This window comes from Micromonospora sp. NPDC047670 (assembly GCF_043204915.1).
GTDB lineage: Bacteria > Actinomycetota > Actinomycetes > Mycobacteriales > Micromonosporaceae > Micromonospora.
In genome coordinates this window covers 57,672-170,120 of the sequence record NZ_JBIDDA010000013.1, presented here as the reverse complement: position 1 = coordinate 170,120, position 112,449 = coordinate 57,672, and the positions used below count along the sequence as shown (strand labels likewise).

The window sequence follows — 112,449 nt, the reverse complement described above, 5'->3', positions numbered from 1 at the left end:
CGCCGGACCGCCCGCCGGTACGCGCTCGGGGTGGCCGTGGTGCAGGCCGGCTGGCTGGCGCGGCTGCTGCTGCCGGTCGACTGGCTGGGGCCGTCCTTCCTGCTGCTGGCCCTGGCCGACCTGCTGGTCCCGGCGGTGGCCGAGCGGGCCGGGACGACCCCGTGGAACCCGCGGCACATCGCCGAGCGGTACGGGCTGTTCACGTTGATCGTCCTCGGCGAGGTGGTGTTGGCGACCTCGGTCGCGGTGCAGACCGGGGTGGACGCCGGCCAGGGGGAGCTGTGGCCGCTGGCGGCGGCGGGGGCGGTGATCGTCTTCGCGCTGTGGTGGCTCTACTTCGACCGGCCGGTCGAGGTGCCCACCCGACTGCGCGCGACGCTGGTGTGGGGGTACGGCCACTATCTGATCTTCGCGGCGATCGCCGCGGTCGGGTCGGGGCTGTGGGTGGCGGTCGACCGGGAGCGCCACCTCGGGCACGTCGGCGGTGTCGCGGCGGGCTACGCCACGGCGGTCCCGGTGGCCGTCTGCCTGCTCGCCGTCTGGGTGCTGCTCGTGCGCCCGCAGCGGGAGGGCCCGGTGTCGGCGGCGTTCCCGGTGATCGCGGCGCTGGTGCTGCTCGCCCCGCTCGGACCGGCCCCGGTGTACGTGGTGGCGGCGCTGCTGTTCGCGCTGGTGGCGGTGACGGTGGTCGCCCGGCGGCGGGCGACCCGCACGGGCGGGCGCGGGCGGACGCCCGGGCCGCCCTGACGCCCCCGCCGGCCGGGTGCGGCCGATCCGTCAGCCGCCGTCCACCACCGCCGGCCGGACCGTCAGCCGGCCTCCACCACCGCCGGCCGACCCCCGACGGGTGGAACGGGGTCGCCGGGCGGGGCGGCGGCGGGCGGGGCGGCGGCGTCCGGCCCCGCCGTGGACCAGAAGTCGACGAGCAGGCGGTGGAACTCCTCGGCACACTCGATCTGCGGCATGTGCCCGCAGTCGCGGAACAGGTGGGTGCGGGCCCTGGGCAGCCGTGCCCGGGCCGCCTCGAGGTGCGTCGCCGGCAGGATCAGGTCCTTGTCGCCCCACACGACGAACGTGGGGATGTCCAGCCGCTCCACCTCGGCCAGCAGTTCCTCCCGCCACTGGGGGCTGATGCCCCGGAAGGTGCCGAGGTGGTGGGCGGTCTCCAGCATCACCCGGGCCGCGTACGGCAGGCGGGCCACCTCCAGGGTGTACGCGACGCGGTCGGCCGTGGCAAAGGCCGGGTCGTGGAAGAGGGACAGCTCGACCCGGCGGGCGGCCCACCGTCTGGGCCGCAGCAGCAGCCGGCCCAGCGGGCGCAGCGCGAGCAGCCGCAGCGCGATGGTCACCTCCCGGCCGAAGCCGGCGCTGTTGACCAGCGTCAGGGTGGCCACCCGGCCCGGCTCGGACGCCGCGAGCCGCATGGCGATCGCCCCGCCGAGGGAGTTGCCGACCAGGTGCGCCGGCCGGTCGACGCCGACGGCGTCGAGGTAGCGGCCGACGAACTCCGCAAGCGCCGGCAGGGTGCAGGGGCGGGTCATCGGCAGCGACCCGCCGTAACCGGGCAGGTCGACGCTGTGCACGCGGAACCGGTCGGCGAGCCGCTCGTGCAGCTCGGTGAAGTCGCGCAGGGTGCGGCCGATGCCGTGCAGCAGCACCACCGGCGGTCCTTCGCCGTCGACGCGGTGGCAGACCCGCCGGCCGTCGACGGTGACGTGCCGGGGTCGGCGCGCGGCCGGGGCGGTCATGCCGGCTCCCCGGCCGGGTCGGTGGCGGGGGCCGCCTCGGGTTGCCGTTGCGCCGGTGCGGGCACGGCGCGACGGGTGGGGCCGCCGGCCACCCGGTTGAGCCCGAACGCCAGGATCCGCGGGTACGCCGCCGGCGCCACCCGGGCCAGCAGGTCGGGCAGCTTCGCCGACCAGCCGATCAAAACCCGGCCCCGGCGGCGTCGCACCCCGCGCAGGATCACCTCGGCGGCCCGGGCGGGATCGATCGTGAGCAGCTTCTCGAACTGCCGGCGACCGGTCTCGAACTCCTCCGGCGAGACGCCGCTGCCCACCCGGGCGTTCTGGGCGATCCGGGTGCGGATGCCGCCCGGGTGCACCGAGGTCACGCCGATCCCGTCGTCGGCCAGCTCCTGGCGCAGCGCCTCGGTGAAGCCGCGGACGGCGAACTTGCTGGCCGCGTAGGCGGTCTGCCCGGCCGGGGCGATGATCCCGAAGAGGCTGGAGACGTTGACCAGGTGCGCGCCGGGTTCCGCCCGCAGGGTAGGCAGCAGCGCGTGGGTCAGCTGCACCACAGCCCGGAAGTTGACGTCGACGACCCAGCTGAACTCGTCGAGGGTCACCTGGTCGAACCGGCCGCCCAGCGCCACCCCGGCGTTGTTGACCAGCAGCCGGACCGCCGGGTGCCGCTGCCGGACCTCCTCGGCCACCCGCGCGGTCGCGGCGGCGTCGGCCAGGTCGACCAGATAGGTGGTGAGCTGCCGGTCGGGGTGCGCGGCGCGGACGGCCGCGACGACGGCGTCGAGCCGCCCCGCGTCGCGGTCGAGCAGCACCAGGTCGCTGCCCCGGCGGGCCAGCGCGTGGGCGAGGGCCTCCCCGATCCCGCTGGCGGCGCCCGTGACGACGGCCGTGCCGCCCGTGAAGACGAACCTACGCACGGACGGTCCTCCTCTGCGGTGTGCCGGCGTGGGAGAACCGCACGCCGGAGTCGGTCAGTCGGCCGTGCCGCATCAGCAGCACGTCCCGGGGATAGTTCTGGTGCAGCCGCCAGGGCGCCCGCGCGCCCTGCTTGGGCAGCGTGTCGACAATGCGCAGCACGTACCCGGCCGTCAGGTCGATGATCGGCGACAGCTCGCCGTCGGGAGGCGGGAGCGGGGTGACGACCTGCTGGCCGGTGCGGTCGAGGTGGCGCAGCAGCCGGCAGACGTAGCCGGCGACCAGGTCGGCCTTGAGCGTCCACGAGGCGTTGGTGTAGCCGATGGTCATCGCGAGGTTCGGCACCCCGGAGAGCATCATGCCCTTGTAGGCGACCGTGCCGGCCAGGTCCACCTCGGCGCCGTCGACGGCCAGGGTCATGCCGCCGAGGGCGAGCAGGTTGAGCCCGGTGGCGGTGACCACGACGTCCGCCGTCAGCTCCGCGCCGGAGGAGAGCCGGATGCCGCGTTCGGTGAAGGTGTCGACGGTGTCGGTGACCACCGACGCCCGGCCGGTCCGCAGCGCGGCGAACAGGTCGCCGTCGGGCACCACGCACAGCCGCTGGTCCCAGGGGTCGTAGCGGGGCGAGAAGTGCCGGTCGACGTCGTAGCCGGCCGGCAGCCGGCTTCGGGCGGCGCGCAGCAGCAGCCGCTTCACCAGGGCGGGGGCCCGCCGGCTGAGCTGGAAGTTGGCGGTGGCGAGCAGGACGTTCTTCCAGCGCACCACCGGATACGCGGCCTTCGCGGGCAGCCAGCGCCGCAGCGCGTCGGCGAGCACGTCGCGCGACGGCAGCGCCATGACGTACGTGGGTGAGCGCTGGAGCATCGTCACGTGGGCGGCGCGCGCGGCCATCGCCGGCACCAGGGTCACGGCGGTGGCGCCGCTGCCGATCACCACCACGCGCTTGCCGCTGTGGTCGAGGTCCTCGGGCCAGTGCTGCGGGTGCACGATCCGCCCCGCGTACCGCTGTGTGCCGGCAAACTGCGGGGCGTAGCCGGCGTCGTAGCGGTAGTAGCCCGAGCAGGCGAAGAGGAACGAGCAGGTCAGCTCGACCGTCTCGGCGGTGTCGCCGCGGTGGGCGCGCACCGTCCAGCGGGCCCGTTCGCTGTCCCACTCGGCGCGTACGACGCGGTGCCGGAAGCGGATGTGGTCGGTGACGCCGTACTCCCGCGCGGTCCGTCGGACGTAGTCGCGGATGGCGTCGCCGTCGGCGATGGCCTTCGGGTCCGTCCACGGCGCGAACGAGTAGCCGAGGGTGAACATGTCGGAGTCGGACCGGACGCCGGGGTAGCGGAACAGGTCCCACGTGCCGCCGATCGCGTCACGGGCCTCCAGCACCGCGTACGTCTTTTCCGGACAGTCGCGGCGCAGGTGGCAGGCGGCGCCGATGCCGGACAGGCCGGCACCGACGATGAGCACGTCGACGTGGTCGGTGGCCATCTCGTCTCCCGTCGGCGGTGTGACACCGGACACTATCCACGGCCGTCGACGACAGTCAACACCCTGTCGAGTGCCGTCGACAGGGTGTTGATCCGGGGTAGAGTCAGCGGCCATGACGCCCGCCCGTACGGCCGCCGGGAACGCCACCGCGCGCGGACGGCGCGCGGCGCGCTCCGCCGGGGACGAACGCGAGGTGGCGATCCTGGCCACCGCCGAGCGGCTGCTGCGCCAGCGGCCCGTCGCCGACATCTCCGTCGACGACCTGGCGCGCGGCGCCGGCATCTCCCGACCCACCTTCTACTTCTACTTCCCGTCCAAGGACGCGGTGCTGCTGACGCTGCTGGACCGGGTCACCGAGGAGGCCGACGCCGCGGCCGGGGACGTGCTGGAGCGGCTGGCCGAGGACCCGCGGGCGCGCTGGCGGGAGCTGATCGACCGGTTCCACGAGACGTTCGGCGCGCACCGGGCGGTGGTGCTGGCCTGCGCCCAGGTGCGCGGCACCAACGCCGAGGTGCGCCGGCTCTGGGCGAGCGTGCTGGAGCGCTGGGTGCACGCGATCGAGACCGCGATCGAGGCCGAGCGTCGCCGCGGCGCGGCGCCCGACGGCGTGCCCGCCCGCGACCTGGCCATCGCGCTGAACTCGATGAACGAGCGCGTCTGGTACGCCACGTTCGCCGGCGACGGGCCGGCCGTGGCCGAGCGGGACGTGGTCGACGTGCTGCTCGACGTCTGGCTGGCCGCGATCTACCACAGCACCGCTCCCCCGCCGGCCTGACCCGCCGCGGCGCCCGCGCCGGGAAGCCGAACGCGACGTCCGATCGCCGCCAGCATCGGCCCCGGCGGTGCCGCAGAGTCGGGGTCGGGGCCGCCACCGCGGCCCCGCTCGACGGTGAGAGGTGGAGAAGGTGCACGTGGTTCCCGGTCTGAAGGTGCTCTACTTCGGGACGCCGGTGGTGCTGGTCAGCTCGCGCAATCCCGACGGCACGGCGAACCTCGCGCCGATGTCGTCGGCGTGGTGGCTGGGGCAGCAGGCCATGCTCGGGCTCGGCAACAGCGGCCGGACCACCGCCAACCTGCTGCGCGAACGCGAGTGCGTACTCAACCTGCCCTCCTCGGCGATGGTCGACGCGGTCGACCGGATCGCGCTCACCACCGGCCGGCCGGACGTCCCGGAGCACAAGGTGCGGCAGGGTTACCGGTACGAGCCGGACAAGTTCGCCCTGGCCGGGCTGACCGCGCAGCCCTCGGAGCTGGTCCGGGCGCCCCGGGTCGCGGAGTGCCCGGTCCAGCTCGAGTGCCGGGTGATCGCGGCCCACCCGCTCGCCGGGGCCGACGTGCAGGCCACCGCCTTCCAGGTCGAGGTGCTGCGCACGTACGTCGAGGAGGAGCTGGTCATCCCCGGGACGAGCTACGTGGACCCGGTGCGCTGGGACCCGCTGATCATGAAGTTCTGCGAGTTCTTCGGCGGCGGGCACAACGTGCACCCGTCCCGGCTCGCCGAGGGCTGGCAGATGCCCCACCGGCTCGGCGTCGCCGCCGGCTGACCGCCGGGGGCCCAGCCGAGCGCCGGCCGGGACTCCACAGGGGAGGCCGCCGGGGACCCCACGTGTCGTCCCGTTGTGCCACCCTGGGGGCGACCGCCCGCGTCACCGGAGGTGATGGCCACGTTACGACTGTGCGAACTCGTCGCCGTGCCCGACACCGCGCCGGTGACCCTCGACGTCGCCGCCGGCGCGTCGGCCGCGCTGGTGGCCGACGCGCCCGTCGGCACCGCCGTCGCCCGTGTGGTGGCCGGGCTGGCCGCGCCGATCGCCGGTCAGGTGCTGGTCGGCGGCCGGGACGTCACCGCCCTGCCGCCGCCGCGCCGCCGGATCGCCTACGTCCCGGCCGGCGGCGCGCTGCTGCCCCACCTGACCGTGCGCCGCAACATCGCCTACGGCCAGCGCCGGCGGGAGCGGGTGCGGGAGGTCGCCGACGACTGGACGGCAACGGTGGTCGACCGGCTGGAGCTGGCGCCGACCCTGGCGTTGCGGCCGCACCTGCTGTCGGAGGCGCAGCGGTTCCGGGTGGCACTGGCGCGGGCGGTCGCCTGCCTGCCCGAGGTGCTGGTCATCGACCTGCCGCGCGGGCCGGCCGGCGGCGGGCGGCTCACCGACCTGGTCGGGCGGCTGTCCCCGCCGGACACTCCGGGCGCGGCCGTGCTGGTGTGCACGGCCGATCCGGGCGCGCTGGCCGACGTGCCGGTCGCCGCCGAGGTGCTCGGTTGACCCCGGCGGTGCGGTTGCGCCGCCGCGCCCTGCTGCGGGCCGCCGCGACGGCGGGCGCGACCGCCCTCGCCGGCTGTTCCCGGGCGGAGCCGTCGGTCCAGGTCGCGGTGGTGTGGAGCGGTGGGGAGCTGGCCCGGTTCCGCGAGGTGGTGGCCGGCTACGGCGGCGGCGTGCAGGTGATCAGCGCCGGCAACGACATCGACGCGTTCCTGCGTGCCCGCCAGCTTGCCGGCACCAGCCCCGACGTGGCGATCCTGCCCCGCTCGGGCCTGGTGGTGGAGTACGCCCGGCGCGGCTGGCTGCGCGAGCTCACCCCGGCCGCCAGCTACGCCCTGCCGCCCAACATGACCGACCTGCTCTCCGCCGACGGGCGGCGCTACGGCGTCTGGGTGAAGGCGGCCCACAAGTCGCTGTTCTGGTACTTCCCGTCGATGCTGCCCGAGCCGCCGCGGACGTGGGACCAGCTGGTCACGCTCACCCGGCGGCTCGGCGCGCGGGCCCGGACGGGCGACGGCCCGGCCCCGTTGGCCGTCGGCGCGGCCGACGGCTGGGTGCTCACCGACTGGTTCGAGAACGTGCTCGCCGACGTGGCCCCGCCCGGCTTCTACGAGGCGCTGGCCCACGGCGAGGCCGACTGGCGGGCCCGGCCGGTGCACGCCGCGCTGGACCGGCTCGCCGAGCTGTGGAGCGTCGCCGGCGCGTTCCCCGGCGGCGGCCGCCGCGCCCTGCTCACCCAGTACGAGGAGTCGGTGATCCAGCTGGTCCACCACCGGCGGGCCACGATGCTCTTCGAGGCCGACTTCGTCGACGACGTCGGCCGGCGGTTCCGCCGGGGCCCGGAGCGGCCGGAGACGTTCCGGTTCCCGGGCGCCCGGGTGGTCGGCGGTCCGCTGGTCGTCGGCGGCGACGCGGCCGTGGCCTTCGCCGGCTCGGCCCGCGGCGCGGAGCTGGTGCGCTGGCTCAGCGACGGCTCCGCGTTCCAGCCGTGGCTGCGCGCCGGCGGCTACCTCTCCCCCAACGTGTCCGTTCCGCTGGCGGACTACCACGACCCGGTCCGCCGCCGTCTCGCCGCCGAGCTGCGCACGGCCGAGGCGGTGCGCTTCGACCTGTCCGACCGGCTTCCCGGCCCGTTCACCGGCTCCGACGGGGTGGGCATCTGGCGGATCATGCAGGACTTCTTCGCCGACGTCACCGACGGGGTCGCGGCCGGCGAGGCGGCCCGGCGGGCCACCGGTCAGCTCGCGACGGCGGCCCGCTCGGCGGGGAGCGGCCGGTGAGCCGCGTGCTGGGCGAGCTGGCGGTCCTCGACGACGTCGGGCCACCCCGCCGCGGGCGGGCCTACCCGGCCGCGGGGGCCACCTCGGCGCTGCTGCTGCCCGCCCTGCTGCTGCTCGGCGGGCTGGTGGCGTGGCCGGTGCTGCGTACGCTGCACGCCAGCGTCACCACCGACGGCCGGTGGGTCGGCGCGGAGCACTACCGCGCCGCGCTGGCCGCGCCCGGCACCGGCGCGGTCGTGGGGCGCACGGTGCTCTGGGCGCTGGTCGTGCCCGCGGTGGTGACCGTGCTGGGCTACCTGCTCGCCGCCGCCTCGCGCCGCTCCCAGGAGGGTGGGCTGGTCCGGCTGATCCTGGTGGTGCCGACGGCGCTGCCGCTGGTGGTCACCGGCGTCACCTTCCGGCTGGTGTACGACCCGGACCCGCAGCGCGGCCTGGCCACCCTGGTCGCCGCGAGGCTGACCGGCCGGTCGGCGGCGGACGCGCCGCACCTGCTCGGTCCCGGCCTGGTCACGGTGGCGCTGATGTCGGCGTTCGTGTGGGCCTGGGTCGGGCTGGCCGTGCTGGTGTTCCGGGCCGCCCTCGACGCCGTCCCGCCGAGCCTCGCCGACGCGGTGCGCGCCTACGGCGGCAACCGCCGCGACGTGCTCTGGGACGCGCAGTGGCGGCCGCTGCTGCTGCGTACGGTCGCGGTGGTCTTCACCCTGGTGGCGCTCGGCACCGCCCGGACGTTCGACCTGATCCTGGTGCTGGCGCCCGGCTCGGTGCGCGACGAGGCGTCGGTGCTGGCGCTGCGGGTCTGGCAGACCTCGAACGGCGCCACCACCGGCGAGGGCGCCGCGCTCGGGGTGGTCTGGCTGGTGGCGGTGGCCGCCGGCATGCTGGTCGCGGCGCTGTTCGTGCGGCAGGGGTGGCCGCCGCCGCGGGATTCCACGCCCGTCGGGCCCGATCCGGCGATGCCGACGCCGCGCCGGTCGACCCGGCTGCTCGCCGCGGGCGCGGCGATCGCCTGGCTGGTGCCGCTGGGGGTGCTGCTCGCCACCTCGCTGCACGGCACGGTGGACGCGGCGGCCCGGGGCTGGTGGGCGAGCCCGCCGAGCCTCGCCTCCTACCGGGAACTGCTCACCGGCGTCGAGCTGTGGCGCACCCTGGGCTTCACGCTGGTGCTGGCGACCGTGGTGACCGCCGCGGTGCTGGCCGTCGCGCTGCTCGCCGCGTACCCCCTCGCCTGGTTGACGGGGCCCGCCGCCCAGGGCACCGGCCTGCTGCTGATGGCCGCCAGCATCGTGCCCGTGCAGGTGATCGCCGGGCCCGTCAACGAGGTGCTCGGGGTGGCGCTGTCCTCGGGCACGGCGCGCGGCCTGGCGCTGGTGCACGTCGCGCTGGGGGTGCCGTTCGCCGTGCTGGTGCTGCGCAACGCCTTCGCCGACCTGCCCGCCGAGCAGGTACGGGCGGCCCGGGTGGGCGGACGCCACTGGTGGAGCACGCTGCGGCTGCTCGCGCGGCACAACCGCCCGGCCGTCGTCGCCGTCGCGGTGCTGGAGTTCGTGCAGGTGTGGAACGACCTGGTGGTGGGCCTGCTGTTCAGCGGCCCGGGGGCGGTGCCGCTCGGGCTGTTCCTCGCCGGCCAGACCCGGGGCTTCGTGGCCAACAGCGGGGCCCTCGCCGCCGGCTCGGTGATCGCCTCGATCCTGCCGGTCCTGCTGGTGGTGCTGGCCCGCCGCCACCTCGTCGCCGGCCTGGTCGCCGGGGGCGTCCGGTGAGCGGGCAGGAGCCGGCCCACCGCTCCCGTCGGCCGCGACGGCTCAGCCTGCTGCTCGCGGTCGGCGGCGTGGTCGGCGGGACGGTCAGCGCCGTGCTCGGCAACGTCACCGGCAACCTCCTCTCCGAGCTGTCCGTCGCCCAGCTCGGCTCGGCGAGCGCCGGGGTGATCGTGCTCGGCCTCGTCGCCGCCGTCGTCGTGGAGTGGCGCCGCCAGCGGCAGCAGGCGGCCACCCCGGACGACGCCGAGGCCGCACCCGCCGTCGGCGCGCCCACCCTGCCCTGGCCCGCCGGGTTCACCGGGCGGGCCGGACACGTCGACGCGATCATCGACCTGCTGCGGAAGGAGCACGCGGTCGCGGTGGTCGGCCGGCGGGCCGTCGGCACCTCCGCCTGCGCGATCCAGGCCGCCAACCTGTGCCGGGAGGACTTCCCCGACGGCCAGTTCTACCTAGACCTGCGCCGGGGCGGCCGGCCGCACAGCGCCCGGCAGGTGCTCACCGCGCTGGCCCGGATCCTCGGCACCCGGCCGCCGGCGTCAGGCCGCGCCGATGCCCTCGCCGACGCGGCCGACGAGCTGAGCGGCCAGCTCGACGGCCGGGAGATCCTGGTCGTGCTGGACAACGTGGACGATCCCGCCCAGGTCCGGCCGCTGCTGCCGCCGACCGCCCGGGCCTGTCGGCTGCTGCTGGTCGGCACGCCCGCGCTGGACGCCCTGGAGGGGGTGGTGGCGCACGGCCTCGCCGAGCCGGACGCCGACGACGCGGTCGAGCTCTTCGCGGCCGCGGGCGCCGCCGCTCCCGTCGCCCGGCCGCACCGACCGGACCCCCGCACCGACCCGGCCGTACGCGCCCTCGTCGAGCTCTGCGGCCGGCAGCCCCGCACCGTGGCCGAGCTGGGGCGGCGTACGGCCCAGCACGGCTGGCGGCACGCCGACGTGCTCGACGCGTTGCGCCGCGCGGTGGACACGCCCCCGCACCAGCACGTCGCCGCCTCCCCGGCCACCCTGCTGGTGACCGCGCGGGACACCGCGTACCACGCGCTGGGCGGCGAGGCGCGGCGGCTGTGGCGGCTGATGTCGCTCAGCCCGGTGCCGCTGGACCGGCCGACGATCGCGGCGCTCGCCGGCCGCCGCCCGGACCGGGTGGCCGTGCTGCTGCACGAGCTGGCCGCCGGCGGGTTCGTCACCGGCGCGCCCGGCGACCGCTACGAGGTGCGCCCGCTGCTGGCCCCGTACGCCCGGATGCACCTGCGCGACGCGGAGCCGGCGCGGCGGCGGGTGGCCGCGCAGGCCCGGCTCACCCGGCACCTGGCCCGCCGGGCCGAGCGGCACGCGGCGAGCCTCGTGGTGGCCGGCTCGCCGCCCGACCGGGAGCCGACTCTGGCACTGGACGACGACCCGTACGGCTGGTTCGACCTGCACCAGGAGTTGCTGCTGGCCGTGGTGAAGGTGCCGGCGGGCGCCGCGGAGACCCTGCCGCGACGGGTGCGCCGCTGGTGGTTCCGGCTGGCGGTCGCGCTGTGTGGGTGGTTCGCCCACGCGGAGCGGCTCGGCGAGTGGGAGGAGGTGTGCCGCACCGTGCTCGCCACGCCCACGGCCGACGACCGGCCGGAGATCGCCGGCTGGGCGCACAACGAGCTGGGGGTGCTGCGCCGCCGCCGGGGTGACGCGCAGGGAGCGGCGACGGCGCTCAGCCTCGCGGTGGCGCAGCGGGGCCGACGCGGCACCGCCCAGGCCCGGATGAACCTCGGCCTGGTGCTGCTGGACCTGGGGCAGCTCGACGACGCGGTGGAGCACCTGGAACTGTCCCGACGGCACCGCTCCGGCGCGGACCGGGCCGGGCACGCGCTGACCGACCTCGGGATGGGCGCCGCCCGGCTGGCGCGGGGCGAGCTGGAGACCGCGCACCACCACCTGGTCCGGGCGGCGAACGCCTTCCGCGCGCTCGGCGACGCCCGCGGCTACGCGGCGGCGCTGACCAACCTGGTGCTGGTCCACGCCGGGCTCGGCGAGCATCTCGACGCGGCGCAGTCGTGGCGGGCGGCGCTGCGCGAGTACGAGTCCGTGGCCGACCCGACGAACCGGGCCGTCGCGTTGCTCAACGCCGGGGCGGCGCTGCTGGCCTCCGCGCCGGGCCAGGCGCGGCAGGCGTACGAGATGCTGGCGGAGAGCCGACGGCTGCGCGACGGACGGCCGACGGCGGGGCTGGGGCGCACGCTGCTGCACCTGGGCGACGCGGCGGCGGCCCTGGGCGACCCCGCCGAGGCGCGGCGGCACTGGGCGGACGCGGCCACGGTGTGTGAGGAGGCGCGCGACGCCGACGGCCAGGCCGCGGCGGACGCCCGCCTCGTCGGCGGCCTCGCCCCCGGCGAGGAGAGCAGCGCCTACGCACCCGCTGCGCCGCCACCCGGAGATCACGCGGGCACCTCGACCTCCACCCCGCCTGACTGAGGGCGGTGGTGCGTCGGATACTGGGGCATGCCCCACCGCGGTTCCTGGAGTCCGGCCGGGTTGGCAAGCGTGGTCGACGAGCAGGTGTTCGCCGAGTACGCGCTGTTCGCGCTGCAATCGCAGCACACAGCGGAGGTCGCCTTCGCCCTCGGAGTGCCCAGGGCCGACCGGCTGCTGTCGGCGGGACGCGGTGGCGTGGTGTTCCGCAGTGGTGGACCCGACCACTACGCCGAGGTGCGTGTGGAACTGTGGCCGCTACGGCCTCCCGCCATCGCCGGTGAGTGGGATGAGGTGGACGAGGCGCGGCTTGAGACGTCGGGTACGGAACTGCGGCTGGCCTCGCCCACCGCCTGGGTGGGCGACCACCCCGTGTTGCTGCCGGCTCCCGGCCGGTACCGGGTTCGTGCGGCTGTGGCAGGCCGAGAAGCGGCACGTGCCCGCGGGGGTTCAGGTCCCCCGTACCCGTCCGGTCTTGAGCGCTGGCTTGTTCAGCTCTGGCCCGCCTGAGCACGACGCGAGTACACCCGGACGACACCCCCGGCCGACGAGCGCGTGCGGCTGGCCGGCAACGCCACCGCCGCCGGCCGGCGGAGATGTTCACCTCCCAGGGCTGCAACAGCTGCCCGCCCGCCGAGGACGTGCTGTCCGAGATCGACCGCGACGCCCGGGAGCGGGGGAAGCCCGTCTACGCGCTCGGTTTCCACGTCGACTACTGGGACCACCTGGGCTGGGCAGACCCGTTCGGCGCCGAGGCGCCGCCGTGAGCGTCTTCCCGACGAGCTGTACCAGACGCCGAGGAGCTGGGCGGAGCGGGCGTATCCCAATCTGATCCACTACAACCGGCTCGACAGGGGTGGGCACTTCGCCGCCTGGGAGCAGCCGCAACTGCTGTCGGAAGAGCGCCGCGCCGCGTTCCGGTCGCTGCGTTAGCCGCCGACCCGCACCTGCGCGCCCACCTCGATCGGCGGGTCCGGACAGCTTACCTCCGAGCTGTCCGGACCCGCCGATCGACACGCCTTCACTTAGGGCTTGACCTAACCTTTGTCCGCCCGCATACTTAGGTACATGCCTAAGCGATCTGGTGACGGAGCTGGGGAGGTCGGCGCGGAGCTGGACGACGTCTTCCACGCGCTGTCGGACCCCACCCGCCGCCGGGTCGTCGAACGCCTCAGCCAGGGGCCGGCGACGACCAGCGAGCTGGCCGGCCCGTTCGACATGGCACTGCCGTCGTTCACCCAGCACCTGCGCGTCCTCGAGCGCGCCGGGCTGGTGACGTCGGAGAAGCAGGGACGGGTGCGCACCTACCGGCTCGCGCCCGAGCCGCTCGACCGCGTGGACACCTGGCTCGCCGGGCGGCGCGCACTGTGGACCCGGCGCCTCGATCAACTGGACGCACTTCTCTACGACCTGAAGGAGCAGCAGAAATGACCGCGTACACCCCGGACCCGAAGCTCGACCTCGTCCTGGAGCGCACCGTCGACGTCGCGCCCGAGCTGGTCTGGAAGGCCTGGACCACGCCCGAGCTGCTCGTGAAGTGGTTCGCCCCGAAGCCCTGGTCGACCTCGTCCTGCGAGATCGACCTGCGCCCCGGCGGCAGGTTCCACACCGTCATGCGCTCGCCGGAGGGCGAGGAGTACCCGAGCACCGGCTGCATCCTGGTGGCCGAGGAGAACAGGACGCTGGTCTTCACCTCCGCGCTGGGCCCCGACTTCCGTCCCCAGCCCGCCGGGGACGACTTCGCGTTCACCGCGGTGGTCAGTCTGGAGCCGGCCGGCAACGGCACGAAGTACACCGCCACGGCGATCCACGCCGACGCCGCGGCGAAGAAGTCGCACGAGGAGATGGGCTTCGTCGAGGGCTGGGGCGCGGCGCTGGACCAACTGGTCGAGGTCACGAAGGCCCTCTGACGGACGCGACGGGCGGGTGACCGGCAGGCCGGTCACCCGCCCCCGCACCGCGACGGCGACGACGCCTTTCCTACTAGCCGGGCCGAGGCGGCACCGCGCCGGCCGGCCAGCACGGCGGCGAGCACGCCCACGCCCTCCTCGATGTCCGACACCGTGTTGGCCGCGTAGCCGAGGACCAGCCCCGGCGGGTGCGGGCGCTGGCAGTGCCACGACAGCGGCTGCACCTTCACCCCGCGCTCCAACGCGGCCGCCGCCACCTCCGTGTCCGCCACCGTGCCGTCCAGCGTGACCGTCAGGTGCAGCCCGGCCGCCGCCCCCTGCACCGTCGCCCCCGGCACGTTCCGGACGATGGCGGCGACCATCGCGTCGCGCCGCCGCACGTGCCGTCGCCGCAGCAGCCGCAGCTGCCGCTCCAGCGCGCCCGAGGCCATCAGCTCGGCCAGCACCAGTTGCGGCAGCACCGCGTTGCCCAGGTCGGCGTTGCGTTTGGCGTCGACCACCGCGTCGCGGTGGCGCGGCGGAACCAGCAGCCAGCCGATCCGCAGGGCCGGCGCGAGCAACTTCGACACGCTGCCGGCGTAGCAGACGTGGTCGGGCAGCATGGCGCGCAGGGCGGGCACCGGGGGTCGGTCGTAGCGATGCTCGGCGTCGTAGTCGTCCTCGATGACCAGCCCGCCGGCCCGGGCCCACGCCGCGAGCTGGCGGCGACGGTCGCCGTCGAGGACCACCCCGGTCGGGAACTGGTGTGCCGGGGTCACCATCACCGCCGGCGCGCCGCTCGCGGCCAGCTCGTCGACCCGCAGTCCCGCGGCGTCGACCGCCACCGGCGGGGTGGTGACGCGCCAGTTGTTCAGGTGTTGCCGCACGCCGAGCGAGCCCGGGTCCTCCACGGCGACGGTGTCGACGCCGTGCGGGCGTAGGGCCTGGGCCAGCAGCCCCAGCGCCTGGGAGACGCCCGTCGTCACGATCACCTCGGCGGGGTCGACGGCGATTCCCCGGCTGCGGGCCAGCCAGGCCGCGACGGCCCGCCGCAGCGCGGGCGCGCCACGCGGGTCGCCGTAGCCGAAGTCCGGCGCGGCAAGGTGTCGCAGCACGGTCCGCTCGGCGCGCAGCCAGTCCGCCCGGGGAAAGGCCGCCAGATCGGGTACGCCGGGCGTGAGGTCGATCCGCGCGGGCGCCGTGCGCACGGCGTCGAAGATCCCGGTGCCCGGCGCGGGCGGGAAGAGCGCCGCCGGCGGGGGCGCGGCGGCCGGGCCCGGCGGCGCGGGCGCTGCCGCCGGCGCGGCCACGACCACGGTGCCCGCGCGCCCCCGGCCGGCGACGTGGCCGTCCTCCACCATCCGCTGGTACGCCTCCACGACGACGCCCCGGGAGACGCCGAGGTCGGCGGCGAGCACCCGGGTGGCGGGCAGGCGACCGCCGACGGGAAGCCGTCCGTCGGCGACGGCCCGCCGGAGCTGGTCGGCGAGCCAGTCGGCGCGGCGACCGGGCGGCGCGTCCGCGATGTCGAGGTGCAGGAAGTCCGACCCGGCGGTTATGGACCGGTCGGATGAGTCTGGTTTGGCTCTGCTCACCGGACCATCCTGGCAGCAGAGTGGGAGGCGTCGCCACACCCGCCCAACTCCCCGAGAGGACGACGATGACCGTCGCTTTCCTGATCACCTCGCTCGTCGTGGCCGCCACCCCCGGCACCGGCACGCTCTACACGCTCGCCGCCGGGTTGAGCCGGGGTGCCCGCGCGGGGCTGCTCGCCGCCGCCGGCTGCACGCTGGGGGTCGCCCCGCACCTGGCGGCGGCCGTCACCGGCCTGGCCGCGCTGCTGCGCTCCAACGCGGCGGCGTTCCAGGTGCTCAAGTACGTCGGGGTCGCCTACCTGCTCTACCTGGCGTGGGTGACGTGGCGGGACCGGAGCGGGTTCACGGTCGACGCGCCGGAGCCCGCACCGTCGGCCGCCCGGGTGATCGGGGTGGCGGTGCTGTCGAATCTGCTCAACCCGAAGCTGACCCTCTTCTTCGTCGCGTTCCTGCCGCAGTTCGTCCGCGCGGACGAGCCGGACCAGGTCACCCGGATGCTCGGGCTGGGCGCGGTGTTCATGCTGATCACCTTCGCGGTGTTCGCCGCGTACGGGATTCTCGCCGGCACCGTCCGCGACCGGGTGCTGGCCCGGCCGGCGGTCACCCGCTGGCTGCGCCGCGGCTTCGCCGGCTCGTTCGTCGCGCTCGGGCTGCTGCTGGCCCGCGCCGAGGCCTGAGGAGGAGGCGACCGTGTACTTCCAGCACTCCCCCGAGGTCTGGGCCGCACACCCCGGGCTCGTCGCCGGGATCCTGTACGCCGAGGGCGTCGGCGGCCCGCCCCGCGCCGGGCTGCCGCTGGGCGACCTGCACGCGGTGGCCCGGGACCGGCTGTCCGGCGGCACCGAGGCGAGCTTCCCGGAGATCCAGGCATGGCGGCGGGCGTTCTCCCGGATGGGGCTGGCTCCGACGAGGTACCGGTGCGCGGCGGAGTCGCTGCTGCGGCGGCTGCGCACCGAGGGGGGCCTGCCCGAGGTGCATCCGCTGGTCGACCTGGGCAACGCCGTGTCCGCCGCGTACGCCGTCCCGGTCGGCATCCTCGACGTGCCGCGGATCGGCGGCGGAATCGAGGTGCGGCCGGCGCGGGGCGACGAGCGCTACCTGACCTTCGCCGGCGCCGAGGAGCACCCGGACCCGGGCGAGGTGATCTTCGCGGACCCCCGGGGGCGGGCGCACGCCCGGCGCTGGACCAACCGGCAGAGCGGCTGGTCGGCGGTGCGCGAGGACACCGCGACCGTCCTGGTGGTGGTCGAGGCCATGCACGAGGGGGCGGAACGGGACGTGCCCGTCGTGCTCGACGCGATCGGCCGCGAGCTGCGGCGCGGTTGGTCCGCGCCGTGCCGAAGCGCCCTGCTGAGCCCGGCCGCTCCGCGCGTCGAGTTCTGAGCGCCCGGGCTCCGCTCGGAGGGACGGTCAGATGTTCGACGAGTCGGCCGGCACGTCGGCCGGGAGCGGGGGCGCCCCGACCGGCGTGCCCGCCCTCGGCAGGACAGGCCGACCGTGTCCGCCATCGGCATCACCGTGGGAACGTTCTCGCCGCCCATGCCGCCCTGCCGACCCGTCGACGGATCGAGCGTAGCCAGCCCGACCCGAGGGGTGACGGCGACGTGCTGGCCGACCGCGCCCGACGTGACCGAACAGCCGCCGCTCAGCCGCGCGTCAGCTCGGCAACTCGCGCCAGGCCGGGTGATTTCCGCGCCAGGCACCGGCGAGGATGACCGCCGAGGCCCGTCCGGGGCACTCCTGCACCCGGGAGCGGCCGGACGCGCCGCCGATCTGCACCTGTACGTCCCAGCGTTGCCCGTCCGTGCGGATGTACACGTCCCGGCGCCCACGCTGGGACGTGTCGCCGTTCCACCAGTGCTTCTCGACCCTCACCCGCCGACCGTATAGCAATTCGGCCGCGGACGGCACAGCGCCCGCGTCGCCTTTACCGGACCGACACCCTCGACGGGCTCTTCGACACGCCCACGGCGGCACCGGTCAGGCGGACTCCCCCGCCGCCAGGAAGCGGTAGCCGGGCACGGTCTCGGTGAACCAACCGTTCACGCTGGCCAGCCCGCGCTCGTTGAGCTGGGCGTCGTGGATCGGGAACACCCGCTGCGCCCCGGCGGCGCGGGCGAAGTCGATCGCCTCGGTGAGCTTCAACCAGGACGCCTGGGCCGGGACGAGCAGGGTCCGCACCGGCCGGTCCGGCGGGTGCAGCGAGTCCCCCGGGTGGTAGACCTCGTCGGCGACGAGGTAGCCCAGGTTGGCGCAGTCGGGCCGGCCACCGTGGATGCTGGCGTGCCGGCCGCCGAGCGCCGTCACGGCGAGGCCCGCGGCGGTGAACCGCTGCCCGGCGCGCACCCGGGTCACGGGCAGCGGGACCAGGTCGGGCAGCGCCGCGCCCTCGGGCGCGAAGACCGGCACCCCGAGGCCGGCCAGCCGGAGCACGTCGACGTGGTCGGTGTGCTCGTGGGTGACCAGCACGGCGTCCGCGCCGGCCAGGGCGCGTGGCTCGCTCCACGTGCCGGGATCGATGACCAGCACGCCGCCGTCGTGCTCCAAACGGACGCAGGAGTGGGTGAACTTGGTGATCCGCACCGCCCGACCGTACGTCGGGCGGTGCAAAACCGTCAGCCCTCCCCGACCGCCTGGTCGAACTCGGCGGGGCCGATCTCACCCTCGCGCAGCCGGCGGGCGTTCGCGGCGAACCGGCCGATCGCCCGGCCCCGCGCCGCCGCGCCCGGATCCGGGACACCGTCCGGGTCGAGGTCGGCGCACTCGTCGGCGACCTGCCGGGGATCGTCGGGATCCGGGGCCTCGCCGTGCAGCCGCCGCAGCGCCGCGCGCAGCCGGGCGTCCGCCGCCTCGCTCGTGCCCCACGCCCGGGCCAGCTCGACCGTGCGGCCCAGGGTGTCCTCGCCGGGCTTCTCCTCCCGCAGGGCGGCCCGCATCATCCGGAGGAACCGTACGGTGGTCGCGTCCGCGTCGTCCATGATCATGCCCGCAGGGTAGCGGCAGCCTGTGACACCCGGTCGTGTCCGGTGTGGTCGGCGGACGCGGGCGGGCGGCCCCGCCTACCGGCCGACCGGGGACTTCGCGGCGGCCGCCACGATCGCGTCCTGCTCGGCGTCGTCCAGCAGCCCGGACCGCACGAGCTCCTCCGTGACCGCGGCGACGTGCGCGAGGAACGCGCCGTGGCTGTCCCAGCGCGCCTCGTCGCGGATCAGGTCGTTGACCGTGCACCCGTTGTCGGCGTACCGGTTGGGCACCGCGGTCCCGGTGCCCGCGTACACGTCAGGGCGCAGGTCCGAGCGGGGGCAGGCGTCCGCCTCGGGCACGTAGCGCAGCAGGTGCGAGCCGTACTGGACCGCCCGGTTGGGCGCCTTGACCCCGTTGCGGAACCACAGGTCGCCCCGACCGTCCTGGGTCAGCCGGTAGGTCTGCGCGTCCCGGATCACCCGCACCGCCTTCGACAGTGGGTCGATCTTGAGCAGGTAGCCGTCGAGGGCGGCGTAGACGTGCTCGTCGGCGGCGCTGACCACCAGTTCGTCGGCCACTCCGGAGTAGCCGCCCGGCACGTCGAAGCGGTGCGTCACCGCGCCGGTCGCCGGGTCGAGCACGAAGACCTCGCCGTCGGCGAGCCCCCAGACCATGCCGTCCGGTCCGGCGACGACCGAGGTGATCGCGTCGGCACCCGGCACGGGGGTGTACTCGGCCGTCTTCTCGCCGGTCGTCAGGTCGGCGGTGAACACCTTCGCCTCGGCGGCCCGCGGCGCGGTGCCCCCACCACCGCTGACGGTCGTGCCGGCCCAGAGCCGGTCGCCGACCACGGCCAGGCTGATCACGCCCTGGTCCGCGACGATGTCGCGGCGCGTGACGCGGGCGCCGGTCGCGGTGTCGTACACGGTCAGCGCGCCGCCCCAGAGGCCGTAGTCGGGCGTGCTGCCGACGTAGATCCGGCTGCCGGCGGAGGCGAAGGCGATCGGGCGGTTCTGGCCCTCGGGTTGCAGCCGGAACAGCTCGCGCGGGTTCGTGCCGAGGCGGTACGGCTGGGCCGGGTCGTAGACGAGCACCCCGCCGTACGGGTAGACGCCCTGGTACATCTTGCCGCCGTGCCAGCCGAATCCGTCGGCCTGCCCGAGCCGGCCGATGTTGGCGGCGGCGCCGGTGGCCGGGTCGAGCACAGCGAGGTTGCCGTTGATGTAGAGGTTTGTCCAGATGCGACCGTCCGGCCCGGCGGTGATGTTGTTGATGTCCAGCGCCTGCGGCGGGAACGGCAGCCGGTAGCGCTCGCTGGCACCGGTAACCGGGTCGTACCGCAGCGCCTGCCCGCCGTAGTTGCCGACGACGGCGTGGAGCTGGCCGTCCAGGAAGCCGAACCCGATGCCCGCCCCGTCGCTGCGCACCGGCGCACCCGCGGCGTCGCGCACCGGCCCGGCGGTGTCGGTCGGCAGGTCGTAGCGCCAGAGGTCGTTGCCCGAGGTGAAGTAGACCGACCGGCCGTCCGGGGCGAGCGGCGAGGTGCCCCGCGAGCCCATGGTGAAGCCGTCGGCCAGGACGGCGCCGGTGTCGGGGTCGAGGACGAGTCCCTGGAGCTTGTTGCGCTTGACGAAGAGCTTCCCGCCGACGAGGTTGATGTCGTACGGGTAGTTGGCGTCGCCGCGCAGCGCCTCCGGCCAGATGTCGCGCTTCTCCCCGGTGGTCAGGTCGAGGCGGACGAGATGACCGGCGGTGCCGACGGCCGCCCAGAGGACGTCGCGCGTGGGATCCACCGCCACGTCGACGACGTACTGCTCGCCGGCGTACATCCGGCCGTGGTCGCGGAAGCCCTCGCCGGGGGCGTAGGAGAAGACGTGCGCTCCGGGGTAGGTGCCGCCGTAGACCCGGCCGTTGGCGCCGGGACGCAGGCCGTAGAGGACGGTCTGCCCCGGCACCGGCGCGCCGAGGTCCACGGTGGCCCGGGTGTCCGGGTCGTACGAGTAGAGGTGGGCGTTCGGGTAGCTGCCCGCGTACACGGTGCCGTCGGCGGTCTGGGTGATGCCCCAGGCGCCGGAGGAGTCGGGCAGGTAGGCGGTGTCGAGCAGTTCGCGGGTCACCGGGTCGGTCACGCTGAGCACCCCGGGCGAGCCCATCTGCACCCCGTAGACGACTCGGCGGCCGCCGGCGCCGGTGCCGTAGTGGGCCTCGAACACGGTCAGGGCGGTCTGCTGGACCCCGAAATCCGTGACGGCACCGGGAACGGGGGCGGCCGGCTCGGCCGCGGCGGGGGCGGGCAGCAGGGCGACGGCGAGCGACAGGGCGACGGCGGGCACGAGGGGACGACGTAACGGCGACAAGGTGCGACCTCCACGTTCGACGATGCGGGCACCCTATTACGGTGGTGGCCGGAATTCCAGAGGCGCGGATGGATGTCCGCTCCACGTGACCGAAGTGGGGCCACAGGGCTCGACGCGGCGCGATCCGCGTGGTGGGCTGTGCCGGTTAGAGACCTGACCGAAACGTGAATCCTGGAGGTCGTGTTGCGACGTACCGCGCTCACCGCGGCCCTGCTGCTGGCCGCCGCCACCCTGGCGGTCCCGGCGGGGCCCGCCCGCGCCGAGGCGCCCCCGCCCGGTGCCGTCACCGACCTCGGGCCCGCCTCCGAGGTCACCTCGGTCAACGGCTCCGAGCTGATCGACGGGACGATCTACACCGCGACCGGCGGCGTCACCCCGATTGTGGTGGGCGGCTACGACCTGGCCGAGCAGAGGGTGAACCAGCGCTACGAGCTGCCCTCCGGCGGCGGCGCCTGGGCCACCACCTCCGTCGGCACCGACCTGTACGTCGGCACCTACGAGCCGGGCGACCTGTACCGGATCGACACCACCGGAACCGAGGTCACCAAGGTCGCGGACGTCTCCCCGGACCGGTACATCTGGGCCCTGGACACCGCGCCCGACGGCGTCGTCTACGGCGGCACCTACCCCGGTGGGCGGGTCTTCTCCTACGACCCGGTCACCGGCGTCACCCGCGACTACGGCGTCGCGGTCCCCGGCGAGCAGTACGTGCGCAGCATCGCCATCGACGCGACCACCATCTACGCCGGCGTCGGGGCGCACGCCCACCTGATCGCGATCGACCGGGCCACCGGCGCGAAGCGGGAGATCCTGCCGCCCGAGTACGCCGACCGCACCTTCGTCGGCACCCTCACCCTGGAGAACGGCCTGCTCGCCGCCGCCCTCTCCCCCACCGGCACGATGCTGCTGATCGACACCACCGACCCGTCGAGGTACGAGGTGGTGCAGACGCCCGACAGCTTCATCACCGCCATCGCCGTCGATCCGGCGCGCAACGACGTCTACCTCGGCACCCGCCCCTCCGGCACCCTGCGCCGCTACGACCGGGACACCGGGCAGCTCAGCACCCTCGCCGTGCCCTACGACGGCGCGTCCTTCGGCCGCATCTTCGTCACCGGCGACCAGCTGCGCGGCGTGGTGACCAACACCGTGGTCACCTACGACCTCGAGACCGGCGAGCTGACCGGCGTCGACCTCACCCAGGCCGGCATGCCGCCGGCTCCGGAGCTGGCCATGGCGATCGCCACCGACGGCTCCCGGGCGTACGTCTCGGGCAAGGCCGGCGTGCAGGTGCACGACCTGGCGGCGGGCACCTCCACCCGCCGTTTCCTGCCGGGCGAGGCGAAGGCCATGACGCCGCTCGCCGGCGAGATCTGGATGTCGGTCTACACGCTGGCGTACCTGTTCCGGATGACGCCCGACGGCGACCCGCGCCGGGTCACCGCGATCGGCGCGGAGCAGACCCGGCCGCTCGACGCGACCTGGTCCCCCGCCGACAACCTGCTCGTCGTCGGCACCGAACCGGACTACGGCCGCTACGGCGGCGCCGTCAGCCTCTACGACCCCCGCACCGGGGACCTGGACGTGCACCGCGACGTCGTCGCCGACCAGTCGATCCGGTCGGTGGCCGTGAAGCACGGCACCGCCTACCTGGGCAGCAGCGTCAACGGCGGCTTCGGCACGACGCCCCGGGCCACCGAGGCCCGACTCGCCGGCTTCGACCTGGCCACCAGGACGAAGAGCTGGGAGATCACCCCGGTGGCGGGCGCCAAGCAGATCGTCGACCTGGTCACCACCGGCGACCGGGTCATCGGCCTCACCGAGACCGGCGTGCTCTTCGCCGTCGACCGGCGCACCCGCGAGGTCGTGTCGCGCACCACCGTCGCCCCGGGGCAGAGCACCCTGGTCCAGGTCGGGTCCACGATCTACGGCACCAACGGCAGGGACGTCTGGAAGCTCGACCCGGCGACGATGACGGTCACCCCGTTCGTCACCGGCCTGAACGCCCAGTGGTACGGCGGCGGGGCCCTGCTCACCGCCGCCCCGGACGGTTCGGCGCTCTACGCGCTGCGCGGCCGCAACCTGGTCCGCGTCCAGCTCTAGGCGCCCCTACGGAGCGCGGCGGGCCGGTGCTCCCGCTGGGATCACCGGCCCGCTTCGCGTCCGCCCCGGTCAGCCCGCCACGGTGACCCGGTGCAGGTGCTCGCCGGACCCGAGGAAGAGCCGGCCGTCCGGGTGCACGGCGAGGAACTCCGCCGGCTGGTCCAGCAGTTGCCGCGTCGTGCCGGCGGCCGGGTCGGCCTGGACGAGCAGCCCTCCGCCGACCAGCGCGTACAGCAGGTGGCGCGTGGCGTCGTAGCCCAGCCTGCCGCGGCTGTCGGACACCCCGGGGGCGAGGGTGATGCGCCGCACCACCGCGCGGGCGGCCAGGTCGACGGCGAAGAGCTGCCCGCCGGCCAGCCCCCAGAGCAGGCCCGAGCGGTCCACCGCCAGCGCCGGGATCGCCCGCGCGCCCGGCACCGGGACGAACTCGAACGCCGGGGCGTCGGTCGCGACGTCCCAGCCGAACAGCCGCGCCTCAGTCTGGGTGGGCCGCGGCACGCTGTACCCGCCGTCGATCGAGGTGCCGCCCACGATCAGGCCGTTGACGTGGGCCAGGCTCACGATCGACTGGTCGGTCACCACCGGCCGGTGCACGCGGGCCGCGCCGGTCGTCTTGTCCACGATGGCCAGCGCCCCGCCGAGGGTGGTGTTGGGCATGGTGCCGTAGGCGACCTTCTCCCCCGCGTCGGTCAGCGCCCGCGCCCGCACCTGGTCGGCGGCCTTCAGGTCGAGCAGCTTGACGGGGTTGTCGGGGCTGCCGGGCAGGCCGGGCGAGTACTCGGGGCTGCTCCACGGCTGCGCCGGGTCGTACCGGTAGAGCCGGGAGTCCGGATAGGCACCGAGCCAGACCAGGCCGCCGGTCTCCAGGACGCTCTCCACCTGAGCGAAGCGCTGGAAGGTCGACACCCCGGTGTCCGGGTCGACCCGGGCGAGGCCGCCGTTGAGGTAGCCGCCGACCCAGACGGTGCCGGTCGGGCCGACGTGCAGCGCCGCGATCGGGATCGGCTCGCCGGGCACGTCCGTCGGCACCACGTCGGCGCGGCCGGTCACCGGGTTCCAGCGGAACATGTCGCCGCGCCAGAGCAGCCCGACCAGCGTGCGGCCCGGCCAGTCGCGGTCGGCGAGGGTGACCCAGCCGATGCCCCGGTTGTTGACCACCCGGCCGGGGAAGACCAGCGGGGTGTCGGCGAACGCGCGGGTGCCCGGGTGGTAGCCGGTGAGCCGGCCGGCGCGGGTGAGGTAGACCAGGCCGCCGGGGCCGGGCGCGGAGACGTCCAGGCCGGCGACGTCGGCGATCAGGTCCGTCCACCGCCGGGCGGCGATGTCGTAGACGCCGAGCCGGCCGTTGATGGCGGAGCCGAACCGGGCGTAGACCCGCCCGTCGTGGGCGTTCAGGTCGTACACCGTCTGACCGGCGCCGGTGCCGAGCCCGTCGGGCAGCGGCAGTTCGCGGCGTTCCCCGGTGGCCTTGTCGATCTCGAAGACGTGGGCGTCCGGCTGGGTGCCGGCGTAGATCTTGTCGGCGGTGACGGCGAGGCTGCGGACGTACTGCGCGCCGGGGAGCACCTGGCCGTAGTCCCGGATCGCCCCGGTGGCCGGGTCGCGGGAGAAGACCCGCGCGCCGGGGAAGGTGCCGCCGTACACCACGCCCGCGTCGTCCACGGCGATCTGCCAGATGTACGTCTCCGACGGCAGCGGCCGGCCGAGGTTCTCCACCGGGCTGTCCGGGCCGGGCCGACGGCGGTACAGGTCGCCGGTGTTGTACGCGCCGACGTAGACGGTGCCGTCGGGGGCGGCGGCCACCGCGTACGAGCCGGGCGCGCCGGTGAGTTCCTGGTCGGAGACCGTCCGGCCGGTCGCCGGGTCGATCGCGGCGAGCCGGGCCGGCTCACCGGAGACCGCCGACCACAGCACCGGTGTCCCGTCCGGCCCGGGGGCGACGGTCCCGCCGATGAGCAGGACGTCGCGCAGCGGGATGCCGAAGGGGTCGACGGTCACCCCGGGCGCGGCCTGGTCCGCCGACGCGGGACGCGCGGGCCAGGCGGCGGGGACGGCCGGTGCCACCGCGAGGGCGGCGGCGTAGCGGATCAACGTGCGGCGGTTCGTCATCAGCGCCTGCTCCTCTTCCCGCGACCGCCGGCGGAGCCGGCGGCCGAGCCGTATCGGTCAGATCCGGAACTGCGTCGGGGGATTCTCTCCTGTGCGGTGCGCCCCCGCTGTCTCCGTCTGGCGACGAGGACACGCCTCCCGCGACCACATAACGGTCCGGTCCGTAAGGACCCTATGGGGCCCATCCATCGCCGTCAACGGCCCTCGCGGCCGGCGGTCGGGATCCCACGGCCGGGCGGCCCGACGAGGCCGGTCCGGCAGCACGCTCGGCGTCTCCCGGACCGCGCCTCGTCGGCGGAGATCGCCGGTCGGCGCGGCCGGCGTCCAAGCCCGGCATACGATCTGCCGGGCGGCTCGGCACCGCCGCGGAACAGGGGGAAGAGGCGGACATGGGCGACTACGGGCACCCGTTGACCTTCGGGTCGTTCCTGACGCCCGGCAACGCCGACCCCGAGCGGGTGGTGGGCTTCGCCGTCCTGGCCGAGCAGCTCGGCTTCGACCTCGTCACCTTCCAGGACCACCCCTACCAGCCGGCGTTCCTCGACACCTGGACGCTGATGAGCTTCGTGGCCGCCCGGACCGGCACCGTGCGGCTGGCCGCGAACGTCACGAACCTGCCGCTGCGCCCGCCGGCCGTCCTCGCCCGCAGCGTGGCGAGCCTCGACCTGCTCAGCGGCGGCCGGGTCGAGCTCGGCCTGGGCGCCGGTGCGTTCTGGGAGGCCATCGAGGCGATGGGCGGGCGCCGGCTCTCGCCCGGGCAGGGCGTACGCGCGCTGGAGGAGGCGATCGACGTCATCCGCCAGGTCTGGGACGTCGACGCGCGCGGCGGCGTCCGCGTCGACGGTGAGTTCCACCGGATCGTCGGCGCGAAGCGGGGTCCCGCGCCGGCCCACGACGTGGACATCTGGCTCGGCGCGTACAAGCCGCGCATGCTGGCGCTGACCGGCCGGCTCGCCGACGGGTGGCTGCCGTCGCTGGGCTACCTCCAACCCGGCGACCTCGCCCGGGGCAACGCCGTCATCGACGAGGCGGCCCGGGAGGCGGGCCGATCGCCCGGCGACGTACGCCGGCTGCTCAACGTGACCGGCCGCTTCGCCCCGGTCGGCCGCGGCCCGTTGCAGGGCCCCGCCGGGCAGTGGGCGGAGGAACTGGCCGGCCTGGCGCTCAGCGACGGCATCAGCACGTTCATCCTGGGCAGCGACGACCCCGAGGACCTGCGGCGCTTCGCCGCCGAGGTCGCCCCGGCCGTACGCGACCTCGTGGCCGCCGAGCGTACCGCCGCCACCGCGCCCGGGCCGGTCCCCGCCCGCGGGGAGCCGGCCGCGCAACCGCGCCCGGCCGCCGGGGCCTTCGCCGTCGTCCCGACGCCCGACGACGGCGTACGCCGCAGCGCGATCCGCGTCTGGGACGAGAGCACCCGGCCCACCGGCCCCGCGCCCGACCCCGAGCGCGCCTACCCGCCGCACGACCAGGCCAACGCGCAGCACCTCGTCGACGTGCACGACGGGCTGCGTGCCGAACTGGCGCGCCTGTACGACCTCGTCGAGCAGGTGGGCGCCGGGCTGGTCGACGCGGGCACCGCGCGCTCGCACATCAACACCATGACCATCCGGCAGAACAAGTGGACGCTGGGCACCTACTGCGAGTCGTACTGCCGGGTGGTCACCACCCACCACACCCTGGAGGACCGGGGCATCTTCCCGCACCTGCGCGCCGGCGACCCCCGCCTCGCGCCGGTGCTCGACCGGCTGGAGCAGGAGCACCACGCCATCCACGACGTCCTGGAGCGGGTCGACCGCGCCCTCGTCGCGTTCGTCTCCGTCTCCGACGGGATGGCCGAGCTGCGCGCGGCGGTCGACCTGCTCGGCGACACGCTGCTGTCCCACCTCGCCTACGAGGAACGCGAGCTCGTCGAACCCATCGCCCGCCTCGGCCTGCACTGAGCCGCCACGGCCCGCTGGGCCCGCCTCGGCCCGCACCGGGCCCGCCTCGGCCCGCTGTGCCCGCGACGGCCCCGCCGCGGCCCGCGCCGAGCCCGCCACCGCCCGCCCCGCCCGCGTCGGCCCCGGCACGGCCTGCGCCGACCGCCGGTGCGCGGCGCCCCGGTGCCGGATGATCGGGGCATGGACGGACGACCGGAGCGTGGGCACCGCTGCGTGCCGCACACCGCCGACGTGCGCGTCGAGGCGTGGGCGCCGACCCGGGAGGAGTGCGTGGCCGAGGCCGTCGCCGCGCTGGTCGGGACGTTCGTCGACCCCGGCGGGGCGCGCCCCGGCGCGTGGCGGGAGTTCCACGCGCCGGCCGGCGACGACGAGGACCAACTGGTGGGCGTACTCGACGAGGTGATCTTCCGGATGGAGACGGAGGACGAGCTGCCGCTGCGCACCGAGGTGGCCGACGACGGCGCCGGCGGCCTGACGGTGCGCTGGCGCACGGCGGGCACCGACGCCGTCGAGCTGGTCGGCGCGGTGCCGAAGGCCGTCTCCCTGCACGAACTGCGCTTCGGCCGCGACGGCGAGGGCTGGTCCTGCGCGGTGACCCTCGACGTCTGAGCCGCCGGCTCAGCCCTTCACCACGCCGATCGGCGCCAGCCGGGCCACCTTCCGGCACAGCCCGGCTCCCTCGGCGGCCGCCACCACGGCCGAGATGTCCTTGTACGCGGCGGGCATCTCCTCGGCCAGGCCACGCCGGGACGCGCCGCGCACCGCGATGTCCTGCGCCTCCAGCTGGCCGCGCGGGTCCAGGCCGCGTTCGGCCTTCACGGCCTGCTTGCGGCTCTGCACCCGGCCGGCGCCGTGACAGGTGGAGGCGAACGCGGGCGCGCCCGGCACGCCGGTGAGCACGTACGAGCCGGTGCCCATGGAGCCGGGAATGAGCACCGGCTGGCCCACGTCGCGCAGGCCGTCGGGCAGGTCGGCGTGGCCCGGCGGCAGCGCCCGGGTGGCGCCCTTGCGGTGCACGCAGAGCGCGCGCCGCTCGCCGTCGACGTCGTGGTCCTCGATCTTGGCCAGGTTGTGCGAGATGTCGTAGACCAGCTCCAGCCGGCTGCCGGTCACCCGGGCGAAGACCTTCCGGGCGGCGTCGGCGAGCAGTTGCCGGTTCGCGCGGGCGTAGTTGGCGGCGGCGGCCATCGCGCCCAGGTAGGCGCGGCCCTCGTGGGAGGAGACCGGGGCGCAGGCGAGCTGCCGGTCGGGCACGTGGATGCCGTGCCGGGTCATCACCTTCTCCATCTTGCGGACGTAGTCGGTGCAGATCTGGTGGCCCAGCCCCCGGGACCCACAGTGGATCATCACGCAGACCTGACCGGGGCGCAGCCCGAAGGCGGTCGCGGTGGCGTCGTCGTACACCTCCTCGACGGCCTGCACCTCCAGGAAGTGGTTGCCCGAGCCCAGGCTGCCGACCTGGCGCGCGCCGCGCTCGATGGCCCGCTCGCTGACCTCGGCCGGGTTGGCGTTGCCGACCGCGCCGTAGTCCTCGCACCGCTGGAGGTCCCGTTCGACGCCGAAGCCGCGCTCGACCGCGTACCGGGAGCCGCCGCGCAGCACCGCGTCGAGTTCCGAGCGCTTCGACAGGTGCCACACGGCGCCCTTGCCCATCCCCCGGGGGGTGGCCTCGCCCAGCCCGTCCATCAGCGCGTCCAGCCGGGGCCGCAGCCCGTCGCGGTCGATGTCGGCGGCGAGCAGCCGGACGCCGCAGGAGATGTCGAAGCCCACCCCGCCGGGCGAGACCACCCCGCCGTGTGCGACGTCGGTGGCGGCCACGCCGCCGATCGGGAAGCCGTAGCCCCAGTGCACGTCGGGCATGGCGTACGAGGCGTCGACGATGCCGGGCAGCGTGGCGACGTTCGCCACCTGCTCCAGCGACTTGTCCGCCCCGGCGTCGGGCAGCAGCGACCGGGACGCGAACACCACCCCGGGCACCCGCATCGGGTCGTGCCGGTCGATCCGGAAGCGGTACGGCGACTCCTCGACCAGCTCCATTCCCGGCGGCTACCCGGACGGGCGGCCCTTACACCCGCTCGCCGGCGGCCGGCCGCCGCATCGCCCAGACGTCGGGGCCGCCGTCGGGCACCCGCGCCCGGCCGGTGACGTCGAAACCCAGCCGGCGGTAGAACCGCACGTTCGGCTCCGACGAGGTCTCCAGCGCCGCCGGCAGGCCGGCCCGGTCGGCCTCGGCCAGGCCGGGCCGCAGCACCCGGGCGCCGAGCCCCCGACTCTGGTCGACGCGGCGCACGCCGACGGTGGCGAGCAGGAACGCCGGCTCGGCCGACCGCAGCGAGGCGCAGGCCGCGTCGGCGTCGCGCAGCGCCGCGTGCCGGTCGCCGGCCAGTTCGGCGTTGCGCGCCGCGACGCCGGCCCAGACCTCGTCCGGCACCGGCCGGTCCGGACGCAGCCAGACCGCCACCGCCGCCGGCTGGCCGGCCGGGTCGACCGCCGCCCAGACGTCACCGTAGGGCAGCCCGACGGCCTCGACGGTGCCCGCGAACATGGCCTCCAGCCGCTCCCGGTGCCGGTCGGCCGCGACCGTCCAGGCCATCCAGGGGTACCCGTCGAAGGCGTCGGCGAGCACGGCCGCCGCCGCGGCGGTCGACTCCGGCCCGATCCGGCGTACCTCGAACTCCATGCTGTCCTCCCCGGGGATGCTTGGTCGCGCGGCGCGCAAGCATCGCACGGCGCCTCGACCGGCGCGCGGGATTTTCGGGTCAGGCCCGCTCGACGGCGACGGATCCGGGCAGGTCGCCGCCGCCGAGACCGGATCCCGGCGGCCCGCCGCTCAGGCCCGCTCCTCGCCGGCCCCGTCCCCGGTGGCCGATGCCTCGGGCGGCCGGCTGGCGGTGACCGCCGCGCGGTCGCCAGGCCGCGCCGGCGGGGCCGCCGACCGCCGGACCCGGCGGATCCGGTGCAGCACCCCGTGCCAGGCCGGCGCCTCGCGGGCGTCGTCGAAGGCCCGGGCCACCACGACGTCGGTCGAGGAGTGCGCCAGGATGGAGATGACGATCGTCAGGGCGACCAGGTGGAACACCTCGTCGCCGGCGGCGATGCCGGACTCCAGCACCAGCAGCCCGTAGACCACCGAGGCGAAGCCCTTCGGCCCGAACCACATGGCGGCGGCCTGCTCCCGCAGGCCCAGTCCCGACCCGAGGAACGAGATCCACAGCGCGACCGGCCGGGCGACCACGATCGCCAGCACGGCGAACACCCAACCCGTCCAGGAGATCTCCCCGAGGAACTCCACCGAGATCAGGGCCCCGAACACCAGCAGCGCGGCCAGCTTCAGCAGCTCGGCGACGTTCTCCCCGAAGTGCTCGAACGCCGACCGCTGCCGCGGCCCGAAGGTGGCCACGGTGATCCCGGCGGCGAACGCGGCCAGGAACAGGTTGCCGTGGGTGGCCTTGCCCAGCGCCAGCACCAGCAGGCCGATCGCCACGCCGTTCAACGGGGCGTACGCCGTCGACGCGGCGAACCAGCGCGTCCGTTCCAACGCGATCGCCAGCAGCGGCACCAGGACCCCGATCAGCAGCCCGACCGCAAGCTCTCCGGTCAGCTCCCCCAGGTGCAGGTCGTCCGAACCGGCCGCCACCGCCAGGAGCACCACCACGAACGGCAGGGCCAGGCCGTCGTTGACGCCGGACTCCACGTTGAGCAGGTGCCGCAACCGCGCCGGAACCTTGTCGTTGCCGACGAGCGCGGCGGCGAACACCGGATCGGTCGGGGCGAGGACGGCCCCGACCAGCAGCGCCTCCGGCCAGTCCAGACCGGCCACGTAGTGCGCCAGCACCGCCGTAACCAGCAGGGTCAGCGGCAGGCCCCAGCCCAACGCCCGTCCGGGCAGCCGCCACGCCGAGCGCAGGTCGGCCCAGCCCACCCGCATGCCGTCGGTGAACAGCACGGCGAACAGGGCCAGCTCCGCCAACTCGGCCACGATGGGCGAGTCGGCCCGCAGATGCAGCACGCCGGTGGTGTCCTCGCCCAGCAGGAAGCCGGCGACCAGGAACAGCGCCGCCGTGGACAGGATGGTGCGGTGGGCCAGCGCCGACACGAGGACGGCGGCCAGCAGGACGGCGGCGAAGGAGAGCAGCAGCACGGGGAGACCTTCCGAGGGCGCGGGTCATCACGGTGCCGACCAGACTTCCCGGCGCTCCACAGGTCCCGGCGATCATACCGACGGTCTGCCCGCCGGACACACCGGACGCCCGACCGGACCGGCGGCCCCGCCACGCGCGCCGGGGACGCCGTGGAATGATCGGCACATGGTGCTGACCGGAGGCGGCGGCTCCGCCGAGGACGGTCAGGCGGCGCCGTGCCGACGCTGAGGCGGGCGCCGGCGTGGCAGCGGCGCAGCGGTCCCACCCGGCATCCCGCGCAGGTGATCGCCACCGGCTTCGGGGCGGCGGTCGCCGTGGGCACCGCGTTGCTGTCGCTGCCGGCGTCCACCCAGTCCGGCCAGCGGGCGCCGCTGATCGACGCGCTGTTCACCGCCACGTCGGCGGTGTGCGTGACCGGTCTGGTGACGGTGGACACCGGCAGCTACTGGTCCGGGCTGGGCCAGGCGGTGATCCTGCTGCTCATCCAGGCCGGCGGCCTGGGCATCATGACAGTGGCGACGTTGTTCACCGTGTTGCTGTCCCGCCGGCTCGGCCTGCGGGCTCGGTTTCTCGCGCAGGCGGAGACCAGGAGCCTCGACCTGACCGACGTCTGGGGTGTCGTCCGCCGGATCGTGCTGTTCAGCCTCGCCGCCGAGGCCGTCGTCGCCGTGTCGTTGGCCCTGCGGTTCCACACCGCGTACGACGAGCCGCTCGGGGCCGCCGCCTACGACGGGGTGTTCCACGCGATCTCCGCGTTCAACAACGCGGGCTTCTCCACCAACGCCGACAGCCTCGTCGGCTACGTCACCGACCCGTGGATATCGCTCACCGTGGCCGCCGCCGTGATCCTCGGCGGGCTGGGCTTCCCTGTCGTGTTCGAGCTGGCACGGTGCTGGCGCCGACCGGCCCTGTGGTCCGTGATGACCCGCATCACCGTGACGCTGACGGCGGCGCTGCTCGTGCTCGGCACGCTGGTGCTCACCCTGGCCGAGTTCACCAATCCGAAGACCCTCGGCTCGCTGAGCGGTCCGGAGAAGTTCCTCGCGGGCTTCTTCGCCTCCACGATGACCCGCACCGCCGGCTTCAACAGCCTCGACATCGCCGGAATGCGACCGGAGAGCCTGCTGGCCAGCGACGCGCTGATGTTCATCGGCGGCGGCAGCGCGGGCACCGCCGGCGGGATCAAGGTGACGACCTTCGGGTTGTTGGCGTTCGTACTCTGGTCCGAGATGCGCGGGGAGACGCACGTCAACGTCGGCCACCGGCGGATCCCGCCCAGCAACCAGCGGCAGGCCCTGGCCGTGGCCCTGCTCGGCATCGGGGCGGTGGTGACGGCCACGTTCGTGCTGGTCTCGATCACTTCGTACGGTCTGGAGCAGATCCTGTTCGAGGTGATCTCCGCCTTCGCCACGGTCGGGTTGTCGACCGGGATCACCGGTAGCCTCCCGCCGCAGGCGGACCTGCTGTTGATCGTGCTGATGTTCGCCGGACGCATCGGCCCGCTGACACTTGCGTCGGCACTGGCGCTGCGGGACCGGACCCGCCGCTTCGAACTGCCCGAGGAGAGGACGATCGTTGGCTGAGCTGCAGACGGAACCGGTGGTGGTCATCGGGCTGGGCCGCTTCGGCAGCGCCCTGGCCCTCGAACTGACCGGCCGGGGCACGGAGGTGCTCGGCGTCGACAGTCACCCCAGGGTGGTCCAGTCGATGTCCGGTCGGCTGCCCCACGTCGTCACCGCCGACTCCACCGACATCGAGGCGCTGCGCCAGATCGGCGTCGCCGAGTTCCACCGCGCCGTCGTCGCCATCGGCACCGACATCCAGGCCAGCATCCTCACCACCAGCCTGCTGGCCGACCTGGGCATCTCCGACATCTGGGCGAAGGCCATAAGCGACCAGCACCGCCGCATCCTGACCCGCGTCGGCGCCCACCGGGTCGTCGCCCCCGAACAGGACATGGGCGAACGCGTGGCGCACCTGCTCTCCGGCCGGATCCTCGACTACGTCGAGGTCGACGCCGACTTCGCCGTCATCAAGACCACCCCGCCCCGCGACGTCGTCGGTACGCCGCTGCGCGAGTCGCGGCTGCGCAACCGCTGGGGCGTCACCGTCGTCGCGGTCAAGCCGCAGGCCGCCCTCGCCGGACGGCGGACGGAGTTCACCCACGCCACCCCCGACACCGTCCTCTCCTACGGCGATCTCATCCTCGTCGTCGGTCCGGTCGACAACGTGGAGCGCTTCGCCGCCGCCGGGTGACCGCGTCTTGTTCCGCGTGACGCGGCGCAGTACGGTGATGGTCGGTGCGCCGGGAAGCCTGGTCGGCAGTCGTGACACGTCGTCGACCGGAGGCATGCCGTGGCCACACCCGCCGTTCGCACCCATCATCTGACCAAGCGCTACGGGACGCTGCTGGCCCTCGACGGGTTGGACCTGACCGTGCCGGCCGGCGAGGTGTTCGGTTTCCTCGGCCCGAACGGGGCCGGGAAGTCCACCACCATCCGGCTGTTGCTCGGCCTGGCCCGGCCCACCGCCGGCCGGGCGTGGATCTTCGACGTCGAGGCCGGCGACGTCGCCGCCCACCGGTCACTGGCGTACGTGCCGTCCGACGTGGCCCTGTGGCCGCAGCTCACCGGCGCGGAGATCCTCGAGTTGCTGGCCGCCACCGGGCCGGGCGTCGACCGCGCCTACCGCGACGAGCTGGTGGAGAGGTTCGCCCTCGACGTGTCCAGGCCGGCCCGCGCCTACTCGACCGGCAACCGGCAGAAGGTCGCGTTGGTGGCCGCGTTCGCCACCCGCGCGCCCCTGCTCGTCCTCGACGAGCCCACCAGCGGGCTCGACCCGTTGATGGAACAGGAGTTCCGCCGGGCCGTCGCGGTCGCCCGGGACCGTGGCCAGACGACGTTCCTCTGCTCTCACCAACTGGCCGAGGTCGAGGCCATCTGCGACCGGGTGGCGATCCTGCGCGCCGGTCGGCTCGTCGACGTCGCCACCGTCGACGACCTGCGCCGCCTGCACCGCACCGAGGTGACCGCCCGGTTCACCGGCGCCGCGCCCGACCTGTCCGACGTGGCGGGGGTCGGCAGCGTCGCGCGGGACGGCGGGAGGCTGAGCTTCTCCCTGAGCGGGCCGCCCGCGCCGGCGCTGCGCGCCCTCGCCGCCGCCGACGTCACCGCCCTCACCGTCCGGGAACCCAGCCTCGAGGAGATCTTCCTCGACTACTACGGCGGGGCCGACCGATGACCGCCACCGCCCTGGCGGCGACCGGCCACCGCCCCGCGCAGGCCGGGGCCGGCCGCGCCATCACCCGCCTGGCCGTACGCCAGGTGCGCCGCGGCGCCGCCGTCGTGTTCGCCGTGACGGTGGGGATGTCCACGCTGGTCGCCACCACGTACACCAGGACCGTCGGGGACGGCCTCGACGCGGCCGCGCTCGCCGCCCTGGCCCGCAATCCCGCGGTCCGGACGCTGTTCGGCGAGCCGGCCGCCCTCGACACCGCCGGTGGTTTCACCGTCTGGCGGACCGGCACCGTCCTCGCCGTCGTGCTGTCGGTCTGGGGCCTGCTCGCGACCACCCGCGTCACCCGCGGCGAGGAGGCGGCCGGGCGGTGGGACCTCCTGCTCGCGGGCCGGTCGGGGCCGGCGGCGGTGCTCGGCCGGCACCTCGCGGTGCTGGCGACCGTGGCGGCCCTGACCGGGATCGCGCTGGCGGCGGCGCTCGTCGCGGCCGGCACCCCCGCCCGGGGAGCCGCCCTGCACGGCGCCGGCCTGGCGCTGGTCACCACGGTGGCCGTCGCGGCGGCGGCCCTCGCCGCTCAGGTCTTCCCCACCCGGGCCGCGGCGACCGGGGCCACGCTGGCGTTCCTCGGTGTCGGGCTGCTCGCCCGCATGGTCGGCGACGGCGTCACCCCGCTCGGCTGGCTGCGGTGGCTGCCGCCGTACGGGCCGCTGGCCCTCACCCGCCCCTACCACGCCGACCGGGTGTCGCCACTGATCGTGCTCGTGCTCACCACCGTGGTGCTGGGCGCCGGCGCGCTCGCCCTGGCGGGACGGCGCGACGTCCGCGACGGGCTGGTCGCTCCCGCCGCCGGCCGCCCGCCCCGCCTGCGGCTGCTCCGCTCGGTGGAGTCCTTCGCCGTGCGGCGGACGCTGCGGCCACTCGCCGGATGGTCGGCCGGCGTCGGGGCGTACTTCCTGCTGATCGGCGCGCTGGCGGTCTCCCTGACCGAGTTCCTCGCCGACAACGCACGCTTCGCCGACCTCGCCGCGCAGGCGGGTTTCGCCGGCCTCGGCACCGTCCACGGGTACGTCGCCAGCCTGTTCGCCCTGCTCGCCGTGCCGGTCGGCGCATTCACGGCCGTCCGGCTCGCCGCGTTCGCGGCCGCGGAGACCGACGGACGCCTGACCCTGCTCCACGCCGGGACGCTCTCGCGCGCCCGACTGCTCGCCGCCGAGGTCGCCACCACCGCGGTCGGCGCGGCGGTCCTCGCCACCGTCGCCGGCGCGGCGACGTGGCTCGGTGCGGCGGTGGTCGACGCGGATCTGTCGCTGCCCGCCGCGCTCGCCGGCACCTGGAACGTCCTGCCCGTCGCGCTGCTCAGCCTCGGGGTGGCGGTGCTGGCCCTCGGCCGGGCGCCGCGCGGGGTGGCGGCCCTGGGCATGCTGCCGAGCGCCGGCGGGTTCCTGCTCACCGTCGTCGCCGACAGCACCGGCGCGCCGGCCTGGGTCAGCCGGCTCTCGCCGTACGCCCACCTCGCGGACGTGCCCCAGACGGCGCCGAACTGGCCCGCGACGCTCGTCATGGTCGTGCTCTCTGGCACGGCCGTGGCCGTCGGCATTGCCGGATACCGGCGTCGGGACGTGCGCGCGTAGCCTCCGGCGCCCGGTCAGCCGGCGACGACCCGCGCCGATCGCGGCAGCACCACGGCCCGGCGCGACCAGGCTGGACGGGCTGTCACACCCGGTAGAAGGCGCGGTAGCGGCGGATCAGCCGCCACTGGAGCAGCACCGCCGCCGCGGTCAGCAGGATCATCACCAGGGTCGCGGCGGCGGCGTAGCCGTAGCGCAGGTACTCGAAGCCGGTGCGGTAGACGAACAGCGACAGGTACGTGGTGGCGTACGGGGGCGGGCCGCCGTCGGTGACCACGAAGGCCGGCACGAAGGTGAAGTGCAGGCTCTGGATGGCGTCGCGCACCGCCAGCAGCCCGAGCACCGGCGCCATCAGCGGCAGCGTGACCCGGCGGAACACGTCCCAGCCGGTGGCGTCCTCGATCGCCGCCATCTCGTAGACGTCGCGGGGCAACGCGCGCCGGGCGGCCAGCAGCACCACGAAGGTCTCGCCCATGGTGAACAGGCTCATGCCGATGATCGCGGCGCGGGCGTCGGTCGGGTCGGTGAGCCACTGCGGCGGGGTGCGGCCCAGCGCGGTCAGGCCGTTCTCCCCGCCCGTGCGCAGCACCTGGTTGATCGGGCCGTAGAGCGGGTTGAGCAGCCAGAGCCAGAGCAGCCCGTAGGCGATCTCGGGCACCGCGGTCGGCAGCACCGCCGCGGTGCGAGCGCTGCCGACCCCGAGCGCCCGGCGGTGCAGCAGCAGCGCCAGGCCGAGCGCGAAGAGCACCCGCAGCGGTACGGCCACCAGCGCGAAGACCAGCGAGTTGGTCAGCGACACCCGGAACACCGGGTCGTCGACCAGCGCGGTGAGGTTCTCCAGCCCCACCCAACGTGGGGGGCGCAGCAGGTCGTACTCGGTGAAGGCCAGCGCGAGGGTGACCGCGGCGGGCAGCAGCACCAGCCCGACCAGACCCACCAGGTACGGCGTCAGCATCAGCGCCAACTGCCGGCGCGAGCGGCGGTCGGTGCTCGTCACGGGGCGTACCGGCGGCCGGAGCCGGCGTGGAAGACGTGTACGTCGGGCCAGCGCACGCCGACGCGTACCGCGGCGCCCCGGTCGGGCCGGCGGGCGGCGGGCACCCGGGCGACGACGGGGTGCCCGCCGGCGAGGGTCAGGTAGGCGTACGCGTCCTCGCCGACCACCTCGACCCGGTCGACGGCGGCCTCGACGCCCTCGGCGGCGTCGAGGGTGACCGCCTCGGGCCGGAAACCGATCCGCAGCTCCTCCGCCCCGCCGACCGGCACCGGCGCGGCACCGGAGGGCCGTACCGGCCCGTGCGCCGGGAGCAGGTTCATCGCCGGGGAGCCGACGAAGCGGGCGACGAAGGTGCTGGCCGGGGTGCGCCAGATCTCGTCGGGGGTGCCGACCTGCTCGATCCGCCCGTCGCGCAGCACGGCGATCCGGTCGGCGAGCACCAGCGCCTCGGTCTGGTCGTGGGTGACGTGGACCATCGTGGCGCCCAGCCGGTCGTGCAGTGCGCGCAGCTCGGCGCGCATCTCCACCCGCAGCGCCAGGTCGAGGTTGGACAGCGGCTCGTCGAGCAGGAACACGTCCGGCTCGCGGACCAGCGCGCGGGCCAGCGCCACCCGCTGGCGTTCCCCGCCGGAGAGCTGCCCGGGCCGCCGCTGCAGCAGGGCGGCGCAGCCCACGGCCTCGGCGGCCGCGCGGGCCCGGTCCCGGGCGACGGCGCGGGGGGTGTCGCGCACCTCCAGGCCGAAGGCGATGTTCTCGGCGACGGTCAGGTGCGGGAAGAGCGCGTACGACTGGAAAACCATCGACACGTTGCGCCGGCCGGGCCGCTCGGCGGTGACGTCCCGGCCGGCGATGCGCACGCGACCGGCGGTGACCGGTTCCAGGCCGGCGACCACCCGCAGCACCGTCGACTTGCCGGCCCCCGACGGGCCGAGCACCACCAGCAGTTCGCCGCGCGCGACCGTCAGGTCCACCTCGTGCAGCACGGTCGAGCCCCGGTAGGCGGCGCTGACGCCGGCCAGGGCGAGGCCGGGGTCGCTCACCCGTGCTCGCCGCGGGCGAACAGGGGACGGGTCTGCTGGTCCAGGTCGCGGATCACGTCGTCGAGCCGGTCGCCCCGGTGCACGGCGTTCTCCAGGATGCCGTAGGTGACGTCCTCGATCTCCGGCCAGGTGGAGACGGTGGGCAGCGCCCGGACGGTGGGGATGGCGTCGAGGAAGACCTTCGCGCTGCGCGGCGGCTGGGCCGGGCCGAGGAACGCCGGCGACCGCGACACCCCGACGTGGGACGGGACGGTGCGTCCGGTGGCGGCGACGATGCGCTGGCCCTCCTCCGCGATGGCGAACTCCAGGAACCGCCACGCGGCGTCCTTGTTCTTCGCGCCCCGGGTCATGCAGTACGCGTCGGAGTGCAGCACCCCGACCTGCTCCCGGTAGACGGGCAGCGGCGCGACGTCCCACTCGAAGCCGGTGATCGAGCGGAACGTGGTGGTGGAGCGACGGGAGCTCATCAGCATGGCGAGGCGGCCGTTGGCGAACCGCGACTCGTCGTCCTCGGCCTCGACCTCCTCGTCGGTGGGCACCACCCCGTACGCCAGCCGCAGGTCCACCAGGTTCTTCAGCGCCTCCCGTGCGGCCGGGGTGTCCAGCGTCAGCCGGGTCGGCTTCGCCGGGTCGTCGACGAGCTGGCCGCCGTTGGACCACACGAACGGGGCGAGCCGGATGATGGACGGCTCCACGCCGAGGCCGTGCACGGCCGGGCGCAGCGCCGCGCCCTCGCTCTCGGTGGCCTTGATCACCGCGCCGCGGGAGTCGCGGGTCATCGCGCTCGCGGTGGCGACCAGGTCGTTCCAGGTCCAGCCGGCCTTCGGCTCCGGCACGCCGTACTTGGCGAACAGGGTGCGGTTGTAGTAGACCGCGAGGCTGGAGACGTTCTGCGGCAGGCAGAGTTGGCGATCCTTCCAGCGGAAGGCGTTCCAGGCGACCGGGTAGTAGTCGGCCGGGTCGACGGCCTCGGAGCCGGCGAGCCGGTCGTCCAGCGGCTCGATGACGTCCTTCGCCGCGAACTGCCCGTAGAAGCGGTAGTTCATCAGGAACAGGTCCGGCGGGGCGCCGCCGGCCACCGAGGTGGCGAGCCGGGCCAGCAGGTCCTTGCGGTCGCTGGCCTCGACGAGCTGAACGTCGGTGCCGGGGCGCGCCTTCTCGTACGCCTCGACGAGGGTGCGGTAGGCGGCGAGCTCCTCGGGGGCGCCGAAGACCAGCAGCCGCACCGGCCCGTCGGCGGACGATCCGGAGCCGGCCCCGCAGCCGGCGGCGGCCAGCACGGCGGCGAGCAGCAGGGCGAGCAGCGCCTTCGGTCTCATCGTCGGTTCTGTCTCCGGTCGCATCGTCAGTCTCGTCCCGTCGGGTCGTCGTGGTGGAGGAAGCGCCGCTGCGCGAGCACGAAGACGGCCAGCGCCGGCACCGTGGCCAGCACCGCGCCGGCCAGGAACACCGGGAAGTTCGTCGGGTCCAGCACCGACAGGGAGCGCAGCGCCAGCGGCAGGGTGAACAGGTCGCGGTCGTAGACGTAGACCAACGGGTCGAGGAAGTTCGACCAGGTGAGCACGAAGGTGAGCGCGGTGAGCCCGGCGGTGACCGGCCGGACCAGCGGGAGGGCGACCCGCCACCAGGTGCGCATCGGCGAGAGGTCCTCCACCAGGCAGGCGTCGTAGAGGTCCGCCGGCAGCGCCCGGAAGGCCAGGTAGTAGACCAGGACGTAGAGCGGCGAGGTGCCCAGCAACGCCGGGGCGATCAACGGCACCAGGGTATCGGTCAGGCCGAGCATCCGGAAGATCGCGAACCGCGGCACCAGCAGCGCCGTGGCCGGCACCATCAGGGCCACCAGGGAGGCCGCCACGACGACGCCGGTGGTGCGCGGGGCGAGTCGGGCCAGCGCGAAGCCGGCCAGGGCGGCGACGAGCACGCTCAGCGGCACCGCGACGACCGCGACCAGGACGGAGTTGAGCGAGGCGCGCAGCAGCCCGCCCAGCTCGACGGCCTGCTGGTAGCCGCTGGTCGACACCGGCTCCGGCACGAGCCGCGGCGTCGGCGGCGGGGGCAGCCCGGGCTCGGTGAGCGACCCGGAGACCAGCAGCACCAGCGGCGGGACGAAGACGAGCAGGACGAACGCCGCGCCGAGGGTGCGCCAGGCCCGGCCGGCCGCCTCGGGCAGCGGTGAGGGGCCGCTCGCGCGGCCCCTCACCCGGTTGTTGCCGATGCTCACCTGCCTCAGAGCGTGAGCTGCCAGGCGCCGAGGCCGTGCGAGGCGGCGTAGAGCACCCGCTTGCCCGGCACGACGGTGAGCCCGGCGACCTCGACGTTGGGCATGCCGCGGGCCGCCTTCACCCAGGTGGTGCTGCCCTTGGCCAGCCGCAGGACACCGAAGTCGGTGGCCGCGTAGAGGTCACCGGTGACATCGTCGCGGACCAGGTCGGTGATCGGCTGGTCGCCGAAGTCGTACGAGCGGTCGGCCCAGGTCGCGCCGGCGCCGGCCAGCTTCACCTCGAACGCGTGCCCGACGGTGGCCGGGGTGTTCGAGTTGAACCCGCTGTAGGAGATCCACGTCCGGGTCGGGTCGGCCGGGTCGACGTGGATGCTGGTGACGAAGCGGTTGGGCGTGGCGGCGGTGTCGATCCGCGTCCAGGTGACCGCGGAGGCCGGCTCGGCGTCGACGTTGCGGGACACGAACACCCGGCCGGTGCTGGTGGCCGCGTACGCGGTGGACGAGTCGGTGGCGACCCGCTGGACCACCGAGACGGCGCCGCCGGCCCGGTCGCCCCAGGCGGCGTCGGTCAGGTTGACCGTGCCCAGCGGCGCGAAGTCGCCGCACTGCGCCTCGAAGGTGCCGGTCCAGGTGTTGCAGATCCGGTCGGCCTCCGCGAGGCTCCGGTCGCCCAGGCCGAACGTCTTGGTCCGGTAGACGGTGCGGGACGTGCCGGCGAAGATCGTGCCACTGACCTTCGGGTCGCTGACGACCGGGGCGTAGAACAGGGTGCCCGGGTGCCCGAAGATCGGGTCGGAGACCGAGATCCAGCTGCCCACGTCGCCGTTGTTGAAGTTCACCTCGGGCGAGGCGTCGTAGAAGGTGTGGAAGCGGAACTCCGGCCTGCCGACGTCGAAGCCGGACGCGCCGCCGTCACCGATCATCGTGTTGACCCAGCGCTTGCGCTGGCCCTTGTTCTCCCAGGTGCCGTTGTCCTGGGTGCCGCCCTGCAGCAGGGTGTGGTCGTGCGGGCTGGCCGTCAGGCTGATGAACTGCAGGGTGTTCATGCCCTTGTTGATGCCGTCCAGCTTCGACGGGATCCGCGAGAGCATCTGCTTGCAGCGGGCCTTCTGCGCGTCGGTGGTGAGGTTGCGGGCCGGGTTGTCGCACCACGCCGACCGGTCCACGAACTGGCCGCTGGAGCGCATCACGCCGCCGTCGTTGGCCTCGAAGAACTGGTACGGGTTGCGCGGGTTGGTGACGAGCGCGTGCTGGTCGGGGTGCAGGCCGTTGGGGTGCAGCTCGTCGGTGCCGTCGTAGGTCATGTCGGTGCCGCTGACGCCGGCGTCGGTGGAGAGCACCACCGCCCGCTTGTGGGCGACGGTCTCGCCGTAGACGTAGGAGCCACCGGTGTAGACGATGTCCGGGTGCCCGGCCGGGGTGTGCACGAACACGTCGTACCAGCACTGGCCGGTGCACTGGTTGTAGGTGGCGTAGCCCGGGTCGGCCGGGTTCGCGCTGGTCAGGTCGGTGAAGCTGGGGGCGCCGCCGGCCACGTCGTCGCTTCGGGACAGCCGCGAGTACGGGTTGCCGAGGTTGCCCTCGTAGACGTACATCCGGGTCTTGCCGTTCGGCAGGGCGGTCACGTCGATCGCGGCGCGGGTCTGGAAGACCGCCGGGTTCAGCGACGGCTTGATCTGGGTCCAGGTGGCACCGGCGTCCGCCGAGCGCCACACGCCCCGGGCGTACGAGGAGGCGTAGACGACGTTCGCGTCGCGCGGGTCGAGCTTGACGTAGCGCACGCCGCGCGGCGAGCAGGCGGCGGTGTTGCCGTACTCCGCGGCGCTGCCGGTGCACTGGGTCGCGTCGGCCGAGCCGTTGTGGATGAACTTCCAGCTCGCGCCGCCGTCGGTGGACTTGTAGAGGCCCCACTTCTCGGCGTCGGGCACCGGCCGGGTGACCCCGGTGCAGCAGGAGCTGGACATGCCGCGCAGGGCGGTGGTGGTGGCGACGTAGAGCGTCTTCGGGTCGCCGGGCTTGATGGTGATCTCACCGATGCCCTTGCCGGCCAGGGCGTCCTTGCCCAGCGGGCCCTTCCAGGTGACCCCGCCGTTGGCGGACTTGTAGAGGCCGACGCCGGCGACGCAGCCGGAGGCGCAGGTGTTCGCCTCGCCGGTGCCCACGTAGATGGTCAGGCCGGTCCTGTCGTTACGGTCGATCTTGACCGACCCGGCCGCGTTGATGCCGAGCGGGCCGCCGAGGTAGAACCACCTGGGTTCCGGCGCGAGGACGTTCAGGGTGCCCCAGACGCCGCCGCCGGCCGGCGTGACGTACGCCCGGCAGAGCAGGGCGTTGCAGTCCGGCGCGATGTCGATGGACGTGACCCGACCACCCGCGACGTACGCGTTCGGCACGTAGTTGTAGGCGTTGCGGAACTCGGTGAACGGGTAGAGGGCCTCGCTCGGGCCGACGTTGGTCCACCCGCGGCTGCCGCCGGCGCGCCGCTCCGCGGCCGAGTACGCCGCCTTCGACCGGTCCATCTGGGCGATGCTGATCGTGCTGGCCGGGTACGCGCGCTCCAGGAACTCCTGCTGCGCGGCGTTGCCCGGGCCGTCCGGCGACATGCCGTCGTTGCCCGGCACGGCCTGGCGCAGCCGTTCCATGTGGGCGCCGAGCGCGCCCGGCATCTCCCCGTCACCGGCCGCGGCCGCGGGAGCCGGCACCTGGGCGCCGGCGAAGTGGATTCCTACGAGACCGGTCGATGCCACCAGGACACCGACCGCCAGTCCCACGAGCAGGTGGCGACGTCTGCGCTTCACGAGGGTCCCTCCGGCGGATAGGGGCCGCCGGACGGGCCTCCGGATTGGCGACCGTCACTGGCAGCGTCCATGCTGGAGAATGGCAGAGCGCACCGGCGCGGGCAATCCCCCGCATGGACCGGGATCAACGTATGGTTGCATCCGCATGGAACGGGTAGTGCGGCACCATGCCAGCGCGTTACGAGAACTATCCGAGAATCGCCATCGTCACCGGCGCCGACTCCGGCATCGGCAGGGCCTGCGCCGTGGCGCTCGCCGAGGCCGGCTTCGACGTCGGCATCACCTGGCACCGCGACGCGGACGGGGCCGCGCGGACCGCCGCCGAGGTCCGCGCCGCCGGCCGGCGCTGCGAGGTCGCCGAGTTGGACCTGACCCGCCTGCCGGGGGCCGACGCGGTCGTCGACGAGCTGGCCGACCGGCTCGGCGGCATCGGGGTACTGGTCAACAACGCCGGCACCGGGGCGTCCACGCCGTTCGTGGACACCGGCTGGGAGCAGTGGCGCGAGGTGCTCTCCGTCGACCTCGACGGCCCGTTCCTGTGCGGGCAGCGGGCCGCCCGGCGGATGCGGGCCGCCGGGCTCGGCGGCCGGATCGTCAACATCACCAGCGTGCACGAGCACGCGCCCCGGGTCGGTTCGGCCGCGTACTGCGCCGCGAAAGGCGGGCTCGGGCTGCTGACGAAGGTGATGGCACAGGAGCTCGCGGCGGACGGGATCACCGTGAACGCGGTCGCGCCGGGCGAGATCGCCACCCCGATGACCGGCCAGGAGGACGTCGACCCGTTCACCCGGGAGCGGCCCGGGGTGCCCGTCGGGCGGCCGGGCGACGCACGGGAGGTGGCCGCCGTGGTGGCGCTGCTCGCCTCGCCCGCCGCCGCCTACGTCACCGGCGCGTCCTGGCCGGTCGACGGCGGCATGCTGATGATGGGGCCGCAGGCCAACGCGCTCACCTCCCACGACTGGCGGTCGGTCCGGGGATGACGTGACAGCCTCCGCGGACGGGCCGCGCCCGGACGGCACCGTCCGCGAGGGGCCGGGTGTGCGGCACGCCGCCACCCCGCGGCGGGTCGTCGCGCATGCCTCGGTGGCCGCCGCCGGGACCGTCCAGTGTCGAAAGCTTTAGTAGGGTCTCCCCGGCTAGATCAATTGGACGGGGAGACGCCGGTGCGGACAGTCAGCAGGAGAACATTCGGAAAGCTCGTCGGCGCGGCCGGCGCCGGGGCCGCCGGCGCCGGCACGCTGCTCGGAACGCCGGCGCACGCGGCGGACGGGTGGGTCGCCACCGGCACCGCGGTGGCCGCGCTGAGCGGCTTCGACGACACGATGAAGTCGTTCATGCAGGCGCGGGGCGTCAGCGCCGGGCAGCTCGCGGTGACGTACAACGGCCGGCTCGTGTTGGCCCGCGGCTACGGCAACAACTCGGCGGAGACGATCCAGCCGACGTCGTTGTTCCGGATCGCCAGCCTCAGCAAGTCGCTCACCGCGGCGGCGGTGCTCCGGCTGGCGCAGGACGGCCTGGTCGGCCTCGACGATCCGGTGACCTCGGTGCTGGACTTCATTCCGCCGACCGGCCAGTCGGTCGACCCGAGGCTGCCGCAGGTGACCCTGCGGCGGCTGCTGCAGCACCTCGGCGGCTGGGACCGCGATCTCGCATTCGATCCCCTGCACGGCCGGGACCATGTCATCGCGCAGGCGCTGGGCGTGCCGCTGGAGCTGCGCAAGGACGACATCCAGCGGTACATGGCCGGCCAGCCGCTGCAACACGACCCCGGCAGCACCGTGGCCTACAGCAACTACGGCTACTTCCTCGCCGGCCGGGTCGTCGAGAAGGTCACCGGCATGTCCTACGAGGCGTACGTCAAGCAGAAGCTCCTCGCGCCGTTGGGCATCACCCGGATGGCCCACGGGAAGGCCCTGACGCGGCTCGCCGGCGAGGTCGGCTACCGGTCGCAGTACACCGGGCGCACCGTGCTGGACGACTCGGGCACCATCGTGCCGGCCCCGTACGGCACCTTCAGCATGAGCCTGCGCGACGCCAACGGCGGGTGGGTCGCCTCGGCGGTCGACATGGTCCGCTGGGCCACCATGCTCGACGGCGCCAGCGGCGTGCTCGACAGCGCCTCGCTGGCGAAGGTCACCGCGGTGCCGGCGACCGGGGTGAACAGCAGCGGCTGGTACTACGGCCTGGGTTGGGCGGTACGCCCCTTCACCACCAGCACCGGGACGAAGCACAACGTCTGGCACACCGGCAGCCTGGCCGGCACCTACACCCTGCTGGTCAAGAGCTACCAGGGCATGAGCTGGGCGGCGCTGTTCAACCAGCGCGACGACCCCTCCGGCCTCTCCTACGGCGACATCGACAGCGCGCTGTGGACCGCCTCCCGCCAGGTGACCAGCTGGCCGACGCACAACCTCTGGTCGACGTACTTCACCCCGTGGAGTGCGGTGGTGGACAACACCACGGCCGGGCGCTTCACCGCCAGCACCAACTGGACCGTCTCGTCCAGCCTCGCCGGCCGGTACGGCACCAACTACCGCCGGGCCGCCCCGGTCGCCGCCAGCGACGTCGCCTGGTACAAGGTCGACGTGCCCGAGACCGGCACCTACCGGGTCGAGGTCTGGTACCCGGCGTCCACCGGCAACAGCGCCGCCACCCCGTACATCGTGGCCACCTCGACGGGCAACAAGACCGTACACGTCGACCAGCGGAGCAACGGCGGGAAGTGGCGCTCCCTGGGCACCTTCACCCTCGTCAAGGGCGACGGCAACAAGGTCGGGGTGAGCCGGTGGACCTCGGGCACCGGCCACGTGGTCGCGGACGCCGTACGCGTCACCCGGGTCTGAGCACCGCCGCCGGGCGACCGGCGCGGGTCGGCCGACGGGACGCGACCGGCAACTCCTGGCACGCCGCGCGCACCCGCGTGGGCCCGCCCTCAGGCGGGCCCGCGCGAGCCCTCGGCCCCGTGTCGAGGCCTGCGGCGTCTCGACCACCGCCACGCGGGACAATGGAGATCCGCCCGCGCCCCGCCGGCGGGAGTCCGGTCGGCAGGAGGACGGTCAGCGTGTCGGAAACACCCCGGGCGGCGTCGTCGACGCACGAGCTGCGCGCCGACTGCGCCCGGTGCTTCGGGCTGTGCTGCGTCGCGCCCGCCTTCTCCGCGTCGGCGGACTTCGCCATCGACAAGCCCGCCGGGCGGCCCTGCCCGAACCTGCGGGCCGACTCGCGCTGCGGCATCCACGCCGACCTGCGCGAGCGGGGCTTCCCCGGCTGCACCGTCTTCGACTGCTTCGGCGCCGGGCAGCGGGTGGCGCAGCACACCTTCGGCGGGCGGGACTGGCGCGGGGCGCCGGAGACCGCGGCACTCATGTTCGACACGTTCGCGGCGATGCGGCCGCTGCACGAGCTGCTCTGGTACCTGACCGAGGCGCTCGCGCTGCGCCCGCCGCAGCCGCTGCGCGACGAGCTGTCCGGCGCGCTCGCCGAGACCGAACGACTGACCCGGGAGCCCCCGCAGACGCTGCTGGCGCTCGACGTGGACGCCTACCGGGGACGGGTCAACCCGCTGCTGTCCCGCGCCGGTGACGCGGCGCGGGCCCGGGGCGGCCGGGCCGGCGCGGACCGGCGGGGCGCCCAGCTGTTCGGCGCAGATCTGCGCCGGGCCGACCTGCGGCGCGCGAACCTGCGCGGGGCGTTGCTGATCGGGGCCGACCTGCGCGGTGTCGACCTCGGCCTGGCCGACCTCACCGGGGCCGACCTGCGCGGGGCGGACCTGCGCGGGGCGGACCTGTCCGGCAGCCTGTTCCTGCACCAGTCGCAGCTCGACGCGGCCCGCGGCGACCGGCACACCACCCTGCCGCCCGGCCGGACGCGCCCCGGGCACTGGTCGGCGCTGTCGCTCACCCCGGTGCGGCCCGGCCGCCGGGGCACACCGGCCGCCCGCGCCCGCCGGCACCGGTGACGGCGGGCGACGGCGGCGGGCGGTCCGGCACCGCCGTCCGGTGACCGTCGGTCGGGCCCGTCGCCCGCCCTTCGGCGCTCAGCCGGCCGCCTCGCGGTAGCCCGCGTACACCGGGCAGGTCGCGCACCGGGAGCGGTCGCAGAGTCGGCACAGCCGGGCCAGGCTCCGCTCGTCGCGGACCTCGCGGCGCAGCAGGCTGCCCGCGACGTCGGCCAACTGTCCGCGCTGCTCGTCCGTGAGCGGCTCCAGCATCCGCGTCAGCACCGCCTGTCGGGCGCGCAGGACCTGCTCGGCCGCCTCCGTCCCGTCCGGGGTCAGGTGCAGCGCGCGGCTGCGGGCGTCGGCCCCGCCGCGCCGCTCCAACCAGCCCTGCCCGATCAGGCGACGCACCAGGTGGGCCGCGCCGGGTTGGGTCAGGCCGAGCACCTGGCCCAGCCACTCGGCCGTCACCCCGGGCTGGTCCTTGAGCACGACGAGCGCCTCGGCCAGCGCGCCGGTGGACCCGGCGGGGCCCGCCACGGCGGCACGCATGCGGGACCCCACGAGCAGCGCGAGCGCCCCGAGCAGGTTGGGCGCGTCCTCCGCGGGTAGATTCATAAGTTATGAATCTACCGGGTCGGGCGGTCCTCGTCATCGCGTTGATCAACCTGGCCCAGCTACCGGTGGCGATGCGCCAGCTCCTCATCGTGCTCCTGGGCCACCACAACACCGGCAGCTTCGCGGTCGCCGGGGTGGCCAGCGGCGCGTGCGGGCTCGGGCTGGCGCTCACCGCTCCCTGCTACGGGCGGCTGCTGGCCCGGCTCGGCGACCGGCCCGTGCTCCTCGCGTGCGGCGCCGCGCACCTCGCGGCGCTGCTCGGACTCGCGTTCGTCACCGACCCTGCCGCCTACGTCGTCCTCGCCGCCGGGGCCGGCCTCGCCACGCCGCCCGCGCTCAGCAGCGGCCGTGCCCTGCTGCCAACCCTCGTGCCGGCTCCCGCGCTCACCCGCGCGTACGCGCTCAACGCCGTCGGCCTGGAGCTGCTCTACGTGGGCGGCCCGCTCGCGGTTACGGCCAGCCTGCTGGTGACCGGGCCGGCCGGCGCGCTCCTCGGCTTCGCCGCCGTCGGGACCGCCGCCCTGGTCGGGCACGCCCTGAGCGTCCCCCGGCGCGCCACCCGCCCGACCGCCGCCCGGGAGCCGGGGCGGACGCCCGCCCGCAGCACCCTGCGCACCCTCATCGCGGCGCAGGTCGGCTACATGACCTGCATGGGAGCGATGTGGGTACTGGTGCCGGCCTTCGCCAGCGGCGCCGGGAACCCCGACCAGGCGGGGCTGCTGATCACCGCCTGGTCGGCGGGCAGCCTCGCCGGCGGTCTGCTGCTCGTCGGTCGGGGCCGACCCGGCAGCCCGGGTGGCAGCTACCTGGCCCTGCTCGCCACCCTGGCGGTCACGTCGACGGCGCTGCTCCTGCCCCGGACCGTGCCGCAGATGGCCGTCGCCCTGGCGATCTTCGGGCTCGCGCTCGCCCCGTGGCTCGCCGTCACCGACGAGCTGGTCGCGCGCGCGAGCCCGGCGGGACACACCGCCGAGGCGTACGGCTGGTTGCAGACCGCCGGGCAGCTCGGCATCGCCGTCGGCTCCACCGCCGGCGGCGCGGTCAACGACCGCGCCGGCAACACCGCGGCCTTCCTGGTCGTGTCGGTGTCCCTCGCGCTGGCCCTCGCCGTCGCGGTGTCGCGGCGGCGGTTCCTGCGGCCGCCCGACCCGCCGGTCGCCGAGGCGGCCCGCGGCGGGGGCCGCGCCCCCGGTGACGACGTTTCGTCCCGCCGCGCCCGGGAAGGCCCACGGGCGGACGGCAACGGCGAGCAGGGAGGCGACCGTGGGGTACCGAGCGCGCGACGGTGAGCTGCCGGTCGACCCGGCGCACGCCGAGGACGAGGCCGGCCAGGCCCGGCTGGTCCAGGTCGAGGCGGACACGGACGTCCCGGCGCCGGACGACACGACGACGAAGCCCGACATCGTCACCGAGGACGACGGGTCCGGCGTGGCGGGCGGGGCGTCGGGCACCTCCAGCGGCGGGTCCGGCATGCCGGGGCACCCGGACGCGGCGCGGTGAGCCCGCCGACGCGTTTGCGGGCCCGTCCCGGGGGCAGGAGAGCGGCATGACCGATCAGAACCGTACCGACCGGGCCGCCACCGACGAGCCGGACGGCGCCACCGCCATGCAGGCGTCGCTGCGGCCGCCGGGCGAGTCCCTGCACAGCACCGACGACACCGGCGACGACTTCGCGGACCTGCCGGCCGAGGACCGACGGTCGGCTCGGGAGGTCAGCCGCGCCGGCTACGACGTGGAGGCCGTCTCCGGCACCACCGACCCGAGCCGGACCGAGTGACCTGACCGGCCGCCCGGCGACCGGTCAGCGACCGGCGGGCACCGCCGAGCGGGCCTCGGTCATGCCACGGTTGGCCAGCGCGTCGGCGCGCTCGTTCTCCGGGTGGCCGTTGTGCCCCTTCACCCACAGCCAGGTGACCTGGTGCCGGGCGCACGCCGCCTCCAGCCGTTGCCACAGGTCGGCGTTCTTGACCGGCTGCTTGGCGGCGGTCCGCCAGCCGTTGCGCTTCCACGAGGCCAGCCAGCTCGTGATGCCGTTGCGCACGTACGTGCTGTCGGTGTGCAGCTCGACCGTGACCGGCCGGGTCAGGCTCTCCAGGGCCTGGATGGCCGCCATCAGCTCCATCCGGTTGTTGGTGGTCGGGGTCGCCTCGCCGCCGCACAGCTCCCGCTCGTGCGCGCCGTAGCGCAGCACCACGCCCCAACCGCCGGGGCCGGGGTTGCCGCTGCACGCCCCGTCGGTCCAGATCTGCACGACCCTGCCGGCCGTCTCGTCCACCATGTCGGCAACCTACCGAATCCACGCCGCCTCCCCCGCCGTCGGGTCGCCGGCGCCGGCGCTTGATCAACTCTCCGTCGAGGCCGCCCTGCCGGAGGGCGGGGACGCGGTCACGGGCCGAGGCGGCTCAGCCGTCGGCGTCGGCCCGGTCGCCGACCACCGGCGGCGGGACCGTCCACGCCGCCGACCGCCGGGTCGAACCGAGGCGGCCCCGGAGCCGGGCGGCGGCGTCGCCCGCGGTGGCGGCGACCATCGGCCGCAGCCGGGTCGAGCCCATCAGCGCCAGCTCCTCCGCCGGGGTGGTCGCGCCGTCGAGGAAGCGCAGCACCCGCTCGGCGGGGTTGCGGTCGAAGAGCCGGTCGAAGAACTCCGGCCCGCCGACGCCGCCGGTGGCCAGCGCGCGTAGCGCCACCGCGTCCATCCAGCGGTGACGGCGGGGATACGCGGGCGCGGGCACCGGCGGGCGGCCGGCGGCCAGCGCGGCGGCCACCTGCTCGGCCTGCCGTCGCATGGCGGCGAACGTGAAGCCGGTGGAGGGTCGGGTGGCGCCGCCCGCCGTGCCCAGGCGGACCACCCGGGGCGAGGGGCGCGGCTCGAACGGGCCGTCGGTCATCGGGATCACCCCGTTCTCCACCTCCCGCACCCGCAGCCCGGCCGGGTCGAGGCCGAGCAGGTCCCGGTACCCGGTTAGCGCGCCGTCGTACCCGGCGTCGGTGAGCAGGTCCGGGCCGAACTCCGTGTACTCCACCAGGGCGTACCGGTCGCTCACCGGCAGTACGTAGCCGAACGACACCCCCCGGGCCGGCTGCGGGGTGCGGAAGTCCATCAGGACGGCCCGGGCGGGGTCGAACACCGGCGCGTCGGACTCCAGCCACCAGCCCCGGAAGTGCTGGAGCCAGTTGGTGCGGCCGGGCCGGCGGGGCGGCCGGGGACGGGAGTCCAGCACCCAGGACGCGCGCACCGCCGGACCGTCGCCGCCGACGCGTACGGTGACCTGCCCGCCGTCGTCGTGCAGGGCGGCGACGGGCGCGACGATCCGTCGCACGCCGAGCCGCCGCTCGGCCTCGGCAGCCCGGTCGTAGACCGGGCCCGAGCGCAGCATGGCGTACCGCAGGGGGGCGAGGTCGAGGACGCGGCGGCCGGCGGGCGTCGCCACCTCGACCTGCCGCCAGCTCGCCGCCAGCAGCGGGTCCAGGTCGTTGCCGGGATGGTCCCAGAACGCCCAGGTCCGGTCCTGACCGCGCCGGTGCACCGGGTCCACGACGGCGATTCGCAGGTCGCGCACGCCGTGCCGGTCCAGGGCGGCGAGGAGCAGCGAGGCGGCGCCGCCGCCCCCCGCCAGCGCCAGGTCGACGTCCAGCGGTGCGGAGGTGTTCACGCCGACCACGCTGCCACACCGACCCCGGTGGCCGGCCACCGACCGGCCGGGCCGACGCTCGCGGGCACCCGTCGCCGCTCGGCGACGGTAGGGTGCCGACGGTCGTGCGCCGGGGCGACCGCGGCCCTCGGCTCGTCTACTGTGCAGCCATGACGCACACCGACCCCGACCTGGCCATCGCCGCGGCGGAGGCCGGCGCGGCCGTCGTACGGGCCCGTTACGGCGACGCGCTGGACCGGTTCGACAAGGCCCCCGGCGACTTCGCCACCGTCGCCGACCTGGAGTCGGAGCAGGCCATCCTCGACGTGCTGCGGGGCGCGCGGCCGGACGACGCCGTCCTCGGGGAGGAGAGCGGGCACACCGGCTCCCGCTCGGCCGACCGGACCTGGCTGGTCGACCCGCTCTGCGGCACGCTGAACTACGCCGCGCGGACCCCGCTGGTCGCGGTGAACGTGGCGTTGCGCACCGGCGCGGGGATCACGGCCGCGGCGGCCGCCGACCCGCTCGCGGGGGAGCTGTTCTGGGCCGGGGACGGCCGGGCGCACGTGCGGCGCGACGGCGTCGACGAGCCCCTGCTGCCGTCGGGGCGGTCGCGGCTGGTGGACGTCGACCTCGACCCGCCGTTCCCGAACGCCCCCACGTTCGACGCGCTGCGGCTGCTCGCGGATCCGGAGTTCACCGCGCGGTTCCGGCCCCGGGTGCTGTCCACGACGCTGGCCCTGGCCTGGGTGGCCGCCGGTCGGCGGGCCGCGTACGTCACCGACCGCGACGTCCGGGACAGCGTGCACTTCGCCAGCGGCATCGCCCTGTGCCAGGCCGCCGGGTGCGTGGTCACCGGTCTGCGGGGGCAGCCCCTGCACAGCGGCGTCGGCGGGCTGCTCGCGGCGGCGGACGCGGAGACGCACGCCGCCCTGCTCGCCGCCGTCGAGAGGCAGTTCCGGGCGGCTCCGGAGCGGGCGACGGCGCAGCCCTGAGCTCAGCGCTCCGGCGCTTGCTTGCGGAAGACGACCAGCCGGCGCAGCGGACCGGACTCGACGTCCGGGTCGTCGAAGTCGTCGGCCGGGTCGGTGGTCATGCCCAGGCGGCGCATGACCGCCTGGGAGCGCACGTTCGTCGCCGTGGTGATCGCCAGGATCTCCGGCAGGCCGACGGTGTCGAAGCCGTACCGCAGGACGGCGCGGGCCGCCTCCGTGGCGTAGCCGTGGCCCCACGCGGAGCGGGCGAGCCGCCAGCCGGCCTCCACCCCGCTGACCGGGAGCCCGTCGTCGACCCGGTCGAGGCCCGCGAAGCCGATGAACCGGCCGTCGTCGCGGACCTCGACGGCCCAGAAGCCGTAGCCGAGCCGGTCGATGGCCGCCTGGAACGACCGCACCGAGGCGGCGGCCTGCTCGGCGGTGAGCAGCGGTCCGAGGTGCTCGCGTACCTCGGGGTCGGCGTTCATCCCGGCCCAGGGCGCGAGGTCGGACTCCCGCCAGCTTCGCAGCAGCAGCCGCTCGGTCTTGATCTCCGTCACCGCGCGAACCTAACCGCCGGGCCGGGGCGGGACACCCGAGTTTCCGGTCGCACGTGCCGCAGGGGCAGGTGCTGGGGATGGCCGGCACCGCCGGCCCGGCCGGCGCAAGCGTCGCGACCGGGTCGCGGCGGCGGCTACCGGCCCGTACGGGGCCGGCACGGCCGCGACCCGCCCCGTCCACGCATCGTCCACGAGACGGGCCGAGACCGCCCAGCCCCGACAGCCCGGCCCCGGACGACATCGACCCGGCCAACCCTCGCGGCCGGGCCGTGCCGGCATTTCCGCTGCTTGCTCCGCCTCCGGGGCGGACACGTGACGGCAACGAGGAATTCTCATTTTCACCGGATCGGGGGCCCAACCCGCCTAGGGTTGGTCACACCGGTGCTAGTCACGGAGTTGGCCACCCGAGCGACGTCCCACGCAGTCAGCGGACGAAAAGTGAGGGAAGACGCGTATGAAGGTCAAGACAGTTCTCGTATCGGCGGCGGTCGGCGTGGGTCTGGGCACGCTCCTGCTGCCGGGCGCCGCGCTGGCCGACACGGTCGTATCACCGGCCACCACCCCGGTGGGCGGAACGGTCGTGCTCACCGCGACCACCTGCAACCCGAAGTCCGGCGACGCGATCTTCCGCGTCACCGGGCCGAACCGCGACCAGAACGTCCGGTCCACCACCGCGGCGGCCGGCGGCGGCCTGAGCGCCGAACTCTTCACCGCCGGCTTCACCCTGGGCACCTACACGGTGACCGCGACCTGCGGCGACGGCAGCGCGGCCGGCAGCGCGACGTTCACCGTCACCCCGATCGGCGGCGCGCAGGCCGGCGGCCGCGACAGCACCGACGGGACCGGGGCGCTCGCCGCCGGCGGCGTCCTGCTCGGCTCCGCCGCCGGGGGCGCGCTGATCCTGGCCCGCCGCCGACGCCACATGGCCGCGGCCACGCTCTGACCGACGGCCCGCGCCGTCCATCCCTGCAACGGGTGCCCGCACCGGCGAACGCCGGGGCGGGCACCCGGGCGAACGCGTACGGAGGTGGGAACGTGTCCTGGCGCAGGCCCGGATGGGCGGTCACGGTGGTCGCCCTGCTCGGCACGACCGGGCTCGCCCTGGTCGTCGGCGGGCTGGCGACGACCCCGCCGAGCCCGCCCCGGCCCGGGGCCGCCGCGCCGGCCGGTGACCGCTCCGCGCCGCCGGTGCCGCCGCTGGGCCGGGCCGAGCCGGTCGACGTGCGGATCCCGGCGATCGACGTACGGGCTCCGATCGTCGCGGTGGGCGCCGACGCCGAGGGCCGCCTGGAGGTGCCGCCGCTGGACCGGCCCACCCTCGCCGGCTGGTACCGGCACGGCGTCACCCCCGGCGAGACCGGCAACGCGGTGATCGTCGGCCACGTCGACTCGGCCGCCGGGCCGGCCGTCTTCTTCGACCTCGGTCGGCTGCGGGCCGGCGACACCGTGCGGATCACCCGCGCCGACGCCAGCGTCGCGACCTTCGCCGTCGACGGCGTCGCGTCGTACCCGAAGGACCGCTTCCCCACCGACCTGGTCTACGGGCCCAGCGGCACGGCGGGGCTGCGCCTGATCACCTGCGGCGGCCGGTTCGACCGTGGCGCCGGCGGCTACGTGGACAACGTCGTCGTCTTCGCCACCCGGGTGCCCTGACACCGGACCGGACGGCTCCGAGTACGGTGTCCGCGCGGGTGCCGGGCGACGCGGAGGTGGACGGGTGGCTCAGCGGGTGAGGCGGCGGCTGCGCCTGTCGGCCGTGTTCGACCGGCTGCTCGGCCGACCGGTGCCCGGGCAGCGCGAGCGGGAAGCCCGACCGTCCAATCCCGACGCGGTGGTCGACTGCGCCGTCTACGTCGACGGACGGCGCGAGCCGGGCCGCCCGCACTACGCCGACGCGTACGCCCGCAGCCGCCGCGCCCGCGGCGCCTTCGTCTGGCTGGGTCTGCACGACCCGGGCCCGGCGGTGATGGCGGCCGTCGGCCGCACCTTCGGGCTGGACGACCTCACCGTCGAGCAGGCGCTCGCCGACGGCCACCGCCCCACGGTGCGGCGTGACGGCGACGTGACGCTGCTCGTGCTGCGCACCGCCGGATACGTCGAGCACGCCGAGCTGACCGACACCTCGGAGGTCATCGACACCGGCGACGTCATGGTGCTGCTCGGCGACCGCTTCGTCATCACCGTGCGGCACGGCGCCGCCGGCGCGCTCACCCCGGTCCGCGCCGACATCGAACGCCGCCCGGCGGTGCTCGCCGAGGGTCCGTGGGCGGTGGCGTACGCGGTCTGCAGCCGGATGGTCGACCTCTACCTGGAGGTCGCCGGGCACGTCGAGCGAGACCTGGAACGGGTCGAGGAGACGGTGTTCGCCCGCGACCGCTCCGCCGACATCCAGCACATCTACCAGCTCAAGCGGGAAGTGGTCGAGTTCAAGCGGGCGGTGCAGCCGCTGCAGGCGCCGCTACGGTCACTGCTCGACCAGCGGCCCGACGGCCCGCCGCGCGGCCTGCGGCGGTGGTTCGTCGACGTGGATGCCCGGCTCACCCGGGCGGTGGACCGGGTCGCCGCCTACGACGACCTGCTCAACTCGATCCTGCAGTCCCGGCTGGCGCAGCTCGCCGTGGACCAGAACAACGACATGCGCAAGATCGCCGCATGGGCCGCGATCGCCGCCACCCAGACCGGGATCGCCGGGGTGTACGGCATGAACTTCGCCAACATGCCCGAGTTGGGCTGGCGCTACGGCTACCCCGCCGCGCTCGGCCTGATGGCGCTGGTCGCGGTCACCCTGCACCGCCTCTTCCGCCGCTCGGGCTGGCTCTGACCGCGTCACCGCCACCGGCGGATCGCGCCCGCCGGTCGCTACCCTCTCCCCCGTGATGTGGCAGCGGTACGTGGCGATCGGCGACAGCACCACCGAGGGACTCGACGACCCCGACGGGGCCGGCGGCTACCGGGGCTGGGCCGACCGGTTCGCCCTCGCGGTGGCCCGCGCCCAGGGCGGGCTCGAGTACGCCAACCTGGCGATCCGCGGGCGCACCACCACCCGCATCCGGGCCGAGCAGCTCCAGCCCGCCCTCGACCTCGCCCCGGACCTCGCCACCGTGGTGGCCGGGATGAACGACGTGCTGCGCCCGTCCTTCGACGCCGACCGGGTGGCCGAGGACGTCGGCGCGATGCAGCGGGCGCTGGTCGGGCAGGGCGCGACGGTGTTGACCTTCACGCTGCCCGACCCGGTGCCGGTGATGCCGCTGGCCCGCCCGCTGCGCGGCCGGATGCTCGCGCTGAACGCCGCGCTGCGGGCGGTGACCGCCGAGACCGGGGCGACCCTGCTGGACCTCGGCGCCCACCCGGTCGCCTCGGACCCCCGGCTGTGGAGCGACGACCGGCTGCACGCCAACAGCGCCGGCCACGAGCGGATCGCCGCCGCGCTCGCGCACACCGTCGGCCTGCCGGGCACCGACGACGGCTGGACGCGCCCGCTGCAGACGGCGCCGCGCCGTCGTCGCCACGAGGTGCTCGGCGCCGAGCTTGCCTGGACCCGCCGGCACCTGCTGCCGTGGCTGGCCCGGCACGCGCGCGGGCGGTCCTCCGGCGACGACCGGGTCGCCAAGCGGCCGGTGCCGCTGCCGGTCGAGCTGTCCTGACGGCCGCGTCGCGCGGCCGACACCCTCGTCCGGGTGCCCGGCCGGGCCGCCGCCGCGATCACGGTACGGGCACGGCCCGACCCGCCGCACGCGCGGATTCGGCGGCAACCCGGCTGCGCTGCGCCCAGCGGGTGGTCGGGCCCATCGCCCAGGCCGCCGCGGCGTAGAGCGCGCCGAAGGCGAGCCAGCCGGCCGGGCCGCCGTCGACGACGAGCGTGGTGAGCAGCACCGGCCCGAGCATCCGGGCCAACGGCACGCCTGTGCCGAAGAAGCCCTGGTACTGCCCGTGCCGCCCGTCCGGCGCGAGGTCGAAGCTGAGCTGCCAGGCGCCGGCGCCGTGCGCCATCTCGGCGGCCACCTGCGCGGCCGCGCCGAGCAGGAGCACCGCGGCGGCCAGCCAGGGCCCGGTCGCGGCGGAGGAGGTCGCGAGGACCGCGCAGGCACCCACCATGAGCAGCCCGGCGCGGCGCAGCGCCCGGACCGCGCCGTCCGGGCCGGTGACCCCCCGCGCCACCCGGACCTGCCAGAGCAGCACCGCCACGGTGTTGAGCGCGAGCACCGCCGCCGCCAGCCAGGCCGGCGCCGCCGTCCGCCGGGCCACCCACAGCGGCAGGACCAGACTGAGCAGCGGCAGGTAGAGCATCATCACCGCGTTCAGGGCGGTCAGCAGCGCGTACGGGCGGTCGCGCAGCACGGCCAGCCGGGGGCCGGCGACGACCGGTCCGGCCGTCGGCCCAGCCTGCGGCAGCCGGGCGAGCAGGGCGGCGGCGACGCCGAACGCGACCACGTCCAACCCCAGCACGAGCCGGTACGCCGCGGCCGTCTGCGCGGCCAGCGCCAGGCCGCCCAGCGCCGCGCCGAGGGCGAGCCCGCCGTTGGCGACGGCCTGCAGCCGGGCGCGGACCTCGGTGCGGCGGGCCGGCTCCACCAGGTGGGCCAGGGCCGCCTGCCGGGCGGCGGCCAGCCCGGTCTGGCACGCGGCGTAGAGGCAGGCGACCAGGACGAAGGTGGTCGGCCGCCCGACGGCCAGGAACGCCGCCACCGAGGCGCCGGTGCCGGCGGCGAGCAGCACCGCCGTGCGGCGGGCGCCCCACCGGTCGGCGAGCTGCCCGGCCGGCACCCCGACGAGCACGCCGACCGCCCAGCCGAGGGTCAGGCCGAGGCCGACCTGGCCCGGCGACAGGCCCACCGGTCCGGTGAAGTACAGCGCCGAGGTGACGAGGAAGACGCCGTCGCCGACCGAGTTGGCCAGTTGGGCGCGGACCAGCGTCCGCGCCGGCGTGGGCGGAACCGCGGGCACGCCGTCAGCGCTCGATCGGCCGGCGGGTACGGGCCCGCTTCAGCTCGAAGAACCCGTCGGTGCCGGCGACCGCGAGCACTCCGTCCCAGAGCCGGCCCGCCGCCTCGCCGCGCGGGGCGGGAGCCACCACCGGCCCGAAGAAGGCGTGCCGCTGGCCGTCGACGGTGACGTGGATGGTGGGGGTGCCGAGGTCCTCGCCGACCGGTTCCAGGCCGGCGTCGTGGCTGGCCCGCAACGCCTCGTCGTGGTCGGTCGACTCCGCCGCGTCGGCGAGGTCGGCGGCCAGCCCCACCTCGGTCAGGGCCGCGCGGTACAGCTCCGGCCCGATCGGCGCGCGCTCGTGGTGGATCCGGGTGCCGAGCGCGGTGTAGAGGTCGCGCAGCACCTCGTTGCCGTACTTCTGCTCGGCGGCGACGGCCAGCCGCACCGGGCCCATGCCGGGCTTGAGCCACTCCCGGTACCACTCCTCCAGACCGTCGCGGCCGTCGTTGAGCAGGGACAGACTCATCACGTGGAAGCGGACGGTCACCGGGCGGACCCGTTCCACCTCCAGCAGCCAGCGCGAGGCGTTCCAGGCCCACGGGCAGCGCGGGTCGAACCACATGTCGGCGGTCGTCATGGCGAAAGTTCCAGTCCTTCGGTGCTCGCGGGAGAGGGTCACGGCAAGCCTGACGGACCGATCGGCCCACCGGCAGGGCCGATTTTCGTCGCAACGACTGGGCCGATTCGACCGCGTGGACGGCGGCGCGGGCCGTGGGCCGCTCCCGCTCGGCGGAGGGGGCGCCGTCGGCGGGCGGCGTTTGGCCGTCGGGGCCGGGGGAAGACCGTGCGCCCAGGGCCGATTCCCGAGGAGCGACGATGGCGGACGCAGGACGGGCCAGGAAGGCCACCGGGGCGCGCAAGGCCCCGATGAAGCGGACGGCGGCGGCGAAGAAGGTGGCGACGGCCACGAAGCGGGCCTCCGGGGCGTCCGCGGCCAAGTCCCCGGGTGAGAAGCCCACGCCGACGACGGCACGGGTGGCCCGCAAGAAGGACACCTCCGCCACGGCGGCCCCCGCCCGCGCCCGGAAGGCCCCGGCCACGGGCGCGCCGGCGAAGAAGGCGCCCGCGAAGAAGACGGCGAAGGCGGCCGCGACCCGCGCCGGCGCGGCGGCCAGCAGGACACCGGGCCGCAAGGCGACGACCATGGAGTCCTTCGGCACGCGGCGGACGGCACGGACGAGCGGCCGCTGACCGGCGCGCGCGTCGTCGGGCTGAGCGGCGACCGGCGCGGCGGTTGCCGTGACCGGCGCCGGGGCGGCGGATGCCCGCCCGGATCCGGACGCCGCACGGCCGGGGCCGGGGTCCGGCCGCCGGCCGCGGCGGACCGTCGGCCAGAATGGGCCCGTGGCGACCAGACCCCGCCGGAGCGCGGCCGACGACCGGGACCGGCCCTGCCCGTGCGGGTCCGCCCAGCCGTACGCGCAGTGCTGCGGCCGGCTGCACCGGGGCGAGGCGGACGCGGCGACCGCCGAGGCGCTGATGCGCTCGCGGTACACCGCCTTCGCCGTCGGCGACGCCGCGTACCTGCTGCGCAGCTGGCACTCCTCGACCCGGCCGCGCCGGCTCGACCTGGATCCCGGGCAGCGCTGGACGGGGTTGCAGATCGTCGACGCCGACCGGGGCGGGCTGTTCGACGCCACCGGCGTGGTCGAGTTCCGCGCCCACTTCCGTGCCGGGGGCCGGCCCGGGACGCAGACCGAGCGGAGCCGGTTCGTGCGCGAGGACGGGCGCTGGGTCTACCTGGACGCCGAGTCCGCCTGACCGGCGAGGGCGTGCCGGCCGGGACGGCCGGGAGTTAGGATGACCCCGGCGCGGTCCCGCGCCGCACCTTCCTCCCGGCGCTCACGCCGCCGGCCCGGCGGAGGCAAAGGGGGCTCCGAGCCCTCGGGACGCGGTGCCACATGCCCCACTCCGGCGGGGTCGACGGGAGCGTGAGTCCCTGCGACCGCGCCGTCGACAGGGAGCATGTGATGACGAGTCAGCGCGCCTTCAAGGCCCGGGTCCGCGCCCGGATGGACAAGACCGGCGAGAGCTACACGACCGCCCGCCGGCAGCTGCTGGCCCGGTCCGCCGACGTGCCCACCGGGCAGGAGCCCACCGGGTCCACCGGGCAGGAGCCGACCGGGTCCGCCGAGCCGGCCGCCCCCGACGGCACCGGTCCCGCTGCCGTCCCGCCGGCCGGGGCCGTCGAGGCGGGGACCGCCCCCGCGGGCGACGCCACGGCCACGGGCACCGGGAGGCAGACCGAGCGCGTCTCCGACGCGCTGGTGCGCGAGCGCACCGGGCGCGGCTGGGACGAGTGGTTCGTCCTGCTCGACGCCTGGGGCGCGACCGGGCGTACGCACGCCGAGATCGCCCGCTGGCTGGTCGACACGCACGGGGTCGCCGGCTGGTGGGCGCAGAGCCTCACCGTCGGGTACGAACAGGCGCGTGGCCTGCGCGCGCCCGGGCAGCGGCGCGGGGGCGGCTTCTCCGCCGCCGGGAGCCGGACGGTCGCCGTACCGGTGCAGCGGCTCTTCGACGCCTTCGCCGACGACGCGCTGCGCCGGCGGTGGCTGCCCGACGCGGCGGTGCGGGTCCGTACGGCCACCGCGCCGAGGACGTTCCGGGCCGACTGGGGCGACGGGTCGACCCGACTCGTGGTGGGCTTCGTGGCCGTGGACGCGACGAAGTCCCGGGTGTCCGTCCAGCACGAGCGGCTGAGCGGGGCGGAGCAGGCGGCGGAGCTGAAGGCGTACTGGCGGGACCGGCTCGCCGCGCTCAAGCACCTCCTGGAGGATCCGGCCACCGACACGCCGCTACGGCGTACCGACGGCTGACCGGCTCGGCCGCGGGGCGGGCCGGGTCCGACCCGACGGCCGGCCCGGGTGGCGCCCGGTCGCGGCGCCGGGGCGCGGCGACCGGGCGACGCCTACCGGCCGGCGGCGACGTCGGTCGACAGGCCGAGCCCGTCGACCGCCGCCGAGACGAGCTCGTCCGGCGTCAGCGACACGTCGAGCACCAGCACCGACTCGTCCGGGTGGGGCCGTTCCAGGGTGGCCAGCTGCGACCCCAGCAGGCTCGCCGGCATGTAGTGCCCCGCACGGCGGGCCATCCGCTCCCGGATCACCTCGGCCGGCCCGTCCAGCAGGACGAACTCGACGTTCGGCGGCCCGTCGCGGAGCACGTCGCGGTAGGACCGCTTGAGTGCCGAGCAGGCCAGCACCGTCGAGACGCCGTCGGCGGCGCGGTCGGCCATCCACCCGGCCAGGTCGCGCAGCCAGGGCAGGCGCGCGGCGTCGTCCAGCGGCACCCCGGCCCGCATGCTCGCCACGTTGGCCGGCGGGTGGAACTCGTCCGCCTCGGCGAAGGTCAGTCCGGTACGGGCGGCGATGCCCAGGGCGACGGTCGTCTTGCCGGCCCCGGACACCCCCATCACGACCACGTGCCGCGTCGGCGCGCCCGCGCGGCGCTCACCAGTCATGGACGGTGCCGTCCTGGAGCCGGTTGAACGGCAGGTAGGCCGGCACGTACGGGAACTTCGCGGCGGCCTCCTCGTCCAGTTCGACGCCGAGCCCGGGCTGCTCCCCGGGGTGCAGGTAGCCGTCGGTGAAGGTGAACGACTGCCGGAACACCTCGTTGGTGAGCGCCCCGTGCCGCATGTACTCCTGGATGCCGAAGTTGTGGATGGCCAGGTCCAGGTGCAGCGCGGCGGCCATGCCGACCGGCGAGATGTCGGTCGGGCCGTGGATGCCGGACTTGATCTGGTACTGGGCGGCGAAGTCGAGCAGCTTGCGCATGGCCGTGATGCCGCCGGTGTGGGTGACGGCGGAGCGGACGTAGTCGATGAGCTGCTCGCGGATGAGGGTCTGGTAGTCCCAGACCGTGTTGAAGACCTCGCCGATCGCCAGCGGCGTGGTGGTGTGCTGGCGGACCAGCCGCAGCGCCTCCTGGTTCTCCGCCGGGGTGCAGTCCTCCAGCCAGAACAGGTCGTACGGTTCGAGGGCCTTGCCCAGCTTGGCGGCCTGGATGGGGGTCATCCGGTGGTGGCCGTCGTGCAGCAGCGGCAGCTCGGGGCCGAACTCGTTGCGGACCGCCTCGAAGACGCCGGGCAGGTGACGCAGGTAGGAGCGGGTGTCCCAGTCCTCCTCGGCCGGCAACGGGGTGCGCTGCGCCGGCTCGTAGTCGTAGCGCTTGCCGTCGACGCTCGGCTGGGCGGCGACCCCGTACACGGCGTTGATGCCCGGCACCGAGGTCTGCACCCGGATGGAGCGGTAGCCCTCCTCGAGGTGCCGGCGGATCGAGTCGAACAGCTCCGGCAGGTCCCGGCCGGAGGCGTGGCCGTACGCCATGATGCCGGTGCGGGACGCCCCGCCGAGCAGCTGGTACAGCGGCATGCCCGCGGCCTTGGCCTTGATGTCCCACAGGGCCACGTCCACCGCCGCGATGGCGGCCATCGTGACCGGTCCCCGACGCCAGTACGCCGACCGGTAGAGGAACTGCCAGGCGTCCTCGATGCGGTGCGCGTCCCGGCCGATCAGCAGGGGCACGACGTGGTCGCGCAGGTACGAGGCGACGGAGAGCTCACGTCCGTTGAGGGTGCCGTCGCCCAGGCCGGTGAGGCCGTCATCGGTGGTGATCTTCAGGGTGACGAAGTTGCGGTCGGGACTGGAGACGATGACGTCAGCGGCGACGATCTTCACGGGGTGCCTTTCTTCCAACGGGGTGTGGCGGCGGCTAACGGAGGACGCTTCCCGCCTCGTGGCCGTCGATGAGGGACAGTTCGGCGCGGCGCGGCAGCCCTTCGCAGTCGCCCCGACTGGAGACCGCGAAGGCGCCGAGGGTGACCGCCCGCCGCAGCCGACCGGCCAGGTCGAGCCCGTCGAACCAGCCGGAGAGGTAGCCCGCCGTGAACGCGTCCCCGGCGCCGACGGTGTCGACGGCGGTCACGGCCAGCGCCCCGACGTGCTCGACCCCGTCCGGGGTGTGCGCGCGGGCGCCGTCGGCGCCCAGCTTGACCAGGACGGTGTGCACGCCCCGCCGGAACAGGTCCGCCACGACGGCGGGCTCGTCGACGCCGGGGTCGCCGACGAGGTCGAGTTCGTCGGCGGAGGCGATGACGGTGGTGGCGTACCCCGCCAGCGGGGTGAGCACCTCGCGGGCGGTGTCGCGGGACCAGAGGCGGGCGCGGTGGTTGACGTCGAGGCACACCGGGATGCCCGCCGCGACGGCCGCCTCGGCCGCCCACCGGGTGGCCTCCCGGGCGGTGTCGGACAGCGCCGGGGTGATCCCGGTCAGGTGCAGCGTCCGCGCGCCGGCGGCCAGCGGCGCCCGCAGGTCCTCGACGCGCAGCGCGGAACCGGCCGATCCGGCCCGGTGGTACTGCACCCGGGTCACGTCGGCGGTGCGCTGTTCAAGGAACATCAGGCCGGTCGGCCGGTCGGGGTCCCGGGTCACGCCGTCGACGCCGACGCCCTCGGCGCGCAACTGCCGCAGCGTGTACTCGCCGAACTCGTCGGTGCTCACCCGGCCGACCCACGCGGCCCGGTGGCCCAGCCGGGCCACCCCCACCGCCACGTTGGACTCGGCGCCGGCCAGGTGCGTGGTCAGCGGTCCCCCGGCGGCGAGCGGGCCGGCCGAGCGCAGCGACACCAGCGCCTCGCCGACGGTGAGCAGGTCAGGTGCGGTCATGACGCGGTCGACTCCCGCACCGCGGCGAGGTAGGTGCGCGCCCGCGCGCGCAGGGCGTCCAGGTCGCCGCCGGAGGCGGCGTCGCCGACCAGGGGGCCGCCGAGGCCGACCGCGATCGCGCCGGCCCGGAAGTAACCGGGCACGTCGGCCAGGCCGACGCCGCCGACCGCGACGAACGGGATGTCCGGGAACGGGTCGCGCACCGCCCTGAGGTACGCCGGGCCGCCTACCGACGCCGGGAACAGCTTGATGGCAGAGGCCCCCATCCGCATCGCGGTGTACGCCTCGGTGGGGGTGAGCGCCCCGGCGGCGACCGGGAGGCCGCGGCGGGCCGCCTCGGGGATCGACTCGACCACGGCCGGCGTCACCACGAACTGCGCGCCCGCGGCGGCCACGTCGGCGACGTCGGCGGTGGTGAGGACCGTGCCGGCCCCGACCAGCGACCCGGCGGGGGCCGCCGCGCGCAGCGCCTCGATCGCCCGCGCGGCGTCCGGCGTGGTGAGGGCCACCTCGACGATGCGTACGCCCTCTTCCAGCAGGGCGGTGCCGGCGGCGACGGCGCCGGCGGTGTCGGTGCCGCGGATGACCGCGAGGATGCGGGCGTCGGTGAGTTCGGCGGTGAGGTTGACGGTCATGTGATCACCATTCCGCGTAGGAGCCGTCGGGGTGCCGCCAGGTGGGGCTGCGCCACGCGTGCCCGCGCTTGTCGGCCGTCCGTACGGCGTGTTCGTCGATCTCGATGCCGAGGCCGGGTGCCGTGAGGCGCTCGACGTACCCGTCGACGAACGTCAGCGGGGTCTTGTCGACGCAGTAGTCGAGCACCTCGGCGCCGAGGTTGTAGTGGATGCCGATGCTCTGTTCCTGGATCAGGTAGTTGGGCGTGGCGAAGCCGACCTGGAGACAGGCCGCGAGGGCGATCGGCCCGAGCGGGCAGTGCGGGGCGAGCTGCGCGTCGTACACCTCGGCCAGCGCGGCGATCTTGCGGACCTCGGTGATGCCGCCGGCGTGCGAGAGGTCCGGCTGGGCGACCGCGATGCCGGCCTGGAGCACCGGCAGGAACTCCTGCCGGTTGTAGAGCCGCTCCCCCGTGGACACCGGCGTGGTGGTGGCGCGGACGAACTCGCCGATCAGGTGCGAGTTCTCCGGCACCACCGGCTCCTCCAGGAAGAACGGGCGGAACGGCTCGAGCAGCGGGGCGACCCGGCGGGCGGTGGCCAGGGTGAACCGGCCGTGGAAGTCGACCGCCACGTCCCGCTCGTCGCCGAGGACCTCGCGGGCGGCGGCCACCCGCGCCACCACGGCGTCGAGTTCGGCGACGGACGCGACGGCGCTCATCCGGCCGGAGGCGTTCATCTTCACGGCGGTCAGGCCGGTGGCGACGGCGGCGGCGATCTGGTCGCGGACCTCGCCGGGCTCGTCGCCGCCGACCCAGCCGTAGACCCGGATCCGGTCGCGGACCGGGCCGCCGAGCAGCTGGTGCACCGGCGCGCCGAAGTGCTTGCCGGCGATGTCCCAGAGCGCCTGGTCCAGCCCGGCGACGGCGCTGGCCAGGATCGGCCCACCGCGGTAGAACGAGCCCTTGGTCATCACCTGCCAGTGGTCCTCGATCCGCAGCGCGTCCCTGCCGACCAGCAGTTCGCTGAGCTGCTCGACGGCGGTGCGGACGGTCTCGGAGCGGCCCTCGCAGGTCGCCTCGCCCCAGCCGACGATCCCGGAGGACGTCTCGACCCGGACGAACAGCCAACGCGGCGCGACGAGGAAGGTCTCCACCCGTGCGATCGTGGTCATGGTGTCCCTCAGCCCTTCGTGGCGCCGGCGGTGAGGCCGGAGACGACGTACTTCTGCACGAACAGGGCGATCAGCATGATCGGCAGGGTGACCACGGTGGCCGCCGCCATCAGGCCGCCCCAGTCGATGCTGGCGTAGCCGACGAAGTCGAAGATCGCCACCGGGAGCGTCTTGGTGTCGGCCCCGGAGAGCACCAGGGCGAACATGAAGTTGTTCCAGGAGAAGATGAACGACAGGATGCCGGCGGTGGCGATGCCCGGCACCGACAGCGGCAGGGTGATCCGACGGAACGCGCCGATGTGGGTCAGCCCGTCGACCAGCGCCGCCTCCTCGAGCTCGGTCGGCAGGCCGTCGAAGTAGCCCATCATGATGTAGACGATCAGCGGCAGCGACACGAACATGTGGCTGAGGATCAGCACGGTGAACCCGCCGACCATCTGCAGGTTCGAGAAGACGTAGTACCAGGGCACCAGCAGCGAGACGCCGGGGATGACCCGCGCCATGAGCACGACCAGCGCGGACTTCTTCATGTTGAAGCGGCTCATCGAGTACGCGGCGGGCACCCCGAGAAGCAGCGACAGCACGGTGGCGGCGAGCGCCACCCAGAGGCTGTTGCCGATGAACTGCACGTAGTTGGCCTGCTGGAGCACGTTGGTGTAGTTGTCCAGCGTCGGGGAGAAGGCGAACGCCTTGTCGGTGTCGTAGATGTCGACGTTGGTCTTGAACGACGCGGCGATCATCCAGATCAGCGGCGCCATCAGCGACAGCACGACGAGGACGAGGGCCACCGTCCGGAAGATCTTGTACGGCCTGCGCAGCTTCATCGGTCCAGCCCCTTCTTGCGGTAGGTCAGGGCCCACATCACCCCGATGATGATCAGGAAGAAGATGATGAGGACGGTCGATGAGACGCCGTAGTCGTTGTAGTCGAAGCTGAGCCCGTAGGCGTACACGTTGAGGGTCTCCACCTCGTGGAACGACCCGCCGCCGCGTCCCTTGGTGGCGTAGAGGATGTCGAACGTCTTCAGGGCGTCGATGCCGCGCAGCAGGATCGCGACGATCACGGTGGGCATCAGCAGCGGCAGGGTGACGTGCCGGAACCGCTGCCAGGTGCTGGCGCCGTCGATCAGCGCCGCCTCCTGCGGCTCGTCGGACAGCGACGTCAGGCCGGCGAGCAGGATCAGCACGACCATCGGGGTCCACTGCCAGATGTCGATGAACATCGTCGTCGGCAGGGCCGAGCTCTGCCCGGAGAGCCAGGGCTGGGGGCCGATGCCGACCCAGCCGAGCACCTGGTTCGCCATCCCGATGTTGGGGTCGAAGATCAGCCGCCACATCATGCCGACCGCGACCGGGGTGGCCACCAGCGGCAGGAGGATCGCGACCCGGACCCACTTCTCCCCGCGGAACGGCCGCCACAGCAGCAGCGCGATGGCCATGCCGAGGACGATCTCGAAGAAGAGCACGACGCCGGTGAAGAGGGCGGTACGCCACACGGCCGGCCAGAACCGGTCGGTGTCACCGAGCACGTCGAGGTAGTTCTGGAAGCCGATGAACTCGCTCTCGGCCCGCACCGATCCCTCGGCGTCGGTCAGGCTGAGGTACCCGGTCCACGCCACCGGGAAGACGATCAGCACGGCGACGAACAACATGGCGGGCGCCGCGAAGAGCCACTTGCGGTGCTCGTTGGCCCAGCGCGACCAGGCCGAGGTCTGCGGGGACTCCGGGCGCGCCTCGAACGATCTTTTGACTGGTGTGGTGACGGCTGACATGAGCTCTCCGGGGGTGGGTCAGGGCCAGCGTCCCGACGCGGGGTGGCGGAGCCGGTCGGCTCCGCCACCCGCGCCTCGGGCTACTTCGCCTCGTCGTCGAGGAACTTCTGGAACGCCTCGTTCGCCGCGTCCGCCGAGGCGGCCGCGTCCTTGCCGGTGATCGCGTCGACGATCGGCTGGCCGACGATCTCCCGCGCCTCGGCGACCTTCACGACGAGCGGACGGTCGTGGCCCACGCCGTTGGCGGTGCTGACCGTGGTGGCCTCGGCGAGGTCCTTCGGGTAGGTCGCCGCGCCCTCCGGGTTCTCCCAGACCGAGGTGCGGGCACCGGGGACGCCGGCCTTCTGCTGCGCCAGCGCCTGCTCCTTGCCGGCGGCCCACTGGATGAACTTCCAGGCGTTGTCCTGGTTCTTGGACGCCTCGTTGACGCCGAGCGCCCAGGAGGGGATGTTGTACGGCTTCGAGCCGGCCGGACCGGCCGGGAAGGCCGCGAACCCGACGGTCTCGGAGACCTTCGACTTGGTCGGATCGGTGGCGTTCTTGTAGAGCGAGTTGGCCTCGGTGTAGAACGCCGCCTTGCCCTGCGTGAAGATCGCCATCGCCTCGGACCAGCTCATGTCGGTGCTGATGTTCTCCGGGCCGTGCTCACGCAGCAGCCCGCCGTAGTACGCGTACGCCTGCTTGGCCTGCTCGGTGTTGACCGACGCCTTGCCGCTGGCGTCGACGAAGTCGCCGCCGAAGCTGTAGAGGAAGCTGGAGAACTGGGTGACCGCGGCGGCCTTGCCGGTGCGGGAGACGAAGCCCGCCACGCCCGGGTTGTCGGCCTCGACCTTCGCCGCCTGCGCCTTGAGCTCGTCGAGGGTCTTCGGCGGGGCGGTGAAGCCGGACTTCTGCAACAGGTCCTTGCGGTAGTAGAGGACCTCCTGCTCGGTGATGATCGGCACGCCGACCACCTTGTCCTCGTACGTGGTGGCCTGCACGGGGCCCGCCTGGAAGTCGCCGAACTCGAACGCGCCGTCCGACTTGGTCTTCTCGGTCAGGTCGGCGAGGTACTTGTTCTTGGCGAACAGCTTCCCCTCCTGCAGGGGCCGGTACATCATCACGTCGAGGTCGGTGGACCCGGCGTTCAGCTTGACGTTGTACTGGTCGGAGAGCTGGTCCTCGCCGAGCTGGGTGACCTCCACCTTCAGGCCCGACTGCTTCTCGAACTCCGGCAGGGCCTTCTTGATGTTCTCCGTCCACACGTGGTTGACCAGCGTCACGCGCACGGTGTTCGAGCTGCCCGCGTCGTCGCCGCCACCGCAGGCCGACAGGCCGAGGGCGAGGACCATCGCCAGGGAAGTCCCGATTACTGATCGACGTCTCACGTCCATCTCTCCTTATGCCGAAGCCGAGGCCGTGGCCGCCGCCCTTCGCCCCCCGACGGGTGGGCCGCCACCTCGCGGTTTACATCCGCTTAACTTCGGGATGCTAGGCCGAAAAAGCAGACTTATACAAGGGGTAGATCCAACTGATATGATCCGCCGCGTGAAACAGTCCTCCCCGGGGGTTGCCGCCGCCCAGCTCGCCCCTGTCGAGGCGGGGCTGCACGCACGGGTCCTCGACCACCTCGGCACGGCCATCTGCGGCGGCGAGCTGGCACCGGGGTCGGTGCTCAACATCGACGACCTGGTCGAGCGCTACGCCGTGTCCCGCTCGGTCGTCCGGGAGGTGCTGCGGGTGCTCGCCTCGATCGGGTTCATCGAGGCCCGCCGCCGCGTCGGGGTCATGATCCTTCCCCCGGACGCCTGGAACGTCTTCGATCCCCAGGTGATCCGCTGGCGGCTCGCGTCGTCCGGCCGCATCGTGCAGCTCCGCTCGATCACCGAGCTGCGCACCGCCGTCGAGCCGCACGCCGCATGGCTCGCCGCCGAGCGGGTCGGTCACGACGAGGCCAGCGACCTCGTCGGCCTCGCGGCGAAGATGTGGGCCGCCGGCAAGGCCGGCGACGAGGAGCGCTTCCTCCAGCTCGACATAGAGTTCCACCGGCGGGTGCTGGTGGCCTCCGGCAACGAGATGTTCGTCCGGCTGCAGGACCTGGTCGCGGAGGTGCTCACCGGCCGGCACCAGCACCACCTCATGCCGCACCACCCGCACGAGCAGGCCCTCCAGCTGCACGCGGAGGTGGCCCAGGCCATCCAGCGGCGCGACGGCGAGCGCGCCCGCAAGGCCATGGTGCAGCTCATGGAGCAGGCCTTCGACGAGATGAGTTCGATCTGGGAGCAGACCGGCGAACCCGCCGGCGCCTGACGCGGTCGATGCGGACGGCCCGGCGGCGGTCGCGTCGACCGCCGCCGGGCCGCGGGTCAGCCGGCGCGGCGCCCCGCCACCACCCGATCCGGCCGGTGGCGGGCCGACCGGCGGGCGCGGGTCACCAGGAGCAGCGCGACGAACAGGTACGGCACGGCGGCCACCGCGAAGGCGACCCCGTTGCCGGCCCCGGTGGCGAGCAGACCGTACCCGGCGTAGACGGCGATGATCGTCACGTCGGTGGCCATCCCGGCGAGCGAGGTGACCGTGGCCCGGCTGCCGCCGGTGATCCGGGCCTGCAACCGGGCCTCGGCGAGCACGGTGGCGACCTGGAAGCCGCAGAACGCCGCCGCGACCAGCACGAAGCCGACCGGGCGGGCGAGCAGCGCCCCGGCGGCCAGGGCCACGGCCGACACCGCCAGCAGGCCGGCGTACCCGCGGGTGGTGAGCCGCTCCCCCGCCGGAGCGAGCAGGCCGCCGACGCTGACCCCGATCCAGGTGAGCAGGAGCAGCAGCGGCACGGTCGCCTCGGCGACGCCGGTGTCGCGCGCCAGCAGCGGCGTGTACTCGTCGAGGGCGCCCCAGACCGCCGCGACCGCCGCGACCAGCAGGACGGCCGCGCGGACGGCCCGGTCGGTGTGCGCCTCGGCGAGCCCCGCGCGCAGGCTCGCCCACCAGCCGAGGTCGTCGCCGTCGTCCTCCGCCGACGCGGCCGCCGCTGCGTCCTCGACCGTCTCGACGTCCGGTTCGCCGCCCCGCCCCACCTGCTCCGCCCCGGCGGCGCAGACCACGCCCGGGCCGGCCGGGGCGGCAGCGGGGACGTCGGCCCGGCGTCGGCGGTGTTCCGGGAAGCCGGTGGCCACGGCGGCGGCGAGCAGGCAGGCCAGCACGCTGGCCGCGCCGACCGCCGCATAGCCGCCGAGGGCGAACACGGGGCCGGCCAGGACGATCGAGGCGAGCACGCCGAGTGTCTCGGCCGTCCTGGCCCGGCCGATGGTGCGGGCGTACCGGCCGGCGGCGTCGAGCCGGTCGAGCTCGGTGAAGACCAGCGCCTCCAGCGCGCCCGAGGCGAGCGCCCCGGCGGCGCCCCAGAGCACGAAGCCGACGGCGAAGGCCGGGTACGAGGGGACGAACACCCAGAGCGCGAAGCCGCCGGCGGCGACGAGCGGGGCGATGACGAGCAGCAGGCGCCGCGAGACGGCGTCGGCGAAGGCGCCGGAGGGCACCTCCAGCAGGATGCTGCTGGCCGACCAGATCACGAACAGCGAGGAGATCTGCCAGACCGACAGGCCGGTGTCGCTGAACAGCAGCGCGTACAGCGGGTAGAGCAGAACGAGTTCACCGAGGAACGCGTAGCCGTAGAGCGTGGCCGCCAGCCGGCGGACACGCGGATCGGGCACGCGCGGAGTGTGGACGGTCATGAAGCCTTCCCGTGGGGACGAAGCGGACGCCGGACGTACGGCGACCGCGGCGGCCCACGGGGGCGACCGTCAGCGGTGCATCAACATCGCCACGTCATGCCGGCGATGATAGACGCCGGCAGGCCCGGACGGCGACGCCCCACCCCGTGACACGCAGCCCCGGGGTGGGACCCGCGCGGGTCCCACCCCGGGGTGCGGTGGCGACGTGTCAACGGCGGGACTTCTCCTGGTCGATCGGCGGGATGACCATGGTGGCCTCGGCGTCCTGACCGGTCGGCTGCGCCGGAACGGTGGTGCCGGTCGAGGTCACCCGGGTGGCGTCCGGGTCGGCGTCGGGCGTGGCCGGGCGCGGGACGACCTGGGTGGCATCCGCGTCGGCCGCCGGGGCGGCCAGGTGGGCGGCGCTGTCGCGACGGCCGGCCTGATAGGCACGGGCGTGCGTGGCGATCAGCTGCGACTCCTGCTCGGCACGGGTCAGCCAGGACTCCCAGCGGCTCTGCATCGGGCGGACCAGCCCGCCGCCGACCCCGACGACGAGGATGCCGCCGAGGGTGGCGAGCACGGCCACCAGCACCGGGGTGGTGACGGCGGTGGCCACGCCGATCTGGTTGAGGGCGGCGATGACGCCGAGGCCGAGGATGAAGACCGAGGCGACGGTGGCCAGGATCCGCCCGTACGACAGACCGCCCAGGGCGCCGCTGATGATGTCCTTGACGGCGTTGGCGATCGCCGCGGCGACCACGACGATGACGATCGCGACGAAGGCGCGGGGCAGCCAGGCGATGACGCCGGCGATGAGGTCCGAGATGGGGTTCGGCCCCCAGATGCCGAACGCGAGTTGGAGGGTCACCAGCAGCACCCCGTAGTAAGCGAGCTTGGCGACGATGTCGCTGGCGTCGTACCGGGAGCGGGCCAGGGCCCGGCGGATCCCGCCGCGCTCCACCGCGCGGTCGAAGCCCACCCGCTCCAGCACCTTGTCCACGATCTTGAGCACGGCCTTGGCGATCAGCCAACCGACCACCAGGATGGCCACGAAGGCCACGGCCTTGGGCAGGAACAGCAGCACCGAGCGGAGGGCGTCCCCCGCCGCGTCGCCGAAGTCGTCTCTCATCGCATCCTCCACACGGACATCCGTTTCGTCGGGCCCGACCTACCCCCGGCACTGAGCAGGGAAACACCGGTCGGCACCGGACGCCCGGGGGCACCACGCGCCGGGTCCGGCGGGTGGCGTCCCGCCCGCCGGCCGCGCGGGTCGGCGGCGTCGGCAGTCGTAGGCCACCGGCCAGGGCACCGGCCGTGGGCAGCGGGGCGAGTCCGCGACGGCGGCGGCGCGCTGAGACCGGCCGGCGCGGGGCCTGCGGCCGGGCGGGCGGCGGCGAGGGTCAGGCCGGCGGGCGGCGGCCGTCGCCGGGTGCCACAGCGGCGGGAGCCGCCGCGGGGGCCTCCGCCACGGGTCCCTGCGCCTCCGCCGGTCCGGTGTCACGGGTGAACTTGTCGAAGAAGCGCAGCAGTTCGACCGGGAACGGCATCACCAGGGTGCTGTTCTTCTCCGCCGCCACGTCCACCACGGTCTGCAGCAGCCGCAGCTGGTACGCGCCGGGTGTGGCCGCCATCGCCCGGGACGCGTCGGCGAGCCGGCGGGACGCCTGGTACTCGCCGTCGGCGGCGATCACCCGGGCGCGGCGCTCGCGTTCCGCCTCGGCCTGGCGGGACATCGATCGCTTCATCCCCTCGGGCAGCGCGACGTCCTTGACCTCGACCCGCTCGATGAGCAGCCCCCACGGCTCCTCCGTCGGCGCGTCGATGACCGCCTTCAGCTCGGCGTTGACCCGGTCCCGGTCGCCCAGCACGGTGTCCAGGTCGGCCTTGCCGATCACCGAACGCAACGCGGTCTGTGCCACCTGGAGCACGGCCGAGGGGTAGTCGCGGACGTTGACCAGCGCCTTCACCGGGTCGACGACCCGGTAGTAGACCACCGCGTCGACGGTGAGGGTGACGTTGTCCCGGGTGATCGCCCCCTGCGGGGGCACGCCGATCACGGTCGTCTGCATGCTGACCCGGACCATCCGGTCCGCGATCGGGACGATCAGCCGCAGCCCCGGCTCCCGGACCGGCGACAGCACCCGGCCGAAGCGGAACACGACGCCGCGCTGGTACTGCTGCACCAGCCGGACGCTCAGCGCGCCGACCAGCGCCAGGAGCGCGATCACGATCACCACGCCGATCACGACGGCTTCCACGGCACCCCCGATCCGCAACGGCTACCCGGGCGGCCCCCTTTCCCGCCACGTCGCGAGATAGTCCTGCCGGCCACCGGCCGGCGCCGGTCACCGCTCCGGCGGCACCGTCGAGGCCCGCGGTGGACCCGGCCAGGAAGGTGAGCGGGCCGCTTCCTGCACGCCGACCTGTTCCGCGAGCACCAGCCCGGCGTCCGCGGCCGCGAGCCGCCGCCCCCGGCCCCGCCACTGCGGCAACCCGTCGATGTGCAGGCGCGCCGACCGCGCGGCCGGTGCCGTCGTCGAGCCCTCTCCCGCCGGCTCCGGTGGCCGGCGACGGCCGCGGTTCAGCGCAACGCGGCGATCGCCAGCCGCGCCGCCCTGGCGATCAGCGCGTCGTCGTACCGGGCGTCCCGGTCGGTCCGGCTGGAGAGGATCGCGAGCACGACGGGGTCGCCGTCGGGGGGCCACACCACGGCGATGTCGTTGCGCGTGCCGTACCCGCCGGCGCCGGTCTTGTCGCCGACCACCCAGCCCGCCGGGACGCCGGCCCGGATGAGCGCGTCCCCGGTGGTGTTGCCGCGCAGCCATCCGGTCAGCAGGGCGCGGTCCTCGGCGGAGAGTGCGTCGCCGACGGCGTACGCCCGGAGGTCGCCGGCGAGGGCGCGGGGCGTGCTCGTGTCGCGCACGTCGCCCGGCCTGGCCTCGTTGAGGGCGGTCTCCGTCCGCTCGGGCTCGGTGACCTCGTCGCCGAGGGCGCGCAGCCTCCGCTCGAAGCCGTCCGGGCCGCCGAGTCGCTCGAGCAGCAGGTTGGCCGCGGTGTTGTCGCTGAACCGCACGGCGGCGTCGGCGAGCCGGCGCAGGGTCATGCCCTCGTCCACGTGCTCCTTCGTCACCGGCGAGTGGGCCACGAGGTCGGCGCCGGTGTAGCGGACGACCTGGTCGAGCTCGGCCGTCGTCGTCTCGTCCAGGACGGCCGCGGCGGCCAGCGCCTTGAAGGTCGACGCGTAGGCGAACCGCTCGTCGGCGCGGTGCTCGACGGTGCGGCCGGATCCCGTGTCGACGACGTAGACGCCGAGCCGGGCACCGAACTCGGCCTCGAGCTGCCGGAAGCCGGCGTCGACCGCGGAGGGGTCGGGAAAGGCCGCGGCCGGGGCCGACGAGGTGGCCCGGTCCGACGCGGGCGCGGAGGGGGTGGCGGTCGTCGCGCAGGCGGCGAGCGGGACGAGCCCGAGGGCGACAGCGATCCGGGCGCTCCGCAGCCGCGAGATCACCATCGTCCGTCGTTCCTCCCGTCGATCCGCGAGCGCGCCGGCCGGCTGCGTCGACGCCGTCGGATCCTCCGGGTGATGCTGCCAGACGGGCAGGGCACGCCGCCACCGCGACGAGGCGGGCCGGCGGACCGCACACCGCCAACCGGAACCACGCCTGCCGGGCAGATCGGTGGATGCCGGACGCCGGACCGGTTTGCTGACTACGGTTACCTCAAGCAGGCCGGCGGGAGGCTGCACCGGCCGTGGGCCGGGCGTCCGGCAGCGGAGGGCTGGCCGAGGAAGGCCGATCGCTGGAGGCGATGCCGGTGACCATGGAAGCAGAGCGCACACTCCGCGCGGACGAGATCACCGAGCTCGGCGAACTCGCCGCGCAGCTGCGGGTGGACGCGATCCGGTGCAGCACCCGCGCCGAGTCCGGCCACCCGACCTCCAGCCTCTCCGCCGCGGACCTGCTCGCCGTCCTGATCTCCCGGCACCTGCGCTACGACTGGTCGGATCCGCACAGCCGCGCCAACGACCACCTGATCTTCTCCAAGGGCCACGCCTCGCCACTGCTGTACGCGGTCTTCAAGGCGGTCGGCGTGATCAGCGACGAGGAGCTGGTGGAGACGTACCGCCGGTTCGGGTCGCGCCTACAGGGGCACCCGACGCCGGCGCTGCCCTGGGTCGACGTCGCCACCGGCGCGCTCGGCCAGGGGCTGCCCGTCGGCGTCGGTATCGCGCTGGCCGGCCGGTACCTCGACCGACTGCCCTTCCATGTCTGGGTGCTGTGCGGCGACAGCGAGACGGCCGAGGGCTCCATCTGGGAGGCCCTGGACAAGGCCAGCCACTACGGGCTCGGCAACCTGACGGCCGTCGTCGACGTGAACCGGTTCGGGCAGCGGGGGCCGACCGAGTTGGAGTGGGACCTGGACACCTACCGACGGCGGGTCGAGGCGTTCGGCTGCCAGGCGGTTGTCGTCGACGGGCACGACCTCGTCGCCGTCGACGAGGCGCTGGGCCGCGCCCGGCAGGCGACGGGCCCGACCGTGGTGCTCGCCCGGACCGTCAAGGGCAAGGGCGTGCCCGAGGTGGAGAACAAGCCGGGCTGGCACGGCAAGCCGTTCAAGCCCGACCTGGCCGAACGCGCCGTCGAGGCGCTCGGCGGCGTACGCCGCATCCGCGTCGCCGGGCCGCGCCCCGAGCCCGCGCCGCCGCGCGCCGCGCCCGCCGGCGCGCCGCCGGAGCTACCGCGGTACGAGCGGGGGGCGAAGGTGGCCACCCGGAACGCCTACGGCGACGCGCTGCGCGCGCTCGGCGCCCGGCCCGACGTGGTCGCGCTGGACGGCGAGGTCAGCGACTCGACGCGCGCCGACCGGTTCGCCGAGGAGTATCCCGACGGGTTCTTCGAGATGTTCATCGCCGAGCAGCAGTTGGTCGCCGCCGCGGTCGGGCTGCGGGTGCGCGGGTACCGCCCCTTCGCGTCGACCTTCGCGGCCTTCTTCTCCCGCGCCTACGACTTCATCCGCATGGCCGCGATCTCCGGGGCCGACATCGCCCTGGCCGGCTCCCACGCGGGGGTGGAGGTCGGCGCGGACGGCCCCTCCCAGATGGGGCTGGAGGACCTGGCGGCGATGCGCGCCGTCCACGGGTCGACCGTCCTCTACCCCAGCGACGCCGTGTCCTGCGCCGCCCTCGCCCGCCAGATGGTCGACCTCACGGGCGTCAGCTACCTGCGGACGACCCGGGGCGCGTACCCGGTCCTGTACGACAACGGCGAGGGCTTCCCGGTGGGTGGCAGCAAACTGCTGCGCGGCGGCGCCGACGACCGGGTCGCGCTCGTCGGCGCCGGGGTGACGGTGCACCACTGCCTCGCCGCCGCGGACAGGCTTGCGGGCGAGGGCGTCCAGGCCCGGGTGATCGATCTGTACTCGGTGAAGCCGCTCGACCGACAGCGGCTGCTCGACGCCGTCCGGGTCACGGGCGGCCGGCTGGTGGTGGTGGAGGACCACTACCCGGAGGGCGGCCTCGGCTCGGCCGTGCTGGAGGCGCTGGCCGACCTCGCCGAGCCGGTGCGGGTGACGCACCTGGCGGTGCGCGGACTGCCCACCTCGGGGACGTCGAGCGAACTCATGGACCAGGCGGGAATCGGGGTGGAGGCGATCGTCGCCGCGTCGCGCGCCGCGCTGTCCGGGCCGCTCGGTGCCGGCAGGCCCCGACCGGCCGGCTGAGCCGGGCAAAGCGCCGCCGCGTGCGCGCCTTTCGCGGTCAGGGCCGGGTCGGGTCGGTGAACAGCGCGCCGACCAGCGCGGCCGGTGCGACGGTGACCGGCCGGTCGCTGACCTGCCCGTCGCCGAGTTCGACGATCCGCCACACCCCGTCGGCGCGCAGCGCCAGGTCAACGGTCACGAAGGGCAGCCCCAGCGCCGCGATCGACGCGCCCAGCGGGCGCGGGTCGAAGTCCGCCGGTGGGGTGTGCGGGCTGTCCGGGTGCGCGCCGATTAGGACGCAGACGCCGTCGACCCACCACGTGCGGACCTCGGCGGTGGTGAACCGCTCGAAGCGGCGCAGCACGAAGCCACCAACGAAGTCGTCGCCGCGCAGATCGAGGAACCGGCTCGCGACCGCCCAGGCGGAATCGCCGTCGGCGAGGTCCGGGATGAACGCCGCCTCGTGCCAGTGGTGCTTCATCGACTTGGTGAAGTCGCGCAGCACCGCCGGCCCGGCGCCGAGCTCCCGCCTCGCCCGGTCGAAGTCGGCGCGCCGCGTCCCGACGCTCCACGTCGTACGCGGCGTCGCCTCGGCGAGGTCGGAATACCAGCCGGGCAGCTCGTGGGCGCGCCGGAACTGCTCGGGGGTCGTCCGGAGCATGACGCCGCGGCCGGCCAGCGCGGCGGCGAAGGCGGCGTACCGCTCGCTGCGCAGCATCCAGCCGCGGTAGACCGCGACGCCCTCCCCCGTCACCCGGGAGACGGCCCGCGGCACGTCGTCGCCCCGGGCCAGCGCGTCGTGGTCGACGATCGCGACCGCGACGCCGGCATCCCGCGCGGCGTCCGCCTCCGGCGCGAAGTGCTCGTCCGGGCGACGCGGCCACAGCGGGTCCGCGGGAACGACCAACATCACCCGGTAGATGCTGCCCGATCGGCCCGGCCGACGCGAGCGCGTTCCAGGGGCGGTGGGGCCGGCGGCGCGGTCCTATCCTGGGCCGATGGAGCTGGAGTTCAGCGGCGAGATGTGGTTCTGGCGGGGCCCGGCGCCCTGGCACTTCGTCACCGTGCCGGAAGAGGGCTCCCACGAACTGAACGCCACGTGCGCGTCGGTGAGCTACGGGTGGGGCATGATCCCCGTCATGGCGCGGATCGGGGCGACCGGGTGGCGGACGTCGCTGTTTCCCAAGGATGGTCGCTACCTCGTGCCGGTGAAGGCGGGGGTACGCGAGGCGGAAGGGCTGACGGTGGGCGACGCGGTCACGGTCCACCTGGTCGTCGACGTCTGACCGGGCCCGACCCTCCCCGGCCGGCCGCTACGGCGCGCCACCCCGGTCGTCGGTGGTGAGTCGGCTCGTGGTGTCGGACCGCCGCCGGTCGGTCGGGGTGGTGCTCGGAGCGCATCGCCTGGCTCGGCGACCGGCTGGCCAGCGTCTCCCGGCGTGGTACTGGGCGATCGGTGTTTGCGCCGCCTCCGCAGTCCACCGCCCCGCCCGGCACCTCCCCTCGCGACGAGGACGGTCATGACCATCAACCGCCGCGCACTGCTCGGAAGGGTCGCCGCCGTCGGCGCGGCCGCCGCGGTCGGGTCGGCCCTGGCCCCCGCCGCGGCGCAGGCCGCGTACTGGAGGGAGCGCCTCACGGGCGCGGACCTGGACACCAAGCACCGGTGGCAGGTCGGCGGTGGGATCGTCTTCGACAGCGCCGCCCGCGTCGCCGGCAACGGGCGGGCCCCGGAGCTGATGCACAACGGCCACAACGGCGTCGGCATCGACGGCCTCTGGGAGGTGACCGTCATCCCCAACGACGGGATCAGCTTCCCCGGGACGGGGCGCCAGCTCGTGTCGTACATGAGTATCGAGAACTGGGCCTCCGCCGGCCAGGCCGGGCCGCACTGGAAGTCGCGCTACGCGGGGCTGGCGTACAGCGACAACGGCAACGACTTCGTCCGTACGCCGCTGAAGTGGTGGCACAACGGCGCCAACACGGACCCGTTCCAGATGTGGACGACGCAGCGCGACGGAGACTGGGTTTACGTGTTCTCGGTGCGCTCCGGCCGTCAGGGCGGCCCGATGATGCTGCGCCGGGTCCGCTGGGACCGGCTGTTCCACCCCGAGTCGTACGAGGGCTGGGGCTGCAACGGCAGCGACTGGGGCTGGGGCCGCCCGGGCACGCCGATCCTCACCGGCCGCTTCGGCGAGCCGCCGGTGCGACGGCTCGCCGACGGCACCTGGGTGATGTCCTACCTCAACTGCGCCACCGGTTGCATCGTCACCCGCACCGCGACCGGGCCGGACCGGGTCTGGACGGTCGAGAAGGTCCAGGTCACCTCGTGGCAGGAGCCGAAACTCTACGGCGGCTTCACCCACCCGTGGTCGAGTCGCGCGGCCAACGACCTGCACCTGATGGTGTCGAAGTGGACCAGGACGCCCGACGACCGCAGCACCGCGTACCACGTCAGTCAGTTCGTCGCGACCGCCTGAGCACGCCCGAGGGGCGGGCCGGGTGAGTCGTCCCGCCCGGACCGGCACCGCGGGAGTCGCCGCCGCCGGGGCGTTCGCGGAGCGTGCCGGATCGTGGTCCGCTACCGCACCAGTCACCCGGCCGGGGTGCGGCAGAAGTCACGCCGGGAACGCACCGTCGGCCTGCTGGAGGGCGCGCGGCCGTCTCGCCCCATGTGGCGCGGGCTGTCGCCTGGTCGTGCGCCCACCCGGCGGCACGGGAGCACGAGTTGATCGGCAGTGACCCGCAGGTCTATCCATCGCCGTCCGGCGCCGCGTCCACACCGGAGCCCGCCGTGAACTCGTAGGCGCGCTCGACACGCGCCACCTCGACACGGTAACTCGCGAGCCACCGCTGCCGGCCGAGCTGCTGGGCCACCAGATGCTCGGGGTTCCGCTTCCAGGCGCGGATCGATTCGGCGTCCGCATAGTAGATGACGACGAGGTCGCTGCCGTCCGGCAGGACCGCTGACTCCCTGCCCAGGTAGCCAGGGTGAGTCTCGATCAGCTCCAACATCCGCTTGTTCATCTCGGCGTAGCCGTCGGGATCGGTCCCGCTCGGCGTGATCGTGAAGACGGCGACATAGTACGGCGGCTCAGGCCGGGCGAAGTAAGGAGTGGTCACGGCTCATGGTACTTGCCCACCCGGCGAATTGACCAACCCCGCCACGCTCCGGCCTCGACCGACCCGCCACGCTGCGGCGTCGTCGGGACGGCCGGCCCGAGACGCCGCGCCGGCCGACCTCGCCACCGCCGGGCCACGGGCCGGCGCGGGGCGGCGGGCGGCGACTCACCGCGGCGCGGCGGGTCGCCTCCCGTCGTCGTCGGCGGCGGTGATGGTGACGTCGAAGACGTCGAGGAGGCCGAGCAGTCCCGCGAGGGCGACGGCCTCGTCGCGTTTCAACGTGATGCTGTGGGTGGCGTCCGGGTCGTCGCCGTCGTGGTAGACCAGCTCACGCCGGCCGCCGGCGTAGTGGGTCACCACGCCGACGCGGCACCCCGCGTCGGTGGTGAACATCCGACGAAAACCGATGCCCGGCAGCGGTGTCAGTTCGACGTCCATCAGAACTCCAGGTGGTGAGGGGGAAGCTGGCGACAGGGCGCGGTGCGGTCGCGGCCGGACGGGGCTCGGCCGGCCGCTGGAGGCGACGGGCGGGCGGCCGCACGGCACCGCCACCGGGACGCCGCGCGGGACCGTCGCCCGGTCAGCCGGTGAGCAGCAGGCGCAGGTCGGCGAGCGTGGCCAGGTGCGGGTCGGCGGGCATCGTGACCGTACGGCCGGTCAGGGCAGCCAGTTGGGCCGCCAAACCGGGCTGCGCGGCGCCGCCGCCTGTGATCAGCAGCCGACGTCGACCCGCGCAGGCCGGGTGGGCGCCCAGGCGTCGCACGGCGGCCGCGATCAGCGGCACCTGGTCGACGGCGTTGGGCACGTCGACGCGCTCGGCCGCCGCGACGCCCCGGTCGGCGATGCGGGCCATCTCGGTGCGCCCGCGCCCGATGTCGATGGCGACGATGTCGTCGCGATCGAGGTCGGCCGGGCAGGCCAGGGCGGCCGCCAGCGGCTCCTCGACGGTGGAGACGCGCCCACCGAGCGCCCGACGGACCACCGCGACCAGGAGGTGCTTCTGCCGCAACGTGGCGGTGGCCGGCACACCGACCACCACCGGGGACAGGTCGCCGCCCGGCCGCCCGGTGGCCGCGGCCACGACCCGCAACAGGTGCACGCAGGCGGCGAGGTCCTCCACGACGCCGTGCCGCACCGGCCACACCAGCTTCGCTCCGCTGGCGGCCCGCAGGTCGATGGCGGCGCGCCCGACGGCGTGGCCGCCGGACGGTATCCGCGCGACGACGGCGGGCTCGGCCACGACCGCGCCGTGCAGCGGGGTCCACACCCGCACCGTCGACGTGCCGAGGTCGAGGGCGAGGGGATGCCGTACGCCGAGGCGGGCGTACGCGCCGGGCGCCAGCATGCTCATCACCCCCGCAGTGGGGCGTTCGCGACGGCGCAGGTCACCGGGTGAGGCGGCCCGTCTCCGACGGACGAGGTGCGGGGAGGCGGGTCGTGACGCGGGGTCGGCATGGTGCTCCAAGCCAGGGGCCGGCGCCGCGCGGCGCCGGGAGGCGGTCAGGCTTCAGACGGCGAACGTCAGCCTGGGCGGAGCGCGGTCCGCCGACCATGCCGGCACGCAACCCGGGACGGCCCGGCGCGTCGACCGGAACACGATGCACAGCCCGATCGCCCGCGCCGCCGACAGCACCATGACCAGCACGGCCAGCATCAGCAGCGCCGGCAGCGAGACCCGCTTGCCGGCGCGGCGGACACCGTGCCGATCCTGCATGCCCGCCACCATAGCCGGGCGAGCTGTTCCCCGGCCATGCCGCCGGCTCGCGGGCGGACACGGAGGGACGCGAGGCCCTGCACCTGTTACGGAACTGTCCCGGAACATCGGCCCCGCAGATATGCCTCTCGATCGCCCGACACGTTCCGCGCCGGCCGCCGGCATCACTCAACCACACATCTAGCTGCTTCTTTCTCCGGCCCGACCGGAAAGCGGCCCGCCATAGCTCTCGTTAGTTTTCCGGAAATTGTTGCTCGCCGATGTGCGGCGCTGCCATACTCCACATCCACTGAGGTCGATGGCTACGGCCGGGCACCCCTCCGGCGCGCTCGGCCGAGCGGCTCGACCCCGGCACACCCCACCACGCCGTTCCGCGCCGCAGGGACGCGGACCGGCCCCAGAGAAGGAGCAACCATGTTCGAGAGGTGCCACCGGGACACCCGCCCCAGGTCGAGCCCTCGGGCGCGCGGCGCCCTGGTCCTCGCCGCCGTGGGCCTGCTCGCCGCGGCCGGCACGATGATCGTGCCCGGCGCGGCCAGCGCCGGGACCACGTTGGGCGCGTCCGCGGCGGAGCGCGGCCGCTACTTCGGCGCCGCCGTGGCCGCCAACAAGCTCGGCGACAACACCTACGTCACGATCCTGAACCGCGAGTTCAACTCCGTGACGCCCGAGAACGAGATGAAGATCGACGCCACCGAGCCGCAGCAGGGGCAGTTCACCTTCGCCAACGCGGACCGGATCGTCAGCCACGCCCGCAGCCGGGGCATGAGCGTACGCGGCCACACCCTGGCCTGGCACTCCCAGCAGCCCGGCTGGATGCAGAACATGAGCGGCAGCGCGCTGCGTCAGGCGATGCTCAACCACGTCACCCAGGTGGCCACCCACTTCCGCGGGCAGGTCGTGGCGTGGGACGTGGTGAACGAGGCGTTCGCCGACGGCAGCACCGGTGCCCGGCGCGACTCCAACCTGCAGCGCACCGGCAACGACTGGATCGAGGCCGCGTTCCGGGCCGCCCGCGCGGCGGATCCCGGCGCCAAGCTCTGCTACAACGACTACAACACCGACGACTGGACGCACGCCAAGACCCAGGCCGTCTACAACATGGTCCGCGACTTCAAGCAGCGCGGCGTGCCCATCGACTGCGTCGGCTTCCAGTCGCACTTCAACAGCGGCTCACCGTACCCGGGCAACTACCGCACCACGCTGTCCAGCTTCGCCGCGCTCGGCGTCGACGTGCAGATCACCGAGCTGGACATCGCCGGCGCGTCGCCCACCACGTACCGCAACGTGGTCAACGACTGCCTGGCCGTCTCCCGCTGCACCGGCATCACCGTCTGGGGCATCCGGGACAGCGACTCGTGGCGGGCCTCCGAGAGCCCTCTGCTGTTCGACAACAGCGGCAACCGCAAGCCCGCGTACGACGCGGTCCTCGCCGCTCTCAACGGCGGCACGGCCCCGCCGACCACCGCTCCGCCGACGACGGCCCCGCCGACGACCCCGCCGCCCGGTGGGGGCGGCTGCACCGCCACCCTGCGCGACGGCACCCGCTGGGCCGACCGGTTCAACAGCGAGGTGACGGTCAGCGGCGCGACCAACTGGACGGTCGTCGTCGCCGTGACGCCCCCGCAGAAGGTCTCCGCCACCTGGAACGGCACCCCGAGCTGGGACAGCAGCGGGAACGTCATGACCATGCGGTCGAACGGCAGCGGCAACGTCTTCGGGTTCACCACGATGGCCAACGGCAACTGGACGCGCCCGCAGGTGCGCTCCTGCACCGCGTCCTGACCGGCCCCTCGGGGACGACCGGACGACTCCGGGATGGCGACAGGCCCGTCGCCATCCCGGAGCAGTCCACCGCACCCACTGGCGATGGCCCCATTTACCTGACTAAGGTCAGGCTTTATGGACGCGGAACTCATCGCCGCCGTGCGGCGGTTCAACCGGACGGTGACCCAACGGGTGGGAGCCCTCGATGACGAGTACATGGCGCGCGGGCGCCCCCTCGCGCAGGCGCGGGTGCTCTGGGAGATCGGTCCTCGCGGCGCCGAGGTCGCGGCGCTACGGGCCCGGCTCGGACTGGACTCGGGGCACCTCAGCCGGCTGCTGCGCGCCCTGGAGACCGACGGACTCGTCACCGTCGGGCCGTCCGACCAGGTCGGCGGCGACGGGCGGGTGCGGGTCGCCACGCTCACCGGCACCGGCCGGGCGGAATGGTCCGAGCTCGACAAGCGCTCCGACGAGTTCGCCTCGTCCATCCTCGAACCGCTGACCGCGCAGCGCCGGCAGCGGCTCGTCGCGGCCATGGCCGAGGTCGAGCGGCTGCTCGTCGCCTCGATGGTGGTCATCGAACCCTGCCCGCCGGGCGACCCACGGGCCCGGGCGTGCATGCGGGCCTACGCCCGGGAGGTCGCCCGACGGTTCGACGACGGGTTCGACCCGGCCCGGAGCAACGCGGTCCACGACGAGGACCTCGTCCCGCCGGCGGGCGTGCTCCTGCTCGCCACCCTCAACGCCGAACCCGTCGGCTGCGGGGCGGTCAAGCTCCACCGCGACGCGCCGGCCGAGATCAAGCGGGTCTGGGTGGCGGACACCGTACGCGGGCTCGGGGTCGGCCGGCGGATGCTGGACGAGCTGGAACGACACGCCGTCGACCGGGGCTGGACCACCGTCCGACTGGACACCAACCGCAACCTCACCGAGGCGATCGCGATGTACCGCTCGGCGGGCTACCGCGAGGTCGAGCCGTACAACGCCGAGCCCTACGCGCACCACTGGTTCGAGAAGTGCCTGGCGCCGTGACCGCACAGCCGGCAGGACCACGCCGACCGCCCCGCCGCCACCCGCCCGGGCCCTGCTGGCGGCGTCAGCGCCGGTGCGGCGCGGACGACTCCGAGACCAGCGGGTCGTGCACGGCCCTGCGCACATGGCGGGTGCCGACGGCCTCGGCCAGCGTGAACGCGCTCAGGACGGCGGCGAGCAGGGCCAGCGACGCGAGCCGGGACACCGTGGTGGCCACGCCCAGTAGGACGGTCAGCGTCACCAGCGCGACCACCCGGCGGCCACGGACGCGGTGCCGGATGCGCCACCAGAAGGCCTTGTCGCCGAGGAGGAAGATGATCACACCGCCGTAGAGGGCCAGGTGGGACATGCTCCATCCGACGGGCCCCGCGATCCGCTCGATCTCCGCGACCGTCATGCGCAGCCCGAGCGCGACCAGCACGACACCGATGATCATCGGCAGGTGCGTGTACGTGTACGCCTCGAGCGCCAGTCGGCTGCGCCGGCCGTCCTGCAGGCTCTGCACGCCTCGCTGTCCCGCGGTGGCGTCGACGTCGAAGTACGCCCACCAGAGCATCGCGACCACCACCAGGCCGAGCACGGTGGCGACGACCATGGGCGCGGAGACCGCACGGTTGCTCACCGACGCGCCGGTCGAGATGATCGCGCCGCCGAGCGCGACGAGGATGAGCAGGCCGAACCGGTCGGCCCAGTGCTCGGCGGAGCGGACCGGCCAGTGCCGGGCGTTCAGCAGGTAGCCGCTGCCGAGGTCGACGACGATGGCGGTCGCCCAGAGTCCGGCGCGCACGGCCGCGTACGCCTCGGGATCGGCCGGCGGCTGCGGCACGGAGGCGGCGGCGTAGAGCAGCGCGAGCGCCACGGCGGCCGGCACCGCGAGCCGCACCAACTGGCCCCGGAACACCCGGTCGTTGCGGGCGAACATCCAGAACGCGGCGAAGTTCAGCGCCCGCACGACGCCGTAGCAGGTCACGAAGACCAGCGGCCCGCGCAGGCCACCGGGCAGGTCGGCGAAGATGACGGGCACGGCGACGGCGATCACCAGGATGCTCGCCGCGGCGGCGAGGAGCAGGAGCCGGCCCGCGGCGTTCTCCGTGCGGAACGCGCTGCCGAGCCAGGCGTAGGAGCACCACGCCCAGTAGAGCAGCGCGAGCACCGCCAGCCCCTCGGCCAGTCCGCGCCAGCCGGGTCGCGCGGTCATCAGCTCGGTGACCTGGATGAAGGCGTAGACGAAGACCAGGTCGAGGAAGAGTTCCTTGGGTGTGACCCCGCTGGAGCGCTCGGTGACCGGCTCGATCTTCCGGTGCAGCGACCGGTGCCGCACCCGGAAGACGGTGCGGTCGAGCAGGACCAGGCTGACCACCGCGGCGGCCAGCAGACCGAGTTCGACGACCACCGGTGCCAGCGCCGCGACCGGGGCGAGGACCAGCACCAGGACGAGGCCGACGATCGGCCCCCGGCCCCAGATGCCCATCGCCCGGCGTTCGAAGGCGATCAGGGCGAGCAGGTACAGCGCGACCCCGCCGTACAGGGCGAACAGGCCTAGCGCGGACTCCGACCGGACCGACTGGAACGCCACGCCGTTGAACGTGTGTTTCAGCCCGACGGAGAGCAGGGTCAGCCCGACGATCATCGGCAGGTGCACGTACGCGTACGCGTCACGGGCGAGCCGCGCGCGGGCGAGGCCGGACGCGTGTTCCAGCGCGTCCTCCGCCGAGAACCGGGCGATGTCGAAGTACGTCCACCAGAGGACGCCCACCAGCAGCATGCTGAGCACGGTGCCCCCGAGCACCCCCCAGCTGACCGGGGTGGCCGAGCCGACGCCCTGGCCCGTGCCGGCCGAGATGATGATCTCGCCGAACGCCACCAGGATGATCAGCTGGAACCGCTCGGTCCAGTGCTTGACGGAGCGGAGGCGCCACCAGATCATGCCGATGAGCCACGCGCCGACGTACTCGACGACGATGGCGGCCAGCACCAGCGCGAAACGGAGCCCCTCCCGGGCCTCCCCGCCGGCGCCGAACGCCTCGACGGGCAGCAGGCCCGCCGCCAGCAGCAACGGCGCGGCGGCGAGCGCGGGCCACCAGGCACGCAGGCGAACGCGGCGCACGGCGGGATCCCGCCAGACGGCGAGGGTCGCGACCAGCAGCGCGCCGCACCGCACGATCAGGTAGCAGACCACGAGGAGCAGCGGCCCGCGCAGCCCGCCCGGCTTGTCGGCGAACGCCTCCTGCAGGGTCACGCCGATGACCAGGATCACCGCCGCCAGCGCGAAGATGACCACCGGCATGATCCCCCGGTCCACGCGGACGGCGTTGCCGAGCCAGGCGTACGACATCCAGCACGCCCAGAGCAGCACCAGCAGCACCACGCCGTGCAGCAGGCTCTCGACGGTGAGGTTCGCCGCGGCCAGGTCGGAGACGGTGATGAACCCGAAGACGAAGATCAGGTCGAGGAAGAGTTCGAGCCGGCTGACCGCGCTGGACTCGCCGACCAGCTGGATCCGGCCGGCCGCCACCGTCGGCCCCTTCTCGGTCACCTCCTCACTCTGCCAAGGGCGGACGGGTCGGACAGCAGATCCGGAAAGCGCGGCTGCGCCCACTCCGTCTGTCCGGATCGCCGTGCTCTCCGGGACCGGCCGGCTCGTCGCCCGCCCGGCGCGGGGTGCCGGCGGCGCGACGGAGCGCGCTACCGCCAAAGATCGAGGTTCGTTGCTGTAGCGCGCGGCGCGTTCTCGGGGTAGAAACATGCCAGGCCGAGAGAGCGCTCTCACGCGGTGTTCCGGCCCGCGCGGCCATCCGACGAGGCAGGTCGACGACGACCACTTGCCGGCCGGCACGGCACGAGGGCCCTCGTGCCCGCCGCCGGGGCGCCTCCCCACGCAGCTCGCCGCGCCCGGAACAGCTCCCGGCCCGGCGGAGAGGACGAACCGCATGAGAACCCAGATCCTCGGCGGGCGACGGCGACTCGGCCGGGCGCTCGTGCTCGGCCTCGTGCTGACGACCGCCGCCGGCACGACCGGCACGGCCGCCGCCGGGCCGCCCCGACACGGCGCGCCCGACCTCGGGCCCCACGTGACGATCTTCGACCCGAGCATGCCGGTCGGCGAGATCCAGGCGACCCTCGACGCCGCCCACGCTCGGCAGGTCGACGACGAGATGGGCACCGGTCGGCACGCGTACCTCTTCATGCCCGGCGCCTACGGCACACCCGAGCAGCCGCTGCACGTGAAGGTCGGCTACCACACGGAGGTCTCCGGCCTGGGCGCCTCCCCCACCGACGTCGGGATCAACGGCAAGGTCGAGGTCTACAACCGCTGCCTCGCCGGCGGCGGCACGGGCAACTGCATCGCCCTGGTCAACTTCTGGCGCACCCTGTCCAACCTGTCGATCTCCGTCAACGCCACCGGCCAGGACGGCTGCCGGGCGTCGGCCAACTTCTGGGCCGTGTCCCAGGCGGTGTCGATGCGCCGCCTCGACATCCACGGCGGTGGGCTGTCGCTCATGGACTACTGCACCGCCGGCCCGCAGTACGCCAGCGGCGGCTTCATCGCCGACTCTCGGCTGCCCGCCATCACCAACGGCTCGCAGCAGCAGTGGCTGACCCGCAACAGCGAGATCGCCAGTTGGTCCAACGCGGTGTGGAACCAGGTCTTCGCGGGCACCGTGGGCGCCCCGGACGACGCCGGCTTCCCTGATCCGCCGTACACCACGCTCGACACCACTCCGCTCAGCCGGGAGAAGCCCTACCTGTACGTCGACGACCGGGGGAGGTACCACGTCCGCGTGCCCGCCGCCCGGCACGACAGCCGGGGCATCTCCTGGGGCGAGGGGATGACGCCGGGCCGGAGCATCCCGATCCGTGACTTCTTCGTCGCCCGGCCGTCCGACCCGGTGCACGTCATCAACAGTCAACTCGCGCGTGGCAGGCACCTGCTGCTCACGCCCGGCGTGTACGACATCGCGCGCAGCATCGAGGTCAGGCGGCCCGACACCGTGGTCCTCGGCCTCGGGCACGCGACGCTGACCGCGGTGAACGGCGCCGTCCCGCTGGACGTCGCCGGCGTCGCGGGCGTGGTCGTCGCCGGCGTCACCGTCGACGCCGGCGCCACCGAGTCACCGGTGCTGCTGCGGGTGGGGCGCGAACGCGGGCGCCACGCCAGCACCCCGCACAACCCGATCACGCTGTCCGACGTGTACTTCCGGGTCGGTGGGCCGCACGTCGGCAGGGCGGACACCGCGCTGGAGGTCAACGCCGACCACGTCCTCATCGACCACACCTGGGTGTGGCGCGGCGACCACGGCGTCGAGGGCTTCACCGAGGGCGTCAACGGCGACACCGAACGGTGGCGGACCAACACGGGCCGTCACGGCGCCGTCGTCAACGGCGACCACGTGACGGCGACCGGCCTGTTCGTCGAGCACTTCCAGCGGCACAACACGGTCTGGAACGGCGAACACGGCACGGTGGTCCTCTACCAGAACGAGCTGCCGTACGACCCGCCGACGCAGGCCGACTGGATGAACGGCGACGTCGAGGGCTGGGCCGGCTACAAGGTCGCCGACCGGGTGCGGCGCCACACCCTGCACGGCGGCGGGGTGTACGTGTTCAACCAGAACAACCCGACGATCCACACCGAGAACGGCTTCGAGGTGCCGGCGACCCCGGGCGTGCGGCTGCACCACGTCATGACGGTGAACCTCAGCGCCGGCACCATCGACCACGTGGTCAACGGCGTGGGCGCGGCGGCCGACACGACCCGGGTCGGCGCGCCGGTCTACCTGGCGCGGTATCCGGCGTCCTGAGGCGGCGGCGGGTCGGCACGGTCCGGAGACGTCGGGCCACGGCTCGTGCCGGCGAACCCGCCGGCGACCCACACGAGGGCCTTCGACGGCCGGCCGGGCGGGGTGACCGAGGTCGCCCGCCCGGCCGGCCGCGGACCCGGCGGCCCGGCTCGTCCTGACGTCAGCCGGCGCAGTTGTAGTTGCGCACCGGCTGGGTCAGCTTCTCCTGGGTGCCGAACTTCGCGTAGATCCGCATGTAGCACGGAAACTCGAGGTCGCCGTAGTAGCTCTGCACCTGGTTGTCGTAGTGCGTGGTGCCGCTGTCGGCGACCTGCCAGCTCCCCGCGTCGCCCGACTGGATCTCCCAGTAGACGTCGCCGGAGCAGCCCTGCAGCCCCTGCGAGTAGGCGATCATGTTGGCGCCGTTGTAGATCTCGGACTGCACGAGGGTGCAGCTCGCCGCCTGTGCCGGGGCGGCGGCGCCGGCTACCAGCCCCACGGCCAGCAGGGCCCCCGCTCCGACCGCTGACATCAGCTTGCGCATGACCAGTCTCCTCCATGGTGGACGGTAGGTGGTCCACAGGAGGTTAGTCGCTTTGGAGATTAGTTCCAAGGGGATCATCAATGGGGTCGGAAACTTTTATCGGCGGCCCGTCGACGGCGCCCGCCGCCGCTGCCCCACCCTCGCGTTCCGGACGGTGATCATGCGCCGTCGGCCGCCCCGAAGACGAGGTCGAGATGGGCGTCCAGCGCGGCCAGCGCCTGCTCCGCCGTGTAGTGACCGCCGAGCAGGTGGACGCCCAGCCCCTCCATCAGCGCCAGCACACCGGCCGCGTACTCGTCCCGGCGGGGGCCGGAGATGAGGTCGGCGACGAAGGCCCGCATCTGCTCGGTGTCCTCGCGCATGCCCGCGGCGACGTCCGGCCGCACCGCCGCGTACGCGAGGAACGCCAGGGCGACCCGCCCGTCGGCGAGCGACTCCTCGGACAGCGGCAGCAGCGCGGCGACCATCGTCCGGAGCAGCAGCCGGGGGGCCGGGGCCTCGCCGAGGCCGGCGATCGCGTCGGTGACCCGGGCCTGGCTGCGCTCCCGCACGACGGTCATGGCGAAGGCCATCATCTCGTCCTTGGTGCGGAAGTAGTGCTGGACCATCCCGGGCGACACGCCGGCCTCGGTAGCCACGTGGCGCAGGCTCACGGCCTCCACGCCCTGCCGCGCGGCGACGCGCATCAGCGCGGCCGCGATCAGCGTGCGCCGTTCGTGGCGGTCGACCTTCTTCGGCATGGGCTCAATGCTGTCATGGGCGGGCCGTGTCGCCGGCCACCGGCGGACCTCCGCCTTCGCCGCCGGCGGCGACCGCCGCTCCCCGCCCGCGTGCCGGAACCCGCTCCGGCACGGGTGCGGGATGGACGGTCACCGTGCCGGCGACGGCGTCCACCGTGACGAGCTGACCGGTCCGGATCCTGCGGGTGGCGTCCGGGACGCAGATGACGGCGGGAATGCCGTACTCCCGGGCGACCGTCGGGCCGTGCGCCATCACCGCCCCCGTCTCGGTGACCAGCGCGGCGGCCGTGAGGAACAGGGGTGTCCAACCCGGGTCGGTGGTAGGCGCGACCAGGACGTCGCCGGGTTCGATGTGGGCGGTGGCCGGGTCCAGGACGACCCGGGCGGGGCCGGTCGCCCTGCCCGCCGCCGCGCCCACACCCCGAAGGGCTTCGTCCGGAGCCGGCGCCGGCGCGAGGACGGCCTCGACGTCGGTGCCGTCGGAGAGCAGCGCCACCGGGACCACGGTGCGGCGCAGCTCCCGCCGGTACGTCGTGCGGCGCGCGGCGAGCGTCGACCGGTGGTCGGCGCCGTGGTGCACGGCCGCGTGCGCCTCGTCGAGGGTCAGGAACATGATGTCGCCGGGCTGCCCGAGCAGTCCGCGCTCCGCCAGCTCGGCTCCGACGAGCAGCAACTGCCGGCGCATCTCCCGCAGTCGGTAGAGCCCGGCGAACTTGCCGGCCTCCCGCAGGCCGGCCAGCATCCGCGCCCGGCGCAGGAGGAACCCGGCGATCCGGCCGCGCACCGGCCGGCGCCGGCGGGCCCGGACCACGAGCTCGGCGCAGGTGGCCTCGGCGGTCGCCGCGGCGCGGGCGAAGCGCCGGTCCGGGGCCTGCTCCGGATCGGTGACGCGCAGGTAGTTGGCGAGCATGGCGAAGACCGGCGCGGGGTCCTCGTCCCAGCGCGGCACCCCGAGATCGACCTCGGCGGCGGCGCGGTGACCGTAGCGGTCCAGGAACGCCGCCAGCCCGAAGTCGGGCAGCGTTCCCCGGGCGTACGCCGCGGCCAGGTCCTGCGGCGCAGTGGTGAGCAGCAGGTCGCGGTGCTCGCCGACCTGCCGGCTCAGCCGCCACAACGCCAGGTCCATCTCGATGGTGACGTTGTGCGGCATGCCGCCCAGCACGGTGTTGATCTCGTCGGGGTCGGCCACGCCCCGCAGCAGCGAGGCCGGCAGAGTGGCGGCGAGCATCCCGGCGACGATCGGCCAGACGATGTCGTCGGGTCCGGCCGACGGGTCCTCGTCCCGCACGTAACGCAGCCGATCGGCGGCGGTGTCCAGCCCGGCGGGGGCGACCGACCCGAGCCGGAGGCGTTCGACCTCCCGGAACAGCCGGGCGCGGGCGGCCTCCGGGCGGGCCAGCGCCCGCACGACTCCGGTGGCGGCGCGGGCGGCGGTCCGCAGGGCCGGGCCGGTGGCCGCACGGTCAGGACGGGCACGCGGCACCGGCGCGAAGCGTGGGTCCGCGAGCACGTGCTCCATCACCGCCTGCGCGCGCGGGCCGAAGTCCACCGCCATCAGCTTGACCAGCCGTTTGCGGGTGGACGGGTTGCGCGCGAGGTCGGTCAGGTCGCCGTACAGGCGCCCGCCGATGTCGGTGATTTCCACCGTCAGACCGAACGAGGCCAGCATGGCCGCCACCAGCGACTTCAGGCTGGACATGCCCATCGGGGTGGCGGGTTGCCGCATGCCCTGCACGTGACCGAACTCCAGGTAGACCCGGGGGGTCGGGCGCCCGGTCTCCGGCGGCAGCGGGAACAGCGTGGTGACCGGCCGCGACTGGAGCAGCCAGAGCAGGCCCTGCCGGTCGTACGCCCACTCGACGTCCTGCGGACCGCCGAACCGGTCCTGGAGGCGGCGTCCCGCGTCCCGCAGCTCGGCGAGCCGCGCCGAGTCGAGCAGCCCGTCGCCGACCGGCGGTGATCCGTCGAGGACGTACCGCTCGACTGCGGCGCTGCCGTCCACGACGGCCGCGCCGGAACCCGCGGCCGCCTCCACCATCACCTCGGTGCGGCAGCCGGTGAGCGGGTTGGCGGTGAACAGCACACCCGCGGCCGCCGGGTCGACCATGCGTTGCACGACGACGGCCATCCGCGCCGACGCGTGGTCGATGCCGTGGGCGTCCCGGTAGGCGACGGCCCGGGCGTCGTGCAGCGAGCGCCAGCATTCCTCGATCGCCCGGAGGAGGTCGGCGATCCCGGTGACATCGAGGAAGGTGTCCTGCTGGCCGGCGAAGCTGGCGTCCGGAAGGTCCTCCACGTTCGCGCTGGAGCGCACCGCGACCGGTCCCCCGCCGAGCCGCTCGTACGCCTGCGCGACCTCGGCCGCCGGCACCACGCCGAGCTCGTGGGCGGCCGTGGTGACGCAGAAGCCGTCCGGGACCCGCTCGCCCGACCGCGCCATCTCCCCCAGCCGGGCCGCCTTGCCGCCCACCAGGTCGACCATGTCCCCGGTCACCTCGGACAACGCGATCACACGCATGGACACTCCTTTGCAATACAACTGCACTGCCAAAGACAGTACGTCGTTTGCAATGCAAGTGCAATGTCAAGCGCCCGGAGCCGACTCGCGGCGGGCGGAACCACCCCGGCCACGGCCGGGGCGCGCGACCCGAGCCGACGCCGCGAACGAGCCGGAACGCCGACCGCCCCGCCCCCGGGTCGCCGGGGGCGGGGCGGAGCGGTCGGTACGGCGGAGCGGGGCGGCCGGGACCCCGACGCCGTCAGCGGCGGTCGGCCGGCCGGCGGGTCAGCACCACACCGAGGGCGATCATGCCGAGGCCGAGGACGAGGTGCAGCCAGTTGTCGGCGCCGTTCAGCGGGACGAAGTTGGCGCTACTGGAGTGGTCGACGACCAGACCGTAGAGCCAGAGCACCAGGTAGACGGCGCCGCCCCCGATCAGGTAGGCGCGGGCGCCCGAGACCGTGCGGGCCAGGACGAGCCCGGCCACGCCGAACGCGAGGTGGACCAGGTTGTGCAGGATCGACACCTGGAACAGACCGAGCAGCTTCGCCTCGGACTCGTGCCCGGCGAACATCATCGTGTCGTAGTTGCTGGTGACTCCCGGGATGAAGCCGAGCAGACCGACGAGCACGAAGACCGCGCCCACCACCTGGGCGGCGGTGCGTACGGGGTGCTTGCCGGTCGTCGCGGCGCCGGGGCCTGAGCGGGTGACCATGTCATCTACCTCCGTCGAAGAAACCGTCAGCTCATGTCCCCCCGACGCACCCGCACCAAACCCGACGAAAGCGCCATCGCGGGATCGCCGAAGCCGACACCGGACAGGCGCGTGTAGGAATCCTTCCAATCATCCATTGACTTCGATGATTTACGCCACAACAATCACCTCTTACATCGATGAATATCGTTGTTGATCGGATCTGGAGAGGAGGTATCCGTGGTTGCTCTGCGAGGCGAGGTGTCGTGGTTCTGCTGCGGCAACGCCTGGGGACCCTGCGGCACGGCCGGCGGTGGCGCCTGCGGCACCTGTTCGTCCGGCAACTACCAGCACGCCTGGCCGAACACCTCCGACGCGTGCCTGGCCATCACCCGGCCGCACGTGTGCGGGATCAGCGGGATGAGCCGCCGCGGCTGCGGCTTCCGGCACTACACCACCAACCTCTGCAACGGCGCCCGGGTCGGCACCGCCATCGCCGACTGCGGCCCGCAGACCGACCTGTTCTGCGGCGAGCGCACGTGCTGCGGCTCGGCCTGCGGCAGCAACCGGATCATCGACCTGACGCCCGCCGCGTACAGCGCGATCGCCAGTCTCTCCACCGGGCTGCGGCCCTGCTCGGTCGACGCCGTCTGAACGGGAGGACCCATGGACCAGACCCTGAGGCGCCGGCGACTGCTCGCCACCGCCGCGCTCGGCGGAGTGGTGGGCGCCACCGGACTCGGCTCGCTCGCCCCCGAGACGGCCTTCGCCACCGAGGCCGCGACCGTCGAGCCCGGCACGCCGGACCCGAACTTCGCCGAGGGCCGGATCAGCACGATCTCCGGAAACATGCTGCTCGTCACCGGCTCGGACACCGTGCTGCACTCGATCCGGATCACCGACGGCACGAGCATCTGGAAGCTGCACCCGACCACGTTCGACCGGGTCGCCGTCGGTGACGGGCTCTACGCCCGCGGCGTGCGCCTGCCCGACGGCACGCTCGCCGCGGACGCCGTCTGGGTCAACATCGTCAACCTGCACGGACACATCGCGGCGGTCGGTCGCAACGTGCTGCACCTCGACCACAAGGGCCGCCGGATCGTCGCGCACGTCGTGCCGGACCGCTCCGCCGCGGTCTACAACGGCACTCCCGCCGTTAGCGACATGTCGCTGCTGCGGGTCGGCCGACACGTGCAGGTGCTCGGCGCCTGGCACCCGGACACCAACGAGATCGACATCGCCACCGTCTACGCCGCCGCCTGACGGCGCGGCCCCCGGGCGGTACGCGTCGGCGAGCCGCCCGGGGATCGCCCGCCGGACCACCCGATGGAGACCCCATGATCGACTTGATCGCGGCGCTGCAACCGCTGGTCGTCGGCGCGGTGTTGATCTGCTCCGCCCGCGTGAAACTCCTCAGCCGGCACGCCGCCGCCGCGGCCGGCCGGTCGGCGCTCGTCCGCCTGCTCGGGCAGCACCGGGCGTTGCCCGCGTACCGGCTGCTCGGCGCCGTCGAGCTGACCCTCGGCGCGCTGCTCGTGCTGCCGCCCGCCCGGCCCGGGGAGGCGGCCGCGGCGACGATGCTGGCGGCCGGCTTCGTCGCCTATCTCGCGTACTCCCGCCGGGCCGCCCCCGCCTCCTCCTGCGGGTGCCTGAGCGCCCGGGCCACCCCGGTCTCCGGCCGCGGCCTGGCCCGGGCCGGGCTGCTGCTGGCGGCGGGCGCGCTGGCGGGGCTGGCCGGCGGCGGCTGGGCGAGCGCGCTCGCCGGGCAGCCGGTGGCCGGCGGCGCGGTGCTGATCGCCGAGCTGGCCGCGGTGGTGGCGCTCTCGCCGGAGCTGGACGCGGCCTGGCTGCTGCCGCTGCGCCGGTTGCGCGCCCGGCTCACCCACCCGCTGCGCGGCGGCACCGGCGTGCCGTTGTTGGCCACCGTGCAGCAACTCCAGCTCAGCGACGCCTACCGGCGGGTGGCCCCGCTGCTCCGCTCCGACGTGCGGGAGCACTGGGACGACGGCGACTGGCGCTTCGTCGGGCACGCCGCGCGCTACCAGGGCCGCCCGGCGACCGCGGTGTTCGCCGTGCCGTTGGCCGACCGGGAGCCCGACGCCGTCCGCGTCGCCGTGGTCGACGACGCCACCGGGCACACTCTGCTCAGTCTCGCTGCCCCGCCGTCGCCCGCCGGCCCCCGGCTCTCCGTCGCGCCGGTGTGACGCCACACCGGGGCGCGCGGCGGGCGACCGGTGCCGGCCTGGTCGTGGCCCGGCCTGGTCGCCGCTGGGCCCGCTCGTGACTCCGGCCGGGTCGCGGCGTCATCCGGCCGACCGGGTGCGGCGTCGAACGGTCGTCGGCGGACGGCGGCGGCCGAGCCCGACCGGGCCGCGACCGGCACGACCGGGGCGGCGCACTCAGTCGGCGGTCAGCCAGGCGCGGATCTCGTCGCCGTGCTCGTCCAGGCGGGGCGGCGGCAGGTCGTACCGGGGCGGGGTGGCGGAGAGGCCGACCGGGTTGCGGATGCCGGGCACCCCGCCGACGGTGACCACCGGATCGAGCCCGAGTTCCCGGGCCAGGGCGACGCCGCCGTCGACCGTGTTGATCGGGGCACACGGCACGCCCGCCGCGCGCAGGTCCCGGAACCACTCGTCGCGGGTCCGCCGGGTTAGTCGGTCGGCCAGGATCGGGCGCAGGGCCCCGCGGTTGGCCGTGCGGTCGGGGTTGTGCCGGAACCGGGGGTCGTCGGCCAGTTCGGGCACGCCCAGCACCTGGCACAGCCTGCGGAACTGGCCGTCGTTGCCGGCGATGACGACGAGTTCGCCGTCGGCGGCCGGCATCGGCTCGTACGGGAAGAGGCTCGGGTGGGCGTTGCCCATCCGGAACGGCGCCGCGCCGCCGGCGACGTGGCCGCTGGCGTGGTTGACCAGACCGGAGAGGGCCGACGAGAGCAGGTCCACCTCGACGTGCTGGCCGACGCCGCTGCGTTCGCGATGGTGCAGGGCAGCGAGGATGCCGAGGGCGGCGTGCAGCCCCGCCATCACGTCGAACACCGCGACGCCGGCCTTGTACGGCGGACCGTCCGGCTCGCCGGTGAGGCTCATCAGGCCCGACGCGGCCTGGACCATGAGGTCGTAGCCGGGCAGGTCCGCCCCGGCACCGGTGCCGAAGCCGCTGATCGAGGCGTAGACGATCCGTTTGTTGGTGGCCACGACGCTGTCGTAGTCGAGGCCGAAGCGGCGCAGACCGCCGGGGCGGAAGTTCTGGATCATGACGTCGGCCCGGCCGGCGAGTCGCCGGGCGAGGTCGAGGTCGACGGGATCGGTGAGGTCGAGGACCACCGAGCGCTTGTTGCGGTTGACGCCGAGGTAGTAGGTGGACGTCCCCTCGCGCACCGGCGGCATCCACGCACGGGTGTCGTCCCCGGCGGGTCCCTCCACCTTGACCACTTCGGCGCCCAGATCGGCGAGGAGCATGGTCGCGTACGGCCCGGCCAGGATCCGCGAGAAGTCCGCGACGAGAACGCCGCCCAGCGGCCCGGCTCCTTGCTCCCCCACTGCTCCTCCTCTGTCCCGCCGCACCGGTCGCCGTCCCCGTCGTCCCCGGCAGGCGCGCTCACGCGCCGCCGGGCGCGGCCACCCCTGCCCGGCTGGCCGCTCGGGGAACGACAACGATGGCACAGCCGCCGTGCCCGGCGTGGGTCGCCCCGGGGCGCCACCCTGCTCCCCGACCGCTGGCCCGACCGGCTGCTGACCGGTCCGTCAGTCGACCGATCCCGCGGGCGCTGGACGGACCGGCCACGGTGGACACATCCGACGGCCGCGGCCATCGACCGGCGGTGCCGACCCACCGGTCGGTCAGTCGTGATGCCAATAGACGACTCTCCCCTTGCCGGCCCACCGCCGCGATCCCGAAGGTTGCCCCTGAGGACGCCAGTCACCCACCGGCGACCCGGGCAGCACCGACGCGCTCGTGCCGGGCACCGAGACGCGGTCGGAACCGCGCGGCTCCGACCGGTGGGTGACGACCGGAAAAGGGGGGAACACCACCGATGGACACCGCCAGCATCGACGTCGAGTACCTGGTGGCCACGTTCGAGGAGGACGACGACCCGGAACAGTTGATCGGCGACGCCGTCGACTACGACCTGATCGCCGCCCTGGCAGAGGAGGAGTGACGGTGGGCGTGCACCTGGCCCCGACGCTCCGCGTGCTGCGCGAGGAGATCAATACCCGCTGGCCGCACCGGGACAGGGCCTCGGACGGGTGGATCGGCGACGCGGCCCACCAGGCCCGCAGGTCCGACCACAACCCGGACGCCGACGACCGCTCGGTCAACGCGGCGGACTTCGACATCGACGGGATCGATCCGCTGCTGGTCGTCCGGCACTGCATCGAGCACCCGTCCACCCAGTACGTGATCTACAACCGGCTGATCTGGAGCCGTACCCGGGACTTCCGGGCCGCGCGTTACACCGGCTCCAACCCGCACACCAAGCACCTGCACGTCAGCGTCAGCCACACCCGCGCCCTGGAGGACAGCCTGCGGCCGTGGGGCATCGCCACGGCGCGGGCCGCCAGACTCGGTGACCGGGTCCTGCGGGCGGGCTGCAAGGGAAGCGACGTGCGGGAACTACAGACCCTCGCGAACCGGCTGGGCGCCCGGCTGTCCGCCGACGGGGAGTTCGGGCCGAAGACCGCCGCGTGGATCCGGTCCTTCCAGAAGGCGAGGAAGCTGGTCATCGACGCGGTCGTCGGCCCGAAGACCCTCGCCGCCCTCCGGGCGGCCACCCGGCCCCCGGCCCCGCAGCCGGCGGCCCGGGCCCCGGGGTCGCGCACCGTCCGCGTCGGCAGCACCGGAGAGGACGTGGCGTACGTCAAGCGGTTCGTCGGCGCGCGGCGCTGCGGGCCGCCTGGCCTCCGCTTCGACGCGAAGACCGAGGCGGGGGTCCGCTGGTACCAGCGGATGCGCGGGCTCACCGACGACGGCATCGTCGGCCGGCTCACCTGGGCCGAGATGGGCGTACGCGTCACCTACTAGTCAGCGGCGCGGGGCCGGGCGCACCGGTCCCGCGCCGCCCGGGTTCCCGGTCGACCGACGACGCGGCGAACTCCGACAGGCCGGCAAGGTCGTCGCGGCCGGGTGCCGGCGGCCTTGCCCGCCCCGCCTCCCCTCAGGCCGACGCGGCGATGACCAGCGCTGCTCCGACCACGGGCGGTTCAAAACCTCGTTCACACCGAAGAGGTCACTGGTCGGTCCCAGGATCGCCTACACAGCCAGAGGCCCCGATCACATTGACGATCAGGTCCCCTTTCATTCCTGATGACTGACTGAGCGAATGCTATGGGCTCACCTCGGCGGCGGGGGAGTGAGCCAGGCGAGGGGTTGTCCGCTGAGAGCGGCGTCGGCGAGGCGGTGGGCGCTGGCGGTCTTGAGTGCCGCTCGTGAGCTGTCGATCCAGCGCTGGACGTTGTCGACGCCCTGATGGCGGTATTCAACCGCTTGGACGAGGCATTCCAGCTTGTCAGCGTCGCGAGCGACGACGGCTTCTGGTGTCTCACCCGCCTCGTATTCGGCGACGGCTGCGGTGATGGCGTCGGCGACGGCTGGTGGGCAGTCGGCGACCTGGTCGGCGGTGACGGTGGTGTTGGGTACGGGGGTGAGGTAGCGCTTGGCTATGTGCGGGATGTCGGTGATCCGGGTTTCCTGGGTGTCGTGCAGGACGCAGAGCATTGACACGCGGGCCGGGTCGGCGCCTTCCATGGCGGCGAGCATCATTCCGATGAGCGCCGTGCGGAAGGAGTGGTCGGCGATGGACTCGGGGTGGTTGACGCCGGCGAACCACCAGCCGGTGCGGGCAGCGCGTTTGAGGACGCCGGCTTCGAAGATGAAGCTCATTGCTCCGGTGGCGTCGTGGTCGTCGGTCATCTGCCCGTCCCTGTGCCGGTGAGTCCGTCCGCCCGCAGGCTGTAGACGATTGAGGTTAGTTCCTGCCGCGACTGTGCGGAGGTCCGGTCACTGTCCAGGAGCGGGATACAGCGATCCAGGAGTGCGCGAGTCGCGGCGGGGTTGTCGAGAGCGAGACCGCGCCGTGCGGCACCCCGCCTGGGCCGGCACGGCCAACGGCACCGAGGTCAACCTCGTCAGTTGCAACGGCAACCCGGCGCAACGCTTCACCCTCAACGCCGCCGGTGACCTGGTCAACCTCAACGCCAACCGCTGCGTCGACGTGCGGGACTGGGTCGCCACCAACGGCGGCCGGCTCCAACTGTGGGACTGCACCGGCGGCGCCAACCAGAAGTGGTCCCGCGCCTGACCCTCCCGCGGCACACCGTCGTCGCCGCACGGCGCGAGAGGGCAGGAGGAGAGCGCCACGGGGCCGCCCCCGAGCAGGTGGGCGGCCCCGCCGGAATCGGACCCCCCGGACACGCTCCCGCCGCGACACCACGGGCACCGGCCCGACCGCGACACGCACTTCCCGGAGAGGTCCGAGAACCGCGGGTGAGCTAGGCAAAACAGGCGCGGCTCGATAGCGTGCCGGTACCCCGCCGGCAACGAAGGTGTTTCGCGACGCGATGATCACAGCGATCGAGCCCGAGCTCGTCCACCGGGCTGCCCGGGGCGACCGCGCGGCCGTCGCGTCCCTGCTCAGCGACATCCGCCCGGGCCTGGTGCGCTACTGCCGGGCCCGGCTCGGCCGGGTCGGGGGCGCGTACGTGACCGCCGACGACGTCGCCCAGGAGATCTGCCTCGCGGTGCTGCGGGCACTGCCGCGCTACCGCCGGCAGGGCACGCCCTTCGCGGCCTTCGTCTACGCCATCGCCGGGCACAAGGTCGCCGACGCGCAGCGCGCGGCCGTGCGGGCGGCCGCCGTCACCGTCACCGACACGCCGCTCGACCGGCCGGACGCCGAGCCCGGCCCCGAGCAACAGGCTCTGGCCAGCGACCTTGCCCGCCGACTGTCGTCGCTGCTCGACCGCCTGCCCGACATGCAGCGGGAGATCGTCGTGCTCCGGGTGGCGGTCGGCCTGTCCGCCGAGGAGGTAGGCACGCTCGTCGGCATGTCCGCCGCGGCCGTCAGGGTGGCCCAGTCCCGGGCTCTCGCACGCCTCCGTACCCTGGCGGCCGACGCACTCAACGAGGTGGCGGCATGAGCGAGCACCGGCCGGACGGCGGCGAGGAGCTGGACCTGGCGACCGTCGCCCGGGACGACCAGTTGCTCGACGCGCTCGGCCGTGGCGAGCCGGGGCCGGCCGACGACGACCTCGCCGCGATGCTGTCCGCCTGGCGGAGCGACATCGACGCCGACAGCCACGGGAGCGCAGACCTTCCGCGGGTCGCCGCCGAACCCGGCCGCCCCGTCGGGCCCGCCGCCGACCTCCCGCCGGTGAGCACGGCAGCACGGTCGGCGCCGCTCGGACGACGGGTTCTGCGTCTCGCGGCCGCCGTCATCGCCGTTTCCGCCATCGTGGCCGGGCTGGGGGTCGGCAGCAGGAACGCCGGGCCGACGAGCGCGCTGTGGTCCTTGACCAGAGTGCTCTATCCCCAGCAGGCGGACGTGCGGCTCGTCGAGGACACCATCCGACGCGCGCGTTCCGCTGCCACCGCCGGTCGCTTCGACGAGGCCCGGGGTCTGGTCGATCAGGCGCGCAGGGAGCTGGCCTCGGTCGACGACCCCGCCGCCCTCGATCGCCTGGACGCCGAGGTCGACGCCCTGCACCGCGAGTTGCTCGACGCGGTGCCGACGCCCGGCGCTCCGTCGGCGGGCGCCTCGACGCCGCCAGGGGGGAATGGGACGCCGACACCCACCAGGCCCAGCCCTTCGCGATCCGCGCCACCACCCGCACCCGGCCACTCCACCACCCCGCACGTCGTCGTGCCCCTGCCCGGGCCGCCCAGGCCCCACCCGAACGCGGACTCGAAGCCGCCGACGCTCACGCCGTCGCTGCCCGGGCTGCCCGTCGCCACGGGCGGCATCCTCGACTAGGCTCCGGGCCCATCGGCGCGCCCACCGGGTTCCGGGCACCGTCACCGCTGTCCCGGCTGAGCTGAGACCGCCGACCCGGGCGGCCGGGTCACCGGTCGTCGTCCTCCGGACGGCCGCTGGGTCGGTCGGGGCGTAGCGCTCCGGGTGCGGACGAGACGTCGGGGCTGTCCTGCCGGGTCAGACACGTGGCGACGGTGGCGGTGACCCCGTGCAGCCGCCGGGTCAGAACGAGCCCCTCGGCCAGCCGGTGCGCCAACCACAGGCCCCGACCGCCGACGACGTCGGCAGCGGGCAGCCGCACCGGCAGGCTGCCGGTGGCCGGGCCCTGGTCGGTGATCTCGCAGATCAGGAGGTCGTCCTGGCAGCGCAGGTCGAGGCGGCCGTGGCCGCCGCCGTGCCGCACGGCGTTGGTGACCAGCTCGTGCACGGCCAGGACGAAGTCGTAACCGACGTCTCCCGTGAGCCCCGCGGCGGTCACCGCGGCCTGCAGCCGGTGGCGGAGGGCGGTCACCGTGGCGGCCGTGAAGTCCTGCGAGATCAGCTCGGTGGCGGGGGCAGGGACTGACGCCGGATCAACCGGTTCGGAATTTGCGGCGTCGTCGCTCACGGTCGCAGGTTACCGACCCTGGAGATTTCCGCGACCCTTGCACGAGGGCAACAACCGCAGGTCACGAAGCGCGCGGGCCGCCGGCCGACACCGCCGGCCGACGAGGAGCGCCGTTCACGCCGCGGTCGCGGCCGCCGCTTCCCGGCGGTCGTGACGGGGCCACCGACCGGGGGCGCCGGGCCGGTGGCGGGCCGACACCCGCGGCGGAGCCGTCCCACCGCACCGCGACCCGCCCGGAGTCACATCAGCGGCTGTCTATTGACACATGTTGTTAACAGCCAGAAGCTGAGAGAGCGCTCTCTCCGACCCTCCCCGGACCTGAGGAGTTCTCATGGGTATCCGAAGAAAGTTGCTGGCTGCCATGTCCGCCCTGCTCGTCGCCGGTGCGGTGACCGCCGTCGCCTCCCCCGCCCAGGCCGTCGGTCCTGCGCTGCTGCCCGTCACGGTCACCAACAACACCGGTCGCGGCGAGGCCGTCCACCTGTACGTCATCGGTGTCCAGCTCTCCACCAACCGCCTCGGCTACGTCGACCAGGCCGGCACGTTCGTCCCGTGGCCGGGCGGGCAGATCCCGCCGTCGCCCGCACCAGACGCGTCGATACCGGGCCCCGCCAACGGGGCTGGCACGACGATCCGGTTCCCGCGCGGCTTCTCCGGCCGCGTCTACTTCTCGTTCGGCCAGAAGCTCACGTTCTCGCTGACCCCGGACGGCCTGGTGCAGCCCGCGCCCTGGGCGGCCGGGGACGCCAACCGCGACATCCTGTTCGACTGGAGCGAGTTCACCTACAACGACGCCGGGCTGTGGCTGAACAGCTCCCAGGTCGACATGTTCGCCGTGCCGCACGCGGTCACCGTCACGGGCGCCAACGGCGTCACGAAGCGCACCGGTGACGTGGTCGCCAACGGCCGCAACGCCATCATCGACGGCATCCGCTCGCAGGCCGGCTGGGCGAACACGGTCCACACCCGCTCCGACGGGACCGTGCTGCGGGTGCTGGCCCCGGGCAAGGCGGCGGACGCCGGCCTGTTCAGCGCCACCTACCTGGACTCCTACATCGCCTCCGCCTGGAACGCGTACACGACCAAGACGCTCACCGTCGTGCCGTTCGCCGACCAACCGAACACCCGGTACTTCGGGCGGACCTCGGGCAACGTCATGACCTTCACCAACAGCGCCGGCCAGACGGTCGCCTCCTTCAACCGGCCCTCGTCGGCGAGCGTCTGGGGCTGCGACGGCCACCTGGCCGCGCCGAACGACCTGGTGGTCGGCCCGATCGCCCGGACGCTCTGCGCGGCGCTGAACCGGGGCACGCTCGGCACCGTCGACACGCAACCCAGCACGAACGCCGCCGAGTTCTACCGCAACAACCCGACGAACCACTACGCCCGCGTCATCCACGCCAACATGAGCGACGGCAAGGCGTACGCGTTCGCCTTCGACGACGTCGGCGCCTTCGAGTCGCTGGTCCACGACGGCGACCCCCGCGCGGCCGGCCTGGTCCTCAGCCCGTTCGGCGCGGGCGGCGGCGGACCGGGGAACCCGAGCGGCGCGGTGCCGCTGCTGAGCAACTGGAACAACAAGTGCATCGACGTGCCGAACGCCAACTTCGTTGACCGCGCGCAGCTGCAGATGTGGGGCTGCAACGGCACCAACGCCCAGAAGTGGACCTTCACCGGCACCGCCCTGCAGAGCCAGAACAACAAGTGCATGGACGTGGACGGTGGGGCGACCGGGAACGGCGCGGTCGTCCAGCTTTACACATGCAACGGCACCGGCGCCCAGCAGTTCTCCCTCAACGCCGCCGGTGACCTGGTCAACCTCCGGGCCAACAAGTGCGTGGACATCAGGGACTGGAACAGCAACGACGGCGCGAAGCTCCAGCTCTGGGACTGCGCGGGCACCGCGAACCAGAAGTGGCGCAAGGGCTGACCTCGATCGGAGGCCACCCTGTGGCGGGTCCGCGCACGTCGCGGGCCCGCCGATGCGGCGATCCGGGTCCACGGAGCGGCCGACCGTCAGCCGGGTGAGCATTCTGACCGACACGGCGTCGGCCGGCAAGGGGATGGCCGCGGTTTGCCGTTGTGGGATTGGTCCTACGCGCAGGCTGTTACGAAACACGGCGCCGGTTCGACTCTACTGAGGGACGCCCTGGTCGGGGCGGCCTCGACTACGTGTCACCTGGGCGATGAGGTGGTCCTGTTGGTGCCTGACCCGAACGCTGACTACGCCGCCCGCCTACCGGCCCTCCTCCGGGCGCTGGTCGGCGCGATCGACGCGGCCGGATGGGACTGCGAGGTGTCCTCCACGGGGCCGTCCCGGCTGGGGGACGTGCGGCGGGAGGCGGTGGAGGTGTCGGCGTGGACCCGCGCCGGGCACCAGGTCCGCGTCGTCTTCGTCGCCGACGCGCCGCCCGGTCAGCCGCTTCCGCCCTTCGCGGCGCTGACCGCCCAGTTGAGCCAGGGCGGCGCCGCCAGCGACGCCTCGGTGAGCGACATCGTGGCGTACGTACGGCGGCATCCCGCCTCGGAACATCCTGGCGGGGCCGAGCCCGGTCTGCCGCCCCCGCCGGCGCCGGACGGCGGGTCGCGCGCGGCGACCCGGTCGACGCGGCGGTCGGTGCGGTCCTCGCTGCGCCTCGGGGCCGTGCGCCGCGCCTGCGCGAGGTAGCACGGGGTGGCTTCCGGCCCACCTCGTGGAGCCCGACGGGGCCAGGCGGCGGACCCGGTGCGGCCCCGACGCCGCCACCGGAGGGCCGCGGCGCCCGGTCGCTCGACCGCCGGCCGAGCCAGCGGGTCCGGATTGGCCCTGGCCGCCGCGCGGGCCGGCCTCCCTACGATGGCGGTCCACGACTCGGACGTCGCCGGGAGGACCTCATGCCGGAGCGCTTCGCCGACCTGTCCACGCCGCTGATCGCCGACGCCTGCGTACGGCTCGGCGTGCCGCTGCGCGCGGCGCCGGCAGGGATCCGGGCGGTCGTCCCCGGGGGCCGCCTCGCCGGGCGGGTGTTGCCGGTGCGCCACCACGGCAGCGTGGACGTGTTCCTGGAGGCGTACGCGGGCGCCAACCCGGGCGACGTCCTGGTGATCGACAACGGCGGCCGGACCGACGAGGCGTGCGTCGGCGACCTGGCGGTGCTGGAGGGCATCGCGGCCGGCGTCGCCGGCCTCGTGGTGTGGGGCCTGCACCGGGACACTCCCGAGCTGGTGGAGATCGGTCTGCCCGTGTTCAGCTACGGCAGCCTGCCGCTGGGCCCGACCCGCCTCGACGAGCGGGGGCCGGAGACGCTCACCAGCGCCCGGGTCGGGCCGCACCTGGTGGGCACCGACGACCTCGTCGTCGCCGACGACGACGGGGTGCTGTTCCTTGCCGCCGCGCACGCCGGGGAGGTGTTCGCGGCGGCGCGGCGGATCCGGGGCGTCGAGCGGGTCCAGGCGCAGCGCATCCGCGCCGGCGAGACCCTGCGCGAGCAGACCGCGTTCGCCGACTACCTGGCCCACCGCGCCACCGACCCCGGCTACACCTTCCGGCAGCACCTGCGGCGGGTGGGCGGCGCGATCGAGGAGTGACCGCCCCGCCCCCGGGCCGGCCGCAGTGTGCGGCGCGGTGCCACGTGAGGGTGGTCATAACGGCTGGACGCGCCACCGTGGCGGGCTGCTAGCCTCGTCGGCAGGTCATGAGCGCCAGCGTCAAGCCCCGGCTCGCTGGCCGGCAACCCTCGTCCGCGCAGGGGTGCCCCGGGTGAAGACCAGGCACCGGAGCAGCTCCGGCGCAAGCGTGGCCTGGTTCCCAGGTCAGCAACGACCGAGGAGAGCCATGTCCTTCCGCATCTGCGCCCCACCGGAGTTCCCCGCCGTGGCCCTGGCGACGCCGCCCGCGCTGACCCGGCGCCGCCACGTCGACATGATGCGGGTCTGCAGCGCCTCGTGTCGCCCCGGCGACCTGCGCTAGCCGCGCACAAACCCCCTTCCAGGAACCACCCCAGCGGTACGCCCTTCGGGCGCACCGCCGGCGGCGCACGCCCGTGCCCGCCGTCGGAGACCCCTTTCGGAGACACCTGTGCGATTCCTTCCCGCCCTCACCCGTGCCGCCGCCCTCGGCGTCGCCGCCGTTCTCGCCGCCACCGCCCTGACCGCCTGCGGCGACGACGCGACCGGCGCGGCCGACAACCCGTACGGCCTGCTGCAGCCGGGCGTGCTGCGCGCCGGCACGCTCACCGACGCCCCGCCGAACGTCTACCTGAAGGACGGCAAGTTCACCGGCTTCGACAACGACCTGCTCACCGCCGTCGCCGCGAAGATCGGCCTGAAGGTGGAGTTCGTCGGTACCGACTTCTCCGCCCTGCTCTCCCAGGTCAACAACCGCAAGTTCGACGTCGGCAGTTCCTCGATCACCATCACCGAGGCGCGCAAGAAGACCGTCGACTTCGGCAACGGCTACGACTTCGGCCACTTCGGACTCGACGTGCCGGCCGGCTCGTCGATCAGCAGCTTCGACCAGCTCGCCGGCAAGCGGGTCGTGGTCGTGCAGGGCACCGTCCAGGACGACTACGCCACCGGCAAGGGCCTGGACCCGGTCCGGGTGCCGGACTACAACGGCGCGATCAACCAGCTCAAGGCCGGCACCGCCGACGCCTGGATCGCGCCCGCCGAGATCGGCGACAAGTCGGCCGCCGACAGCGGCGGCAAGATCAAGGTGGCGGCGAAGCTGCTCAGCCCGGCCCCGACGGCGTACGCGGTCGCCAAGGGCAACGACAAGCTGCGCGAGGCGCTGAACAAGGGCCTCGACGAGGTGATCGCCGACGGTACGTGGAGCCGCCTGCAGGCCCAGTACTACCCGGGCCGTCCGATCCCGGCCGACTTCAAGCCGGGCAGCGGCGCGGTCCCGGTGCCGTCGGCGTCGGCGTCGGCCACCTCCTGAGACGTAGCAACGACGAGCGAGCGGGGCGGTAGGAGAGACGATGGATCCGTTGAGCACCCTGTGGGAGACCTTCTTCGACTGGGACTCCATGCGCGAGGCGCTGCCCGAGATGCTGACGGTCGGGCTGCCCAACACGCTGATCCTGGCGATCTCCGCCGCCCTGCTCGGCTCGGTGCTGGGCATGGGGCTGGCCGTCGCCGGCATCTCGCGTACGCGATGGTTGCGCTGGCCGGCGCGGGTCTACACCGACGTGTTCCGCGGCCTGCCGGCCGCCGCGACGATCCTGCTCATCGGCGTCGGCCTGGCGCCGCTGGGCATGCAGGTGTGGGGTCCCAACCCGTATCCCCTGGGGATCCTGGCGCTGTCGCTGATCGCCGCGGCCTACATCGGCGAGATCTTCCGCTCCGGGATCCAATCGGTGGAGGCCGCCCAGCTGGAGGGGGCCCGGGCGCTGGGCTTCTCCTGGGGCGAGGCGATGCGCCTGGTGATCGTCCCGCAGGGCATCCGCCGGGTGCTGCCCGCCTGGGTGAACCAGCTGATCGCGCTGATCAAGGACTCCAGCCTGGTCTACTTCCTCGGCCTGCTGGCCAGCCAGCGGGAGCTGTTCCGGATCGGGCAGGACTACGCGGCGAACACCGGCAACCAGTCGGCGCTGCTGCTGGCCGGGCTCTTCTACCTGGCGCTGACGGTGCCGCTGACCCACGCGGTGAACTGGATCGACCGGCGGCTGCGGCACGGCCGGCAGGCCGCGGCGCCCGGCGGCGACGACGACCTCGACCTGGCGCTGCCGGGCGCGGCGGGAGGAAGCCAGCGATGAGCATCGACACGACGACCTCGGTCAGCCTGAGCGTCCGGGACGTGCACCTGGCCTTCGGGCCGAACCGGGTGCTGCGCGGCGTGGACCTGGACGTGGCGCGCGGCGCCACGGCCTGCGTGATCGGTCCGTCCGGGTCGGGCAAGTCCACCCTGCTGCGGACCATCAACCGCCTGATCGAACCCGACCGGGGCGACGTGCTGCTCGACGGGCGCAGCGTGCTGCGGGACGACCCGGACGCCCTGCGGCAGCGGGTCGGCATGGTCTTCCAGCAGTTCAACCTCTTCCCGCACATGACTGTGCAGCGCAACATCACCCTGGCTCTGCGCCGGCTCCGGAAGCTCTCCGAGGAGGAGGCGGTGGCGGTCGCCCGCGACCACCTGGAGCTGGTGGGGCTGGCGGCCAAGGCCGACGCCCGGCCGGCACACCTGTCGGGCGGGCAGCAGCAGCGCGTCGCGATCGCCCGCGCGCTGGCCCTGCGCCCGCAGGTGATGCTCTTCGACGAGGCGACCTCGGCGCTGGACCCGGAACTGGTGAAGGGGGTGCTGGGGCTGATGGCGGAGCTGTCGGCCGGCGGCATGACGATGGTGGTGGTCACGCACGAGATGGGCTTCGCCCGCGAGGTCGCCGACACCGTCGCGTTCATGGACCACGGCGTGGTGCTGGAGACCGGCGAGCCGGCCGCGATCTTCGAGCGGGCGGAGCACCCCCGGCTGCGCCGGTTCCTCTCCCAGGTGCTCTGACCCGCCGCGGCCGCGGGGCCGGTTCCGCGCCGGCGCCGCCGGCAGATCGGCGTCGGCCTCTGGCGTGTCGGCGACCATGGCAATATCCTCCACTGCACACGCGGCTCTTGGAGCTCCTTTTCATACAGGGCTCCCCCGCCCCCACCCCCGGCCGCAGAGGAGATGCCATGCACCTCGACCACTCCGAACTGGACCGTCGGACCCTGCTGCGGGCCGGCCTCGGCGCCGCCACGGTCGCGGTCGTCGGGACCGAACTCGCCGTCCCGGCCGCCGCGCATGCGGATCCCGGCGCCGACCTCGACTGGATCTACAGCTGCGACGAGTGGGGCGCGCGGCCGCCGGCGGGTCCGCTGTCGGTCAGCGCCATCCCCACCAACAAGATCATCGTGCACCACATGGCGTTCCCGAACGTCACCGACTACTCCGAGGCGCAGGCGATCAAGCTGGCCCGCGACTGCCAGGACCTGCACATGGACGGCAACGGCTGGTCCGACACCGGTCAGCACTTCACCATCAGCCGGGGCGGCTACGTCCTGGAGGGACGCCGGGGCAGCCTGGAGCGGCTGCGGGCCGGCGACCGGCAGATGATCTCGGCGCACTGCCCGGGCGAGAACGGTCGGGCGATCGGCATCGAGAACGAGGGCACGTACGTCACCGAGACGCCGCCGGAGGCGCTGCTGGACTCGCTGGTCACGCTCTGCGCGACCATCTGCCGGCAGTACGGGCTACACGCCCACGACATCTTCGGCCACTGGGACTTCCGCACCACGCAGTGCCCCGGCGCCGCCTTCTACCGGCAGTTCCCCGTCCTGCGCCGGCGGGTGTTCGAGGAACTGGGCACCGACCTGGGCGACGTGCCGGCGCGCCGGTGGCCGGACCTGTGGCGGTTCGTCGGTTCGCCGTCGGTGCGGGTGGCGCAGTACCTGCTCGCCCACCGCGGCTACGCCGTGCCGGTCAACAGCGTCTTCGACGCCGCCACGGTCGCGGCCGTGCAGGACTGGCAGTACCGCAACGGCATCCCGGTCGACGTCGACGCCACACTCACCGCGCCGACCTGGGAGACCCTGGCGCCTGAGCTCGACTCCGACGCGACCGGCACCCCGGTCAGCGCCGCCCAGTTCATGCTCAACTTCAAGGGGTGGGCCGACGTCGCCGTCACCGGCGCGTACGACCACGCCACGAAGAAGGCCGTCCAGGACCTCCAGGCGCTGCACGGCCTGCCCCGCAACGGCAAGCTCACCACCGACACGTGGTGCGTCCTCGTCGGCGGGATCGTACGGCGCTCCTTCCGGCACTGACCGCCCGCGGCCCGTGGGCGGCGTCCGACGCTCCCACGGGCCGCGAAACGCGGTCGCACCTCACCCGCACCCACCCTCTGATCTGCGACGATGACGCTGTCACGACCGGAGGAGGGTGCTGTGGCGTCTCGACTCAACCCGTACTTCAGCTTCCCGGGCACGGCGCGGGAGGCGATGGAGTCCTATCAGCGCATGTTCGGCGGATCGCTGTCGATGAGCACCTTCGGCGAGTTCGGCACCGACGACCCCGCGCTGGCCGACAAGATCATGCACGCGATGTTGGAGACCGACCGGGGCTACACCCTGATGGCCTCGGACATTGCGCCGGGGATGGCACACGACCCGGGCAACAACGTCGCCGTCAGCCTCAGCGGGGACGACGCCGACGAGCTGCGCGGCTACTGGCAGCAGCTCACCGACGACGGCACGGTGACGATGCCGCTGGAGAAGCAGGTGTGGGGCGACGAGTTCGGCATGTGCGTCGACCGCTTCGGCATCAGCTGGATGGTCGACATCGGCCAGCCCGGGGACTGACCGCCGGGAACGCTCCCCCGAACCGGCCACCGGGTCCGAGGTGTACCGGCGGCGCGACCGGGTACCGACCGCTGTCCGACGGGTCCGCGGCGTGTCATCGACGCGCCCGGACCCCCAGCCGCCGGTCAGGGGGTGCGCCGATGCCGTCGACGCGGGCACCCGCGCTCCCGGCCCGCCGGGCCGGGTCCGCCTCCGGCCGGGCGACGTCGCGCCGGCCGCGACCGCCCCGGACACCGCAGCCACCCCGGCCGCCAAGCCGATGAGCCGCGTCCGGAACCTGCGCGTCCGCCCGGATCTGCTCTACGTGGCGAGCGGCTGGAGCACGCTGGTCACCGACGTACGCGGCCGGATCACCGGCGCCGACCCGCAGGGCTTCTTCGCCGACAACACCCGGGTGCTCAGCGTCGAGCGCCTCACCGTGGACGGCCGCGAGCCGGTGCCGTTCAGCACGGCGAACGTGGCCGGCCATGCCCAGCTCTCGTACGCCGCGCTGGGCGACGGCGACACGCTGCCCTCGCGCGCGGCCTACCTGCTGGTGGAGCGCTTCGTCGGCGAAGGGCTGCGCACGCGACTGACCGTGGTCAGCTACGCCCCCACGCCGCTGGAGTTGGAGCTGCGGGTCCACCTGGCCGCCGACTTCGCCGACACCAGCGAGGCCGAGACCGGCCGCCGGGTGCAGTCCGGCCCGGTCGACGCGCGCTGGAACCCCCGCGACCGCGAGCTCCGCCTGACCTACCGGCACGGCGGCCTGGACCGGGCGGTGGCGATCGGCGTACGGGCCGACGCGCCCGTCCGGTACCTGGACGACACCCTGGTGGTGGGGATCGCGGTGCCGCCGCGGGGGTCGGGCCGGGTGGAACTCGTCGTCGAGCCGGTCTTCGACGGGCGGCGTCGGGCGGCGCCGCCGCCGACGTTCGCCGAACCCGGCGACGGCGCCTCGCTCGCCCGCGCCCGGCTCGCCCGCGAACTGACCCGGCTGGGCAGCAGCAACTTCGACGTCACGGCGGCCTGGCGGTGCGCGGTCGACGACCTGGCGGTGCTGCCGCTCGGCGAACCGGCCGGGCCGACGGCGCCGATGGCCGGTCTGCCGATCTACCAGGAGATCTTCGGGCGCGACACGATGACGGCCTCGTGGCAGGCCCTGCTCGCGGGACCGACGATGCTGGCGGACAGCCTGCGGCTCAACGCCCGCCACTTCGGGCGACGCGTCGACGACTGGCGCGACGAGGAGCCCGGCAAGCCGTTGCACGAGGCCCGCCGGGGCCCGGTGTCCGCGCTCGGGTCGGACCCGTTCAGCGGCTACTACGGCGACTGGTCGACCGCGCCGGACTTCCTCGTCTTCCTCGGCCAGTTTCTCGCCTGGACCGGGGACCTCGACACCGTACGGGACCTGCTGCCGGCCGCGCGCCGCGCCCTGGACTGGATCGACCGGTACGGCGACCTCGACCGGGACGGCTTCCTCGAATACCACTGCCGCTCCCGCGCCGGGCTGAAGAACCAGGGGTGGAAGGACTCCGACACGGCGATCGTCGACGAGCACGGCGAGGTGGTGCCCAACCCGATCGCGAGCAGCGAGTTGCAGGCGTACTGGTACGCCGCCCTACGGCATGCCGCCGTGGTGTTCGCCGCGGCCGGCCACCCCGCGTACGGCGCCCGGCTGGTCCGCCGGGCCGCCGCCCTGCGTCGTCGTTTCCACCGCGCCTTCTGGATGCCCGAACAGGGCTGTCACGCCATGGCGCTGGGGCCGGACAAACGGCAGGTGCGCTCGGTCAACTCCAACGACGGTCACCTGCTCGCCACCGGGATCGTGCCGACCCGGCTCGCTCCCCTGGTCGCCGACCGGCTGCTGGCCACCGACATGTTCAGTGGCTGGGGGGTGCGCACCCTGTCATCGACGCACCCGGCGTACGACCCGTTCAGCTACCACCGGGGCAGCGTCTGGCCGGTGGAGGCGGGCACGATCGGTCTCGGGCTGGCCCGGTACGGCTGCTGGGAACACCTGCACCGGCTGGCCGAGGGGATGTTCGCCGCGGCGGCGCTCTTCGCCGAGCACCGGCTGCCGGAGGTGCTCAGCGGCCTGCCCCGCGACGACGCGCACCCGCACCCCGGTGTCTACCCGAACTCCTGCTCCCCGCAGGCCTGGTCCGCCAGCGCGGTCGTCGCGCTGATCCAGGCGCTGCTGGCGCTGCGCCCGGCCGCCCCGCTGCGGACGATCTTCGTCGACCCGCACCTGCCCGAATGGCTGCCCGACCTCGTTTTGGAGGGCGTGCAGGTCGGCGGGCGCACGGTCGATCTGACGGTGCGGCGCGGACGCGGCGGGCGGACGTCGCTGCGCGCCCGCGGCGACCGGATCGCGGTGGTGCGCCGGCCCACGCTCCAGGCGGCGTCGACCCGCCGCCACCGCACCTGACCCGCCGGGACACGTCGCCAGGA

The 112,449-nt window shown here is 74.4% G+C and carries 106 protein-coding genes, 2 pseudogenes and 1 riboswitch (1 of these 109 cut by a window edge); of the genes and pseudogenes, 59 read left to right on the top strand and 49 right to left on the bottom strand.

Annotated elements, in window-relative coordinates:
* A protein-coding gene (locus ACGF7U_RS26020) for a low temperature requirement protein A (protein ID WP_393110896.1) crosses the window boundary here: on the top strand, window positions 1-747 show its 3' portion. The gene continues 441 nt to the left of window position 1, outside the view; 747 of the gene's 1,188 nt are visible here — the last part of the coding sequence; the start codon falls outside the window, past its left edge; its stop codon occupies window positions 745-747.
* Window positions 748-809: 62 nt separating this feature from the next.
* Here the strand turns inward: ACGF7U_RS26020 and ACGF7U_RS26015 are convergent, their stop codons facing one another.
* From ACGF7U_RS26015 to ACGF7U_RS26005, 3 genes are read right to left on the bottom strand one after another with little or no spacing between them, the layout of a single operon-like run.
* Entirely contained in the window at window positions 810-1,748 is a 939-nt protein-coding gene (locus tag ACGF7U_RS26015; protein ID WP_393110894.1) for an alpha/beta fold hydrolase, read from the bottom strand.
* Complete coding sequence (locus ACGF7U_RS26010; protein ID WP_393110892.1) at window positions 1,745-2,662, bottom strand: SDR family NAD(P)-dependent oxidoreductase; 918 nt, start codon at window positions 2,660-2,662, stop codon at window positions 1,745-1,747. Before ACGF7U_RS26010 ends, ACGF7U_RS26015 begins: the two co-directional genes overlap by 4 nt.
* Window positions 2,655-4,139 (bottom strand): flavin-containing monooxygenase, encoded by a 1,485-nt coding sequence (locus tag ACGF7U_RS26005; protein ID WP_393110890.1) that lies wholly within the window; start codon window positions 4,137-4,139, stop codon window positions 2,655-2,657. Before ACGF7U_RS26005 ends, ACGF7U_RS26010 begins: the two co-directional genes overlap by 8 nt.
* 112 nt (window positions 4,140-4,251) lie before the next feature.
* Between ACGF7U_RS26005 and ACGF7U_RS26000 the strand changes: the two genes are divergently transcribed.
* From ACGF7U_RS26000 to ACGF7U_RS25955, 10 genes are all read left to right on the top strand, one after another.
* Window positions 4,252-4,914, top strand: a complete 663-nt coding sequence (locus ACGF7U_RS26000) for a TetR/AcrR family transcriptional regulator (protein ID WP_393110888.1) — start codon at window positions 4,252-4,254, stop codon at window positions 4,912-4,914.
* 130 nt (window positions 4,915-5,044) lie between these two features.
* Window positions 5,045-5,683: a flavin reductase family protein gene (locus tag ACGF7U_RS25995; protein WP_393110930.1), complete on the top strand. Its 639-nt coding sequence runs from the start codon at window positions 5,045-5,047 to the stop codon at window positions 5,681-5,683.
* A gap of 114 nt (window positions 5,684-5,797) precedes the next feature.
* Window positions 5,798-6,406: an ATP-binding cassette domain-containing protein gene (locus tag ACGF7U_RS25990; protein WP_393110886.1), complete on the top strand. Its 609-nt coding sequence runs from the start codon at window positions 5,798-5,800 to the stop codon at window positions 6,404-6,406.
* Entirely contained in the window at window positions 6,403-7,683 is a 1,281-nt protein-coding gene (locus tag ACGF7U_RS25985; protein ID WP_393110884.1) for an extracellular solute-binding protein, read from the top strand. The genes ACGF7U_RS25990 and ACGF7U_RS25985 overlap by 4 nt, the downstream gene beginning before the upstream one ends.
* The gene (locus ACGF7U_RS25980) at window positions 7,680-9,443 is read left to right on the top strand and encodes an ABC transporter permease subunit (RefSeq protein ID WP_393110882.1); all 1,764 of its coding nucleotides are present in this window, start codon (window positions 7,680-7,682) and stop codon (window positions 9,441-9,443) included. Before ACGF7U_RS25985 ends, ACGF7U_RS25980 begins: the two co-directional genes overlap by 4 nt.
* On the top strand, window positions 9,440-11,893 hold the full coding sequence (locus ACGF7U_RS25975) for a tetratricopeptide repeat protein (RefSeq protein WP_393110880.1): 2,454 nt from the start codon (window positions 9,440-9,442) through the stop codon (window positions 11,891-11,893). Before ACGF7U_RS25980 ends, ACGF7U_RS25975 begins: the two co-directional genes overlap by 4 nt.
* 69 nt (window positions 11,894-11,962) lie before the next feature.
* Window positions 11,963-12,400 (top strand): hypothetical protein, encoded by a 438-nt coding sequence (locus tag ACGF7U_RS25970; RefSeq protein ID WP_393110878.1) that lies wholly within the window; start codon window positions 11,963-11,965, stop codon window positions 12,398-12,400.
* Window positions 12,401-12,486: 86 nt separating this feature from the next.
* Window positions 12,487-12,657: a DUF1223 domain-containing protein gene (locus ACGF7U_RS25965; RefSeq protein ID WP_393110876.1), complete on the top strand. Its 171-nt coding sequence runs from the start codon at window positions 12,487-12,489 to the stop codon at window positions 12,655-12,657.
* A gap of 301 nt (window positions 12,658-12,958) precedes the next feature.
* The gene (locus ACGF7U_RS25960) at window positions 12,959-13,321 is read left to right on the top strand and encodes an ArsR/SmtB family transcription factor (protein WP_393110874.1); all 363 of its coding nucleotides are present in this window, start codon (window positions 12,959-12,961) and stop codon (window positions 13,319-13,321) included.
* The gene (locus tag ACGF7U_RS25955) at window positions 13,318-13,800 is read left to right on the top strand and encodes an SRPBCC family protein (protein ID WP_393110872.1); all 483 of its coding nucleotides are present in this window, start codon (window positions 13,318-13,320) and stop codon (window positions 13,798-13,800) included. Before ACGF7U_RS25960 ends, ACGF7U_RS25955 begins: the two co-directional genes overlap by 4 nt.
* A gap of 32 nt (window positions 13,801-13,832) precedes the next feature.
* Here the strand turns inward: ACGF7U_RS25955 and ACGF7U_RS25950 are convergent, their stop codons facing one another.
* Complete coding sequence (locus ACGF7U_RS25950) at window positions 13,833-15,374, bottom strand: PLP-dependent aminotransferase family protein (protein ID WP_393110870.1); 1,542 nt, start codon at window positions 15,372-15,374, stop codon at window positions 13,833-13,835.
* A gap of 65 nt (window positions 15,375-15,439) precedes the next feature.
* Between ACGF7U_RS25950 and ACGF7U_RS25945 the strand changes: the two genes are divergently transcribed.
* The gene (locus ACGF7U_RS25945; RefSeq protein WP_393110868.1) at window positions 15,440-16,051 is read left to right on the top strand and encodes a LysE family translocator; all 612 of its coding nucleotides are present in this window, start codon (window positions 15,440-15,442) and stop codon (window positions 16,049-16,051) included.
* Between the two features lie 13 nt (window positions 16,052-16,064).
* Window positions 16,065-16,757, top strand: coding sequence for a B3/4 domain-containing protein (locus tag ACGF7U_RS25940; protein WP_393110866.1), 693 nt, complete (start codon window positions 16,065-16,067; stop codon window positions 16,755-16,757).
* A 273-nt stretch (window positions 16,758-17,030) separates the two neighbouring features.
* On the opposite strand, the gene ACGF7U_RS25935 is transcribed toward ACGF7U_RS25940, so the two are convergent.
* The 4 genes from ACGF7U_RS25935 to ACGF7U_RS25920 form a co-directional block, all read right to left on the bottom strand.
* Window positions 17,031-17,249 carry a hypothetical protein gene (locus ACGF7U_RS25935; protein WP_393110865.1) on the bottom strand — a complete coding sequence of 73 codons (219 nt, stop codon included), beginning with the start codon at window positions 17,247-17,249 and terminating at the stop codon, window positions 17,031-17,033.
* A 105-nt stretch (window positions 17,250-17,354) separates the two neighbouring features.
* Window positions 17,355-17,957 carry an MBL fold metallo-hydrolase gene (locus tag ACGF7U_RS25930; RefSeq protein ID WP_393110863.1) on the bottom strand — a complete coding sequence of 201 codons (603 nt, stop codon included), beginning with the start codon at window positions 17,955-17,957 and terminating at the stop codon, window positions 17,355-17,357.
* A gap of 32 nt (window positions 17,958-17,989) precedes the next feature.
* A complete protein-coding gene (locus tag ACGF7U_RS25925; protein ID WP_393110861.1) occupies window positions 17,990-18,358 on the bottom strand; it encodes a hypothetical protein in 369 nt (122 codons plus the stop codon).
* Between the two features lie 75 nt (window positions 18,359-18,433).
* A complete protein-coding gene (locus tag ACGF7U_RS25920; RefSeq protein ID WP_393110859.1) occupies window positions 18,434-20,671 on the bottom strand; it encodes a hypothetical protein in 2,238 nt (745 codons plus the stop codon).
* 204 nt (window positions 20,672-20,875) lie between these two features.
* On the opposite strand from ACGF7U_RS25920, the gene ACGF7U_RS25915 reads away from it, so the two are divergent.
* Complete coding sequence (locus tag ACGF7U_RS25915; RefSeq protein WP_393110857.1) at window positions 20,876-22,798, top strand: hypothetical protein; 1,923 nt, start codon at window positions 20,876-20,878, stop codon at window positions 22,796-22,798.
* Between the two features lie 69 nt (window positions 22,799-22,867).
* On the opposite strand, the gene ACGF7U_RS25910 is transcribed toward ACGF7U_RS25915, so the two are convergent.
* Window positions 22,868-24,907, bottom strand: coding sequence for a hypothetical protein (locus ACGF7U_RS25910; RefSeq protein ID WP_393110855.1), 2,040 nt, complete (start codon window positions 24,905-24,907; stop codon window positions 22,868-22,870).
* Between the two features lie 389 nt (window positions 24,908-25,296).
* On the opposite strand from ACGF7U_RS25910, the gene ACGF7U_RS25905 reads away from it, so the two are divergent.
* Window positions 25,297-26,850, top strand: coding sequence for an LLM class flavin-dependent oxidoreductase (locus tag ACGF7U_RS25905; RefSeq protein WP_393110853.1), 1,554 nt, complete (start codon window positions 25,297-25,299; stop codon window positions 26,848-26,850).
* Between the two features lie 180 nt (window positions 26,851-27,030).
* Complete coding sequence (locus ACGF7U_RS25900) at window positions 27,031-27,459, top strand: archease (protein WP_393110851.1); 429 nt, start codon at window positions 27,031-27,033, stop codon at window positions 27,457-27,459.
* A gap of 9 nt (window positions 27,460-27,468) precedes the next feature.
* On the opposite strand, the gene ACGF7U_RS25895 is transcribed toward ACGF7U_RS25900, so the two are convergent.
* From ACGF7U_RS25895 to ACGF7U_RS25885, 3 genes are all read right to left on the bottom strand, one after another.
* Window positions 27,469-28,887 (bottom strand): RtcB family protein, encoded by a 1,419-nt coding sequence (locus ACGF7U_RS25895; RefSeq protein WP_393110849.1) that lies wholly within the window; start codon window positions 28,885-28,887, stop codon window positions 27,469-27,471.
* Between the two features lie 28 nt (window positions 28,888-28,915).
* Window positions 28,916-29,530, bottom strand: a complete 615-nt coding sequence (locus ACGF7U_RS25890) for a GNAT family N-acetyltransferase (protein WP_393110847.1) — start codon at window positions 29,528-29,530, stop codon at window positions 28,916-28,918.
* Between the two features lie 150 nt (window positions 29,531-29,680).
* Entirely contained in the window at window positions 29,681-30,991 is a 1,311-nt protein-coding gene (locus tag ACGF7U_RS25885; RefSeq protein ID WP_393110845.1) for a cation:proton antiporter, read from the bottom strand.
* Window positions 30,992-31,207: 216 nt separating this feature from the next.
* Between ACGF7U_RS25885 and ACGF7U_RS25880 the strand changes: the two genes are divergently transcribed.
* The 4 genes from ACGF7U_RS25880 (at window position 31,208) to ACGF7U_RS25865 (ending at window position 35,860) form a co-directional block, all read left to right on the top strand.
* The gene (locus ACGF7U_RS25880) at window positions 31,208-32,575 is read left to right on the top strand and encodes a TrkH family potassium uptake protein (protein WP_393110843.1); all 1,368 of its coding nucleotides are present in this window, start codon (window positions 31,208-31,210) and stop codon (window positions 32,573-32,575) included.
* Complete coding sequence (locus ACGF7U_RS25875) at window positions 32,568-33,248, top strand: potassium channel family protein (protein WP_393110841.1); 681 nt, start codon at window positions 32,568-32,570, stop codon at window positions 33,246-33,248. The genes ACGF7U_RS25880 and ACGF7U_RS25875 overlap by 8 nt, the downstream gene beginning before the upstream one ends.
* Window positions 33,249-33,347: 99 nt before the next feature.
* Complete coding sequence (locus ACGF7U_RS25870; RefSeq protein WP_393110839.1) at window positions 33,348-34,232, top strand: ATP-binding cassette domain-containing protein; 885 nt, start codon at window positions 33,348-33,350, stop codon at window positions 34,230-34,232.
* On the top strand, window positions 34,229-35,860 hold the full coding sequence (locus ACGF7U_RS25865; RefSeq protein ID WP_393110837.1) for an ABC transporter permease: 1,632 nt from the start codon (window positions 34,229-34,231) through the stop codon (window positions 35,858-35,860). Before ACGF7U_RS25870 ends, ACGF7U_RS25865 begins: the two co-directional genes overlap by 4 nt.
* 82 nt (window positions 35,861-35,942) lie before the next feature.
* Here the strand turns inward: ACGF7U_RS25865 and ACGF7U_RS25860 are convergent, their stop codons facing one another.
* Genes ACGF7U_RS25860 through ACGF7U_RS25840 form a run of 5 tightly spaced genes read right to left on the bottom strand, consistent with a single transcriptional unit; the run spans window position 35,943 to window position 42,913 of the window.
* A complete protein-coding gene (locus ACGF7U_RS25860) occupies window positions 35,943-36,812 on the bottom strand; it encodes a carbohydrate ABC transporter permease (RefSeq protein WP_393110928.1) in 870 nt (289 codons plus the stop codon).
* Window positions 36,813-36,850: 38 nt separating this feature from the next.
* Window positions 36,851-37,894, bottom strand: a complete 1,044-nt coding sequence (locus ACGF7U_RS25855; protein ID WP_393110835.1) for an ABC transporter ATP-binding protein — start codon at window positions 37,892-37,894, stop codon at window positions 36,851-36,853.
* Window positions 37,891-39,213, bottom strand: a complete 1,323-nt coding sequence (locus tag ACGF7U_RS25850; RefSeq protein WP_393110833.1) for an ABC transporter substrate-binding protein — start codon at window positions 39,211-39,213, stop codon at window positions 37,891-37,893. Before ACGF7U_RS25850 ends, ACGF7U_RS25855 begins: the two co-directional genes overlap by 4 nt.
* A 26-nt stretch (window positions 39,214-39,239) precedes the next feature.
* Window positions 39,240-40,094 (bottom strand): carbohydrate ABC transporter permease, encoded by an 855-nt coding sequence (locus tag ACGF7U_RS25845; protein WP_393110926.1) that lies wholly within the window; start codon window positions 40,092-40,094, stop codon window positions 39,240-39,242.
* 26 nt (window positions 40,095-40,120) lie between these two features.
* Window positions 40,121-42,913 (bottom strand): exo-alpha-sialidase, encoded by a 2,793-nt coding sequence (locus tag ACGF7U_RS25840; protein WP_393110831.1) that lies wholly within the window; start codon window positions 42,911-42,913, stop codon window positions 40,121-40,123.
* Between the two features lie 167 nt (window positions 42,914-43,080).
* Here ACGF7U_RS25840 and ACGF7U_RS25835 point away from each other — a divergent pair, with 167 nt between their 5' ends.
* The 3 genes from ACGF7U_RS25835 (at window position 43,081) to ACGF7U_RS25825 (ending at window position 46,871) form a co-directional block, all read left to right on the top strand.
* Window positions 43,081-43,893, top strand: coding sequence for an SDR family oxidoreductase (locus ACGF7U_RS25835; protein ID WP_393110829.1), 813 nt, complete (start codon window positions 43,081-43,083; stop codon window positions 43,891-43,893).
* A gap of 183 nt (window positions 43,894-44,076) precedes the next feature.
* Window positions 44,077-45,756 carry a serine hydrolase gene (locus tag ACGF7U_RS25830; RefSeq protein WP_393110827.1) on the top strand — a complete coding sequence of 560 codons (1,680 nt, stop codon included), beginning with the start codon at window positions 44,077-44,079 and terminating at the stop codon, window positions 45,754-45,756.
* Between the two features lie 218 nt (window positions 45,757-45,974).
* On the top strand, window positions 45,975-46,871 hold the full coding sequence (locus ACGF7U_RS25825) for a pentapeptide repeat-containing protein (protein WP_393110825.1): 897 nt from the start codon (window positions 45,975-45,977) through the stop codon (window positions 46,869-46,871).
* 78 nt (window positions 46,872-46,949) lie between these two features.
* On the opposite strand, the gene ACGF7U_RS25820 is transcribed toward ACGF7U_RS25825, so the two are convergent.
* Window positions 46,950-47,468, bottom strand: coding sequence for a MarR family winged helix-turn-helix transcriptional regulator (locus tag ACGF7U_RS25820; protein WP_393110823.1), 519 nt, complete (start codon window positions 47,466-47,468; stop codon window positions 46,950-46,952).
* A 5-nt stretch (window positions 47,469-47,473) separates the two neighbouring features.
* Here ACGF7U_RS25820 and ACGF7U_RS25815 point away from each other — a divergent pair, with 5 nt between their 5' ends.
* Genes ACGF7U_RS25815 through ACGF7U_RS25805 form a run of 3 tightly spaced genes read left to right on the top strand, consistent with a single transcriptional unit; the run spans window position 47,474 to window position 49,245 of the window.
* Entirely contained in the window at window positions 47,474-48,757 is a 1,284-nt protein-coding gene (locus ACGF7U_RS25815; RefSeq protein WP_393110821.1) for an MFS transporter, read from the top strand.
* Window positions 48,732-48,968, top strand: a complete 237-nt coding sequence (locus ACGF7U_RS25810; RefSeq protein WP_393110819.1) for a preprotein translocase YidC — start codon at window positions 48,732-48,734, stop codon at window positions 48,966-48,968. Before ACGF7U_RS25815 ends, ACGF7U_RS25810 begins: the two co-directional genes overlap by 26 nt.
* A gap of 46 nt (window positions 48,969-49,014) precedes the next feature.
* Entirely contained in the window at window positions 49,015-49,245 is a 231-nt protein-coding gene (locus ACGF7U_RS25805) for a hypothetical protein (RefSeq protein ID WP_393110817.1), read from the top strand.
* A gap of 24 nt (window positions 49,246-49,269) precedes the next feature.
* Here the strand turns inward: ACGF7U_RS25805 and rnhA are convergent, their stop codons facing one another.
* Both rnhA and ACGF7U_RS25795 read right to left on the bottom strand, forming a co-directional pair.
* A complete protein-coding gene (rnhA, locus tag ACGF7U_RS25800; protein WP_393110815.1) occupies window positions 49,270-49,746 on the bottom strand; it encodes a ribonuclease HI in 477 nt (158 codons plus the stop codon).
* A 124-nt stretch (window positions 49,747-49,870) separates the two neighbouring features.
* Window positions 49,871-51,121, bottom strand: coding sequence for a lycopene cyclase family protein (locus tag ACGF7U_RS25795; RefSeq protein WP_393110813.1), 1,251 nt, complete (start codon window positions 51,119-51,121; stop codon window positions 49,871-49,873).
* 149 nt (window positions 51,122-51,270) lie between these two features.
* On the opposite strand from ACGF7U_RS25795, the gene ACGF7U_RS25790 reads away from it, so the two are divergent.
* On the top strand, window positions 51,271-52,095 hold the full coding sequence (locus ACGF7U_RS25790; RefSeq protein ID WP_393110811.1) for an inositol monophosphatase family protein: 825 nt from the start codon (window positions 51,271-51,273) through the stop codon (window positions 52,093-52,095).
* A gap of 2 nt (window positions 52,096-52,097) precedes the next feature.
* Here the strand turns inward: ACGF7U_RS25790 and ACGF7U_RS25785 are convergent, their stop codons facing one another.
* A complete protein-coding gene (locus ACGF7U_RS25785; protein WP_393110809.1) occupies window positions 52,098-52,634 on the bottom strand; it encodes a GNAT family N-acetyltransferase in 537 nt (178 codons plus the stop codon).
* A 454-nt stretch (window positions 52,635-53,088) separates the two neighbouring features.
* On the opposite strand from ACGF7U_RS25785, the gene ACGF7U_RS25780 reads away from it, so the two are divergent.
* From ACGF7U_RS25780 to ACGF7U_RS25765, 4 genes are all read left to right on the top strand, one after another.
* Window positions 53,089-53,577 (top strand): hypothetical protein, encoded by a 489-nt coding sequence (locus ACGF7U_RS25780; RefSeq protein ID WP_393110807.1) that lies wholly within the window; start codon window positions 53,089-53,091, stop codon window positions 53,575-53,577.
* 92 nt (window positions 53,578-53,669) lie between these two features.
* Window positions 53,670-54,287: a class F sortase gene (locus tag ACGF7U_RS25775; protein ID WP_393110805.1), complete on the top strand. Its 618-nt coding sequence runs from the start codon at window positions 53,670-53,672 to the stop codon at window positions 54,285-54,287.
* 64 nt (window positions 54,288-54,351) lie between these two features.
* Entirely contained in the window at window positions 54,352-55,455 is a 1,104-nt protein-coding gene (locus ACGF7U_RS25770) for a magnesium and cobalt transport protein CorA (protein WP_393110803.1), read from the top strand.
* Between the two features lie 55 nt (window positions 55,456-55,510).
* The gene (locus ACGF7U_RS25765) at window positions 55,511-56,278 is read left to right on the top strand and encodes an SGNH/GDSL hydrolase family protein (protein ID WP_393110924.1); all 768 of its coding nucleotides are present in this window, start codon (window positions 55,511-55,513) and stop codon (window positions 56,276-56,278) included.
* Window positions 56,279-56,336: 58 nt separating this feature from the next.
* Here the strand turns inward: ACGF7U_RS25765 and ACGF7U_RS25760 are convergent, their stop codons facing one another.
* Together ACGF7U_RS25760 and ACGF7U_RS25755 are read right to left on the bottom strand one after the other, a co-directional pair.
* Window positions 56,337-57,578 (bottom strand): MFS transporter, encoded by a 1,242-nt coding sequence (locus ACGF7U_RS25760; protein ID WP_393110801.1) that lies wholly within the window; start codon window positions 57,576-57,578, stop codon window positions 56,337-56,339.
* A gap of 4 nt (window positions 57,579-57,582) precedes the next feature.
* Window positions 57,583-58,197, bottom strand: a complete 615-nt coding sequence (locus ACGF7U_RS25755; RefSeq protein WP_393110799.1) for a DsbA family protein — start codon at window positions 58,195-58,197, stop codon at window positions 57,583-57,585.
* A 239-nt stretch (window positions 58,198-58,436) separates the two neighbouring features.
* Between ACGF7U_RS25755 and ACGF7U_RS25750 the strand changes: the two genes are divergently transcribed.
* The 3 genes from ACGF7U_RS25750 to ACGF7U_RS25740 all read left to right on the top strand — a co-directional run bounded on the left by ACGF7U_RS25750 (window position 58,437) and on the right by ACGF7U_RS25740 (window position 60,439).
* Window positions 58,437-58,811, top strand: coding sequence for a hypothetical protein (locus ACGF7U_RS25750; protein ID WP_393110797.1), 375 nt, complete (start codon window positions 58,437-58,439; stop codon window positions 58,809-58,811).
* 153 nt (window positions 58,812-58,964) lie between these two features.
* Window positions 58,965-59,381, top strand: coding sequence for a YchJ family protein (locus tag ACGF7U_RS25745; protein ID WP_393110795.1), 417 nt, complete (start codon window positions 58,965-58,967; stop codon window positions 59,379-59,381).
* A 209-nt stretch (window positions 59,382-59,590) separates the two neighbouring features.
* Window positions 59,591-60,439, top strand: coding sequence for a hypothetical protein (locus tag ACGF7U_RS25740; protein WP_393110793.1), 849 nt, complete (start codon window positions 59,591-59,593; stop codon window positions 60,437-60,439).
* Window positions 60,440-60,531: 92 nt separating this feature from the next.
* On the opposite strand, the gene ACGF7U_RS25735 is transcribed toward ACGF7U_RS25740, so the two are convergent.
* The 8 genes from ACGF7U_RS25735 to ACGF7U_RS25700 form a co-directional block, all read right to left on the bottom strand.
* Complete coding sequence (locus tag ACGF7U_RS25735) at window positions 60,532-61,083, bottom strand: gluconokinase (RefSeq protein ID WP_393110791.1); 552 nt, start codon at window positions 61,081-61,083, stop codon at window positions 60,532-60,534.
* The gene (manD, locus tag ACGF7U_RS25730) at window positions 61,073-62,302 is read right to left on the bottom strand and encodes a D-mannonate dehydratase ManD (protein WP_393110789.1); all 1,230 of its coding nucleotides are present in this window, start codon (window positions 62,300-62,302) and stop codon (window positions 61,073-61,075) included. The genes ACGF7U_RS25735 and manD overlap by 11 nt, the downstream gene beginning before the upstream one ends.
* A gap of 34 nt (window positions 62,303-62,336) precedes the next feature.
* Window positions 62,337-63,290, bottom strand: coding sequence for a sugar kinase (locus tag ACGF7U_RS25725; protein ID WP_393110787.1), 954 nt, complete (start codon window positions 63,288-63,290; stop codon window positions 62,337-62,339).
* Complete coding sequence (locus tag ACGF7U_RS25720) at window positions 63,287-63,925, bottom strand: bifunctional 4-hydroxy-2-oxoglutarate aldolase/2-dehydro-3-deoxy-phosphogluconate aldolase (RefSeq protein WP_393110785.1); 639 nt, start codon at window positions 63,923-63,925, stop codon at window positions 63,287-63,289. The genes ACGF7U_RS25725 and ACGF7U_RS25720 overlap by 4 nt, the downstream gene beginning before the upstream one ends.
* A 4-nt stretch (window positions 63,926-63,929) precedes the next feature.
* Window positions 63,930-65,078, bottom strand: coding sequence for a galactonate dehydratase (gene dgoD, locus ACGF7U_RS25715; RefSeq protein WP_393110783.1), 1,149 nt, complete (start codon window positions 65,076-65,078; stop codon window positions 63,930-63,932).
* Window positions 65,079-65,086: 8 nt separating this feature from the next.
* Entirely contained in the window at window positions 65,087-65,902 is an 816-nt protein-coding gene (locus ACGF7U_RS25710; protein WP_393110781.1) for a carbohydrate ABC transporter permease, read from the bottom strand.
* A complete protein-coding gene (locus ACGF7U_RS25705; protein WP_393110779.1) occupies window positions 65,899-66,849 on the bottom strand; it encodes a carbohydrate ABC transporter permease in 951 nt (316 codons plus the stop codon). Before ACGF7U_RS25705 ends, ACGF7U_RS25710 begins: the two co-directional genes overlap by 4 nt.
* Before the next feature lie 80 nt (window positions 66,850-66,929).
* Entirely contained in the window at window positions 66,930-68,216 is a 1,287-nt protein-coding gene (locus tag ACGF7U_RS25700; RefSeq protein WP_393110777.1) for an ABC transporter substrate-binding protein, read from the bottom strand.
* 160 nt (window positions 68,217-68,376) lie between these two features.
* Here ACGF7U_RS25700 and ACGF7U_RS25695 point away from each other — a divergent pair, with 160 nt between their 5' ends.
* Window positions 68,377-69,138 (top strand): FadR/GntR family transcriptional regulator, encoded by a 762-nt coding sequence (locus ACGF7U_RS25695; RefSeq protein WP_393110775.1) that lies wholly within the window; start codon window positions 68,377-68,379, stop codon window positions 69,136-69,138.
* 56 nt (window positions 69,139-69,194) lie between these two features.
* On the opposite strand, the gene ACGF7U_RS25690 is transcribed toward ACGF7U_RS25695, so the two are convergent.
* From ACGF7U_RS25690 to bla, 4 genes are all read right to left on the bottom strand, one after another.
* Window positions 69,195-70,559 (bottom strand): MFS transporter, encoded by a 1,365-nt coding sequence (locus tag ACGF7U_RS25690; protein WP_393110773.1) that lies wholly within the window; start codon window positions 70,557-70,559, stop codon window positions 69,195-69,197.
* 208 nt (window positions 70,560-70,767) lie between these two features.
* Window positions 70,768-71,670 (bottom strand): hypothetical protein, encoded by a 903-nt coding sequence (locus ACGF7U_RS25685; protein ID WP_393110772.1) that lies wholly within the window; start codon window positions 71,668-71,670, stop codon window positions 70,768-70,770.
* Window positions 71,671-71,941: 271 nt separating this feature from the next.
* Window positions 71,942-72,799 (bottom strand): SPFH domain-containing protein, encoded by an 858-nt coding sequence (locus ACGF7U_RS25680; RefSeq protein ID WP_393110770.1) that lies wholly within the window; start codon window positions 72,797-72,799, stop codon window positions 71,942-71,944.
* A gap of 323 nt (window positions 72,800-73,122) precedes the next feature.
* Window positions 73,123-74,052 carry a class A beta-lactamase gene (bla, locus tag ACGF7U_RS25675; protein ID WP_393110768.1) on the bottom strand — a complete coding sequence of 310 codons (930 nt, stop codon included), beginning with the start codon at window positions 74,050-74,052 and terminating at the stop codon, window positions 73,123-73,125.
* Window positions 74,053-74,360: 308 nt separating this feature from the next.
* Here bla and ACGF7U_RS25670 point away from each other — a divergent pair, with 308 nt between their 5' ends.
* Entirely contained in the window at window positions 74,361-76,259 is a 1,899-nt protein-coding gene (locus ACGF7U_RS25670) for a transketolase (RefSeq protein WP_393110922.1), read from the top strand.
* Between the two features lie 37 nt (window positions 76,260-76,296).
* Here ACGF7U_RS25670 and ACGF7U_RS25665 read toward each other — a convergent pair whose 3' ends face one another.
* Window positions 76,297-77,148 carry an ATP-grasp domain-containing protein gene (locus ACGF7U_RS25665; protein WP_393110766.1) on the bottom strand — a complete coding sequence of 284 codons (852 nt, stop codon included), beginning with the start codon at window positions 77,146-77,148 and terminating at the stop codon, window positions 76,297-76,299.
* 88 nt (window positions 77,149-77,236) lie between these two features.
* Here ACGF7U_RS25665 and ACGF7U_RS25660 point away from each other — a divergent pair, with 88 nt between their 5' ends.
* Entirely contained in the window at window positions 77,237-77,524 is a 288-nt protein-coding gene (locus ACGF7U_RS25660; protein WP_393110765.1) for a DUF1905 domain-containing protein, read from the top strand.
* Window positions 77,525-77,758: 234 nt separating this feature from the next.
* Complete coding sequence (locus ACGF7U_RS25655) at window positions 77,759-78,718, top strand: DUF4185 domain-containing protein (RefSeq protein ID WP_393110763.1); 960 nt, start codon at window positions 77,759-77,761, stop codon at window positions 78,716-78,718.
* A gap of 271 nt (window positions 78,719-78,989) precedes the next feature.
* On the opposite strand, the gene ACGF7U_RS25650 is transcribed toward ACGF7U_RS25655, so the two are convergent.
* From ACGF7U_RS25650 to ACGF7U_RS25635, 4 genes are all read right to left on the bottom strand, one after another.
* Complete coding sequence (locus ACGF7U_RS25650; RefSeq protein WP_393110761.1) at window positions 78,990-79,361, bottom strand: antibiotic biosynthesis monooxygenase family protein; 372 nt, start codon at window positions 79,359-79,361, stop codon at window positions 78,990-78,992.
* Window positions 79,362-79,526: 165 nt separating this feature from the next.
* Window positions 79,527-79,799 carry a potassium transporter TrkA gene (locus tag ACGF7U_RS25645; protein WP_393110759.1) on the bottom strand — a complete coding sequence of 91 codons (273 nt, stop codon included), beginning with the start codon at window positions 79,797-79,799 and terminating at the stop codon, window positions 79,527-79,529.
* 142 nt (window positions 79,800-79,941) lie between these two features.
* A complete protein-coding gene (locus tag ACGF7U_RS25640; protein WP_393110757.1) occupies window positions 79,942-80,712 on the bottom strand; it encodes a rod shape-determining protein in 771 nt (256 codons plus the stop codon).
* Between the two features lie 156 nt (window positions 80,713-80,868).
* Window positions 80,869-81,075, bottom strand: coding sequence for a hypothetical protein (locus ACGF7U_RS25635; RefSeq protein ID WP_393110755.1), 207 nt, complete (start codon window positions 81,073-81,075; stop codon window positions 80,869-80,871).
* A gap of 414 nt (window positions 81,076-81,489) precedes the next feature.
* On the opposite strand from ACGF7U_RS25635, the gene ACGF7U_RS25630 reads away from it, so the two are divergent.
* Entirely contained in the window at window positions 81,490-82,860 is a 1,371-nt protein-coding gene (locus ACGF7U_RS25630) for an endo-1,4-beta-xylanase (RefSeq protein WP_393110753.1), read from the top strand.
* A 117-nt stretch (window positions 82,861-82,977) separates the two neighbouring features.
* A complete protein-coding gene (locus ACGF7U_RS25625; RefSeq protein WP_393110751.1) occupies window positions 82,978-83,874 on the top strand; it encodes a GNAT family N-acetyltransferase in 897 nt (298 codons plus the stop codon).
* A gap of 64 nt (window positions 83,875-83,938) precedes the next feature.
* Here ACGF7U_RS25625 and ACGF7U_RS25620 read toward each other — a convergent pair whose 3' ends face one another.
* The gene (locus ACGF7U_RS25620) at window positions 83,939-86,410 is read right to left on the bottom strand and encodes a low temperature requirement protein A (RefSeq protein WP_393110749.1); all 2,472 of its coding nucleotides are present in this window, start codon (window positions 86,408-86,410) and stop codon (window positions 83,939-83,941) included.
* A 394-nt stretch (window positions 86,411-86,804) separates the two neighbouring features.
* Between ACGF7U_RS25620 and ACGF7U_RS25615 the strand changes: the two genes are divergently transcribed.
* Window positions 86,805-88,676 (top strand): adenylyl cyclase, encoded by a 1,872-nt coding sequence (locus tag ACGF7U_RS25615; protein ID WP_393110747.1) that lies wholly within the window; start codon window positions 86,805-86,807, stop codon window positions 88,674-88,676.
* Window positions 88,677-88,836: 160 nt separating this feature from the next.
* Here the strand turns inward: ACGF7U_RS25615 and ACGF7U_RS25610 are convergent, their stop codons facing one another.
* From ACGF7U_RS25610 to ACGF7U_RS25595, 4 genes are all read right to left on the bottom strand, one after another.
* Window positions 88,837-89,199, bottom strand: coding sequence for a hypothetical protein (locus tag ACGF7U_RS25610; protein ID WP_393110745.1), 363 nt, complete (start codon window positions 89,197-89,199; stop codon window positions 88,837-88,839).
* Between the two features lie 158 nt (window positions 89,200-89,357).
* On the bottom strand, window positions 89,358-89,939 hold the full coding sequence (locus ACGF7U_RS25605; RefSeq protein ID WP_393110743.1) for a TetR/AcrR family transcriptional regulator: 582 nt from the start codon (window positions 89,937-89,939) through the stop codon (window positions 89,358-89,360).
* A 13-nt stretch (window positions 89,940-89,952) separates the two neighbouring features.
* Window positions 89,953-92,457 (bottom strand): PEP/pyruvate-binding domain-containing protein, encoded by a 2,505-nt coding sequence (locus ACGF7U_RS25600; protein ID WP_393110741.1) that lies wholly within the window; start codon window positions 92,455-92,457, stop codon window positions 89,953-89,955.
* Between the two features lie 241 nt (window positions 92,458-92,698).
* Window positions 92,699-93,154 carry a DUF4383 domain-containing protein gene (locus ACGF7U_RS25595; RefSeq protein ID WP_393110739.1) on the bottom strand — a complete coding sequence of 152 codons (456 nt, stop codon included), beginning with the start codon at window positions 93,152-93,154 and terminating at the stop codon, window positions 92,699-92,701.
* 219 nt (window positions 93,155-93,373) lie between these two features.
* Between ACGF7U_RS25595 and ACGF7U_RS25590 the strand changes: the two genes are divergently transcribed.
* From ACGF7U_RS25590 to ACGF7U_RS25580, 3 genes are all read left to right on the top strand, one after another.
* Window positions 93,374-93,787, top strand: coding sequence for a hypothetical protein (locus ACGF7U_RS25590; protein WP_393110737.1), 414 nt, complete (start codon window positions 93,374-93,376; stop codon window positions 93,785-93,787).
* Window positions 93,788-93,799: 12 nt separating this feature from the next.
* Window positions 93,800-94,396, top strand: coding sequence for a cell wall protein (locus ACGF7U_RS25585; RefSeq protein WP_393110735.1), 597 nt, complete (start codon window positions 93,800-93,802; stop codon window positions 94,394-94,396).
* Between the two features lie 74 nt (window positions 94,397-94,470).
* Window positions 94,471-95,337: a MauE/DoxX family redox-associated membrane protein gene (locus tag ACGF7U_RS25580; protein ID WP_393110733.1), complete on the top strand. Its 867-nt coding sequence runs from the start codon at window positions 94,471-94,473 to the stop codon at window positions 95,335-95,337.
* A 195-nt stretch (window positions 95,338-95,532) separates the two neighbouring features.
* Here the strand turns inward: ACGF7U_RS25580 and ACGF7U_RS25575 are convergent, their stop codons facing one another.
* Complete coding sequence (locus ACGF7U_RS25575) at window positions 95,533-96,672, bottom strand: CaiB/BaiF CoA transferase family protein (RefSeq protein WP_393110731.1); 1,140 nt, start codon at window positions 96,670-96,672, stop codon at window positions 95,533-95,535.
* Window positions 96,673-97,166: 494 nt separating this feature from the next.
* Here ACGF7U_RS25575 and ACGF7U_RS25570 point away from each other — a divergent pair, with 494 nt between their 5' ends.
* Window positions 97,167-97,292, top strand: coding sequence for a hypothetical protein (locus ACGF7U_RS25570; protein ID WP_393110729.1), 126 nt, complete (start codon window positions 97,167-97,169; stop codon window positions 97,290-97,292).
* 2 nt (window positions 97,293-97,294) lie between these two features.
* Window positions 97,295-98,155, top strand: a complete 861-nt coding sequence (locus ACGF7U_RS25565; protein ID WP_393110727.1) for a peptidoglycan-binding protein — start codon at window positions 97,295-97,297, stop codon at window positions 98,153-98,155.
* 309 nt (window positions 98,156-98,464) lie between these two features.
* Here ACGF7U_RS25565 and ACGF7U_RS25560 read toward each other — a convergent pair whose 3' ends face one another.
* Together ACGF7U_RS25560 and ACGF7U_RS25555 are read right to left on the bottom strand one after the other, a co-directional pair.
* Complete coding sequence (locus tag ACGF7U_RS25560; protein ID WP_350685217.1) at window positions 98,465-99,043, bottom strand: HD domain-containing protein; 579 nt, start codon at window positions 99,041-99,043, stop codon at window positions 98,465-98,467.
* Window positions 99,040-99,213: pseudogene (locus tag ACGF7U_RS25555) on the bottom strand (transcriptional regulator); the annotation flags it as partial. The gene ACGF7U_RS25560 and the pseudogene ACGF7U_RS25555, both read right to left, overlap by 4 nt.
* Window positions 99,214-99,215: 2 nt before the next feature.
* On the opposite strand from ACGF7U_RS25555, the pseudogene ACGF7U_RS25550 reads away from it, so the two are divergent.
* The 3 genes and pseudogenes from ACGF7U_RS25550 to ACGF7U_RS25540 all read left to right on the top strand — a co-directional run.
* Window positions 99,216-99,431, top strand: a pseudogene (locus tag ACGF7U_RS25550) (ricin-type beta-trefoil lectin domain protein); the annotation flags it as partial.
* A 259-nt stretch (window positions 99,432-99,690) separates the two neighbouring features.
* Complete coding sequence (shbA, locus tag ACGF7U_RS25545) at window positions 99,691-100,269, top strand: RNA polymerase sigma factor ShbA (RefSeq protein WP_393110725.1); 579 nt, start codon at window positions 99,691-99,693, stop codon at window positions 100,267-100,269.
* Entirely contained in the window at window positions 100,266-101,102 is an 837-nt protein-coding gene (locus tag ACGF7U_RS25540) for an anti-sigma-D factor RsdA (RefSeq protein ID WP_393110723.1), read from the top strand. The genes shbA and ACGF7U_RS25540 overlap by 4 nt, the downstream gene beginning before the upstream one ends.
* 88 nt (window positions 101,103-101,190) lie before the next feature.
* On the opposite strand, the gene ACGF7U_RS25535 is transcribed toward ACGF7U_RS25540, so the two are convergent.
* Window positions 101,191-101,709 carry an ATP-binding protein gene (locus ACGF7U_RS25535; protein WP_393110721.1) on the bottom strand — a complete coding sequence of 173 codons (519 nt, stop codon included), beginning with the start codon at window positions 101,707-101,709 and terminating at the stop codon, window positions 101,191-101,193.
* 331 nt (window positions 101,710-102,040) lie between these two features.
* Between ACGF7U_RS25535 and ACGF7U_RS25530 the strand changes: the two genes are divergently transcribed.
* From ACGF7U_RS25530 to ACGF7U_RS25485, 10 genes are all read left to right on the top strand, one after another.
* Complete coding sequence (locus ACGF7U_RS25530) at window positions 102,041-103,639, top strand: beta-1,3-glucanase family protein (protein WP_393110719.1); 1,599 nt, start codon at window positions 102,041-102,043, stop codon at window positions 103,637-103,639.
* Window positions 103,640-103,912: 273 nt separating this feature from the next.
* A complete protein-coding gene (locus ACGF7U_RS25525; RefSeq protein WP_393110717.1) occupies window positions 103,913-104,377 on the top strand; it encodes a hypothetical protein in 465 nt (154 codons plus the stop codon).
* Window positions 104,378-104,583: 206 nt separating this feature from the next.
* On the top strand, window positions 104,584-105,276 hold the full coding sequence (locus tag ACGF7U_RS25520; RefSeq protein ID WP_393110716.1) for an RraA family protein: 693 nt from the start codon (window positions 104,584-104,586) through the stop codon (window positions 105,274-105,276).
* A gap of 103 nt (window positions 105,277-105,379) precedes the next feature.
* Window positions 105,380-105,491: riboswitch (SAM riboswitch) on the top strand.
* A gap of 32 nt (window positions 105,492-105,523) precedes the next feature.
* A complete protein-coding gene (locus ACGF7U_RS25515; RefSeq protein WP_393110714.1) occupies window positions 105,524-105,658 on the top strand; it encodes a hypothetical protein in 135 nt (44 codons plus the stop codon).
* A gap of 108 nt (window positions 105,659-105,766) precedes the next feature.
* Window positions 105,767-106,627 (top strand): ABC transporter substrate-binding protein, encoded by an 861-nt coding sequence (locus ACGF7U_RS25510; protein WP_393110712.1) that lies wholly within the window; start codon window positions 105,767-105,769, stop codon window positions 106,625-106,627.
* A gap of 40 nt (window positions 106,628-106,667) precedes the next feature.
* Window positions 106,668-107,444 (top strand): amino acid ABC transporter permease, encoded by a 777-nt coding sequence (locus tag ACGF7U_RS25505; protein ID WP_393110710.1) that lies wholly within the window; start codon window positions 106,668-106,670, stop codon window positions 107,442-107,444.
* Between the two features lie 2 nt (window positions 107,445-107,446).
* On the top strand, window positions 107,447-108,184 hold the full coding sequence (locus ACGF7U_RS25500; protein ID WP_393110920.1) for an amino acid ABC transporter ATP-binding protein: 738 nt from the start codon (window positions 107,447-107,449) through the stop codon (window positions 108,182-108,184).
* 167 nt (window positions 108,185-108,351) lie between these two features.
* Window positions 108,352-109,482, top strand: a complete 1,131-nt coding sequence (locus tag ACGF7U_RS25495; protein WP_393110708.1) for an N-acetylmuramoyl-L-alanine amidase — start codon at window positions 108,352-108,354, stop codon at window positions 109,480-109,482.
* Between the two features lie 120 nt (window positions 109,483-109,602).
* A complete protein-coding gene (locus ACGF7U_RS25490) occupies window positions 109,603-110,016 on the top strand; it encodes a VOC family protein (protein WP_393110706.1) in 414 nt (137 codons plus the stop codon).
* A 259-nt stretch (window positions 110,017-110,275) separates the two neighbouring features.
* Complete coding sequence (locus tag ACGF7U_RS25485) at window positions 110,276-112,426, top strand: glycogen debranching N-terminal domain-containing protein (RefSeq protein ID WP_393110704.1); 2,151 nt, start codon at window positions 110,276-110,278, stop codon at window positions 112,424-112,426.
* Window positions 112,427-112,449 lie beyond the last annotated feature (23 nt).

What these genes read in the sequence shown, in the direction of transcription:
- ACGF7U_RS26015 (WP_393110894.1), bottom strand. Translation starts at nt 1,748, where the DNA reads ATGACCGCCCCGGCCGCGCGCCGACCCCGGCACGTCACCGTCGACGGC.
- ACGF7U_RS26005 (WP_393110890.1), bottom strand. Translation starts at nt 4,139, where the DNA reads ATGGCCACCGACCACGTCGACGTGCTCATCGTCGGTGCCGGCCTGTCC.
- ACGF7U_RS26000 (WP_393110888.1), top strand. Translation starts at nt 4,252, where the DNA reads ATGACGCCCGCCCGTACGGCCGCCGGGAACGCCACCGCGCGCGGACGG.
- ACGF7U_RS25990 (WP_393110886.1), top strand. Translation starts at nt 5,798, where the DNA reads ATGGCCACGTTACGACTGTGCGAACTCGTCGCCGTGCCCGACACCGCG.
- ACGF7U_RS25965 (WP_393110876.1), top strand. Translation starts at nt 12,487, where the DNA reads ATGTTCACCTCCCAGGGCTGCAACAGCTGCCCGCCCGCCGAGGACGTG.
- ACGF7U_RS25960 (WP_393110874.1), top strand. Translation starts at nt 12,959, where the DNA reads ATGCCTAAGCGATCTGGTGACGGAGCTGGGGAGGTCGGCGCGGAGCTG.
- ACGF7U_RS25955 (WP_393110872.1), top strand. Translation starts at nt 13,318, where the DNA reads ATGACCGCGTACACCCCGGACCCGAAGCTCGACCTCGTCCTGGAGCGC.
- ACGF7U_RS25945 (WP_393110868.1), top strand. Translation starts at nt 15,440, where the DNA reads ATGACCGTCGCTTTCCTGATCACCTCGCTCGTCGTGGCCGCCACCCCC.
- ACGF7U_RS25925 (WP_393110861.1), bottom strand. Translation starts at nt 18,358, where the DNA reads ATGATCATGGACGACGCGGACGCGACCACCGTACGGTTCCTCCGGATG.
- ACGF7U_RS25910 (WP_393110855.1), bottom strand. Translation starts at nt 24,907, where the DNA reads ATGACGAACCGCCGCACGTTGATCCGCTACGCCGCCGCCCTCGCGGTG.
- ACGF7U_RS25905 (WP_393110853.1), top strand. Translation starts at nt 25,297, where the DNA reads ATGGGCGACTACGGGCACCCGTTGACCTTCGGGTCGTTCCTGACGCCC.
- ACGF7U_RS25900 (WP_393110851.1), top strand. Translation starts at nt 27,031, where the DNA reads ATGGACGGACGACCGGAGCGTGGGCACCGCTGCGTGCCGCACACCGCC.
- ACGF7U_RS25895 (WP_393110849.1), bottom strand. Translation starts at nt 28,887, where the DNA reads ATGGAGCTGGTCGAGGAGTCGCCGTACCGCTTCCGGATCGACCGGCAC.
- ACGF7U_RS25890 (WP_393110847.1), bottom strand. Translation starts at nt 29,530, where the DNA reads ATGGAGTTCGAGGTACGCCGGATCGGGCCGGAGTCGACCGCCGCGGCG.
- ACGF7U_RS25865 (WP_393110837.1), top strand. Translation starts at nt 34,229, where the DNA reads ATGACCGCCACCGCCCTGGCGGCGACCGGCCACCGCCCCGCGCAGGCC.
- ACGF7U_RS25860 (WP_393110928.1), bottom strand. Translation starts at nt 36,812, where the DNA reads ATGCTGACGCCGTACCTGGTGGGTCTGGTCGGGCTGGTGCTGCTGCCC.
- ACGF7U_RS25850 (WP_393110833.1), bottom strand. Translation starts at nt 39,213, where the DNA reads ATGAGACCGAAGGCGCTGCTCGCCCTGCTGCTCGCCGCCGTGCTGGCC.
- ACGF7U_RS25835 (WP_393110829.1), top strand. Translation starts at nt 43,081, where the DNA reads ATGCCAGCGCGTTACGAGAACTATCCGAGAATCGCCATCGTCACCGGC.
- ACGF7U_RS25820 (WP_393110823.1), bottom strand. Translation starts at nt 47,468, where the DNA reads ATGAATCTACCCGCGGAGGACGCGCCCAACCTGCTCGGGGCGCTCGCG.
- ACGF7U_RS25815 (WP_393110821.1), top strand. Translation starts at nt 47,474, where the DNA reads ATGAATCTACCGGGTCGGGCGGTCCTCGTCATCGCGTTGATCAACCTG.
- ACGF7U_RS25805 (WP_393110817.1), top strand. Translation starts at nt 49,015, where the DNA reads ATGACCGATCAGAACCGTACCGACCGGGCCGCCACCGACGAGCCGGAC.
- rnhA (WP_393110815.1), bottom strand. Translation starts at nt 49,746, where the DNA reads ATGGTGGACGAGACGGCCGGCAGGGTCGTGCAGATCTGGACCGACGGG.
- ACGF7U_RS25790 (WP_393110811.1), top strand. Translation starts at nt 51,271, where the DNA reads ATGACGCACACCGACCCCGACCTGGCCATCGCCGCGGCGGAGGCCGGC.
- ACGF7U_RS25780 (WP_393110807.1), top strand. Translation starts at nt 53,089, where the DNA reads ATGAAGGTCAAGACAGTTCTCGTATCGGCGGCGGTCGGCGTGGGTCTG.
- ACGF7U_RS25765 (WP_393110924.1), top strand. Translation starts at nt 55,511, where the DNA reads ATGTGGCAGCGGTACGTGGCGATCGGCGACAGCACCACCGAGGGACTC.
- ACGF7U_RS25755 (WP_393110799.1), bottom strand. Translation starts at nt 58,197, where the DNA reads ATGACGACCGCCGACATGTGGTTCGACCCGCGCTGCCCGTGGGCCTGG.
- ACGF7U_RS25750 (WP_393110797.1), top strand. Translation starts at nt 58,437, where the DNA reads ATGGCGGACGCAGGACGGGCCAGGAAGGCCACCGGGGCGCGCAAGGCC.
- ACGF7U_RS25740 (WP_393110793.1), top strand. Translation starts at nt 59,591, where the DNA reads ATGACGAGTCAGCGCGCCTTCAAGGCCCGGGTCCGCGCCCGGATGGAC.
- ACGF7U_RS25735 (WP_393110791.1), bottom strand. Translation starts at nt 61,083, where the DNA reads ATGACTGGTGAGCGCCGCGCGGGCGCGCCGACGCGGCACGTGGTCGTG.
- ACGF7U_RS25725 (WP_393110787.1), bottom strand. Translation starts at nt 63,290, where the DNA reads ATGACCGCACCTGACCTGCTCACCGTCGGCGAGGCGCTGGTGTCGCTG.
- ACGF7U_RS25720 (WP_393110785.1), bottom strand. Translation starts at nt 63,925, where the DNA reads ATGACCGTCAACCTCACCGCCGAACTCACCGACGCCCGCATCCTCGCG.
- dgoD (WP_393110783.1), bottom strand. Translation starts at nt 65,078, where the DNA reads ATGACCACGATCGCACGGGTGGAGACCTTCCTCGTCGCGCCGCGTTGG.
- ACGF7U_RS25710 (WP_393110781.1), bottom strand. Translation starts at nt 65,902, where the DNA reads ATGAAGCTGCGCAGGCCGTACAAGATCTTCCGGACGGTGGCCCTCGTC.
- ACGF7U_RS25705 (WP_393110779.1), bottom strand. Translation starts at nt 66,849, where the DNA reads ATGTCAGCCGTCACCACACCAGTCAAAAGATCGTTCGAGGCGCGCCCG.
- ACGF7U_RS25690 (WP_393110773.1), bottom strand. Translation starts at nt 70,559, where the DNA reads ATGACCGTCCACACTCCGCGCGTGCCCGATCCGCGTGTCCGCCGGCTG.
- ACGF7U_RS25685 (WP_393110772.1), bottom strand. Translation starts at nt 71,670, where the DNA reads ATGAGAGACGACTTCGGCGACGCGGCGGGGGACGCCCTCCGCTCGGTG.
- bla (WP_393110768.1), bottom strand. Translation starts at nt 74,052, where the DNA reads ATGGTGATCTCGCGGCTGCGGAGCGCCCGGATCGCTGTCGCCCTCGGG.
- ACGF7U_RS25670 (WP_393110922.1), top strand. Translation starts at nt 74,361, where the DNA reads ATGGAAGCAGAGCGCACACTCCGCGCGGACGAGATCACCGAGCTCGGC.
- ACGF7U_RS25665 (WP_393110766.1), bottom strand. Translation starts at nt 77,148, where the DNA reads ATGTTGGTCGTTCCCGCGGACCCGCTGTGGCCGCGTCGCCCGGACGAG.
- ACGF7U_RS25660 (WP_393110765.1), top strand. Translation starts at nt 77,237, where the DNA reads ATGGAGCTGGAGTTCAGCGGCGAGATGTGGTTCTGGCGGGGCCCGGCG.
- ACGF7U_RS25655 (WP_393110763.1), top strand. Translation starts at nt 77,759, where the DNA reads ATGACCATCAACCGCCGCGCACTGCTCGGAAGGGTCGCCGCCGTCGGC.
- ACGF7U_RS25645 (WP_393110759.1), bottom strand. Translation starts at nt 79,799, where the DNA reads ATGGACGTCGAACTGACACCGCTGCCGGGCATCGGTTTTCGTCGGATG.
- ACGF7U_RS25640 (WP_393110757.1), bottom strand. Translation starts at nt 80,712, where the DNA reads ATGAGCATGCTGGCGCCCGGCGCGTACGCCCGCCTCGGCGTACGGCAT.
- ACGF7U_RS25635 (WP_393110755.1), bottom strand. Translation starts at nt 81,075, where the DNA reads ATGCAGGATCGGCACGGTGTCCGCCGCGCCGGCAAGCGGGTCTCGCTG.
- ACGF7U_RS25630 (WP_393110753.1), top strand. Translation starts at nt 81,490, where the DNA reads ATGTTCGAGAGGTGCCACCGGGACACCCGCCCCAGGTCGAGCCCTCGG.
- ACGF7U_RS25625 (WP_393110751.1), top strand. Translation starts at nt 82,978, where the DNA reads ATGGACGCGGAACTCATCGCCGCCGTGCGGCGGTTCAACCGGACGGTG.
- ACGF7U_RS25615 (WP_393110747.1), top strand. Translation starts at nt 86,805, where the DNA reads ATGAGAACCCAGATCCTCGGCGGGCGACGGCGACTCGGCCGGGCGCTC.
- ACGF7U_RS25610 (WP_393110745.1), bottom strand. Translation starts at nt 89,199, where the DNA reads ATGCGCAAGCTGATGTCAGCGGTCGGAGCGGGGGCCCTGCTGGCCGTG.
- ACGF7U_RS25605 (WP_393110743.1), bottom strand. Translation starts at nt 89,939, where the DNA reads ATGCCGAAGAAGGTCGACCGCCACGAACGGCGCACGCTGATCGCGGCC.
- ACGF7U_RS25600 (WP_393110741.1), bottom strand. Translation starts at nt 92,457, where the DNA reads ATGCGTGTGATCGCGTTGTCCGAGGTGACCGGGGACATGGTCGACCTG.
- ACGF7U_RS25595 (WP_393110739.1), bottom strand. Translation starts at nt 93,154, where the DNA reads ATGGTCACCCGCTCAGGCCCCGGCGCCGCGACGACCGGCAAGCACCCC.
- ACGF7U_RS25585 (WP_393110735.1), top strand. Translation starts at nt 93,800, where the DNA reads ATGGACCAGACCCTGAGGCGCCGGCGACTGCTCGCCACCGCCGCGCTC.
- ACGF7U_RS25580 (WP_393110733.1), top strand. Translation starts at nt 94,471, where the DNA reads ATGATCGACTTGATCGCGGCGCTGCAACCGCTGGTCGTCGGCGCGGTG.
- ACGF7U_RS25570 (WP_393110729.1), top strand. Translation starts at nt 97,167, where the DNA reads ATGGACACCGCCAGCATCGACGTCGAGTACCTGGTGGCCACGTTCGAG.
- ACGF7U_RS25560 (WP_350685217.1), bottom strand. Translation starts at nt 99,043, where the DNA reads ATGACCGACGACCACGACGCCACCGGAGCAATGAGCTTCATCTTCGAA.
- shbA (WP_393110725.1), top strand. Translation starts at nt 99,691, where the DNA reads ATGATCACAGCGATCGAGCCCGAGCTCGTCCACCGGGCTGCCCGGGGC.
- ACGF7U_RS25540 (WP_393110723.1), top strand. Translation starts at nt 100,266, where the DNA reads ATGAGCGAGCACCGGCCGGACGGCGGCGAGGAGCTGGACCTGGCGACC.
- ACGF7U_RS25530 (WP_393110719.1), top strand. Translation starts at nt 102,041, where the DNA reads ATGGGTATCCGAAGAAAGTTGCTGGCTGCCATGTCCGCCCTGCTCGTC.
- ACGF7U_RS25520 (WP_393110716.1), top strand. Translation starts at nt 104,584, where the DNA reads ATGCCGGAGCGCTTCGCCGACCTGTCCACGCCGCTGATCGCCGACGCC.
- ACGF7U_RS25515 (WP_393110714.1), top strand. Translation starts at nt 105,524, where the DNA reads ATGTCCTTCCGCATCTGCGCCCCACCGGAGTTCCCCGCCGTGGCCCTG.
- ACGF7U_RS25505 (WP_393110710.1), top strand. Translation starts at nt 106,668, where the DNA reads ATGGATCCGTTGAGCACCCTGTGGGAGACCTTCTTCGACTGGGACTCC.
- ACGF7U_RS25495 (WP_393110708.1), top strand. Translation starts at nt 108,352, where the DNA reads ATGCACCTCGACCACTCCGAACTGGACCGTCGGACCCTGCTGCGGGCC.
- ACGF7U_RS25485 (WP_393110704.1), top strand. Translation starts at nt 110,276, where the DNA reads ATGAGCCGCGTCCGGAACCTGCGCGTCCGCCCGGATCTGCTCTACGTG.